This window comes from Natronomonas pharaonis DSM 2160 (assembly GCF_000026045.1).
Taxonomy (GTDB): domain Archaea; phylum Halobacteriota; class Halobacteria; order Halobacteriales; family Haloarculaceae; genus Natronomonas; species Natronomonas pharaonis.
In genome coordinates, this window is record NC_007426.1 from 774,003 (window position 1) to 885,223 (window position 111,221).

Genomic DNA, 111,221 nt, shown 5'->3' on the forward strand with positions numbered 1-111,221 from the left:
GTCGCCCCCGGGACGGTTGCCGCTTGGGAGATGGAGACGCCGGTTCCCGGCCCGATCAAGATCGTCGACCACGCCCTCTCGCGTGTCGTCCGCAAGGGCATGATGGGCGTCATCGAAGTCGAGGGCGAGCTCGAACCGGACATCTACAACCCGGACCCGTAACGCGGGTCCTCCTTCCCTCTCCCCTCTCGGGGTGACAACCCATGCACACTACTCCGACACGGCGGACGGTCGTTCGCACCGCGGCGGCAGCCGCAGGCCTCGCAGTTGCCGGCTGTCTCGATAGCGAGCCGGACGAAGCGCCGGAGGAGGCTCCGGAAAAGGCACCGGATGACCGTCCGACAAACGCCGGCGAACTCGGCACACCGACCGACGAGATGACGGTGCTGATACACTCCCAGCCGTGGCCGGAGTTCGAACCCCAAATCATCCACGTCACGCCGGGGACAACCGTTGAGTGGCTCGTTGAGACGGGCCGCCACGACGTAACCGCCTATCACGGGGACAACCACCCGCCGCACCGTGTCCCGGAGGAGACGGAGCCGTGGGCGAGTGACCACCTTCCTGGTCCGGGAGCGACATACGAGCGGACCTTCGACACCGAAGGTGTCTACGACTACGTCGACACACAGGAGGTCTGTATCTCCCACGAGATAGCCGGCAACGTCGGTCGTGTCGTGGTCGGGTGGCCCGACCCCGACGCGGAGCCGGCGCTGGAACCGCTGTCGGAGGCGGCGAGGGCTGACCTCCCGTCGCAGGTGGTCAACGCGCTGGAGATGTTCAACGAGGAAACCCGGCCCGTCCTTGCAGCCGGTCCCGATGGGGCATAATTGATGCCCGTGAAACACCGAGATTCCAATGCCACCACACACACCGCGGCACGACCGACAAACGCTTCTGGCTACCGTCGGGTCTGTCGCCGCGGTCGCTGCGGCCGGCTGTCTGGCGACCGGCGATGAATCGGACACCGGCGGAGAATCGGGCGGTAGTCCCGCGGGTGAACTCGGTTCGCCGGCCGCCGAGACGGGCCGCCACGACGTGACCGCCTCCCACGAGGACATTCGGTCGTTCATATACCAGCCGCCCGACCCCGACGACCAGTCCCCGGGAGGGCCTTCCCCGGCGGGTCCAAAACGCGCTCGAACTGTTCAACGAACGACCCCGGCCCGTTCTCGAAGCGGGACCGACACGAACGCACGACACCAATGTCACTTCCACATAACGGGTACGACAGACGAACCGTTCTGAAAGCTGTCGGTGCCGCCGCTGTCGGTACCGCGACGGCGGGCTGTCTCAGCAGCGCCGACGAGGCGGGGACGGTACTGCCGCCGCCGGAAAACTACGACCGGCGACAGGACCTCGACCTTCCGTTTCCGGACTACGGCGAGGAGATTCCAGAGATAACGGTTCCGGCACCGCTTCAGGACCGGGACGTGACCACGACGGAGTTTATCGGCGAACGACACACGATGTACACGTTCGTCTACACGACGTGTACGACGGTCTGTGGCGCGCTCGCGGCAACACTGCAGCGCGTACAGATCGACTCCATCGAGTCGGGCTATGCCGACGAGATGGCGTTTCTGCCGATGACGTTTGACCCCGAGGTCGACACCGCCGATGTTATCCGGGAGTACGAGGAGGGTCTCGGCGTCGCCGAAGACGCCGGGAACTGGTATTTCCTCCGCCCAGAGGACTCGACGGAGGCAGAGCAGGTCGTCGACGAGCGGTTCGGTGTCGCCTTCGAGGGCGACGGCGGCCATTACCAGCACACCTCGCTTGTCCTGCTCGTAAACAAGGACGGCATCGTCGAGCGGGCCTACAACGGCGACCCGCCGCGGTCCGACATCGCCATCAGCGACGCAACGACTGTCGTCGAGGAGTGGTAACGATGCGTCGCCGCGACGTGCTAATCGGTGCGGGGAGTCTTGCGGTCCTCGGCGGCGGCGCGGCCGTCGCGTTCGACGCCGTGGGGTCCGACAGCGGCACGTACGTCGACCCGGTTGACCTGGAGACCCTAGATGCCCCCGGCAGCGAGGCTGGAACGACAACGGTCCCCGACCCCGGACGTGTCACGTTCGTTGAACTGTTCGCGAAGTGGTGTGGCATCTGCGAGGATATGATGCCGGCGCTTGCAGAGGCATCAGCCGCTGTCGAAGGAGTTCAGTTCGTCTCGGTGACCAACGAGGCTCTCGGCACCACGACCACCCGCGAGGATGTCATCGAGTGGTGGCGCGACCACGACGGCGCGTGGCCAGTCGCGGTCGATGCCGACCTGGCGCTGACCCAGCGGCTCGACGCCACCGGCGTCCCGTATGCGTTCGTCATCGACGCCGAAAACCGGGTTTCGTGGCAACACCGCGGTGCCTCCGACGCCGAGGAGATAATCGCACAGATTCGGGCTGTGCAGGGGTAACCCGATGGCCGTCGAACTGTACGGCACCATCGCGTTCGCGTTTGGGGCCGGCATCGTGACCTTCTTTGCCCCCTGTTCGTATGCGCTGTTGCCCGGCTACGTGGGGTACTACGTCGCTGCAACGGAAGACCAATCGCCCCCGATGGCCGGTGTTTTTGCCCGTGGTATCGCGGCCGCCGGTGGCGTTCTCGCGACGTTTGCTATCCTTTCGGTTGCCGCGGTCGTCGCCAGCGACCACATCGAACAGGCCCTGCCGGCCGCCGAGTGGTTCGTCGGCTTCCTCCTTGTCGGGTTCGGCCTCGCCATCGTCACCGGTCGGACCGGCTCGCTGCACGTCTCGTTGCCGCAACGGCGGGCGACCGTTTTCGGCTTCGGGCTGTTCGGAGCGGTGTACGCGCTGGCCGCGCTGGCCTGCGTCCTGCCGATGTTTCTGGCCGTTACGGTCCAGTCGCTTACCTTCTCAGCTGTCGGCACGGCGGTCGTGCTCGCGGCGTATGCCGGGGGCTTTGGCGTCCTGATGGTCGTTGCGACGGTCGCCATCGCAGTCGGCCACGATGCGGTTACCACCCGGCTGGCGGACCGGACCAACGCACTGACGCGGCTGGCCGGTGCCATACTCGTCGTCGCCGGCGTCGGTCAACTCTATATCGCGGCGACCTGATAGCCGACGTATGCCGACCCGCTATGTGACCGGCTGGATTTCCCGTCCGATAGTGGGTCCGAACCGCGTCCTCACGCTCAGAGACCACCTCTACGGCTGGCTTGGCGCCCCGGACCCCTACCGGCGAGCCGACGAGCCACACGTCAGCCTCTTTGGGATTCGACTCCCGGAGCAACAGCGAGACGCCTTCGAAAAGCGGCTCGACTCGTTTGGGGCCGCGGTCGGTTCGTGGACCGGCACCGTCGACGGCTACCGGTTTTATCCATCGCTCAAGAACCCGATGGTCGTCTCCCTTGACGTCCCGGTTCCGCAGGCGCGGGTCGCCTCACCGGTTGCCGACCTCGTCGGCGCGTTCGACGGCGTCGTTGACTCGCGGCCGACACCGCCGCATGTCACGCTTCTAATGGGTGGCGTCCGGGGCGAAGAACTCCAGTGGGCGCAGGTCGACGAGACGGTCAGACGGCGGCTACGGGCCGTCACCGGTGAAGCGGTGTCTGACCGGACCCGACATACCGGGAGTTCGCCCCCGGAGCCGCTAGTTGACCCGGCGTTTCCGGTGACGGTCGGCCCGCCGGAGGTAGAATGGACCTAAGCGGTCGCCGGGTCCGCCTTCGCCTTCACGACGGTCACGTCGTCGGCGTCGACGGACACAGTTTCGAGCCGCATCGGAATGAATTCACGGCGCTCGAAGGCCTCTCGTTCGTCTTCGGTGCCGACGGTACACCACAGCTGGACTTCCTCGGGGCCGTGCCACTCGCCTTGCCGCGAGATGCTGAAGCAGACGTACTCCGTGCCGTCGTGTTCGATGACGGCCCCTTTCCGGATTCCCGGGTCCCCGTGGATGATAAGCTGCTTCATAACGGCCCTTCGGCCGAACCGTGGTTAAGCGCTTCGAAGGGGCCACCCACCGGTCGGCGACGGAAAAACCAAACCCGTTTTAACCCAGGGTGCGTTAGGGGTCGATAACTATGGAAATGCCACGCCGGTTCAACACGTATTGCCCCCACTGCCACTCTCATTTCGAACACGAGGTCGAAAAGGTCCGCTCGGGCCGGTCCTCGGGGACGAAGTGGGACGCTCGCCGGACACGCCGCGGCAAGGCCGTCATCGGTAACGCCGGCCGCTTCTCCAAGGTGCCCGGTGGGGACAAGCCGACCAAGAAGACCGACCTGAAGTACCGTTGCAGCGAGTGCGGCAAGGCCCATCTCCGCGAGGGATGGCGTGCCGGGCGGCTCACCTTCCAGGAGTAACTATGGCAGGAGATTTCATTCGCGTCCACTGTGACGACTGCGAAAACGAGCAGGTTCTGTTCGGCAAGGCCGCAAACACTGTCAACTGCGCCGTCTGTGGCTCGACGCTGGCGACCCCGACCGGCGGCGAGGCCGACCTCCACGGCGATGTCGTCGACGTCGTCGAATCGCGATAGCCGCTGACCGGCGGGCGACAACGGTGCTTTTATTCTCATCACACGGGTAGCAGTGGGTATGAAATACAGCGGCTGGCCCACGCCCGGTGAACTCGTCGTCGGGCGTGTCGACGAAATCGAAGACTTCGGGGTCTTTGTCGACCTTGAAGAGTACGAAGAAAAGCGCGGGCTGGTCCACGTCAGCGAGGTCGCCTCCGGCTGGATTAAGAACGTCCGCGACCACGTCAACGAAGACCAGATGGTCGTCTGCAAGGTGCTAGAGGTCGACGAGAGCGCCCAGCAGGTCGACCTCTCCATCAAAGACGTCAACGACCACCAGCGCTCCGAGAAGGTACAGGAGTGGAAGAACGAACAGAAGGCCGACAAGTGGATGGAACTGGCTTTCGGCGAGGATGTCGACGACGGGACGTTCCGCCGCATCGCCAACGAACTCATCGACGCCCACGGCTCGCTGTATGCCGGCTTCGAGCAGGCGGCGATTCACGGCCCCGAGGCACTCGACGCCACCGACCTCGACGACGACGAACTCGACGCTATCGTCGAGACGGCTCGCGAGAACGTCTCCGTCCCGTACGTCACCGTCACCGGCTACGTCGACCTCGAAGCGCCGGGCGGCGACGGCGTCGAGGACGTCCGCGAGGCGCTGCAGGCCGCCGAAGGCAACGGGGAGGTGCCCGAGGAGGTCGACCTCGATGTGACCTACGTCGGCGCGCCGGAGTATCGCATTCGGGTACAGGCCCCGAACTACAAGACCGCCGAGTCGGAGCTAGAAGCAAGCGCCGAGCGAGCCAGCGACGCCATCGAGGCGGTCGGCGGCACCGCCGAGTTCCACCGCGAACGCCGCACCGACGAGGAGTAGATGGTCAAATCCGACATCCGGGTCTGTTCGGCGTGGGAGACCGAACACGAGCGGCCGGTCTATACGCTCGGTGATGCGTGCCCCGAGTGTGGCGCGCCGAGCAAAAACAGCGCTCCGGCCCCGTTCAGCCCCGACGACCCGTACGGCGAGTACCGTCGACGGGCCCGCAAGCGCCGCGATTAGTCGGCGCTTGCCTGCTGTGTCGTCGGTTCGGGTAGCGTTACGGTCAACTGACTGCCGCCGCCCTCGGCTCGGTCATACTCGACGTCGCCGCCGTAGTCATCAACGACCGACCTGACGACCCACAGTCCGAACCCGGTCCCGTGCTCCGTCTGTGTCGGCTCTTTGTCGGTCGTGATGCCGACCAGCTCTTCTTCCGGGATACCGGGGCCATCGTCGATGACCGAGATGGCCGCGCCGTCAGCAGCTTCTGTAACCGTGACTTCGACGGTCGGTTGCTCGTGAGGAACGTGCTCGACGGCGTTTTCGACGAGTTCCTCGATGACGACCGCCAATCGAGAGTCCGCGACGGCTGTGGTGTGTTCCTCGACGGCGAGCTCGATGGCTGCGTCGGGGAACTGTGATTGGAGGTCAGCCACCGCCTCCTCGGTCGCGGCCGCAACATCAACGGGCCGCTTGGTGTAGTCGCCGTCGACGGTGACTGACGCCAACTGCCGACCCGTCTCGGTCAGTTCTAACAGTTCCTCGGCAGCTTCGGTTATCATCTCGATAGACGCCTCGTGTTCGGTTCCGTCGAGGTTCTTGGCCAACAGCCCTGCCGCTCCGTCGATGACGGTCATCTTGTTCCGGATGTTGTGTCGCAAGAATCGGTGGAGAACGTCCAAGTGCCGCTCCCGGCGCTTGAGGTCGGTGACCGTCCGTCCTTCCGGAATCAGCATCGTCACCGCCCCGGTTTCGTCGGTCACTGGCCGCACCGAGAAGTCGATAATCTCCGTCCCCATCGCCCCCTGGACGCGTACCTCCGTTCGGTAGAGCTCTCCGTTCTGTGCTGTTTCGACGGCTTCTCGGGCGATTTCCGGGCCGCCGTCGGTGTTTTCGAACCAGTAGGCGTTCCAGAGCTTCGTCCCGACGACGTCCTCCCGTTTTAGGCCGCCGAACTCCAATGCTGTCTCGTTGGCCTCGATGAGGGTTCCGTCCGGTTCCATCAGCCCGGTAAACTGGAAGGTGTTGTTGAACACCGCCTCGAACCGCCGTTGCCGGCGCTTTCGGTCGGTGATATTGCGGCCGACACCCACGAGCCCGATTGTCTCGCCGGACTCGTCGGTCATCCGTGCGCCGGTGAACTCATAGGGGATACGCTCGCCGTCAGCGGCTACGAGCGGCGCTTCGATAGTTATCGTCTCGTCGTTCTCGAAGACCTTCGCAATCGATTCTGCTATCCGCTCTCGGTCTTCGGGGACGAAAAACTCCTCTGGAGACATCTCGGCGATTTCGTCGTCACTGTAGCCAGTCTCCTCTGAAAGTTCTTCGCTCCAGCGGAGGTACGTCCCGTTTTCATCGAACGCATAGAAGACATCGGGCAGCGACTCGAAAATCTGTTCTGTGAGCGCCTGCTCGTTTTTGAGTTCCAGCTCCCGTCGCTTGCGTGCCGTTACATCGCGAGCGTTGACGACAATCCCCTCAACGAGCGGGTCATCGAGCTCGTTTGTCGCCCGAGCTTCCATCCAACGCCAGTGGCCGTCTGCGTCGCGAACCCGGTATTCTATTGTCCGAGTCTCGTCGGGGACCTCACGCAGGTCTTCGAGCAGTTCCTGCACGCGGTCCTTGTCGTCCGGATGCACATATTCGACTGTCTCTGCGGCCGTCAACTCCTCGGCTGTGTAGCCGAGGACCCGCTCGACCGCCGGGCTCACAAACGTCCGCTCACCGGCTGCATCGAAGACGGTGATGATGTCCGTCGAATGCTCCAACAGCGTCCGGAGATACTGGTCGTATTTGTGTTCGAGAAGCCGTTCTCGCTCCAACTGGCTGCTCACCCAGCCGCTGAGTAGCTCGACAAACGTGATTTCCCACTCCGAAAACGGCTGCTCCCGGGGCTCAGTATCGTAAAAGCAGAACGTCCCCTGCGGTTCGTCTCCGACAAGCACCGGTGCGCCGAGGTACGATTCGACACCGTCGTCGCCGTTTCCCTCGCGGTCTGCGAGGTTTGGGGCTTCGGCCGTGATGTCGTTCAGAACGAGCGTCTGCTCGGTGGCAACGACTCGCTCGCAGTTTGTCGTCGACAGCGACACCGCATCGCCCGCCTCAATGGGAGAGTCGTCCGGCCCCTCGAACGCCCGGAATCTGAGTTCGTCCCCCTCGACCCGTGTGAGGCTCGCGAACTCGGTCCCGAGTGTCTCCCGAACGAGTGTCAGCAGCTTTCGGATTTTCTGTTCGAGCGTTAATTCCGTGTCGCCGATGATGTCGTAGGCTCGCCGCAACGCCCGTTCGCGACGCTGTAGCGGATTCGTCTCCGTAGTGGCCTGTTGAAAACGGCCGACAGCGACGACATCTCCATGTATTGCTTCAGACGCCTCCGAGAGATGGACCTCAAGTGTCCGTTCTTTTGCCTCCCGTGTCTCAACCACAAGCCGCCGTGTTTTTCCCGCTGCAGCGGCTTTAGCTGCCGATTCGAGCCGAGTGGCGCTGTCGTCGGTAAATACCGCCGCCGCGGGAACGTCCGCTTCGAGACCCGGCGAAATAGTTTCGAGACGCTCACCGAACGTCGAATTCCAGCCGATAATCTTCCCGGCTGTATCGAGCGTAAACACCGGATCCGGTAGCTGCCCCCAACTGTCGGGGAATCCCCCACTACTCCCCGCGTCACCGTCCATGGACGGTTTCCGGCCGTGTTTCTGAAAATTGTTTCGGGGAATATTATGTGGGCCGCGGCCGCGTCGCCGTGCGCTTAAGGCGACGGCCGCCCACTGGCCGCTATGGACGAATTCGACATCGAGCGACCCGCCGACCCGGAACTGGACAATCCAGTGCTCATTGAGGGGCTGCCGGGCGTCGGTCACGTCGGCAAGCTCGCGGCCGAGCATCTCCTCGAAGAGTTCGACGCCGAACTCGTGCGCCGCATCTACTCGGAGCACTTCCCGCCGCAGGTCACCGTCGAGGACGGGCGGACCCAACTGGCCTGTGCCGAGGTGTATGCTATCAGCGCCGCAGAGCGCGACTGTCTCGTGTTGACCGGCGACCACCAGGCTGCCGACGGTCCCGGCCACTATCGACTCACGGAAGCCTTCCTTGATGTCGCCGCGGCCTTTGATGTCAGCCGCATCTTCGCGCTCGGCGGCGTTCCGACCGGCGAACTCGTCGAGACGCCGGATGTCATCGGCGCGGCAACAACCGACGACCTCATCGAGGAACTCGAAGCCGTCGACGTCGAGTTCCGCGAAAACGAACCGGCCGGCGGCATCGTCGGTGTCTCGGGGCTGCTGCTCGGCCTCGGCGAGCGCCGCGGCTACGAGGCGGCTTGTCTGATGGGTGAAACCAGCGGGTACCTCGTCGACCCCAAGAGCGCCCGCGTGGTTCTCGAAGCCCTCGAAGAGACGGTGCCGTTGGATATCGGCTACGATTCCCTCGAAGAGCGCGCCGACGAGATGGAGGAAGTCGTAAAACAGATTCAGCAGATGGAACAGAACGCGACGGCCGCCCCAAGCGAGGAAGACCTCCGATACATCGGATAAGACAATGGCACGCGTTCCGATTACCGAGCCGGTCGTCGAACAGCTTCGAGATATTATCAGCGACGGCGTGCTCGACGACGAGCACAACTACATGGGCGCACAGTTCGCGGCACAGGACCGCGGTCACGAAGAGCTGGCGGCGTTTGTCAGCACGGCCGACGCGGCGACCTACTACGAGGCGCTCCAGCAGGCAAAAGCGGCCGAGTAGCCGGCACAGCTAGATGTCGTCGACTTCGTAGGCGATACCCGCATCGCGGAGCGCGTCGGTTACCCGCCCGGCGAGGTCGGTCGTCGCGACGACGACAACATCGAGCCCGCGACCGGCGGCGTCGGCGGCCACCTCTCCGGCGGCGAACGTCACGTCCGGGTCGGCGTCCACATCGCGGAGTGCGGCGACACCCTCGACGCCGGCGGCAGCGACCACGTCGGCGTCGGCGGCGGTGTCGGCCAACTCGGGCGACCCGCTCGGGTCGCCGGAGCGAATCGGCGGCACCTGAAACACCGTCACCGACCCGGGGTCGAGGTCGATGATGCCCGCAAAGCCGGTGACGCCGACGACATCGCCGGTCTCGGCGTCGGTCGTCGCTACGCCGGTCGCCGGCCCGGAGTCGCCGGGCGTCGCGTACAACAGCCCGTCAGATATCGACAGCGAAACCGTCTCGCCGGCCGCAATGTCGTCAGCAGCGAAGGCGGCGTCTTCCTGCATGCTCCCGAGCACGTCCTCGGTGACGTGTTCGGCGAATCGGCTGACATCGGCGGCCTGCTGAAAGAGCCAGTCGACCCCCTCCTTTGTGACCCGGTACCGCGAACGGGCTTCCTTCTCGACGAACCCCTCGTCGACGAGTTCGCGGATGTACTCGGAGACGGCCTGACTGGTCACGCCGACGGCGTCGGCTATCTCGCCCTGATTGACCGCCGGCTGCCGGTCCGCGATTTCGACGAGCACCCGGAACTTCGTCGCGGACCGCTTGTTGTCGAGGACGTCGACCATACCCGTTTCTCGACTCGGCCGGTGATAAATACCCGCGACTCGTGGCGGTCGGGGGCGGGCTATCGCTGCTCCAGAACCGCCTCGGCGGCCTGCCGGCCGCTCTCGAGCGCTCCCTGAATGGACGACCAGCGGGTGTAGTCGCCGGCCAGCACGACCGGCCCGTCCGGGGCATCCGGCGACGGCAGGTCGGCACGGAATCCGGGCGGCTGTGCGAACTGGGCGAACGGAACGCGGTCGACGGCGACGACATCGAGTTCCGCAAAGCGGTTCTCGGGGTACCACGCCGCGAGCGCCTCCCGGACCGTCTCCCCGAGCGCCGCATCGTCACGGTCGGCCGTGCCGAGGAACGTCGCACTCAGAAGCTGGCTTCCCTCGGGCGCATACGCCGGTGCGGCAGCGCTCATCGGTGCAATCGTGTTCGGCTCGTCGTCGTCGGCGTTCAGCAGGATGCGCGAGCCGGTGTCCAGTGCCTGCCGTTCCGGGAGCGAGCAGTGGACAGTGACACAGCCCAGTCCCGCATCCGGCGTTTCGATGTCGGTTAGCTCAGCTGCGGCGTTCGGGTCCGTCGCGACGACGGCGGCGTCAGCCGTTTGCGTGCCGTCGTCAGTTCGGACTGTCACCTCGCCGTCGTCGGTCGTGATGTCTGTCACCGCTGTCCCTGTCCGAACGGTCGCCCCCGCAGTCTCGGCTGCCGTCCGGAGCTGTGCCGGTATCGCACCCATCCCCTCGGCCGGCACGACCGTCCGGCCCTCCGAGAGCATCTTGAACGTGTACTCGAAGACGTGGCTCGACGTTTCCAGCTCCCGGTCGAGTGTGATACCGCCGTAGAACGGCTCGGCGAAGCGCTCGACGAACGCGGTTGAAAACCCTTCGGCAGCGAGATACTCCCGAATCGTCCGGTCGTCGCCTTCGAAGATGGCGTCGACAGCCCGCCGCTTGAGCCGCCGCTGAAGCCGGAACAGCCGGAGCTTATCGGAGAGTCTGACATCTCGGTTCAAAAGCGTCGGCACGGCGGCCCCGGGGTCCCCGAGCGGGTCGGCAAGCGTCGAGCGATGGTTCGGGGCGGCGATGGTCGCCCCCGGCGCGAACGCCCGAAGGTCGAGCGCATCGAAGTCTAGCTCCCGCTGTGCGGCCGGATAGCCGGTAAACAGCACCTGAAACCCCCTGTCGATGGTGAACCCATCGACCGTCCGGGACCGTACCCGGCCGCCGACGCGCTCGTTTCGCTCGAATAGCTCGACTTCGGCGCCGGCTTCGGCGAGGTGTCGGGCGGCGACAAGCCCCGCGAGGCCACCGCCAGCGACGACAACGTGCATACTGCCACGTACGGTCGCCCCGGTCAAACCGTTTCCTGTCCCCGACGCCCCCGGTCCCGACCCGGCTGCCGATGCGTGTGCTGGGAAGGACAGGGCTTTGCCGTCCCCGGCCCAACTACCTGTATGGCGACTTTCGAGTGTACGGACTGCGGGACGGTCGACGACGACGTGCCGACGCGCTGTCCGGACTGTGCTGGCGTGTTGAATGCCGTCTACGACTATGACACTATTGACCTGACGCAGGCGGCGCTTGCCGACCGGGACGGAACCTGGAAGCACCACGAACTGCTGCCGTTCGTCCCTGATGGCATCGGAGAGGGGACGACACCGCTGGTCGCGGCTCCGCGGCTCGCCGACGAGTTGGGCGTCGGACAGGTGTTCATCAAAAACGAAGCACACAACCCGACCGGCACCATCACCGACCGCGCCGCGGCGCTGGTAGCCGCAGCCGCAGAACGCGCCGACGCTGATACGCTTGCGCTGCCGACAACAGGCAACGGCGGCCAGTCGGCTGCCGCCTATGCCGCCCGCGCCGGACTCCTCTCGCGGTCGTTCGTCCCGAGCCGTGCGAACTTCATCAACAAGGCGATGATAAACGTCCACGGCGGCGACATGCGCGTCGTCGAGGGACGCTACGATGACGCCCGCGAGGCCTATCAGACAGCTCGCGAGGAGCTGCCGGCCGCCGACGAAGAGGCGTGGTTCCCGGCCGGCCCGTTCGACTCGCCGTTCCGCCACGAGGGGCTCAAGCCCCTGTACTACGAACTCGTCGAGCAGCTCGACTGGACGGTCCCTGATGCCGTCGTCGCGCCGACCGGCCACGGCGAGGCCGTCGCCGGACTCTGGAAGGGGGCCCGCGAGTTCGAATCCGTCGGCCTCACCGAGTCGACACCGCGGCTCTATGCGGCCCAGCCGGACGGCTGTGCGCCCATCGTTGACGCGCTCGACACCGATAGCGACCCCGAGCCGTGGTCGGTTCCCGATACAGTTGTCGGCTCGCTCGAAATCCCCGACCCTGCCGGCGGGCTGCCGGCCGTTGAGGCGGTCCGCGCCAGCGGCGGCGAGGGCGTCGCCGTCGACGACCAAGACCTACTCGACAGCGCCGCCACGGTCGCCCAACACGAGGGGCTCGAAGTTAGCATCGCTTGCGGAGCCGCCGCTGCGGGCGCGTGGGACCTCGCTGAGGAAGGTGCCTTTGACGCAGACGACACCGTCGTTTTGGTCAACACTGGCACCGGAAACAAGGACGCCGACATCGTCCGCAGCCGGCTGATGAGCCAAGGGATTTAAATAGCCTGCTACAGCGGCCCCGCAGAGCTTTTCCCCGCCACCTGACTACCGCAGACAGTGTCGCTGCTGACGACGCTTTTGGCCGGCGTGCTGTTCGGGCTGGCGCTTGCCGCGCCGCCGGGGCCGATGAACGCCATCATCGCCGAGGAGTCAGTCCAGCGCGGCTGGACAGCCGGCTTCAGGGCTGGACTCGGTGCGATGGCCGCCGACGTGCTGTTTTTCGGACTGGCCGTCGTCGGACTCGTGGCTGTTGTCGACCGGTCGCCGACGCTCCAGCGCGGGCTGTTTCTGGTCGGCGGCCTCCTCATGTTGTATTTCGCCGTCGGCGCGGCTCGCAGCGCCGATGGACAGTTCGACGGAACGACGCCCGACCGGAGCCGCGGCTTCTCGAAGACGTTTCTGCTGTCGCTGACCAATCCGTATCAGATTCTCTTTTGGCTCACCGCCGGCGTCGGGCTGTTGACACCGGGTGTCGTTGACGTGCTTGCCGCTGCAACCGAGCGGCTATCGGGGCTTGTCGTTGTCGAGACCGGCCACCCCGCGCTCGTCGCTGGTCTCTTCGGCGGTGTCGCGGCTTGGATACTCGTCTTTCCGGCGGCGCTTGTGGCCGCGCGGTCGAGAATCGATGTGCTTGCGCCGGCTATCGCCTATGGGAGCGCGGCCGTGTTGGGTGGGTTCGGACTCTACTTCCTCATTGCGGCATTTTGAGCTACCCACCCGTAAACGGGTGGGATTCAGCGTGGACTCCCGTTCTGGCCGACACGTCGGCAGGTGATTCATACTCACCATTCACGTTCAGCGTCCCGCTGTTCAAGCGCACGCCAAGGGTGCACGTGGTATTGCGCCTGCTCCACCTACAATTCGGCCGCGGCTCCGTCCTCGGGGTCCATCCCGGCGACCTCGCCTTCGAGCCATTCTTTGAACCAGCGGACGCGCTTGATGCGCTGATGGGCGATGCTCTGGGCCGTGTCGCTCCGGACCCGAGCGATGGCGTCTTCGCCGCGTTCGAGGACGCGGCCGACCATCTCGTTTGCGTCCATGTGGGTGCGGGCCTCATAGCCCATCCGGAGCAACATGAGCATCGTTCCGTTTGCGCCGACCTTGTCGAGGAGGTCCGCCTCCATGAGACATTGCGTCTCCAGCGGCATGGTATCGAGGTCTCCCTCGTAGGAGTGGTCGGCGACCGCCGCACAGACCTGGTCGATGAACGACTCCGGGTAGTCGGTCCGCGAACGGAGGTACTCGCGGGCAACGCGAGCGCCGGCCTCGGCGTGGACGTCCTGTTCGGCTTCCAGTTTGGCGATGTCATGAAACAGGGCGGCGACCCGCGTCACATCGACGTTGGCTCCCTCCTCGGCGGCGATTTTCGACGCCAGCTCGGTCACGTTGAGGATGTGGTTGAACCGGTATTCGGCCGAGTGCCACGGGTACCACCGCATTCGGCCCCCTTCGTCTTCGCTTTCGACACTGGCGGCGAGGTAATCGCGGACGAACCGCTTCATCTCCTCGAACTCCTCGTCGGAGACGGGCGATTCCCTTATTTCGACACCCATGAACCACCCTCCGGGCCGAAAGAAGCGTACGTATCGGTCATCTTATCCACAAAAAGGTTAGTTCGACTCTTTAGATTTACGACAGCGCCATCTCCTGCTTTTTTGAACCGCACTCGGCACGTATTCTCGCCGTCTGCGTGTGTTTCGTGTCGTCTCTGTGGCGTCGCTGGTCGTTCGATGTGGGCAGGTGCGGCTGGTCGTCCACGGGACGGGACACGCAGACGGACCGCTGGATAAACATCGTCGGAATCGGCGTCCGGTTTTATGGTGCCGGCAATCGAAGCCTCTAGCATGGAGATACGTGAAGCCACAGCAGACGACGGCCCGGCGGTACGGTCAGTCACGCTCCGGTCGATGGAAGCCTCCTACTCGCTCAGTCCGAGCACGATAGAAAGCGCCATCCAGCAGTGGTACGGGGTCGACAACTTCGCCGAGAAGCTCAACGACGACGAGGTGCTCCTGCTCGTCGCCGAAAAAGACGGGGAACCAGTCGCTTTCTCGGAGAGCGCTCTCGTCGATGACCGGGGAGACATCCACTGGATTCACGTCGCCGCGATGCACCGCGGGGAAGGAATCGGGCAGGCAATGTACGAGGAAACCCGGAGCCAGCTCGAAGACGCCGGCGCCGAAACGATTCGTGGCCTCGTGCTCTCGATGAACACAGAAGGGAACCGGTTCTGGGAGAACCGTGGCCTCCAGAAGGCGGGGGAGGGGACTGTCGAAATTGACGGGACCGCATTCGTCGAGAATATTTATGTCGACGAAGACGCCGTCGAACTCCAGCCTGTCGTCGTCGACGGCCAAGAGCTCTACATCGACCGCAACGATTCCAGCCGCGGCTCGTCGGGGCCGTTCTACACGGTCTACACGGACGAAGAGGGAGAAAACCACCACAGCTACTACTGTGGGTCCTGTGAGTCACTCGTCACGTCGATGGACACGATGGGGCGGCTCTCCTGTGAGGAATGTGGCAACCAGTTGAAGCCGACTCGCTGGGACGCCGCCTACATGTAACCCCCTTGGTGGCCGCACGAGCGAACGAACACGGTAGAAATGGCGCAATCTTTTTGCTTTTATCCACCCAAAAGGTGCAACATCCGGTATCATTAACGTCCCACCCCCGAACTGTTTTGTATGGATTCCGCCGAGTCGCCGACGCCACGCGACGGCGACGGCAACAGGTGGCAACACCTGATAGAACACATTCAGGATGCGGTCGTCGAGTTCGAACTCGTTGACGACGAACCGATTGTCCGTGATGTCAACCGCGCGTTCGTCGACGTATTCGGCTACGAGCGCTCGACAGTGCTCGATGCACCGCTGAACAACTACATCGTCCCGGAATGGCTCGATGAAGAGGCGTCCTCGCTCGACGAGGAGACGGCGTCCGGCAATGTCAACTATCGCCGCGTTCGCCGGCAGACCGCCGACGGACTCCGGGAGTTTCTCTACCGCGGTATCCCGCTTGTCAATGCAACGGACCGCATTGACGGCTTCGCCGTCTACACTGACCTCACCGACATCGTCCAACAGGAGCGGCGGCTGCAAGTGCTCAACCGCATTCTCCGTCACAACCTCCGGAACCGGACGACGGCCATCGCGGGGAACACCGCACGGCTGCTGGAACAGCTCGACGAACAGTCTGAAACCTCAACCCGGACCGCCGCGACCATCGAACGCGAGGTCGAGGCGCTCCGACATCTCGCCGACGAGGCGGGGCGCATCGAGCAGCTAACCGGCTCCGAGGACGGCGAACAGTCCGAGGTCGACGTGGTACCGTTCCTCCGCGGCTGCGTCGCAGAATACACCGAACGATATCCAGCGTCCGACTTCGAGACCGACCTGCCGCCGACGGCGATGGTGAAAGCTTCCCACGGCCTTCGCGCAGCGGTCGAGAGTCTACTAGAAAATGCGGTCGAGCACAACCCCGACCCCAAACCGCGGGTCAACGTCGCCGTCAACAACGGGGCCGTCGACGGCTGGACCGACATCCGCATCGAGGACGACGGCCCGCGGATTCCGGAACGCGAGCGCCGCCTCGTCGCCGGCGATGCCGACATCACGCCCCTCCACCACGGACAGGGAATCGGACTGTGGCTCGCCAAGTGGACGACGGAACGGTTCGGCGGCGAACTCGCATTCGAGACAAGCGAGTGGGGCGGCAACAGCGTCCGGCTCCGGTTCCGTAGCGCGGACTGAAACTGCCGGCTTGCCGATTATTTGACTGCGAGGTACGGCGGCGATTCGAGCGGTTCGACGGGAACTGGCTGGTCGTCGTTGTGTTGGAACCGCCAATCGCCCTTTCGCCGGGAGAGTTGGAGAGTCTGGTCGGCCGCCCCAACGTAGAACGCGCCGAACTGGTCGTCGACGGTTGCGGTGTCGATGACGTTGAGCACCGTGTCGGTTTCTTCGAGAACGCTTCCGTCGTTCTCATACCGGGCCTTGCGGGCCGCGGCCTCGCCGAGTACCTCGATTTCGCCGGCGATGTTGCCAACGACGAACAGCGGTTCGGACCGGCGCTCGTCGGTCGTCCGGTTGACCTCACCGAGCGACTCGGCACCGAGGTCGAAGACGTTCCGCGAGTCACCCCAGCCGCCGAAGGCATCGAGGACGAACAGCCGGTCCTCTCGCAACTCGGTTTCGAGCGTGCGGCCGACCGACGAGAGCGCAGTCGACAGCGTTTCCCGGTCAAGGGTTGCCGTCGGCGTCAGCGAAACCGCTCGTCCCGATTCGAGGGCAGCGGCGCACAACTGTGCGATGAGGCCATCAGCCGCGCCATCATCGTGCTCGAGCACGAGCCGGCCGCCGTCGACGAGCCCGCCGTCACAGGCCGCATCGAGGTCGTTGACGCCGGTCGACAGCTGTCGGCCGGTCCCGGCCGTCCCTGTCGCCGCAGCCGCCGAGAGTGCGTCGCCGATTTCTGCCAGCATATCCGTCTGGTCGGTCCGAGCGTCGCGAATCGAGTGGACATCGCCTTCGATGGCGTCGGCCCGCTCGGCGAGTGTCTCGGCACGGTGGGCGACCGACTCGCTGGTCTGTGCTTGGTCGTCCGTTACCGCCGAAACGGATTCGATACCGTCTGCGGCGGCCTCGACGGTTTCGGTCACGGCGTCGAGGCTCTGCATCGTCGTCTCGACCTGCTCGGCACCGTTGTCGATTTCCACAATGGCTTCGTCCAGCTGTTCGACGGTGCGGTCTGTCGCCTCCCGAACTTCTTCGAGAACGGTCTCGATTTCGCCGGCCTGCGATTGGGCCTCCTCGGCGAGGTTCTTTACCTCCTCGGCGACGACGGCGAAGCCGTCGCCCTCCTCGCCGGCTCGGGCGGCCTCGATGGACGCATTTAGCGCCAGCAGGTTCGTCTGCTCGGCGATACGGTCGATGCCGGAGAGCGCTTCCTCGATGCGGTCGATTTTCTCGACGAGCCGTTCGACCTCCTCGCCGGCCTCCGTTCCGGCTGCGCGTACGTCTTCCATGACGCCGATGGCTTCCTGTGCGGCCTCTCGGCCGTCGGCGGTCCGGTCTGCAGCCTCCTCGGCTTGGTCGCTGACCTCGTCAGCTGTTGAGGCGACCTCTTCGATTGATGCGGAGAGGTCACCGATTTCGTCGACGACACTTTCAGCCTCGGCGGCCTGCTTTTCGGTTCTGTCAACGATATCGCCAAGTTCTGCATCGACAGTCTCTGAGGCCGTCCGGACGACATCCAGCGCCCCCTCAGCGTTTGCTATCATCTGGTCGTCGACGACGACGCCGTCGTCCTCCGCATCGACACCCGGTTCGAGGCTGCTCATCGGCCGCCCCCGTCTGAATTTTTAATCATTTTTGCATTGATTTGCGCGAACTGGTTGGGTTCAGTGTCCAAAAATCGAGTGTAAGAACACATCTGTTTTCGTTAAGCCACTCTTGTGGCAAGTGTATAAGACTGGACTAACGGACAATATATGTCGATATCCTGCTCGGGTTGATCCGTTTCGACATTCGGGAAAACTTGGGTATAGTTGTTTATTTCCAAGTTCATAGCCGGATGAGTACCCTACTGCTCAGTTTCACGAACTGAGACGACCCCGTTAGTTTAGGTAGCTACTTCTAAATCGTCACGTATGAGCAGCGCTACCGGAGTAAGACGTTGGGCCGGCGATATCGCGGCCGCGTACAAGCGGCTCCTGTGGGGGATGATGCGTGTCCTGAATATTGACGACTCGATGTGGCGGAAGATTATGGTCGCTGTCGGCCTCCAGTTCGGCGCGGGTGTCGCCCTCGTTGCGACGATGCTGCTACTTGACGGGACGGTCGCGACCGCCGTTGGTCTCACCGTCTTCGTGCTTGCCGCCATCGCCTTCTTCAACACAGCCCTTATCGCCCGTGACGACCTCCTCCAACCGCTCGATGAGATACGATTGAGCGCCGAGGAGATATCGGCCGGGTCGTTGACGACTGACCCGCCGCACATCGAACAAGACGACGAGGTCGGCTCGCTCGCTACTTCCTTTGAGCGGATGCACGATACCCTCCAAACGACTGCCAAACAGGCTGATGCTCTCGCAAACGAGGAGTTCGATGACCCGGTCCTCGACGAGGAGGTCCCCGGCGCGTTCGGGGATTCGCTCGACCGGATGGCGGAAAATCTCTCGGTGGCTATCGCCGACCTCGAAGCCCGGTCGGCCCGCCTGACTGAACTCGTCGACGAGTTTGAGGCGGCCTGCGACCGTGCCAGCGACGGCGACCTCACGGTGCGGCTCTCCGATGAGGAGGTCGACGACCGCTTTGCCGATGTCGTCGACTCGTACAACCAACAACTCGACGCGTTCGATGAAGCCATCGCCCGTGCCAAGCCGTTCGCCGGTGATGTCGCAGACGCCAGCGAGAGCGCACGTACGGAGGTTTCCGAAGTCAGCCAGATGAGCGCCGAAAACGCCGCCCGCGTTGAGGACATCGCCGACGACGCCGGCCGACAGTCGGAAATGCTCGCGTCGCTTTCCAACGAGGCCGAGAAGCTTTCGGCCACCATCGAAGAAATCGCGGCTTCCTCAAACGAGCTTTCGACTATCGCTTCCGAGACCGCGACCAGCGCCGCCGACGGCGCGGCGGCGGCCGAAGACGCCACTGAGGAACTCCACGCTGCCGCCGACATCGCCCACGAGGCCGACGACGCTGTAACCCGACTCGTCGAGCAGACCGACGAAATCAAGGAGATAGTCGCCTTCATCGACGAGGTCGCCACGCAAACGGACCTCCTCGCGGTCAACGCGTCCATTGAGGCTGCCAGAGCCGAGACCGATACCGCCGGCTTCGAGGTCGTCGCTCAGGAGGTCAAATCACTGGCGGAGGAGACACACGAATCGGCCGGCGAAATCGAGGGGCTCATCGAGAACATCGAGGCCGAAACCCACGAGGTTGCCGATGGCGTCCATCGTCTCACCGAACACATCGAGGATGCCGTCGACACCGTCGAAGAGTCGACCGAGGAGTTCAACCAGATTGCGAACGACACCGCCCAGGTCGACAGCAGCGCAACCGAAATCAGCACGGCAACTGACCAGCAGGCGGAGGTCGCAAATCAGGTGCTGGCGACGGTCGAGGACCTCGCCGAGATAGGCGACTCGACGGCCGAACGCGCCGAGAACGTCGCAGACCGTGCGACGGACGGCAGCGAGCGGCTCGAAGACGCAACCGATGCGGTCGCGGAACTGGCATTGCAGGCCGACTCACTCGCCGGCGAGCTGGAGACGTTCGAGGTCGCAGCCGCAGTTGACGATGCTGACGACTCGGAAACAGACGCCGACGACGAGACGGACGTGGCAGACGGCGAGTCGCAGCCGACGGCCGATGCTGCTACTGAGGACGGCCAGCAACCATCGACTGAAGACGGCCAGCAGCCGTCGGCCGAAGACGGCCAGCAGCCGACCCCGCAGCCAACCGACTGATACGGCCGTCTCGCCGAAGCCGGAACCCTTGTTAGCGGCCGCCCCTCTGTATCGACAATGACTCCCCCCGTCAAGCGGCTCGCCGACTGGGACGGCGACCGGCTCGAACGGCTCGCCGAGGCGCACGGCACGCCGCTGTACGTGATGGACCACGACCGAATCCGGGCGAATTACGCCCGCTTTTCGGAAGCGTTCGATTTTGCGCACGTGATGTACGCCGCAAAGGCCAACACCGGCCGGGCGGTCGTCCGGACGCTCTACGACGCTGGCGCGGACATCGAGTGTGCCGCCGCCGGCGAGCTTTATCGAGCGATTGAGGCGGGCGTCGCCCCCGAGGACCTCCAGTACACTGCGGTCAACCCGCCGGCTGGCGACCTCGATTACGCCGTCGACCTCTGGGAAGATACCCCCGAACTGACGATTACCGCCGGCGCGGAGATGACGCTCGACCGTCTCGAAGCCCGCGGCTTCGACGGCCGGCTCGCGCTCCGCGTCAACCCCGGCATCGGCACCGGCCACCACGAGAAGGTCGCGACCGGGAAGGACGCGAAGTTCGGCCTGCCCTATGAGGAAGTCGAGGCCGTCGCCGAAGCGGCCCGCGAGCGGTTCGACCTCGTCGGGCTACACGCTCACGTCGGCAGCGGCGTCCTTTCCGGCGACCTCGACGACCACGAGCGGGCGCTCCAGCGGGTCGCAGACCTCGCCGAGCGCGTCGGCGACCTCGAATTCGTCGACTTGGGCGGCGGGTTCGGCGTTCCCTATCGCCCCGATGAGGAGCCGCTCGATATCGAGGCGGCCGCCGAGATGGTTCGACGGGTGACCGCTGACCTCGATGCGACGGTCGCGCTCGAACCCGGCCGCTATCTCGTCGCCGATGCCGGCGCGCTTGTGACACGGGTTAATACCATCAAGGAGACACCAGAAACCCGCGTCGTTGGCGTCGACGCCGGCCTTACGTCAATGATTCGTCCGGCGATGTTCGATTCCTACCATCATATCCGTAACGTCACCGGCGGCGACCGGGAGCCGGTCGAATCCAGCGTCGGCGGCCCGCTCTGTACCAGCGCGGACGTGTTCTGTACCGACCGGCCGATTCCGCGGCCCGAGGCCGACGATCTGCTCGCTATCGGCAACGTGGGCGCATACGGTATCAATCTCGCCAGCCAGTTCCACTCTCAGCCCCGCCCCGGCGAGGTCGCTATCGAGGGCGACAACGAACGGGTCACCCGTCGTCGAGAGACCTTCGAGGACCTGACGCGACTGGAAGACGAGGCCTCAGGTGCCGAGTAAGGCGGGAGCGTAGCCCCTCCAACGCTGTCGTTGCTGCCTGCTGTCGCCGGGGCTAATACCAAGCACCCGAGCTGTCGCCGACGTAACAAACCGTGTCGACTCCGTCGCTGACCTGAACCTCGTGCAGCAACTCGCGGTTCTCGACATCGACAACCGGGATAGTCCCATCCGCGCCTGAAGGGGTGATATAGTAGTCGCCGCCGAGCTCCCCCGACCGGTGGAGATGGTGGCCGTCTTGGTCGATTTCGCCGACTTCAATGTGGCTTTCGACAGCATATTCGTCGACGTTGATGACCGTAGCCTCGTCAGCGGTCGTGTTCGTGACAATCGCATACAGTGTGTCGTCCTCTTCGAAGTAATCGAGGTCGTCGGGGCCACGACCCTCAAGAGTGACTGACCCGAGTATCTCGCTGTCGCGGTCGGTCGCGTCGACGAAGTAGACGGTGTCGTCGTCCCAGACGCCTAACATCTCGGTGTCGGGTGAGAGAGAGAGGCCGCCATTGATATCGAGCCGGCCGACCTCTTCGTACGTATCGGCGTCGAAATACGGCATATCGTCGCCTCCCGACCGCTCGAAGTAGATGACCTCGCTTTCCGGGGCGTACATCAAATAATGGGTGCCGCCCGTTTCCCCGGTGCTAATCGAGTCGATTCGCTCGCGTGATTCGAGGTCGATAACGTGCCCGTACGAGTCGTCGGTGTTTGTTGCGAAGCCGATAGGCTGGAGGGCCTCATGGGTCAGAAGCTTCCCATGCCCGCCCTCTTCGAGTCCCGATTGGATGACGTCCGTGACTTCAAGTGTCTCAGTATCGACGACGTAAAGTCGCCCCTCGCCATCAGCATGCGCCCATATCTCTCCTTCCACGGGGTTGTAGGCATGCGTAGGGCCGGCACCGATGTCGACCCACCCGAGGAACTCCCGATGCTTGAGGTCGATTGCACCGAGCTGGTTTCTGTCGGCCTCAACGATGAACAGCCGGCTGCGGTCATGGGTCAGGCGAGCATCGCCCCAGTCGGCACCAGCCAGATCCGGGTCAATCGAGTCGGTGAGGTCTTCGACGACCTCACCCGCTTCGGGAGCGATTGCGACCGCCCGGTCAGGAGCGAACGCATACAGGAGCCCCTCGCTTCCGGGTTCGTCTCCGTTCTCGGCCCCCTCGTCGGTGTCACCATCACCATCGGCTCGTGCGGCTTTGTTTCCGCCGTCATCAGTACCGTCGCCGCTATCGCCCGTCTCCGGCGTTTCGGTTCCGTCATCATCCGAGCAGCCGGCAACGAGGACCGATCCGCTGCTTGCCAGTACAGTCAGTACCGTCCGTCTGCGAACAGTTCTTTCCACGCAAGGTGATAGAAAACAACATCAAAAGGCAGTTCTGGCGCGTTCGACGAACGCATTAGAGACGAGTTCATCCATCGTACGTCGCGTCGGGCCAGCGTTCAAGCACTGCCTCAGACCACCACACCCCGTCGGCGTTGATATCGCCCAGCCATCGCCCAAAGCCGCCTTTGCCGCTCCGGGTCGTCTCGAAGGCATGCGGGAACCGTTCGTTGTACGCCGCCGTATCCTCCTCGCTGCGGAAAACGAGCCGGTCGGCGTCCGACAGCAACTCCTCGACGAACTGTTTTTGCGCTCTCCCCCGTGCATACTCGTCGCTGTCTTCGGACACACCGAATATTTCGGCCGTATCGATGTCTGTCGGCCGAACCCGTATCTTCCGCTTCGTGTTGAGCCCAACGTCGACGATGAAATCCGCCGTGTCGCCGTCGATAATCTCGACGAGTGTCGCATCGTACAGGTTTTTGTCGTCCAGTACAACCTCTCCGTCGGCTTGAATAGTCGCCCCCGAGACACCGCTGGCCGTCCGCTGTGCCAAAACACCCGCTGTGACGCCGCCGACGGCCGTCGCTCCGACGGCGGCCAACAGTGTCCGGCGCGTATATCCGTCTGTCATGGTTGAGTCCCGCCGCTGCGGTTGGATTACATCTCGGGTGCTGGCGTGATGTAGCTTCGTGTGCTGGTATGCGAAGGCGTCCTCTCCACCGGCCGTCAGTCGCCGGCTACGTCCGTCGAAAGCGGCGGCGACACCCACACCACGTCGCCTTCGTGCCGGAGCTGGAAGACCAGTTCTCCCTCTCCGCTTTCCCCGCCGCTGACCGTTATCTCGTCGCCCGCAACCGACACCGAAAGCAACTCCTCCGGTGTCGCTTCGGTCCGGCCGACCGACACCGCGTATGGTTCGCCCTCCCCGATGTCGATGGTCCCGCCGCCGTCGGCGTTGAACTGCGCCTGGAGCGTCCGGCTGTCACCGGCCGGAATCTCCAGCGGGCCGAAATGCCAGTGGCTGAACTCGGGGCCGTGCCAGTGGACGGTTGCGACGCGTTCGTCCGTTCCGGGCTCGTACAGTTCCAGCGGGAAGGCCGAACTCAACGCCCGGTCGCCGACAGCAAGCCCGGGGTCGATGTCAGTGTCTTCTTCATCCTCCGAGTCGCCCTCCTCGCCGTCGGTACACCCGGCTGCTACTCCCGCTCCCGCGGCCGCAAGCCCGCTTACAAGCTGGCGTCTGGACAGCTTTCGAGTCATCGGTCCGGCACCTCCACGGGCATCGACGGCATGTCGAGGAACGCGGTCTCGTAGCCGGCGTGTCGGGCGACCTGCGGCGGGGTTTCGACGACGAGGTCGAAGGCGTCGCCGGCCGTGAGGTCGGCAGACGCCCCGTAGTGGAGGCCGACCTCGCTGTCGAGCGTCTGTTCGAGGTCGGTGGTGACGGTTCCGCGTACTGACAGTGCCATGTCGGCGAGCGGGACCCGATTGTAGGGCGTCCGCGGCGAGACAAGGAGATAGCCGCCGCCGCTGTCGGCCAACCGGTGGTTCTCAGCGTACCGGACAACGAATCGGGCATCGCCGCTTTCGTGAACGCCGAGGTCCAGCCCCGGATACTCCTCGGCGCGTGGGAGGGCTGAAAACGGCATCTCGTGGTGGTCGTGTTCGCCGTGGTCGCCGTTGTGGTCGCTGTGGTCGCCGTTGTGGTCGCTGTGGTCGCCGTTGTGGTCGCTGTGGTCGCCGTTGTGGTCGCTGTGGTCGCCGTTGTGGTCGCTGTGGTCGCCGTTGTGGTCGCTGTGGTCGCCGTTGTGGTCGCTGTGGTCGCCGTTGTGGTCGCTGTGGTCGCCGTTGTGGTCACCACCATCGCCGTGGTCGTGTTCGCCGTGGTCGCTGCGGTCCGGCTCCCCCATCGGCTCCAACGCGCCGCGTTCGCCCCAGCGGTCCGCATCGACGAACGTGGTGCCCTCGACGAGTTCTTCTCTAACCGCGTCATCGTAATCGAACTCGAAGGTTGCCGTCGCTGATTCCATAAACCGGCCGTCGAAGTCGCCGGTTGTCCTGACGCCCGCCGGGTTGACATCGACCTCGACGGTGTAGGTACCGGGCTCCTGTATCGGGATGTTGTCGCCGAAGTGAAAGCCCATCGTCTGGGAAATCATCGGCCACGGCGCGCGCTGGTCGATGCGGTTTTCGTCCCGGTAGATTCGCATCTCTCCGCCGGTATCGACCGGCAGTACTTGACCGGTCTCGGCATCCCACGGGGTAACCATTACGTGAAGACCGGGGTCGCTTGCGTCGACCCGCTCGGTTTCGCTGCCGGTGACGAGCCAGAACTCGTGGGCGAACGCCACCATCGGCGAGAGCCGGTACGGCCCGGCCTCGGCGACCGGGAGGTGGACCATCGCCTCCCGATGAGTCGGCATGTACACTGCATCTGGCTTTGCGTCGGGCTGGGGGCGTCCTGACGCTCCCTGGCCGTCGACTGCGGCCGGTGGCTCGGCGTCGTCCGGCCCGAGGCAGCCGGCCGCTGCGACGAGCGCGCCGGCAGCGAGAAACTGTCGCCGGTTCATTGGCACACGTTTCGTGCTCGCCCCGCATAGGTCGCGTGGTGTGCCCGTCGAAGCGGCTGCTCTGTCCCACAGGCTGTTCCGACGTGGGGTGAACTACCCCACCCTGTTCGCGCTGATGCGCTCGCTGAGGGTGGGGTCGTCCGAGAGACGGAGTCTCTCGTGATCACGAAAGACGTAGTCTTTCGAACGACTTCCTGGTTCCGCGACACGCTTTTTCACGGATGCTCGGCTGACGCCGACCATCCGCGCAGGGAGCGCAGTCTCCACAGGCGTGAATTCGGAGTGACCCACTCCTACTCGGTGGTGATGGCGAGATTCATCTCGACCGTCCTTTTTGCCGGACTCTAAGCCGAGACGATGAGTAGCTACCATCACACTTCCAGTCTTCGACTGGCAGTGTTGTAAATACCCGGCACAGAGTGAAAGTAAAACGAAGACGGCGTGGACGAATCGCAGAGCGATTCGTTCGCACACCAGAAATCTCCGATTTCTGGGGACGTCCTCAGAAACGTAGTTTCTGATGGGCTGCACGAGAGCTTGCTCTCGTGAACGCTGTATCCCCTCCCTACTGCGTCCTCAGAACGCAAAGCGTTCTGATGTGCAAACGAGAGCTCCGCTCTCGTTAACGCTCCTTGTCCGCTTGCGCGGACTGCGGTGCTCGTTGAGGAAGGGGGCTTAGCGCCTGCAATCAGCTAAAACGTGGATATCGCTTAGTTGTCGAGCTCGTCGACCAGTTCCGCCCCGATACCGGTGTAGCCGGCCGGCGAGAGCGCTCGTAGCTCCGCTTTGACCGACTCGTCGACATCGAGGTCGTCGAACAGCTCTCGGAAGTCCGCCAGTGTCGCCCGCTGGCCGCGTGTCAGCGCCTTGATGCGCTCGTAGGCCTCGGTGTCGCCCTCGCGGCGCAGGATGGTCTGTACGGCTTCCCCGATGACCTCGGGGTTGTCATCGAGCGATTCCTGCATGACCGCCTCGTTCGGCGTTACCTTCGAGAGACCGCGTTGGGTCTTCTCGTAGGCGATGAGACAGTAGGCGAACGCCGAGCCGATGTTCCGCTTGACAGTCGAATCCGAGAGGTCCCGCTGGAGGCGCGAGGTCGTCACGTAGTCGGCGAGGAACGTCAAATCCGAGTTGGCCTTCGTCAGGTTCCCTTCGCTGTTTTCGAAGTCGATGGGGTTGACCTTATGCGGCATCGTCGAGGAGCCGGTTTCGCCAGCGACGGATTTCTGGCCGAGATAGCGGTCGGAAACGTAGAGCCACATATCCAAATCGAGGTCCCGAAGCACGTTGTTAACGCCGCGAAGGGCGTCGAAGACCGCCGCTAGGTCATCGCAGGGGTTGACCTGCGTCGAGAGCGCTCGCCATTCCAGTCCAAGCGACTCGACGAACGACCGCGAGACGGCCTGCCAATCGACATCCGGGTAGGCAGCCTCGTGGGCGGCGTAGGTGCCAGACGCGCCGGCAAGCTTTCCGGTAATCCCGTCGGCGGCGGCCTCCAGCCGGCCGAGCGCCTGCCCGAGCCGGGCGGCGTAGACGGCCAGCTCCTTGCCGTAGGTCGTCGGCGTCGCCGGCTGGCCGTGGGTTCGGGCCAACATTGGCACGTCACGGTGCTCGCGAGCGCTGTCGGCGAGAGCGTCCCGTATCGACCGGATTTCGGGCACCAACACGTCCTCGACGGCCGGCTTGACGAGCAGCCGGTGGGCGAGGTTGTTCACGTCCTCGCTTGTGAGCCCGAAGTGGACCCACGGCCCCTGTTCGTCCTCGTCGGGCAGGTACATTCGGATGAAGTACTCGATGGCCTTGACATCGTGGTTCGTGGCTTCGTAGTCGCCGTAGCCCGACGTTTCGAGCTGTTTGATTACATCGGCATCCTCGGCGTCGAACTCCCGGTAGCAGTCCCGCAGGTTCTCGCGGGTCGTCTCCGTGAGCGACAGCGGTGTCGCATCGAGGTCGGCGAGCGCGATGAGGTACTCGACCTCGACCTCGACGCGGGCACACATCAGTGCGGCCTCGCTGGCGTAGTCGGTGAGCGGTTCGGTGTATCGGGCGTAGCGGCCGTCAAGCGGCGAGACGGCGTACAGCGGACCCCGTTCGGTCATACTCGTGCCTGCGACGACGCGCTGAAAAAGGGTGTCGGTCCCCCGGTCAGACGCGTCGGTGAAGGCACAAAGGGCCACACCTAACCCGACGGGCCGCCTGCCGCCGACCGTATGGACGCAGCCACCGTCGAAACGTATCTGGACAGCTACGCCGAAACGCAGGGCGTACTCCCCGAGCGGCTCGAATCGTTCGGTGAGCGATACCGCGAGCAAGGCTATCTCACCCGCGACCAACTCTACGACATCGCCTACGAGTCGTCGACGCGGAGCGCCTACCACGTCGAGTCGAACCCGGAAGACCGGTGTCGGGAGGTCACCCGCAATGTACGCGCCGTCGACGGCGACTTCTCGAAGATACAGCTTCTCTCGGGGCTTTCAGGCTTCAAAGCCCCGACCGCCTCGTGTGTGCTGACCGCCCTCGACTCGACGACCCATGCCGTCGTTGACACTCGGGTGTGGGCCTCTCTGGAGCGATTCGATTATCTGGAGGGTCGAAAGGAGAGCTTCGACGCGGCCGACTACGTGCGAATGATCGAGCCGATTCGGACCATCGCTGCCAAGACGGGCTACAGCACGGCTGACGTCGGCTACGCGCTGTTTGCCTACGACGCCGAGCATCGCGAGGGAACGCTTCACTGACGAACTCCAACAGGACACTCGGTCGACAACTGATAGCCACGAATATGCATACTATCTTGATAGCATCCCGATTGACTGCCCAATATATCCGTCTTCGTGCATAGATTGCCGTCGCTAACCGCAACTACTTTTGCCACGGAGCGGCCCCTTCGGCGTATGAAACTCGCCGGTATGGCTTCGAATCGCGGTCGCAACCTGCTGCATCTGGCCGACGCCGCGCCAGGCGGCGCGACGTTTTCGGTCATCCTGACGAACGACGCCGACGCGCCGGTGCTCGAAGGGGCTGCCGAACGCGGTATCCCAACCGAGGTCGTCGAGCGCGGCGACGACGAGCCCCGAACTGACCACGAGCAGCGGGTGCTCGACCGTCTCGCCGACTACGACATCGACCTCGTCTGTCTGGACGGCTACATGCGAATCCTGACGGATGACTTCCTCGACGGCGCGCCGACGACGCTGAACGTCCATCCGTCGCTTCTGCCTGCCTTCCCTGGGATGGACGCCCACGAGCAGGTTCTCGACGCCGGTGTCTCTGTCACCGGCTGCACTGTTCATGTCGTCGACGAAACAGTCGACGGCGGTCCTATCGTCACCCAAGAGCCGGTTCCCGTCTACGACGGCGACGACACCGATGCGCTCAAAGAGCGCGTTCTCTACGAGGCCGAGTTCGCCGCCTATCCGCGTGCAGTCGAGTGGTTTGCCGAGGACCGCGTCACCGTATCCGACGGCGAGGTCACGGTCGACGGCGACGACGGTGGGCAGCTCCCTGCCCGGCGTCTCAGCCGCGCCGACCGCGGCCGCGAGCTCCGGTACGGCGAGAACCCTCACCAAGACGCCGCCGTCTACCGTGACCGCACCTGCGAGGAGGCCAACGTCGTTGATGCGGTCCAGCACAACGAGGGTGCGAAGTCCCTCTCCTACAACAACTACAACGACGCCGACGGCGCATTGCGCCTCGTCAAGGAGTTCGACGAGCCGGCTGCCGCGGTCATCAAGCATACCAACCCCGCCGGCTGTGCGACCGCTGACGACCTTGCTGACGCCTACGAGGCCGCACTCTCGACGGACCCAATGAGCGCCTTCGGCGGTATCGTCGCCCTCAACCGTGAGTGCGACGCTGCTACCGCCGAGCGGATTGTCGACTCGTTTAAAGAAGTCGTCGTCGCGCCGACCTACACCGACGCCGCGCTCGATGTGCTCTGTGCCGAAGAAAACCTCCGCGTCCTCGAAGTCGGTGGTTTCGATGCCGACCCCGAGCCGCTTGTCGAGTCCGACCTCGTGGGCGGCCATCTCGTCCAAGAGCGGGACCGTCAGTCGATCTCGCCGGCCGACCTCGAAGTCGTCACCGAGCGCGAACCGACCGACGCCCAGCTGGAGACGATGTGTTTTGCGTGGCAGACCATCAAACACGTCAAGTCCAACGCCATCCTCTTTGCGAAAGACACCGAGACAGTCGGCGTCGGGATGGGACAGGTCTCACGGGTTGACGCCGTCCGACTGGCGGCGATGAAAGCCGACGAACACGCCGAGGGCAAGGACGCCGACGGGGCCGTGATGGCCTCCGACGCCTTCTTCCCGTTCCCCGACGGCATCGAAGAGGCTGCCGAGGCGGGCATCGAGGCCGTCGTCCAGCCCGGTGGCTCGGTCAACGATGAGGACGTCATCGCGGCCGCCGACGAACACGACATCGCGATGGCCTTCACCGGCCAGCGGGCGTTCCAGCACTGACCGCGGACGGCTGGACTTTTGAGTCGCCGGCACGACTTCGGTTCTATGACCGACACTGACGACGCCATCGAAACGTTCCTTGCCGAATCCGAGACGGTTCTCGAAGAGTACGACCAGGGATACGCCGACGCCGACGCGACGCTTCGACAGCTCCGACAACATATCGAGACGCTCCGCGAGGCACACGACGACGCCTGAGCGACGACCGCTTCCAGCAGAATTAACGTGGCGCGGACCGGCAGTTCTTTTATGACCGACTTCTCCGACCGCGTCGAGCGGGTCTCGATAAGCGGTATCCGTGAGGTATTCGAAGCGGCCGGCGACGACGCCATCAATCTCGGCCTCGGCCAGCCGGACTTTCCGACTCCGGACCACGTCCGTGAGGCAGCCATCGAAGCCATCGAGGCCGGCGATGTCGACGCTTACACCTCGAACAAGGGCACTCGCGAACTCCGCGAGGCAATCGCCGCGAAGTACGACCGCGACAACGACTTCGCCGTCGACCCGGAGAACATCGTCGCCACCTCGGGCGGCAGCGAGGCGCTCCATCTGGCAATCGAAGCCCACGTCGACGCCGGCGAGGAGGTCATCTTCCCCGATCCCGGCTTCGTCTCCTACGACGCGCTGACGCATATCGCGGGCGGTGAACCGAACCCGGTTTCGCTGCGTGATGACCTGACGCTCTCGCCGGCCGATGTCGAGGCGGCTATCACCGACGACACCGCGATGTTCGTCGTCAACAGCCCGGCGAACCCGACGGGTGCGGTCCAAAGCGAGGCCGATATGCGGGAGTTCGCACGCATCGCCGCCGACCACGATGTCGTCTGCCTTTCCGATGAAGTCTACGAACCGTTCGTTTTCGACGGCGTCCATCGGTCGCCGGCGGCCTTCGACGAGACGGGTAACGTCGTCGTCGTCAACGCCGCCTCGAAAGCCTACTCGATGACTGGCTGGCGGCTCGGGTGGGTCACCGGTACGAGCGAGCGCATCGACCGGATGCTCCGGGTCCACCAGTACGCACAGGCTTGTGCCTCTGCCCCGGCCCAGTACGCAGCCGAAGCGGCGCTTTCGGGACCGCAGGAGCCGGTCGAAGAGATGCGGTCGGCCTTCGAGACCCGCCGTGACGTACTCGTTGACGGGCTCGAAGATATGGGCCTTTCAGTTCCGACGCCGAAAGGAGCCTTCTATGCGATGCCGGAGGTGCCGGACGGCTGGACGGATGAAGTCATCGACCGCGGTGTCGTCGTCGTTCCCGGCGAGGCGTTCGGCGACGCCGGTGCCGGCCACGCGCGCATCTCGTATGCGGTCGATGTCGAGACGCTGAAAGATGCCCTCGAAGTAATGGGCGAAGCGACGGCCGCGCTCCGGTAGCCCGTTCAGCTCGCCGTCGAGACGATTTTGATAACGTCGCCCTCGGCGAGTTCGTGGCCTTCGCCGATACGGCGTTCCTCGCGGGCGTCGACAGCGTGGAGGTATCCCTCGCCGATATCCGAGTGGACGGCGAACGCGAGGTCTTTTGGCGTCGCTCCCGACGGCAGCAGGAACGCATCGGGAAGCACGTCGCCTTGTCCGTCCGTCCAGCGTGTCTCGTTTTGCACCGGATACACTGTAATCTGGTCGAGGAGTCCGTAGACCGCCTCGTCGAGTGCCTCTTGAACGCCGGTGCCGCCCCACTGGTCGATGACCGACCGGACCGATTCGAGGCCCTGCCGCTGTGCCTCCGAAACCTCCGCGGCAATCTCGAAGGCCTCGTCGCCGGGGTCGTAGTCGACGACGCCGGCCTCGACGCCGCGGCGTAACGCCAACTCGCCTTCGGCGGTACAGGGAATGACACGCTCTGCTGCCTCCCGGAGTCGCTCGATGTTCTCTTCGGGGGCGATGTCGGCCTTGTTCGCGACAACGACGATGGGCTTTGTCCGCTCACGGAGCAGCCGCGCCAGCTCCTCGCGGTCGGCGTCGCTCCAAGCACCCGGGTCTGTCTCGTACTCCAGTTCTCGGAGGACAGCCATCACGTCGTACTCGCTTGCGCCGACGCCGGTGAGCAGCTCCGTCAGCGCCGCCTCGAAGTCGAACTCCGGCGACCGGGCCTGCCGCTCGATGGTCTCCCAGTTCCGCTCGACGATATCCGCGAGCCACAGGTCCATCTCCGTCTCGATGAACTCGACGTCCTCGAGTGGGTCGTAGCTGCCGGCCTCGACCGGCTCCCCCTCGGCGTCGGTTCCGCCGGAGGCGTCGACGACGTGGAGGATGACATCGGCGTTTGTCAGTTCGTCGAGGAACTGGTTACCGAGTCCCTTTCCTTCGTGTGCGCCGGGAACGAGCCCGGCCACGTCGAGCAGTTCGACGGGGACGTACCGCTTGCCGCCGTGGCAGGTGTCGTTGCCACAGCGAGATTCCAAATCGAGGCAGGGACACCGAGTACGAACGTGTGTGACGCCGCGGTTCGGGTCGATGGTGGTAAAGGGGTAGTTGCCGGTGTCGGCGTCGGCCATCGTCGCGGCGGTGTAAAATGTCGACTTGCCAGCGTTCGGCTTGCCGGCCAGCGCAACCGAGAGCATACCCGGGCTACCGGCGGCTCTCGTATATCGTTCCCGGTCGCTACGACTCCTCCGTGTCGGTGACGACGGCCGAGACATCGTCGTCGCCGACGCCGTTCGTTGTGGGGTCGCTGTGGTCGTCAGCCTCCGTATCAGCGGCGCCGTCGCCCGTCGTGTCGCCTTGTCCGTCCGTCCAGTCGTGGCGCGCCTCCTCCAGCGACCGCACCGCTGGCTTCGGCTCTGTGGTGTCCAGCGGCACGAACGCAGCGGACCGTTCGTGTGACTCGTCATCAGCCTCCGGCTGTTCCGAGCCGTCGGCAGCAGCGTCGGGTGTCGACTCCTCCGGGCTTTCGGAGCCTGTCCCCGGGTCGTCGTCGGCTGCCGCTCCGCCGCGGTCAGCGTCGGTTGCTTGCTCGTCCGTTGCGGGCTTTGCCGCTGGCTCGTCCGGACTGTCTTCCGGCTCCGCCTCTGTTTCTGTGGTCTCGTGACCACTCGCGACGGCTCCGCGCCCGCGTTCACCGCTCGGCGACCGCTCACGCTCGAACTCGATGCCGTCGCGGGCGCGAATCGTTCCCTCGACATCGGCGGCTTCCGAGAGCGTACAGGCCTCACAGGAGATGTCGCCCCGTATTCGAACGCCGGGGGCGACAGCCACGTCGCCGTCTTTCGTCGTCACGTCACCGTGGACGACGGTGTCGTCGCCGATTCGGATGTCACCTTTCGCCCGCAGGCTGCCGAAGACTTCCGTGGCCGTTCCGACTTCGATGTCTGTCGCGCGGATGTTGCCGTGGAGCCGGCAGTCGTCGCCGATGGTCGCGGGTGTCGAAACCCGCCAGGCGTCGTCGGAGACGCGGCCGCCCCGCGGAATGACGACCGGGTCGGCCGCCTGGTCGTCGGTCAGAAACTCCTCGGCGACCTCCTCGGCGGCCTCCTCGTCGCCCATCCGGAGCAGATGCGACAGGTAGACAAAGAGGAAGACGATAGTCGGCATCGGATTCCGGATGACAATCCAGCCGTTGGCCTCGAAGCCCTCCTCGATGTCGACGTCGTCGCCGATGTCGAGGTCGCCGGAGACGATGAGTTGGCCGGTGATGTGGACCCGCTCGCCGAGATAGGCGTCCTCGCCGACGAGCACGTTGCCGTCGACTTCACACCACATGTCGAGCCGACAGTCGCCGTCGGCCTCGATGTCGCCGCCGAACTGGACTCGCTCGCCGGCGACGATGTTGCTCCCGCGGACGCCGAGCTCGACGACGCTTTGGCCGCCGACGAGTACGTCACCGTCCGTGACGAGGTCGTGCTCCCGGACGTGGGTTCCGTCCGGAATCGCCAACTCGTCCAGTGGGTCGGGGCCGAACACGGTCGAACGTTCGCGTCACGCCTATTAAATCCTCCTCGGCGTCTGACGGGCGGCTGACTACCATCGCCGCTGCCACTGGCGAGGCAGCCCCGACCGCCGGCGAAACGAACGCCAACAGTGGCCCTTATGCGTTCGTCGCGCCAAGCGTGGCTATGACCGTTCTTTCGTTCGACGAGGAGGGGGTTGATGTCATCTACGAGGGTACCGAGTTCCGCCTCGAAAAGGACCTCATCGAGGAAGCGACCGAAAAGCCGTATCCCGAGGTGACCGACCACGAGGTGCTGCAAATCATCGAAGAAAACCCGTCGCTGAGCGACGAACCGCGACGCATCGCGGATATTTTGGGCTGATTCGGCTGCCGGGCAGGTTCCGCCCGGAACGGTACATCTAAGAGCCAGCCACCGAAGGTAGGCGTATGGATACAGCCCAGTTCAAGCATCCGGCGCTGCAGAGCATCGGCGGGACCGTCGTTGCGTACGCGCTCATTATCTTCGTGATGACCGCCCTGCTTTTCGGCGTTCCCTACCTCCTCTTTTTGCTCCTGTAGGAGCGCCGCGCCGAAAACGGTGGTCACATTCCCATGTCGGCCGCCGGCTCCGGTATCGGTAGCTCCGACGGCGCAACGTCGAGCAGCTCCGCCGCGTGGTCGATAGCCATATCAAAGCCGTAGTAGCGTTCTAGCTCGTCGCCGTCGGCGCTGGGTCGGACTTTCAACATCGCGTACCCGTCGATGTTCTGTGCCACGGCGGCGGTCTTTCCGCCGGCTTCGAACTCCAGCACCCGTTCCTCGTCGGTCTCCCGGTACTGCGCCGTGATATCGCCTTCCTCGACGGTCGACATACACCACAGTAAGGGGTCGCCGTACGCCAAACTACCGGTCCCGGCGGGAGCCGCCCGACGACTCCGAAAGAGCCGTGGCCGCCCGCGTCGATGAGCACCCATGGAGTGGCTCACGAGCGGGCTCCGGCGCGATATCTGTGTGCTGTTGTATGCGGAGTCGCGCCGCGCCCAGCAACTCAAGTCAGCACTCGAAGCCCGGTATGACCGCCGCATTCCGCCGGAGCGGTTCTACGGTGCCGTCGAGGCGCTTGAATCGAAAGGATTCGTCGAGACGCACGTCGAGGGACTCGAAGATGTCTACTCGCTGACCGATGCCGGGCGCGATGGCGTTGCGACGCAGTTCCGCTGGATGGCCGACCACGTCGACTGATGCGGCCAGTACGAGATATCTGCTACTGGGGCAGAATACGATATCCTCTCTATATATGAGCTGTAAAATTACCCTTCAAACGCAGCTTGCGGCCAAATTAAGGTGAATTACGCGAACATTAATGTGTGGTGGGTGTTAACAGGCAAATATGGCTACTAGAAGAAGGTTCATGTGTATGGGGTCTACCACAGTCGGACTGGTCGCGCTTTCCGGCTGCCTCGGCGCTGAAGGCGCAGAGGAGGTGGACACGGCGATGGAATTGCTCGACGAAAACTTCGAGCAGTTCGAAGCATTCGACGAGAGAGATGACCTCCCCGATGAGGCTGCACTTGAAGCAATCGAAACACGCCTTGATGAGGCCGAATCGCATCTCGAAGACGCTGCGGCTGTCGCTGACGACGACGAGGTCCTAGCGGCGATTGAACTCGGCGGTGCCTTCGTTGCATTCCAACGAGCACTGGTTCGGGTCGTCGGCGGTTTCGTTGAACTCGAACACGGTATGGACTCGTTCGATGCGTACATTGACGCCGAGCGGTTCGACGACGCGATAGCAGAAGCCGAATTACTGCAAACAACGGTAGACGAGCTTGAAGCTGCTGTTGACGATGCGCTGGCGGCTATCGATGCTGTAGACGACTCACAACTTGAAGCAGAAGACCGCATCTCGGTGACACTCACTAAGTCGGACCTGGAACGAATCGCCTCCGAAGCCAGCGCGCTTGAAGAGGTCATTGGTGGACTCGGCGACCTCGCTGATGGACTGCAAGCGATAACGGATGGATTTGAGGCGCTCGAAGCGGAGGATTTCGACACAGCACGGGATGCATTCAGCGCTGCCGAAGAGGAACTCGCCCCGGTTGTTGACCGATATACGCGGCTGGAGGATGACGCGGACCTCCCGGCCCATATGGAAGCTGATGTCATCGGACTCTCCTGTGTTGCTGAGGCGATGCGTGATGCGGCCACACTGGCTGAAGAAGGTGCTACCGCGGGGATGAACGAGGAGTGGGACACCTTCGATGACCGCCTCGAGCAAGCCGAAGAGGCAATGGACCGCTGCTGAACGCCCCTGGCCGATTTTTCCGTCGCGTTTGCGTGGGAGCGCTCAAACTGGTTCGTCTGATTGAGCGCCGACGACGGTCACCCGCGCCGCCGCAACAGACCCACAGCGAGCACCACAGCGGCCAGCGCGGCGGCGACCGAGACCGCCGGCCCCTGGTCTTCGGCGGGTCCGGTCGCCGTCACGGTGAGTGTCTCGGTGCTTGTCGCGCCGTGTTCGTCTTCGACGGTCGCTGTCACTTCCGATTCCCCCGTCTCAAACCGGTACGTCGCCGTCTCACCGGTCGCTGTCGTTCCATCGGGGAACGTCCACGTGACTGTTGTGTCTCCCGCCTCGTTTTCGACCGTCGCGTTCAGTCGCGTTTGCTCGCCAGCAATGACGGTTGCAGGGGCCTGTATGGTCACCCGCGGCCGGTCAGTGACGAAGACCGAGCGGGAGACGGTTGTCGTTTTGCCGTCGGCGTCGGTGACCCGGAGTTGCGCCTCGCTTTCTCCTAGTTCGTGTGTCACCTCAACCCGTTCCCCGACAGCGTCGTAGCTTCCATCACCGGTCGTGTCCCACTCGTAGGTAGCTATCTGACTGTCGGCTTCGCTGATGTTGGCGACCAACGAGAAGGGTTCGTCGGCAACCGGAACATCGGCATCGACGCCGATGTTCGCCGTCGGCGGTGCTGTAGTGGGTATCCCAAAGCCGGCAGCGGGGTCATACCCGCCACGAGCATGAGTTCCAGCCGTAACATCGTAGGTTGGGGCGCGCTCCCGGAGCCGTTCCCGGAGTTCCGAAATCGATTCCGGGGGTGTCGGCGACCCCAGTAGCTTCGCTGCCAGTCCCGCGACGTGTGGCGCAGCCATCGATGTGCCCGATAGCTCGCGGTAGTCGCCGTCCGGTACCGGCGAGAGAACGCCGACTCCCGGGGCGGCGACTTCTAGCCGTTCGTTTGCGTCCGGGTCGAACGGCGCGTCAACGCCTCGGGCCGAGAAGTCCGGGACACGGTAGTTGTCCGTCGCGACCTGCTGGCCGCGGCGCGGGCCGACCGCTCCGACGGAAACGGTGCTATTCAGGGCGGATGGATACAGAATACTACCGAGCTCCGGGCCGTTGTTCCCCGAGGCGGCGATAATAGCTGCTCCGTTCGCTGTCGCATACGCCACCGCAGCGGAGATGCGCGGCTCTTCGCGGCCGCCGAGGCTCAACACGATAATGTCTGCCCCCTCATCGGTGGCTGCCCGTACTGACTCCGCGAGCGGGTCGGCTCCACAGCGGCCATCGTCAGTGCAGGCTTTGAACGCGTACACCTCCGCTTCCGGGGCAACACCGTAGATGCCGTTTCCATCGTCGCCGCCGTCCGCTGCGACGGTGCCAGCGACGTGTGTCCCGTGGCCGTTCCGGTCCTCACAGGTGTCTGTTACCGATTCGCCGGTGAAGTCGCGGCACAGCGAGACCCGGCTTTCGAGGTCCGGATGGTCGGTGTCGACGCCGGTGTCGATGACAGCGACGGTGACGTTTTCACCGCCGCTCGGCCGGTCTACGTCGTCGCTCCGGTAGAGCGTCCGCACGCCGAATGGAACCTGCTCGCTTGGGACTGTTCTGCCGTCTTCGACCTCGGTGTCGTCGGGCTCTTCGTCTACCGGTGTTGTTGGCGGGGGTGACTCGGCCGCGGCGACGCCGCCGGCAGCGACGGCCGCCGCAGCAAAAAGGGCTAGCGCGGCCGCCACGATGACGGCCCGGACGGGAGTGTCGATGCGCATGTCTCTTCATCTGCGGCCGTGAAAAAATACCTTCGGCGTCGGCTGTCTGCCAACCGACCCACAGGGCCAGTATCGGCCGAAACCGATGCGAATATATACCTGAATGGGGCAAAAGCCCGGGGCTACAAAGCATTTATATGTTGAGTAACCAAACCATATAAGCATAATGCCAGGGCCCACCCGACAGCGAGAACGCGCTACCGAAGGCGAGGCGGAGGCGGAGACAGAGGCGGAGCAGGAAACTGGTTGTCCCGAATGCGATTCCGATTCTCTGGTGCGGAGCGGGGACGGGGGCGGTGAACTCGTCTGTGAGGACTGCGGGCTGGTTATTGAGGAAGAAAACATCGACCGTGGTCCGGAGTGGCGTGCGTTCAACCACTCCGAGCGGCAGTCGAAATCGCGTGTTGGGGCGCCGACGACCCAGACGATGCACGACAAGGGGCTGACGACCCAGATCGACTGGAAGGACAAAGACGCCTACGGGCGGTCGATTTCGTCGGAGAAGCGCTCCCAGATGCACCGACTGCGGAAGTGGCAAGAGCGGATTCGGACCAAGGACGCGGGCGAGCGGAACCTGCAGTTCGCGCTGTCGGAAATCGACCGAATGTCGTCGGCACTCGGCGTGCCGCGGTCGGTACGGGAGGTTGCGTCGGTCATCTATCGACGCGCGCTCGACGACGACCTGATTCGTGGGCGGTCTATCGAGGGCGTCGCTACCGCTGCCCTCTATGCTGCCTGCCGTCAGGAGGGGATTCCACGGTCGCTTGATGAGGTCGCTGATGTCGCCCGCGTCGAGCAGAAGGAAATTGGCCGGACCTACCGATATATCGCACAGGAACTCTCGCTCGGACTCGAGCCCGTCGACCCCGTTCAGTACGTCCCGCGCTTTTGCTCCGAGCTCGGTCTCAGCGAGGAGGTCGAACAGAAGACACGCGAGATAATCGAAGTAACCGCCGAGAAGGGAATGCTTTCGGGCAAGTCGCCGACGGGCTACGCCGCCGCGGCTATCTATGCGGCGTCGCTGCTGTGCAATGAAAAGAAGACGCAGCGCGAGGTCGCCGAAGTCGCACAGGTGACTGAGGTCACCATCCGCAACCGCTACCAAGAACAGATCGAAGCGCTCGGTATCCACTGACCGGCGGACGCCGACAACCGCGGCCGCTTCGGCTGCTGTTGTCCCCGTTCCGATTTTCATTTTCTGTCGGTTTCGGCCAGTTCCCGCACGACTAAGGACGACTGCATCGTGTGTATGGGTATGTCATCTACCGGTGCTGGCAACGTCTCCGAGGTCGCCGTGTCGCTTGAGGCCCTCGAACCGCTGGTCACTGCCCCCGAGACCGACGCGACGTTTCCCGTTGAGGCACCGTTCACCGGCGACGAAATCGGCCGGCTGCCGGCCTGTGTGTCGGCCGATGTCGAAGCCGCTTTCGACCGGGCAGCCGAGGCCCAAACCGACTGGCGCGACCGCGATGTCTCCGACCGAGCGGCCGTCTTCATCCGCTATCACGACCGTATTATCGACAACCGCGAGGAACTGCTTGATCTCATCCAATACGAGACCGGAAAGGCCCGCAGACACGCCTACGAGGAACTGCTTGACGTGGCCATTACCGCCCGGTATTACGCCTATCGCGCCGAATCGTTCCTCGAAACGGAACCCAGAGCGGGAGCACTGCCGGGGATGACCGAGACGACAGTCAATTACCGGCCGGTCGGGACGGTCGGCATCATCTCACCGTGGAACTACCCGCTGTCGCTTTCGGTCTCCGATGCGATTCCCGCCCTGCTTGCGGGCAACGCCGTTGTCCTCAAGCCCGACGAGCAGACCTCGTATACGGCGCTGAAGGCGTTCGAACTGCTCTTGGAGGCCGGCTTGCCAGACGACCTCGTTCAGATTGTCACCGGCGATGGGCCGACAATCGGTGAGCCGCTCGTCGCGAACGCCGACTACGTTTGTTTTACCGGGTCGACCGAGACTGGCCGGGCTGTCGCCAGCCAGGCCGGCCGGCACCTGACTGACTGCTCGCTCGAACTCGGCGGCAAAAACCCCGCCATCGTCCGCGCCGACGCGGACATCGACCGCGCGGCCGAGGGGCTCGTCCGCGGCTGCTTTACGAACGCCGGCCAGCTGTGCCTCTCTATCGAGCGGCTCTACGTTCACGAAGCCATCTACGACCGGTTTCTCGATGCATTCGTCGCGGCCGTCGAGTCGATGCCACTCGGCACCGACTACAGTTACGACATCGAGATGGGGAGTCTCATCTCCGGGTCACATCTCGAAGCGGTCGAGCAGTACGTCGAAGACGCCGTCGCCGGAGGTGCAACTGTTCTTACTGGCGGCTCTCCCCGCCCGGATATTGGCCCGTACTTTTACGAGCCGACGGTGCTCGAAGACGTTGATGAGTCGATGGCGCTCTGTGCCGAGGAGACGTTCGGTCCGGTCGTCGCCGTCTCCGCTTACAGCGACGACGCGGACGCTATCGAGCGCGCGAACGACACCGACTACGGGCTCAACGCCGCCGTCTGGACCGACGACCTCGACGCTGGCCGGCAGCTCGCCGAGCGCATCGACGCTGGAACGGTCAACGTCAACGAGAGCTACGCTGCCGCGTGGGCCTCTCTCGACGCGCCGATGGGCGGGATGAAGGACTCGGGCGTCGGTCGCCGCCACGGCGAGGTCGGGCTCTCACGGTATACGGAAGCCCAGACCGTCGCCGTCCAGAAGCACCTGGGGATGACGGCTCCGCCCGGCGTCCCCTACTGGCTGTACGCGGGCGTCATGAGCCGACTGTTGAAGCTCCAACGTCGGGTTCCCGGGCTCCGGTAGGCCGGGACGGGAGGCCGCCGGCAGTCACTCGCTATCGAGATACTGGAGCACGCCTCTGACGTTCATCGCCACCTCGGCCCGCCCTTTCGTTTCGCCCCACACTTCGTCGATGGTCGACTGCTCGACGAAGTGTTCGATGACGGCCTCGTCATCTTCCAGCCGCTCGCGTGCCGCTTCGACGGACTCGACCCAGTCAGTGATGACCGCGATGTAGGTCTCGATGCGGTCGGCGGCAGGTGCGGGGCCGAAGTGCCCATAGCAGATTGTCTCCGGGTCGAGGTCGGCTATCAGCTCGGCGTCTTCGACTACGCCTTCGAGGTCGAAATCTGCAGGCGGTGATGTCTCCCGGACGGTGTCTAGTTCCGGAACATAGATGCCGGCCGCATCGGCCGCAAAGACGACGGCGTCGTCCGGTTCGTGGAGGATGCCCTGATGGAACGCGTGGCCGGGGGCGTCATGGAGCACGAGTTCCCTGTCGCCGAGGTCGAGCGTTGCGCCGTCGGCCAGCGGCTCCAGCCGGCTCTCTGGGACTGGCCGGGGTTCGGTGTAGAACTGTATCTGCTCGCCGACGGCCCGCTTTGTTCCCTCCCAGAGCCCACTCGGGTCTATGAGGAACTGTGCGGCAGCCTCGGGCGTGTAGACATCCGCCGCCGTTTCCTCGACGAGAAAGCCGGCCCCGCCAGCGTGGTCGAGATGAGCGTGTGTCGGGATGATGTACTCCAGTTCCGACCGGCCGATGCCGACCGCGTCGAGCGCATCGAGAATGCGGTCGTAGTGGGTGCCGATGCCGGTATCGACGAGCGCCGGCCGCTCTGTGTCGTAGATGTAGACGGCTCCGTAGCCGTCCGTCCCGTACATCCCCGTGTCGACGTAGTAGCAGTCCACCACCGACTCGACCGAACGAACGTCACCGATTCCCATACACCGCGCTTTGTCGGCGGCGGTCAAAGGTCCGACGGTCGCTGGTAGCAGCTTTCGAGCGGTCAGAACGCCGCCCGAAGCGCCGTCCAGAGGTCCCGCTGTCGCTTCTGGAGAACCGATATCGGGTCAGCAACGGTGTAGGTCTCCTCCTCGTCGTCGGTTCGTTCGGCAATCCCCTCCCGCTCGAAGTCCGCAAGCGTCGATTCGACGACGGATTCGGGGAAGACAGTCTTGGAGGCGATTTCCTCGGCCGTCGCACCGCCGAGTGCCTGTGCGGTGAGGTACACGGAGACGCGCTGCGGTGACTCCAGCAGCTCGACCAGTAGCTCCCCGACAATAGTCCCGCCGGCGTTCGTTGTCGGCTCGGCTCTGACCATCTCCTCTTTTGTCAGCGGTTCCGTCACCTCCAGCCGGGCCTCGATGCAGTTGATGGCCGTCGTCCGTGCCTTCCCCTCCTGTTCGCGTTCCAGCAGCCGCTCCAACGTTACCGGCTCGGTAATCGCCCCGACGAGCGTCTCCAGCTCGTCGACCGTGTAATCGCCCGGGTCGACATCCAGTAGGTCCTCCTCCCTGATTTCGTCGTCGGTCACGAAACCGACCACGCCGTACCCCTCTATCTGCAGCCCCAGTTCGATTTCGTGGACACCGAGGTGGAGCCGCTGGCGGTCGAGAATGACCTGTACCGTCTCTGCCAACCCCAAGTACATCGGGTTTTCCGCCGATATTTCGTCGGCCTGGTAGCGCTCCGACTCGGAAAGCTCCAGTGTAATCCGCTCCGGTGGCACCGGCTCGCCGTCGACTTTCGCGCTTGTGACACCCTGAAATTCCGCCTCGATGAGCCGGTTTTTCAGCTCGAATTCCACACCCCGCTCGGTGTTCTTGAGGCTCTCCCACGTGAAGAGCCGTTCGAGATACTGTTCTATCATGCCCGCGACAAGCGCCCCTCGCTACTTCGCTCTGTCGCCAACGGTACGTGGTACCACTCGGCGTTCACGCGGCCAACTGCTACTTGCTTTGCTCTTGCTACGGGTGCCGCGATTACCGACACGACTTTGCCGGCCGACGGCGAACCGCCGGCAAATGCTATCGAGGCAGTTCGTCCGTGAAAACCCCGAGGAGGTCCGTCGCGCACTCGACACCAAGGGCGTCGACGTCGACCTCGACCGTATCCTCGACATCGACGAGGAGTGGCGCGAACTCAAGGCGGAAGGCGACGACCTCAGGCGGCAGCGCAACGAGGTCTCCAGCGAAATCGGCAAGCTCAAGCGCGACGGCGAGGAGGAAGCCGCAGCAGAAGCAATCGAACGGTCCCAAGAGCTCAAAGAAGAAATCGAGGCCGTCGAAGACCGTGCCGACGAACTAGAGTCGGAGCTAGAAGCGGCGCTCCTGCGGCTTCCGAACGTGCCCCACCCCGATGCCCCGGTCGGCGACGACGAGTCCGACAACGTCGAAATCGACCGCTGGGGCTTCGATGACCGGCGCTCGCTGCCCGACGAGGTCGTTCCCCACTACGACCTCGGGGAGGAGCTGGATATCCTCGATTTCGAACGCGGGGCCAAGGTTTCCGGCGGCGGCTTCTACTTCGCGAAGGGCGAGGGCGCGCGGCTCGAACACGCGCTCGTCCAGTTCATGCTCGATGTCCACCGCGACGAGCACGGCTACACCGATGTTTTCCCGCCACTTCCGGTCAACTCGGCGTCGATGCGCGGAACCGGTCAGTTCCCGAAGTTCGTCGAGGACGCGTACCGAATCGGCGGTGACAACGACGACCCATACGACGACGACGACCTGTGGCTGCTGCCGACCGCGGAGGTGCCGGTCACCAACATGTATCGTGACGAAATCCTCCTTGATGACGACCTGCCGCTCAAGCAGCAGGCCTATTCGCCGAACTTCCGCCGGGAAGCCGGCGAGCACGGCACCGAAACCCGTGGTATCGTCCGTGTCCACCAGTTCAACAAGGTCGAGATGGTCAATTTCGTCCGGCCCGAAAACAGCTACGACCGGCTCGAAGGACTGCTCGGCGAAGCGACCGACGTGCTCGAACGACTCGGCCTCCCCTACCGAGTGCTTGAGATGTGTACCGGCGACATGGGCTTTACACAGGCGAAAAAGTACGACGTTGAGGTGTGGGCTCCCGGCGACGACATGGAAGACGGCCCGGATGTCGGCGGCCGCTGGCTCGAGGTTTCGTCGGTGTCGAACTTCGAGGACTTTCAGGCACGCCGGGCACACATCCAGTATCGGCCGGAACAGCACGAATCGGCGGAGTATATCCACACGCTCAACGCCTCGGGACTGGCAGTGCCGCGCGTCGTCGTTGCGATTCTCGAATACTATCAGAACGACGACGGCACCGTCGACGTTCCTGAACCCCTCCAGCCATACATGGGCGGCACGGATGTCATCGACGGCCAGGACCCGGTCGGCGAGTCAGCTCTCGGCGAATAGTCCACGCCCAATCTATGGCCGCCGTCGCGGCAGCCTGCGGGCACAACGGCGGCAGAACGTGTAGTCGCCGTCGATAGTCGCCCCGCAGTGTGGACAGCAGCCATCGACAAGCGCCGTCGCCTGCTCGTCGTCGGCGTCCGGAGACGCCGTCAAAAACGGAGCGTACAACCCGCCGGTCGTCCGTGAACGGTCGAGACTGGACTCCGAGCGGAACAGCGGCGCGACTACGTACGCGACCGCGGCGACGGCAAGGGCGATTGCGACGACGTTGACCAGAAGCGACACGCTATGTAGAACTAGATACTCGAACTAATTAAGTCGATAGCCGTCACACCTCGGCGATTTATACGAAATACAGGAGAAAACTCACGGCTTTAGCCGTGGGATGAATCCGTCACTACTGAATCAAACCACGTTCTAGTAGCAGGCCGACTCCCAATATTTAAGAATCACCCGTTCTACATATAAGATATGGAGGTGCGGCGTACTGTCCCCGTTTCACTCGACGTGGACAGCGACGACGCCGCACTCCTCGAAGACACCGTAGACACGTTCCTCTGGTCGGCACAGTACGTCGTTGACCACGCTTTCGAAGGCGAGTACGTCACCACCAGCAAGACCACGCTAGATGACGAAACCTACGACGACGTGCGCGAGAAGACAGACGAGTTCAACGGTGGACTGGTGCAAGCCGCTCGGAACAAGGCCGCTGAAGCCTGCAAAAGCGTCGTCGCACGCTGGAAGAACGATAAGAAAGCGTCGAAACCGACGTTCACCAGCCCACACGTCGTCTACGACCACCGCACCGCCACATTCCACGACGACTACGTGAGCCTCGCCACCACGGACGGACGCATCGAAGCCGACTACGTACTGCCCGACGAGGATAGTGACACGCCGCACTCGGAGTACCTGTTTTCGGACGAGTACGAAACCACGGGTGCGGAACTACACTCCCACGACGGCGACTGGGTGCTTCACGTCCACTGCAAGAAGGAGGTGGAGTCCGACACGTCGGAACAGCCAACCACCGAGAACGGAACGGTTCTCGGGGTTGACCTCGGCGTGAACAACCTCGCCGTCGCCTCGACGGGCACGTTCTGGACGGGCGACGAGTTCGACCACTGGCGGCGTGAGTACGAAAAGCGTCGTGGCTCGCTCCAACAGTGCGGAACGCGCTGGGCGCACGAGAACATCCAGTCAGTCGGACGGAAAGAAGAAGGGCGGTTCAAACAGATGCTCCATCGCATCAGCAACGAACTCGTCTCTGAAGCTCGTGAGAACGAGTGTTCAGTGATTGCGTTCGAGGATTTAACCGACATTCGTGAGCGGACTGGTGCGTCGTGGGGCCACAAGTGGGCGTTCAACCGACTCTACGACTACGTTGAGTACAAGGCTGAAGAATACGGCATCTCTGTGGAGCAAGTTGACCCTGAGAACACGAGTCGGCGTTGCTCACACTGTGGGTTCACCCATCCCGACAACCGTGACGACGAGGACTTCGAGTGCCTAAAGTGCGGGTACGAGAATCACGCCGACTACAACGCTGCGAAGAACATCGGGTTACGGTATCTCCGTCGGAACCAAACTGGGGGCGACGGAGGCGCACCCTTGGGCGTGCGCTTGAACAGCGGGACGCTGAACGTGAACGGAGGCTATTCTCCTGCCGAGGAATCGGCCAGAACGGGAGTCCACGCTGAATCCCACCGCTTTAGCGGTGGGTAGCTCAATCTGGGTGTGCGTCGGTGTAGGTCCTGATTTCGCTGATACCGGACGCAACGAACCCGAACGTGTCGACGAAGCCGAACCACGCAGTGCCGTCGCTCCGGTAGAGCGTTCCTTCAGCCGCGATACGGCCGCTGTCCCCGTAGACGGCCGATAGCTCGTGGCTCGTGTCGCGTTCCGGGCGGCCACCGCGCATGAACGCGACGAACTCTTCCCGGCCCTCGATAACCGTATCCGGCCGTCGGTGGACGAACCCGCCAGCGAGCAGGTCCGAAAGCGCCTCGTAGTCGTCCTCGTCGATAGCCCGGTAATACGCTCGAACCGCCTCAGGACGCTCCATGCCGGTACTGTCGGCCTCCCGGTACATATACCGTCTCCCCGAGCCACTTTTGTGCGCTCGCTGGCAATCCTGCCTGTGGAGCTACACGTCCGGTACGAGGGTGACGACGACCCCGACAAGTGTTCAGCCCGGAAACTAGCTCGGTTCGACCTTGCCGACCTCCATCGCTCGCCGCGGGCGACACCGGCGGGTATCGTCCTTGACCCGCACGCCGACCGGGCGCTTTCGCCTACCGACGCCGACGGCGGGGCGGCAACGGACCGGCTCATCGCTCTCGATTGCTCGTGGGAGACCGCCGAGGCTGAGGCGTTCCGCCTCGACGGCCCGCACCGCTCGCTGCCGTTTCTCGTTGCCGCGAACCCTGTTAATTACGGAACGCCGTTTCAGCTGACAACCGTTGAGGCCTTCGCCGGTGCGCTTTGCATCCTCGGCCACCGCGACCATGCCGAGACTGTTCTCAGCAAGTTTCGCTGGGGCCATACGTTCCTCGAACTGAACGACGAGCCGCTCCGGCGGTACGCGGACTGTACCGACTCTACCGATGTCCTTGACGTACAGGACGACTACCTCGAAGCCTGACCGGATAGAGTTTAAATACCAGCGGGCGGCCAACCGCCACCGTGACGTAGCTGACTGCCCGCGGCGAACACGGCGGTAGCCCGGCGGCCTGCCGCGGGAGCGACGACGCCGGCTGTTAGCCCTCCGATGGTTCGATAGCGATAGTCAACTCGTCGCCGACCGCAACGTCGTGGCCGGACCCGAAGACCAGCTTAACGCTCACCGACCCACGCGAGGCAAAGAGCGACAGCCCCGTCGCAGCCCGTCCACTCGCCCGGATTTCGACATCGCACCACGTGATGCCGCGGCCGTCCTCGTGGCCGACTTCGGTGCCGAGGAGCGACACTGTTTTCGGGAATGCTCCGAAGGCCCCGCCTCTGTCGTAGTGGGGCAGCCCCCCATCGAGCGGCGTTCCGTCATCGGCGGTGAGTGCGACGAAGCCCTCTTCGTTGCCCCCCGGCGCGTCCAACACGACGTACGTTTGCCCGGCTTCGATGACGGTGCCGTACCCGCTCCAGCCGACACCCTCGACCGGTACGTCGACCGTCAACGGCAGCGACCCGCTCGCCCGCTCGATGTTCTGCCCGTGGTCGCGGAAGCCGACGTGGAGATGGTGGTCAACCCAACGCGCAAAAAAGCCCGACCGAATCAGCGTTCCGATGCGGTCGCCGACCTCAATATGCTCGCCGACCTCGACGGCAGGGTCGACGTGTAGCAGCCGCGCTATGTGGTCACCACAGTCGACACAGACGAGATGGTCGACGGACGTCCCGTAGGGCTTTTCCGGACATTGCACCGTCCGGATTGAGCGCACCTCGCCGGAAACCGGTGCGTACGCCGTCTTTCGTGCCGGATACAGGTCGACAGCGCAGCCGTCGTCGTGGGCGGGATACGGCGAGTTGTAACGGGAGAACCGCTCGTAGGGGTCCAGCGCGGCTGCCGGCAGCGTGACCATACCGTCCGGTCGTGCCGTGTCGTTTTATTCTCATCGTCCGTAGACGAGGTATGCACGTCGTTCGAGGGGCTCTCGACTCGGCCGATGCCGACAGGCAGGTCGTTCAGCGGCTCGCCGAGTCGGTGGCGTCAACCGGCGTGCCAGCGCTTCGCGTCTGGCAGCCCCCGAAGCACGTCGCCTTCGGACGCCGCGACAGCGCCGCTGACGGTTACGAACACGCTCGGTTGGCCGCCCGCGAACGCGGTTACACACCGATTCAGCGCCGTGCTGGCGGCACCGCGGTCGCTTACGCCCCCGGAACGGTCGCGTTCGCCTACGCAGTCTCGACAGCTACCGGCCGTGGCGGTATCGAAGACCGGTACCGGACCGCGACAGAGCGGCTGCTTGCGGCGCTTGCATCTGTCGGTGCTGCCGTCCGTCGCGGCGAACCGTCGGCGACGTTCTGCCCGGGGACGCACTCGTTGCGCGCCGACGGTAAGGTCGCCGGCCTCGCACAGCGGGTCAAAGAAGAAACCGCCCTCGTCGGCGGCTACGTCGTCGGCACCGACCGTGCAAGCGCGGCGGTCGCCGACGTTCTCGAACCGGTGTACCGCGCGCTCGGGACGCCGTTCGACCCCACAACGGTCGGTAGCGTCGAAGCAGCCGGCGGCCCAGCGAGCGCCGGGCAGGTCGCCGATGCCATCGAAGCATCGTTTGTCGATGAGCGCCCGGCCAAATACCGCAGCGCCCAAGAGTTACTCGACCGGTCTCCGTGAGGCTTACGGCCCCGCCCCGAGGAACTGGAGTAATGCTGTTCAGCAACGCGACGCTCGCCGACGGGCGGGTCCGGGACGTTCGAGTCGACGGCGAGACGATTGCCGAGGTCGGGACCGGCCTCGAAGCCGACGGCGAAGTGGTCGACGCCGAAGGCAAGCGTCTCCTGCCGGGGATGATAGATGCCCACGTTCACTTCCGACAGCCCGGCTACTCCCACAAGGAAACGTGGGAGACTGGCTCAAAAAGCGCCGCTGCCGGCGGTGTAACGGCGGTCTTCGACCAGCCGAACACCGACCCGCCGACGATTGACGCCGACGGATACGCGGAGAAGGCCTCGCTTGCGACTGCCTCGCTTGTCGACTACGGCATCAACGGCGGCGTCACTGAGAACTGGTCGCCGACGGAGCTGCTGGAGGAGCCGATCGCCGCGCTCGGTGAGGTGTTCCTCGCCGACTCCACCGGTGATATGGGCATCGGCCGCGAGCGCTTTGCCGAGGCACTCGACCACGCGACCGATGCCGGCGTCCTCGTGACCGTCCATGCCGAGGACGCGACCCGCTTCGATGAGTCGGCTACCGAGCGTGACAACGCCGACGCGTGGAGCGCCTACCGGACGGCCGCGGCCGAAATCGACGCCATCGAGCGGGCGTGTGAGACCGCCGATGAACACGGCGCCGACATTCACATCGCCCACACGTCAACGCCCGAGGGTGCCGACATCGCCCGCGAGGCCGGCATGACCTGCGAGGTGACTCCGCACCATCTCTTTTTGTCCCGCGACGACCTCGAGGAGTTGGGGACGTTCGGTCGGATGAACCCGCCGCTGCGGAGCGAAACGCGGCGCGAAGCGATGTTCGAGCGGCTCGTCGACGGCGACATCGACATCGTTGCGACCGACCACGCACCTCACACGCGCGCCGAGAAGGACGCCAGCATCTGGGACGCTCCGAGTGGTGTCCCCGGCGTCGAGACCGTGCTCCCGCTTCTGCTGGACGAAGCCCGCAAGGGGCGGATTAGCTACGAACGTCTCCGTGACGTCACCGCGGCGAACGTCGCCGACATCTTCGACCTCCCCGACAAGGGCCGAATCGAGGCTGGCAACGACGCCGACCTCGTGGTAGTCGACCCGGACGACGCCGAGCCGATTCGCGGCGACAACCTCAACTCGAAGTGCGAGTGGACGCCCTTCGAAGGCCGGGACGGCGTCTTCCCGGAGCTAACGATGGTTCGTGGGACGGTTGTGTACCGTGACGGCGAGTTTGCTGACGCCGTCGGCCACGGGCAGAACGTCCGCGCCTAGTCGTCCTGCGTTTCCATCTCGTGGCCGCAGTTCGGACACTGCAGTTCGTCGTGGCGCAGCGCGGCTGACGACTCCCTGACTTCCCGCATCACGCTCGAAATCCGGTCTTCGGCGGCGAGTTCTTCGTCGACAGTGAGTTCGACCCCCTCGACCTCTAGCAGGAACTTGGCGATCTCTGTCACCTCATACATCAGTTCGTCGAGTTCCTCTGCGGTGTAGAAATCACACATCGCTCCGTACAGGAACGTCGCGCCGGCCTTTCGGACCTTCTCGTCGAACGACGAACGGGCCTGATTGACGGCCTGTGGACTGTACGTGTCGGTCATGAAGGGAACCAGCTCCGGGAGGTTCTCACCAATTTTTGTCATTTCGACACCCGTTTCAGTCCGGAAATCCGCACAGAGGCGGGCTATCGCCCACTCCCTGGCGGTAATATACGTTCGGTCTCTGAGGAACTCGTTTGCGCGGTCGTAGGTCGCTCCGTCAATTTTCGAAAAGCGGGTGTACTCCTGTACGTCCTTAGGGACATCCTCAGCGGGGTCGGCCTCGGTGCCGGCGCTGTCAGACTGCTCTCCGTCGGGCCCGTCCTCAGTCGGCGCTTCGGCGTCGGCTCCGAGGGCATCGTCGTCGGGTGCCGTCCGGGCGTCGTCGTCCATACTATCTGATAGCGGGGGCCGCCGGAAAAAGCGTGTCGGGGGCGCGACCGCAGGCGGGAGGCTTTTGCTCTCGCGGCGTAAGGGTCCGGTATGAAAGTGCTGCTCGGCATCGGTGGAAGCGACGACTCCCTTCTGGCCCTCGAAAAGGCCGTCGACCGGGCGCGGGAGGCGGGCGACGAACTGACAATCGCAATCGTCGAAAACCCCGACTCCGACCGGTCGCCTGAATCGATTCGGGACCGAGTGAAGTCGGTGCTCGACGAGTCCGGCTTCGACGCGGAGGTGCGGATGGTCTCCGGTCACCCGGGAAGCCAACTCCTCGAGTTGGCAGAGCGGGAGGACTTTGACCGCATCGCGTTGGGCGGCGGCGAGACGAGCCCGCTCGGGAAGGTACAGCTCGGCTCCATTGCCGAGTTCGTTCTGCTAAACGCACGAACTACGGTGACACTCATACGATGACACGAGAGTATCCGACCGAAATCGCCGGGCCATACGAGGCCCCGCCGCGCGAGACCGAGGACCGCGACGAGCGCCGCATCGAGGTTCGGCGATACGACGACGAATTCGAACGCCTCATCGATATGTATCGGGCGTTCGACCCGGAGGACCGCGCACAGGGTATCCCGCCAGCCAACGAAAGCGCCATCCGAAACTGGCTCGAACAGCTGCTCGGTGACGATGACAACCCCGGCATCAACGTTATCGCATGGCACGACGACGAACCCATCGGCCACGCGATGCTCATTCCCGACCGGCACGGAGCCTACGAACTGGCGATTTTCGTCCTCCACGAGTATCAGGGGTCCGGCATCGGAACCGAACTCATCCAAGCGCTGCTCGGTGCCGGCCGTGAGGAAGGCGTTGAGCGGGTCTGGCTGACAGTCGAGCGCTGGAACACGCCTGCGACCGCACTCTACCGGAAGGTCGGCTTCGAGTCGACCGGCGACGGCGGCTTCGAAATCGAGATGGCCGCCCGACTCGTCGACGAGTGAACTACCCCACCCTGCTCGCGCTGACGCGCTCGCTGAGGGTGGGGCTTCCTGCTTCCACGACGCGCTTTGCAGACACCGAATGGGTGTCCGTAGGGAGCGCAGTCTCCACAGGCGTGCCTTCGGAGTGACCCACTCCTAGATCGGTGAGGCCGCGAAAAAGAATGTTCCACGCTGCGTTTGCGTCTCTGTCCGCCTCGAAGCCACAGGCAGGACAAGAGTGTTCACGGACCCACAGCGGTTTCTCGGTTTCGACGCCACACTGAGCACACTCTTTGGTGGTTCCTTCGGGTTCAACTTCCACGAAGTGCGTGCCTTCGCGCTCACACTTCGCTTCAAGCATATCGGTGAAGGTGTTCCACGCTGCCGACGCCGTGTTACGGCTGTTACGCGGCGACTCCAGCATGTCTTTCACGTCGAGGTCTTCGACGGCCACCAGTTCATACTCCCGAGCGTAGTAGTTCGAGAGTTTGTGCAGGAAATCACGCTGCTTGCGCTTGATTTGCAGGTGACACTCAGCCACTCTCCGTCGCTGGTTCTCCCAGTTGTTCGACCCATGCTCTTTACGCGAGAGCTTCCGCTGCTCTCGTTCAAGCCTGTCGCGTTCTTCCGAGAGGTCGAGTGATTCGACCGCTGTGCCGTCTGTATCGTGAGCATACTTCAGAATGCCCACGTCAATCCCGACCATCTCATCAATGTTAATATCCTCTAGCGGCGGCTTGGCTGGCGGTTCTGCGTCCATCTCCATGCCGAAAATGGCGAACCACTCGCCAGCCTTCTCTTTTTTGAGCGTGACTTGCTTGACAGTGGCGTCGTCAGGCAGTGGTCGGTGAAGTTCGATGGGGATATCTGCGAGTTTCGACAGCGACAACACGGTCTGACCACCCTTCTTGTCGAGTTCGAAGCCAGACTGGTTGTAGGTGAAACTGCGAAACTCGCGTGGGGACTTCCATCGAAGCTCTCCAACCTTGTAGCCCTGCTCTTTGAGTTGTCCGAGTGCTTTGATATTCTTGGCAATCCGCATGACGGTAGGCTGAAGCACTTTTGAGTAAATGTCGGTGAGTGCGTCCCACCAGTCTTTGAGGTCGGGAAGCTCGTCACGAATCGTGCGGACACGCTGTTTGACGGTGCCTTCGGATTCAGGAATCTGGCTGAAGCGGTACAGTGCGTGGTTGTAGAGTTGCCTACAGGTATCGCGGTGGTAGTCCAGCGTCTCACACTGACTTTCTGTCGGCTTGAGACGATACCTGTAGTTGTAGTTCATAGGTTATGAGTCGCGTTGTTCGATAAGTTCATCCAGTTGTTCTTGGACGAACGAGGAGAGATTCAAATGGTTCTCCTGAATCCATTCTTCTTGGTCTTCTCGGATGGTGATTGTCTTCCGTTTCACCGTATGCATACTATACGTTTAGTGATTAATATATGCTTGGGTTACGTGGGCCTGTGGGCCTGCAACAATCACAGTGTATGAAAAACGATGACGGCGGTGTATCCCCTTCCTACTGCGTCCTCAGAACGCGAAGCGCTCTGATGTGCGAACGAGACGCGGAGCGTCTCGTTAACGCTACTCGGCCTTCGGCCTGCGTTGCTCCTTGAGGAAGGGGGCTTACCGCCTGCATTCAGCTAAACGGACAGCACCGGCTGGGAAGCGTAGGCGATGACGTACTCGGCGGCCTTTTCGATGACCGCCTCCTCGTCGCCGGTGACCGGCTGTCGCGGCACAACGACGAAATCGACAGCCAACATCTCCGCCACATCGAGAATCACGCTCCCCGGGTGCTGTGAGAGCCGACAGGTCGAGAAGCCACAGGCTGAGGAGTGGTCGACCGGCACTGTTCCGGCGATGGCACGGACGCTCGCCATGATTTGCTCGCCGCGGGTCGCGATGTCGGTGGCGTCGACTGCGCCGGCCTCCATCTCCGCCGCGGCGTTTTCGCCGACGAGATATAAAGCGTGAACCCCCGCTCCGTATCGGTCGGCTATCTCGACGGCGTACTCGACGGCATCCATGGCCGTCTCGCTGCCGTCGACCGGCACCAGAACCGTATCGACATCCATGCAGGAACACTCACGAGCGGGCGACAAAAAGCTGTCTTCGACCCCGGCCGAAGGTCCCAACGATTTAAAAATTTCCTCGCTTCGGCTGCCCGATACGCTACCGGAGTATTTTGGCCGTCTCTGAGTAGTGTTCGGTAGGCCAATCCTGTGGGACGCTCGACGCTCTCCCGTCAGGTGGCACGAAACTAACCATGACTGGCTTACGTGACCTCTTCTTCTCGACTCTCGGAACCACTGGTGGAACGGAGACGACGGACGACGGCACCGATACACCGACCGACGATATCGACGTCCCTATCGACGAACAGAACGGCGACGAGACGACCCTCGGCGGTCGGCAGTCCGCCGACGAAGACCTCGATATCGCGGCGACAGCGCTTTTGGACACGCTGCCGCAGCCGGCGTTCATCGTCGACACGAACCATCGGGTTGCGGGCTGGAACCGCGAGATGGAGGTGCTAACCGGCATCGAGCGTGAGGCGGTGCTCGGTACCGACGACACCAGCGAGCTGTTTCGCGACGACCGGACCGAAACGCTCGCTGACGCGGTCATCAACGACCCGGACAACGCCGACGAGACGTTCGGCGCCGAGCGGAGCGGCCGCGACCAGCGGGCCTACGAGGTCGAACAGGAACTGGAAAACGCCGACGGCGAGACTCTGCACGTCCACTCCGTGGCGACTCCTATCTTCCAATCGGGGTCGCTACAGGGGGTCGTTCAGCTCCTGCAGGACAACACCGAGGTCATCCGTCGCCGCGAAGCGATGGCCGACTTGGTGGCTCGCTCGAAAGGAACCGCTGAGTCGCTCGAAGACGGCGACCTCTCGGCGAGAGTTGAGTACACAGACGACCACGAGATTCTCGACGACGAGGTGCTTGAACTAGCCGGCGCAGTCAATGCCATCGCCGAGACAACACAGACGATGGTCAGCGGGCTTGTCGACGAAATCGAGTCGCTCTCGGTGGCGGCCAACCGCATCGCCGACAGCGCCGTCGAAGCGAACGAGGAAATCATCGAACAAAACGACTCGCTACGCTCGATAAACGACGAGATGCAGAACCTCAGTGCGACGATGGAGGAGGTCGCCGCCAGTTCCGACCAGGTCGCGACCGCCGCCAACCGTGCCGAGGAGGCAGCCGTCGAGGGTGCCGACGCCGGCGAGAGCGCACGCGCAGAGATGGACGCTGTCGTCGACACCATCGACGACCTCGTCGAGACCGTCGAGCGGCTCGAATCGCGGATGGACGCCGTCGACGAGGTCATCGAGGTCATCGCCGACATCGCCGACGAGACGAACATTCTCGCGCTGAATGCCTCTATCGAGGCCGCACGCGCAGACGAGGGCGGCGACGGCTTCGAGGTCGTCGCCGAGGAGGTCAAGGCGCTTGCCGAGGAGACAAAGGACAACGCCGAGGAGATATCGGACCGCATCGTCGAGATTCAAGAACAGACCAGCGAAACGGTTGACCGAACCGAGGAGACAAACGAGCGCGTCAGAGGTGCAAGCGAGGAAATCGAGGCGATGCTCGACTCGCTCGATGACATCGTCTCCGCCGCACAGGAGGCCGCTGACGGTATCACAGAAGTCGCCGAAGTCAACGACGACCAGGCCGCATCCGTCGAAGAAATCACCTCGACAACAGAGGAGCTCAACAACCGAGCCGACGAAATCGAGACACAGATCGAATCGATTACCAGCCTCACAGAAGAGCAGCGCGACGACATCGACGATATGGTTGCCCACCTCAACGAACTGGCAGCCGGACAGGCAGCCGACGCCGTCGACGAGGCCTAGCTGTCGGTCGACAGCAACGTCACAGGGTGTGGCGGCCGTTCGCCTTCCAGTGCTGAGAGCTGCTCACAGCAGGAAGTCCCGCTGGCGACGAGGTGGTCGCCCTCGGGGCGGCTCTCTCGGAGCCGCTCGCCGACATCCATGCTGAGCTCGTAGTACTCCTGTTTGTAGCCGAAGCTGCCGGCCATCCCGCAGCACTCGACATCAGTCGTTGAGACGTCGTATCCGACCGCCTCCAGCAACGCTTCGGTCTGTGCCGCCAGCCCGAGCGTCCGCTGTTGGCAGTGGCTATGGTAGACAACCGAGCCGTCGGTCGCGGCTTCGAGCGCCCCGAGTTCGGCTCCGCCGTCCGTGAGTTCATAGAGATATTCGAACAGCTCGTAACTGCTGCCGGCGAGCCGCTCGGCCGCACGGTCCGGGAGCAACCGCCCATACTCGTTGTGGAACATTGCGATATCGCTCGGCTCGATGACGACGATGTCGCGTCCCGCATCGATGTGTTCTGCCAGCGCCGCGTAGACATCGCTGGCGGCGCTGTCGGCCGTCGAAACCATCCCCTGTGACAGCGGCGCGCGGCCGCTCTCCGGGACGGATGGAACGGAGACGGCCACGCCGAGTGCTTCGAGCAGACGGACTGCCTGTTGTCCGCGCTCCGGCTCGAAGTAGTTTGTGTACATGTCGGGATAGACGACCGCTTTGCGGTCGGCGTCATCGTCGGTCGGCCGGTCTGCCGCCCACTCGACGAGCGTCTCGTCGGCCAGCGTCGGGAGGTCCCGCCGCTGGTCGATGCCGGCGACCCGTTCGAGGAGCCGCCGAACCGGCTGTGTATCCGCCAGCGTGTTCGCCAGCCCCGGCGCGAGCGACCCAACCGCAGCCAAGCGCTCGACGTTGCCGAACAGCCGCTTTTGGATGTCAAGCCCGGCCGGCTCCGAATCGGGCGTCAGCCCGGCCACCAGCGGGTCGAACGTCTCCGGTTCGGCCCCTCGGTTTAGCCGGTCGCGGACGACCGTGTTTATCCACGGGATGTCGATTTTCACCGGGCATTTCTCGACACACCGCGAACAGCCGGTACAGAGGTCGTTCATCTCCGCCGCCGAATCGAGGCCGTAGACCCCTGCTTCCCAGCCGGTACCGATGCCACCGGTGTAGGTCTCACCCCCGAAGGCGTGGCCGCCGACCGACTGGAAGTTCGCACAGCTGTTCGAGCAGGCCCCACATCGGATGCAGTAGAGCGTCTCCCGGAGCTGTTCGTCGTTCCGCATCTCCAGCCGACCGTTGTCGAGCAAGACCAGATGGAACGTCCGGTCGTCGGCGGGAACGTACTCGTCAGTCTCGAAGTCGACTGCTGGCGTCTCAACCGGCGGCGTCACAAGCGAGAGATACGAGGTGATGTCTTGGCCAGTTCCCGTTCTGGCGATGAGCTCGACGAACGGTTGGAGGTCTGATACCGACGGCACCAGCTTCTCGACGCCGGCGACGGCCACGTGCGTCGGCGGCGTGACGGCCGTTTTCCGGGCGTTGCCCTCGTTCGTAACCAAACAAAGTGTCCCCGTCTCCGAGACGACGAAGTTCGCGCCCGTGATGCCGGCATCGGCGGCGCGAATGTGCTCGCCGACGACATCCCGCGCGAACGCCGTCAGCTCGTGGGGGTCACCCGCAAGCGGCTCTGCGGGGTCAAGCCGGTCGTTGAACAGCGCCGCGATGTCGTCGGCCGACCGGTGCATTGCGGGGCCGATGAGATGGGACGGTGACTCGTCGGCCACTTGGATGACGAACTCCCCGAGGTCGGTTTCAGTCACTTCGAAGCCGCCGGCCGCAAGTCGCTCGTTGAGCGATAGCTCCTCAGTCGTCATCGATTTGCTCTTGACGATACGGTCGGCGTCACGCATTTCGAGAACGGTCTCGATGTAGTCGTTGGCGTCTGCGGCGTCGTCGGCGACGTAGACCTCGCCGCCGTTTGCCTCGACGGCCGCCCTCACCTCCTCGATGCGCTCCGGCAGTGTCTCGATGGCCTCTGCTTTGATTTGTCGGGCCTGCTCGCGGAGCTGTTCGTAGTCGTCAAATTGGTCGATGGCGTAGCCGGATAGCTGATTGACCGTCCGGGTGTTCTCGCCGATAGCGTCGCCGTCTTCGGCCATCACTTGGCGAATGCGCTCGGCGCGGTCACGCCGGCTCATCGCTCGACCACCACGACGTGGACCTCGGTTGGTCCGTGGACACCCTCGACGAGCGTTCCCATATCGGCCGTCGCGCTCGGCCCCGTTGCCAGCACGCAGCTGTCCGGCCCGTCGCCGCCTATCGTCTGCTCGAACCGCTCGAACGCCGCCGCCATGTCCGGCACGATGTCCGACTCGTCGACTACGACGACGTGCCTCGGCGGGTAGAGACTCACCAGCTCGTCGCCGGCCGCCCGTCCATCGATAGTGACGGTCCCGTAGTCGGCGATGCCGAGGCCAGCCGGTGTCACGCCGGTCTCGGCGGCCGTCAGCGCCGCTGGGCTCGGGTCCATCTCGATAGCCACCTCACCGAAGGAAACACCCTCGAACGAGAGTGGTGTCCCGACTGCCGGCGTCTCAACTACCTCCGAAAGCGTCTCCTCGAACGTTTCGGTGTCCGTCCGGTGGCAACCGTCGGCTGTTCGGCCGACCGCCCGCTCGAACGTTTCTATGGTGCTCGCTGGCATACAACGTACGTCGGACGCCCGCACCTTTGTGCTTGCGCCCACCGTCGCCGCTGTTGCCCGTGTTTGTACCCCCACAGTACTGTGGGGGTGAAGATACCGCTGTCCCGCCCTTCGGTTTTATATGGTCAATGGCTCCGATGGCCAGGACGTATTGCCCGACCTCGAAGCAGTCCGCCCGCGGGCCTATGCCGACGACGACCCCGCCGCTGTGCTTCGGTTTTCGAACGGCGCACGGCTCCGCTACCGGGCTGGAGAGACGGCTATCTTCGAGGAGTGGGTTCCCCCCGCATCCGGGTCACCAGCCCGGTCCCACGAGGTGTCGACGCCGACCCCACACGAGGGAACCGCCGAGCCGACGACTGATGGTCGGCCCTCTTCGCGGGCGCTCTCCGATAAGGCAATCGCCGCGGTCGGCTCGTATCTCTCCTTCGACAGCCGGACTGACGCGGCGTTCACATGGGGCGAAGCAAACGTCGACGTGTTGTTCGGCGACACGTAGCCGGTGGGACCGACGGGTATTTGCCCCGCAGGGCGCATCTCCCGACTATGAGCCTTCGGACCGCCGTCGCCGCCCCGTTCCGCGAGGAGGGGGCCCGGAAGATGGGCGAAAGCGCCTTCGTTGTCGCCCTGTCGCTGGACCGCGATTGGTTTTCGCCGGACCAAGCGAAGCGACTCGTCGACGTGGCCGCCAGCGAGGGGCTGCTCGAACGCGCCGACGGCGACCTCGTCGCGTCGTTTGACCCCGCGTCGACGACTGTTCCTGAGGATTTCGCGCCCGACGAATCGCTGTTGCAGGAGCGGTCGACCTTCGAGCGGGTGCTCGATGAACTCGTCGAGAGCGGTACCGAAAAACAGGACGCTGTCGCCGGCATCAACCAACTCCAATCGGAACTGGGCGTCACAATCGAGGCAGCGGCAGTGCTGTACGCACACGAGCACGGGCTAGATGTCGATGACTACGCCGCGACCGCGCGGGCGGAGCTATAATGGTCCACAACGAAATCGGCCGCGGCGAGCGGATTGCGGAGCTACTTTCCTCGGAGGTCCACGGCCACGACCGCGGCGCACTCGGTGCGCTCTCGGTCACCGATGCCGCCGAGGAGGTCGAGCCGACGGCGGACGGCGCACTCGCCTTCCGTATCGCCGCCGCCGACGAGGTATTGGCGGACGTGTACGTCCAGCCGGACCGCGCCCGCGTTGAATTCGTTGCCGCAACTGAGGCAGCCGCTGCGACAGCCGACAAAGAAGCCCTCCGAGTCCGTCCCAAAGCGGTCGAGCCACCCCGAACGCTCGTTTTTGTAGAGAACGGGGCTGAGGTGAAGGGGGCGCTCCGGGTCGTCAGGCGGGCGGCTGCCGACGTCTTGTAGGCCTGCCCGGCTACTCGCCCTTGAGGATGTCTGCTCCGGGGGCGTTCTCCTTGACGCTCTCGATGCCCTGCTCGCATTTCTGCCGGCTGGCGTAGCCCTCGCCGCTGTCTGCGATGATGTTGCCGTTGTCGTGAACCAGTCGCCAGCGCCACTGTCCCGCGTTGTCTTCGTACACCTCGAACGTTGCTTTCGACATAGCATGCCATTCAAACGCACACCACTTTGCTCTATCGGCGGCTCGGCCCGAAACGGGGGCGTTTTTGTCCGGCGGCCGACAGACGAAAGTCATGAGCTTCTTCGAGACGCTTGCGGACCGCATCGACGACCGGGACAGCGTCGTCTCGGTCGGCCTCGACCCCGACCCCGACCGGCTCCCGGAGTTTCTGGACGCCGACCTTCCCCGCTGGGCGTTCAATCGGCGGGTCATCGACGCGACCCACGAACACGCCGCCTGCTACAAGCCCAACGCTGCCTTCTACGAGGACTCCGACGGGTGGCGCGCGCTCGAAGAGACCATCGCCTACGCTCACGGCAAGGGCGTCCCCGTTCTCCTTGACGCCAAGCGCGGCGACATCGGCAACACGGCCCGCCAATACGCCACGCTGCTCGACGATGACGGGCTCGGAGCCGACGCTATCACCGCCAACCCCTACATGGGGCGAGATACGCTGGAGCCGTACCTCTCTCGGGCTGACAAGGGCGTCTTCATCCTCTGTCGGACCTCCAACAGCGGCGGCGCGGACTTCCAGAACCTCACCGTCGGCAACGACAAGCGCCTGTATGAGTACGTCGCACAGCGCTGTCAGGAGTGGAACGAGCACGAAAACGTCGGGCTCGTCGTCGGCGCGACGGCCCCCGAAGAGCTGGAGTCGGTCCGTGACCTCGTTGACCTTCCCTTCCTCGTCCCCGGCGTCGGTGCGCAGGGCGGCGACGCGGCGGCGGCGGTCGACCACGGCCTCGCAGACGGGGTCGGACTAGTCAACTCCTCCCGGGGCATCATCTTCGCTGGCGAGGGTGCGGCCGACGAAGACGAGTACTTCCGCGCCGTCGGTGCGGCGGCAAAGCGACTCAAGCAGCGGCTCAACAAGCACCGCTAGAAGCGGTATTCGTCGACGCCGTCGGGGTAGTCCTCGGAGCCGCGGCGTGTCGGCGGCCGGTCGCCGTACTCGGCGCGGCAGTCCGTACACAGCCCGCTGTCGCGGTCGTAGTGGTCCGCACAGACCAGCCGAGCACAGCGGTCACACCGGTCTTCGACCGTGGCCGACTCGCAGATTTCACAGAGGCCAGCGACGCTCACAGCCGGCGCTTGGTACCGTGGCCCGATAAACCTTCGATAGGGGGCTAGGTCGCTACGGTTCGCCGTCGAGCCGACAGAACACGCCCGTCACGTCGCGCTCAACGGCGGGACTTTGCCACTCCGCCCCCAGCGACTCGACGACGACGGCCGCGTTGCCGCCGTGCTCGGCCCACCGCTTGCTTTGGGCTCGAACGACGGCGCGGGGAACCGATATCGGCAGCCCTACCGAGAACGGGGGCTTGATACCTGCGCCGACCCTCACGTACGGGTATGGTTGCGCCGCTTGCCGTCGATATCGACGGGACGCTGACCCGCCCCGACAAATCAATCGACCCCCGAGTGTTCGACGCTATCCGCGCGTGGGACGACCACGTCGTCATCGCAACCGGCAAGTCGTTTCCCTATCCCGTCGGACTCTGTGAGTTTCTCGGCATGCCGCTGAACGTTATCGCGGAAAACGGCGGCGCTGTCTACGTCGAGCCGGCGGGTGAGGTCGTCTACAACGGCGACCCTGAGGGCGCAGCAGCAGTCGCCGAGGAGTACGTTGCCGCCGGCTACGACCTCGGCTGGGGCGCTGTCGACATGGTCAATCGGTGGCGGGAAACCGAACTGGCCGTCGACCGCGACCAGCCGCTCGAACCGCTTGTGGCCATCGCCGACGACCACGGGATGGATGTCGTCGACACCGGCTACGCCTACCACGTCAAGGACGCCGGTGTCGACAAGGCAACCGGGCTGGAGACTGTCGCCGAACTGCTCGGCGTTGTGCCGTCGTCGTTCATCGCCATCGGTGACTCCGAAAACGACGCCGAACTGCTCGAACTCGCCGGCACCGGATTCGCCGTTGCCAACGCCGACGCGCACGCTCGCGGGGCGGCCGACGCCGTGACTGACGCCTCCTTCGCCGACGGCTTCCTCGAAGCGCTCGACCGCGCCCGCGACAACCGCTGAGCGGCCACAGCCTCAACAGACGGCCCGTTCTGCCGGTTTCGCGGGGAAGGCTTTTACTGGTGTGGTTGTTACCCCCACCCGTATGAGCGCCGACCGGGCCGCCCTTCGCAGCGCTCTCGAACAGGGCGAACGGGAGGGCGGTAGCGTCGAGTTCAAAGAGCGGCTCACTCGTGGCGTCCATCTCGCTGATGGGCGGCGCGAATCGCTCGTGGCACAGCTCCGACACCGCGTGCTCTCCGGCGACGGCGAGGCGACCTACGTCGTCGGCGTCACGGACGACGGTGGCGTTGCCGGCATTTCGCCGGAGGCCTTCTCCGAGTCGATGGATGTCCTTTCCCTTCTGGCCGATGAGGCCGGTGCCCACATTGATGACGTCGAGACGTGGGGCGTCGACGGCGGCCGGCTGGTTGGCGTCGCGACGCTTTCCGAGGGGTCCGTCCTGAACGTTGATGATGACCACATCGTCGTCGGCACTGCCGGACACGTCGACCACGGTAAATCGACGCTTGTTGGCTCGCTCGTGACCGGCAACGCAGACGACGGCGAAGGCGGCACCCGCGGCTTCCTCGATGTCCGTCCCCACGAAGTCGAGCGGGGGCTGTCGGCGGATCTGTCGTATGCCGTTTACGGCTTCGACGATGACGGCCCCGTCAGGATGGACAACCCCCATCGGAAGTCCGACCGCGCCCGCGTCGTCGAGGAGGCCGACCGGCTCGTTTCCTTTGTCGACACCGTCGGCCACGAACCGTGGCTCCGGACGACGATTCGCGGTCTCGTCGGGCAGAAACTCGATTACGGCCTGCTCGCGGTCGCCGCCGACGACGGGCCGACGAAGACGACCCGCGAGCACCTCGGCATCCTGCTGGCGACTGAGCTGCCGACCGTCGTCGCTATCACCAAATCCGACCTCGTTGATGACGAGCGGCTCCGCGAGGTCGAACGCGAAATCGGGCGGATGCTCCGGGATGCCGACCGGACGCCGCTTTCGGTCGACCGCCACGGCGTCGAGGCGGCGCTGGACGAAATCGACGAGCAGGTCGTTCCCGTCGTAACAACGAGTGCGGTGGCGACTGATGGGCTTTCGGTGCTCGATGAGCTTTTCGAGCGCCTTCCCAAGACCGGCGCGGAGGACGGGTCGTTTTCGATGTACGTCGACCGAACCTACAATGTCACCGGCGTCGGCGCGGTCGCGTCGGGGACGATACGCTCCGGTTCCGTCGAAGCCGGCGACGAACTGCTTGTTGGGCCGCTGGCGGACGGGTCATTCCGTGAGGTCGAGGCCCGCTCCATCGAGATGCATTATCATCGCGTTGAATCGGCCTCCGCGGGCCGCATCGTCGGCATCGCACTCAAAGGTATCAACGAAGCCGACCTCGAACGGGGGATGGTGTTGCTGCCGCGGGACGCCGACCCCGAGCCGGTCCGGGCGTTCGAAGCCGAGGTGATGGTGCTCAACCATCCGACACGCATCGACGACGGCTACGAGCCGGTCGTCCATCTAGAGACGGTAAGCGAGACGGCTTCGATTCATCCCGACGGCGGCCAGTTGCTCCCCGGTGACACCGGCACCACGACCGTCCGGTTCAAGTTCCGGCCCTACGCTGTCGAGGAGGGCCAGCGGTTTGTCTTCCGCGAAGGGAGCTCGAAAGGTGTCGGGACGGTTACTGACATCGTCGAAACCGAGTGATTCACTCGTCGCCGCGACGCTTTCGGAGGTTCTGCCGGGTGAACTGTGGCTTGCCGCGGAGCCCGCGCCGCCCTCTGAACGACCGCCACAGGAGAAACGCGACCGGCACCGCGCCGCCGAGTGCAATCAGCGCCGCCGTGAGGTCGGCGAAGGCGTACAGCACGGCTGCTGCGATGACAAGTGCCGACAGCAGCCCGCCGAAGACGAGCCGCTTTGCCAGCCGGTCGAACGCTGACTCGTCGTCTTCGAAGCTGACCTGCAAGCTGACGTTACCGCGGTCGAGGTCATCAAGCGCCGACTCCAGTTTCGGTGGGACACGGACCATCGACTCTCCGAAGTCCTGTATCTCGCCGACCCGGTCTTCGACGTATCCGCGGGCGCTCTCTTCGATGTAACCCTCATCACGGAGGTAGTCAGTTGCCACGTCGATGAAATCGAAGTCGGGGTCGAGCGTCACACAGACACCTTCAACGACCGTCGCCACTCGCAGCACCAACGCGAGGTTCGGCGGCAATCGTAGCGGGAACTCGTATATCGTGTCCTCGACCTGCTGGATTATCTGCTGGATACGGTACTGCTCGATATCCTCTCCGCGGGCGTCGGCGATGGCCAGTTCCATCACGTTCGCCATTACCTCGCGGTCGGCGTCGGGGCTGAGCGTCCCCATCTCGATGAGCGTATCGAGAATCGCATCGGTGTCCTGTCTGGCGACCGCCATATAGAAGTCGATGATTTTCTCCTGAATGAACGGGTCCACCCGTCCCGACATCCCGAAGTCATAGAAGACGAGCGTGCCGTCGTCTTTGACCGCGAGGTTTCCGGGGTGTGGGTCGGCATGAAACGCCCCGTCGTCGACTATCATCTGCAGGTAGACCTGCTGTAGCGTCCGTGCGAGTTCGGTCCGGTCGACGCCGGCCGAATCGAGGTCATCCAGCTTCGAAATCTTCGTTCCACCGACGTACTCCATGGTTAACACCCGCTGGCTCGAATACTCCGGCAGGGCGTCCGGAACCCGGACGTTCTCGTTTGCTTCGAGGTTTTCGCCGATCTCTTCGAGCATTCGGCGCTCGCGGTTGTAGTCCATCTCCTCGCGGATGGTCGTCTCGAACTCGTCGGCGAGTGTCTCCAGCGAGAACGACCGCGCTTGGTCGACAAACCGCATCAGGATGGGCAGCGACCACCGGATGACGCGGAGGTCGGCTTCGACGAGCGACTCGATGTCGGGACGACGGACCTTCACCGCGACATCGCGGCCGTCAACGCGGGCCGTGTAGACCTGTCCGAGGCTCGCGCCGCTTATCGGCTCCGTGTCGAACTCCTCGAACGTCTCCTCGATGGGGCCGATATCGGACTCGAGTACCGCTTTGGCCCGCTCCCAGTCGGCCGGGGGTACGTCGTCTTGGAGTCGCTCGAACTCCTCGATATACTCCGGTGGAAGCACGTCGGGCCGCGTGGACAGCAACTGACCGAGCTTGATGAATGTCGGTCCCAGCCGGACCAGCGAATCCAACAGCGACTGTGCCCGTCGGCGTCTGGTCTCGGCGGACGGCTGACGGCTCCCGCCGAACAGCAGGAACCGCTTTTTGTCCCTGGCGTAGGCGAAAAGTAACGGGAGAAACTGCGAGGCGACGACGACAAACCGCCAGTAGGCGCGGAGCATCAGCGGACCCCCCCGTGCCGTCGGCTGGACGGTGCCGTTCGATACTGTCGGCTGAGCGGCGATGCAGTGTTCATCGAACGTGGAGGTTACTCGACCGGAATCGTCGTTTCGTCGGCGCCGTCGGCCTTCGGCAGCGTCAGCTCGAGCACGCCGCGTTCGATTTCGCCGGCCGCGTCAGTGCCCGTGGCATCCGGGGGGAGCGGCACCTCGATGTCGAGAAACAGCGACCGCTCCTCGGTGAGGTACTCGAAGGACCGCGGGACCGACTTCTCCCGGCGGGCCGAAATCGAGAGACACCCGTCCTCGAGCTGGACATCGACGGTGTCGGCCGTCGCCCCCGGCAGGTCGATGACGAGCAGATACGCGTCCTCCCGCTCCAGCAGGTCGGCGAACACGGTCTCGGGCAGCTCGTCGAGCGCCTCGCGGAGTTGCATTTGTACGACTCCGTACGTTCGGCCGCGGATTAAAGCCCCCGGTGGCGGCCATCCGCTACCGGTCTCGAACGCTCGTCTCCGTGCCGTTTGTCCGCCTGCTGACGACATCCCCTTCGTAGACGACGGCGCGGTCGCCGTCGACGGTGATATCGGCACCCTCCTCAACCGCCGCCGGAACTGTCGCTCCCGACACCATCGGTACGTCGAGTTCACGGGCGATGATAGCCGGATATCCCGTGAGCCCCTCGTCAACAGCGACGATGCCGCCGATGTTGGTCACATCGCCGTCGAACTCGCCGTCAAAGCCAGCCGGAAGCGCAACGATAGCCCCTGATTGCACCCCGCTGAGGTCCCCATCGTCCGTCCGGACGAGCGGTCCAGCCGACCGACCGCTGACGACGCCTCGCCCGGTCGCCAGCCGCTCGGCGACGGTGTGGACCTTCAGCGTGTTCGTCGCATCTGTTCCCGCCACCCCCGCTATCATCCCCGAAAGGACTACGATAGTGTCGCCGCTTTCGGCGACGCCAGCCGCAGTTGCCTTTGCGACGGCGGTTTCGAGGATGGCATCGATATCGGTGCTGTAGCTCGCATAGCGGGCGTCGATGCCCCACGCGACAGCGAGTTGCCGCCGCACTCGGTCGTCGGGCGTGACCGCCACGACCGGCACCGGCGGCCGGAACTTCGCGGTTCGGCGAGCCGTATATCCCGATTCGGAGACGACGACGATGGCGGTCGCGTCGATGTCACGGGCCAGATACCGCGCCGACCGGGCCAGCGCTTCCGTCCGCGCGCCCGCTTTGGCCGCCGGCACTCGCTCGTCGCGGGTCGCCGCGTATTCACCGCTTGCCTCGATGCGCCGGACGATACGTGCCATCGTCTCGACGGCCTCGACGGGATAGTCGCCGGCCGCCGTCTCCGCCGACAGCATTACTGCATCGGTCCCGTCGAAAACAGCGTTTGCTACGTCGGAGGCCTCCGCCCGCGTCGGTCGCCGGGCAGAAACCATCGAATCGAGCATCTCCGTCGCCGTGATGACCGGTATGCCAGCGTCGACACAGCGGCGGATGATTCGCTTCTGAATGAGCGGGACGTCTTCAAGTGGACACTCAACCCCGAGGTCGCCGCGGGCGACCATCACGCCGTCGGCGGCGTCGATAATACCGTCGAGGTTCTCGATTGCCCGCCCGCGCTCGATCTTCGCGACGACAGCCGTCTCCGTTCCGCCGAACGATTCGAGCGTGTCAACGACCTCGTAGACATCCGCGGCATCGCCGACAAACGACGCCGCGACGAAATCTGCGCCGTGCTCGGCAGCCAAGCGGAGGTCCTCGCGGTCCTCGTCGTCGATAAGGTCCAGTCCCAGATCGACACCACGAGGGGTCACACCTTCCCGGCTCCCGACCGCCCCGCCCGAGTCGACGCGGGCGATGACCGTCTCGCCGTCGACCCGTTCGACGGTCGTCTCGATACGGCCATCGTCGAGCAGCACCGTATCGCCCGGTTCGACGGCGGCTATCGAGTGACTCAGCCCGACGGTCTCCGAGGTCGCCGTCTCGCCTTTGATGAACCGGACCGTCGAGCCGGTGGGAAGCCGTATCGGCTCGGCTATTGTGGCAGTCCGGACCTCCGGCCCCCGAAGGTCTATCATCGCTGCCAGCGGGTCGGCAGTCGCTTCGTCGGCTGCCTGCACCCGCGACAGGAGCTCGGCCCGCTCGTCGGTCGTTCCGTGGCTCGCGTTCAGCCGCGCGACCGACATCCCGGCGTCGGCGAGCCGGCGGATAGTTCCCCGGTCGTCGGAAGCGGGACCGAGCGTGCAGACGATTTTCGCGCGTTGCATACGCCTCCCGTTCGGGCGGGCCCTCACAAAAGCTCCGCTCGGTTCCGACCGTTGATTCGAGAGTGTTATCCCCGCCTAATACAAACGGGATAGCAATGCGACGACGCACGTACCTCACCGCTGCAGGCGGCCTCTTTGCCGCCGGGCTCGCTGGCTGTACCGACGAGGAGCCGACCGGTAACGGAAACGGCGACACCGGCGAGGAACCGATGACCGTCGGCGAGTGGGCCGACGGCCACATCGAGTTCGCGCTGCCGCCGTTTCAGGACGCCGAGGAACTGACCGCAGAGTACGAGCCCGTCTTCGAGTGGCTCGAAGACGGCTTTGACGGTGTCGACACAGTCACTGCGACCCCGACGACGAGCTACAGCGCCGTCGTCGAAAGCGTCGTCAACGGGCACACTGAAATGGCGAACCTCTCGCCGATAATCTATGCGCTCGCCGCCGAGGACGGCGTCAACCCGCTTGCAGTCAACTGGTCGCACGGTAGCGAGGCCTATCACACCTACATCGCCACCCGCGCCGAGACGGACATCGAGACGTTGGCCGACATCCAGGGGCACACGATTGCGATGGTCGACCCGCTGTCGACGAGCGGCGGGCTGTTCCCCCGCTACATGCTCGACGAGGCTGGCCTCGATGCCGGCGACGTGGATACGGAGCCGGGGGATTTCGACATCGACTGGGCGTTCGGCCACGGGGCTGCGCTCGATGCGTTGCAGGCCGGCCACGTTGATGCGGCCGCCTACGGCGACTTCGAGCACCCGGACGACGATGACATCGTTCGCGTCGCCGAGAGCGACCCCATCCCGTTCGACCCGGTGGTCGCCAAGCCGGAGACGCCCGACGCCGTTCAGGAAGCGCTCATCGACCGACTACTGGAGACGCCCGAAGACGTACTCGAAGCCCACCGCATCGACCGCTTCGGCGAGGTCGAGCCCGGGACCTACGACCCGGTCCGCAATGTCGCCGAGGCGATGGGCGTCGACATTGCCGACCTCGAGGAAGACGACGACTGAATGCTTTCCGTCTCGGGACTGACGAAGCGCTACGGTGACGAACGCGCCCTCGACGATGTCTCTGTCGACCTCCAGCGCGGCGAGTTGACGGTACTCGTCGGTCGCTCGGGGGCCGGCAAGACGACGTTGCTTCGCTGTCTCGACGGTCTGGAACAGCCCGACGACGGGACCATCGAACTCGACGGTCGTGCGCCGGCTACAACGGATGTCGCCCTCGTTTTCCAGGCGGGCGCGCTTGTCGACAGCAAGTCGGCGCTCTCGAACGTCCTTGATGGGGCGCTCGGGCGACTCCCGTCGTGGCGGGAACTGCTCGGCGTCTATCCGGCCGACGAAAAGCGGGCGGCGATAGCCCGGCTTCACGACGTTGGATTGGGTGGCTACGCCGACCGCCGCGTCGGAACGCTGTCGGGCGGCCAGCGCCAGCGAGTCGGCATCGCCCGCGCGCTCCAACAGGAGCCGGCGGTACTCTTGGCCGACGAGCCGGTCGCGAGTCTCGACCCCGAAACCGGCCGGGACGTTCTCGAACGGGTAGCGGCGGTCGTTCGCGACGACGACCTCATCGGGGTTGTCAGTCTCCACCAGCCGCGGCTCGCCGAACCTATCGCCGACCGCTATCTCGGCCTCGCGGACGGTCGGCTAGTGTTGGACCGCCCCGCAGCGGCGCTCGACCGCGAGGATATTACGGCCGTCTACGATGACTGACCCTGATTCGGTCGATGAGGAGCTCGCCCGCATTCAGCGGCAGTGGCAACGCCGGATGGTCGTCAGAGCCGTCGCCGTTGCCGCCGTCGTTGCTGCTGTCGTCGCTGCCGGCCGGTGGCTCGGCTTCGACCTCGGGTATCTCTATGCCCACCGGCAGAACCTTCAGGACATCCTCCTCGAAGAGATGCTCGCTCCACGCGCGCTGTGGGCGCAGCTACAGGGTGACGCGCCGACGCTGTTGCCGGCCGCTGTCGAGACGCTTGCCATCGCCGGTGTCGGTACCGCCATCGGCCTGCCGCTGGCGTTCGCGCTCGGCGTCCTCGCGGCGGGCAACGTCACGCCGCGCTACGTCAGCACCCCCGCCAGACTGTTTCTCGGAACGCTCCGTGCAGTCCCGAGTATGGTGTATGCGCTGCTTTTTGTCATTCTCGCCGGATTGGGGGCAGTCGCCGGCACGCTCGCCATCGCTGTCGGGACGGTCGGTGACCTCGGGCGGCTCTTTGCTGACGAACTCGAAGAGGTCGACGAGACGCCGGCGGAGGCGGTCAGCTCGGCGGGTGCGGGCGTTGCTGCGACGACTGCGGCCGCTCGACTCCCGCAGGTGACGACGGCCTATATTGCGTGGACGCTGTTCTATCTTGAGCTCAACGCCAGAAAGAGTTCGGTGCTCGGCATCGTCGGTGCCGGCGGTATCGGCTATCCGCTCATCATGGCGTTCCGCGCCCGCAACTACACCCGCGTCATGGCGGCTATCGTCGTCATCCTCTGTCTCGTTGTCGGCGTCGAGACGCTCGCCAACCGGCTTCGCGGTTGGCTTGATGCCGAGCGGAACGCCTCGCGCTGAAACCCGTATCAGCCTGTTTGGGCTTCGGGGGAGGCGACCGCAGACTGTCCGGCCCGGTTAGCCGTCGAACCGTGTCACCGGCTCCAGCTCTTCGCTTTTGACATCCGAGAACGCCTCGCGGGAAATGACGCGCTTGTGGACCTCGTCGGCTCCATCGACGAGCCGGAACTGCCGAACGCTCTCGTAGAAGTCGGCGATGGGGAGGTCTTTGGCGATGCCGTTGCCGCCACAGAACTGCAGCGAGGTGTCGACGGCTTCCTGTGTGACGTTGGCGGTGAAGACTTTCGCCATCGAGACTTCGAGCCGGGCTTCGTTGCCGGCCGAAATCGAATCGGCCGCTTGGCGGATGAGCGCCCGCGCGGCAGCGAGCCGCGTGCGGTGTTCGGCGACTTCGTGCCGTGGAACCTGCTTTTCAGCCAGCTTCGAGCCGAACGCCTCGCGTTCGGACATATACGCTGTCGCGATGTCGAGCGCCCGTTCGGCCATCCCCGAGTACCGCATACAGTGGGTCAGGCGGGCCGGTCCGAGCCGCTCTTGGACGTGTGCAAAGCCCATCCCTTCCTGTCCGAGGAGGTGTTCTTCGGGGACGCGGACGTTGTTGTACTTGATTTCGGCGTGGCCGATGCCGTGGGTCTCGCTGCCGAGATGCGGGATGTTCCGCTCGATTTCGACGCCGTCGGCGTCGGCAGGAACGATAAACACCGAACAGCCCTCGTAGGGATGGGCTTCCTGGTCGGTTCGAGCGAACACCAGCAGAATGTCGGCCTGGATACCCTTCGTCGTCCACCACTTGTGGCCGTTGATGACCCACTCGTCGCCGTCCTTTTCGGCAGTCGTTTTCAGCATTTTGGGGTCGGAGCCGCCGCCCTGCATCGGTTCGGTCATCGAGAAGCCGGAAACGATGTCGCCGGCCACGAGCGGCTCGAGATACTCTTCCTTTTGGAGTTCGGAGCCGTGCAACTCCAGCAGATGCATGTTGCCTTCGTCGGGGGCGTCGACGCGCATCGCGGCCGCGCCGAGCAGGCTCCGACCGGCTTCCTCGAACGTCGGCAGCACATCACGGAAGTCATACCCCATGCCGCCGTATTCCTCGTCTATCTGCGGCGCGTAGACACCGTAGTCTCGGGCTGCCTCACGCAGTTCCTCGAGTGTGCCGTCCGAAACAGCCATCCCACCGGCCATCTCCCGTTCCTTCGGCAGCACGACCTCCTCCATCAGGTCATTGGCTCGCTCGGCAAGCTCTGTCGCTTTCTCCGAATCGTTGTACGATAGCATACCGACCGATACCGTCCACATGGTAATAAACATGTGGTACCGAACTCACATTGTTAGTTAGAGGCTGAGAACAAACACACGATGTTAGGGACAGTCACCTAAAGGACCGACCCCATGCTTTTGGCCGCGCTGCTTTGCCGCTGCTGGGCATTTCCCTCCCGCTTGACTGTGTGAAAAATACGTGGTTATAAAATTACCGCCGGATACCGGCGCCGAACTTCCCCGGAGCCTTTTATTGCTCCTTGTGAACAGTTTCCAATCATGCGCTTGGGGAGAAACTCACAACAGGTTTCCAGCGGGTTACCCGCTGGACTCGGTCGAATCGGCCAGCAATACAGCCTGAAGATAACTGGCTTTCTGGCCGCCATCTTCGTGCTGACGCTCCTGTTTGCGGCTGCTGCCGCCCGCCATGTCGCCACGGGCGCGGCCGGAACAGCGGTTGACCGCGCGGTCGCTGGCTTCGCCGGGCTGATGCTCGTGCTGTTTGTCAACCTCGGTCTGGTGGCCATCGTCATGGGCGGCAACGTCTCGCTTTCGTTGCAGCGGCTGAGCCGCAAGGCCGAACGCATCGGCGACGGCGAGTTCGATGTCGATATCCGGACGCCGCGAAATGACGAAATAAGCGACCTCTATGGGTCGATTCGGACGATGCGTGACTCGCTTGAGACGACCCTGTCGGACCTCGAAGCGACCCGCGAGGAGATGGCGGCCGAGCGGGAACGGGCAACGGAAGCGAAACGGCGTGCTGAGGCGCAAAACGAGGAACTACTGGAGACTGCAGCGCAGTTCTCGGCGGCGATGTCTGCGTGTGCCGCCGGCGACCTCTCCCAGCGACTTGACGCCGATACTGACGATGAGGCAATACGAAACATCGTCGACTCGTTTAACGACATGCTCGACGAACTGGAGGCGGCCGTCGCCGGCGCTCAGGAATCGGCCCGGCGTATCGACCGACTGTCGGCCGACCTCGACGGCTCCGGTGACGACCTCCAAACCGGCAGTGCGGATGTCGTAGCCGCGGTCGACACTATTGCGGATGGGGCCGCGCGACAGACCGACGAACTGCAGGAAGCCGCCGCCGAAATCAGCCAACTCTCGGCGACGACTGAGGAGGTCGCCTCGACCACCGACACCATCGCCGAGCGGTCGGCAGCCGTCGCCGAGCGGGCCGCGGAGGGCAGCAACGCCGCCGCCGGGACGGCCGAACGGATGGAAGACACCGTAGCGAAGACCGAAACTGTCGTCGAGACCGTCGACGACCTCGTGGCCGAGGCGGACGAAATTGAGGCTATCATCGAGACCATCGAAGATATCGTCGACCAGATTACCGTGCTGGCGCTGAACGCCAACATCGAGGCTGCCCGCTCCGACGCTGGCGGTGAGGGCTTTGCGGTCGTCGCCGACGAGGTCAAAGCCCTTTCTGAGGAGACGATGGCTGCCGTCGACGACATTGAGGCGACCTTGGAGTCGATACAGCGGATGGCCGACCGCACCGCGGACGATATCGCAGGCGTCGACCAGAGCGTCCGGACAGCGGCGACAGACGCCGCCGAGGTCCGCAACCACCTTGAGACGATTAGCGCCGATATCGAGGATGTCGACGCGAGCATCCAGCAGATAGCCGACACCGCCGACACGCAGGCCCAGACGGCACAGGAACTCTCCGAAATCGTTGATTCGGTCGCCGACATCTCCGCCGAAACAACCGACGAAGCCAACTCGGCGGCCGCTACCGCCGACGAGATGGCGGCTGCAACCGAGACTGTTGCTGAGACGGCCGCTGACCTCGATGCTGAGGCTGCCGAACTCAGCAACGCCATGGCGGCCTTCGATGCCGAGACGAAGCCGACTCCCCAGACAACTGCCGAGCCTGAGCCGGGGGTGAGTGACTAATGCTGCCGACCTCGACAATATATCTCGGCATGGTGGTGGCACTCAGTCTCGGCGCCGTCGTATTCGCCGCCGTCGCGTCACGGTTGTCGGGTACCGCCCGCCGGCTCGGGCTTATTGCTGCCGTCCCGGCGGCGGCGATGGCCGTTGCATACCTCGGGATGGGTTTGGAGTGGCTCACTATTGAGACCGAAGGGCGAGAGCAGTCCATCATGCGGTTTCTCGGCTACACGGTCGCGCTGACGGCGTACACGTACCTGCTGGCGCGTCCGGTCGGGCTTTCCCGGCGGAAGGCCGTCGGACTACTCGCGGTGTTACTTGTCACCCTCTGGAGCGCACTTGCGACGTGGCTGACGACCGGTGCCGCCGAGAGTGCTATCACGCTGCTTTCAATTTCCGCGTATCTCTTTGGCGTCTACCTGCTGTTCAAGCCGTTTTCGCGGGTGGCTGCGGCGGCCCCCGGCGAGGCGCGGCTCCTGTACGGAAAGCTACGGAACCTCTTTGTGCTCTGCTGGGGTGGACTACTCGTCGCTTCCGCCATCTCCGAACAGGCGATAGGGCTCACTGACGCGTTCATCGGGCAGTTCGCCGCCAGCTACATCGACCTCGTGTTGATGCTCGGCATCGGGGGACTGGTGCTGTTTTCCCGCTTCGTCAGAGACCCCACCGCCACGGAGCGTGCGGACGCGACTGCCGCTGACTGACCTGTCGGCTGCTGTCGGCTCTGTCCTTTTTGCTCGGTTCTCCCCGCAGTGACCCCACAGTTTTAACGCGGTCGGACGATAGGGTTCACCCATGTCCGACGACTACGACATCGACCCCGAGTTCCTGTACCCGTCTGATGCTGATGTTCTCGATATCTCAGCGGGCGACGACGGCAAAGTCCACGTTCGCTTCGTTGTCCCGTCGCCCGACACCGGTGACGCGCTCGAACTCGATGCTGTCGTCGAGAGTATCGAGGAAAGCGACACCGAACTCCCGCTGGACGACGAACTCTACGACTAAGCCAACTCGTCGACTCGCGAGAGCCGGTGGTCGCCGACAACACAGAGCCCTCGCTGTTCTGGACTGTGCCGTTCGACGTGTGCGCCGTCGAGCCCGGCGTTCCATGCCGCACCGATGTCGTGGGGGCCGTCGCCGACTAACACCCCATTGCCGTCCGCATCGAGCGCCGACAGCGCAAGTTCGACTGGCTTCGGGTCCGGCTTCCAACCGGTCGACTCTGTACAGCAGACGACGGTGTCGAACCAGTCTTCGATATCGAGCTCCGAGAGCACCGCCTCCGTGAGGTACGACTGACAGTGCGTAACAAGCGCTGTCGGCGCATCGATATCTCCGACGACGGCCGCATCCGCGTAGAGAAAGGTCGCATCGGCTCTCGCCGCCGGGTCTTCGACCTCGTGGAACGCCGTCCAGAACTGCTCTGGGGCAACGCCCCACGAACGCAGCGCTTCGTTCCGTGCGCCGCCGAGCCCGTGCCAGATACCATCGGCCTGCCGCTCGCTGAACGCGTATCCGAGCCGGTCGCCGACGCGGTCGAAAACGCTGCGGACGTACTCCGGCTCGACATCGACCAACGTCCCGTCGAGGTCGAACACCCATCTGTCGTACGTCGAATCGGTCATCGACTACGCTAGGTGATGCGGACGAAAATGGCTTCCGCCGGGTCACTCGTCCCGGACGTGGATGCGCGACCCGAGGTATTTTTTCTGTACCTCCGCGGTGTCGTCGGCGTTAAACAACTCAAGGTTCGCCCCGATTTCTGCTTTGAGCGCCTCGTAGTAGTCGCGGTCGGTCCGAAGCTCTCGAAAGTCGATATTCTCGATGTCGACTCCGAGGGCCGATTCCAGCGACGCTCGGAGATATGCGGGGTCGTTAATCTCACCGCGCCAGAGGGTATCGCGGAAAAAGAGCCACCCGTCTTCACCGGGCGACACAGCGGCTCTGTACACTGTCGTCTCGATTCGTTCCGGCTCGACGCGGAGGTCGGGGTCCGACGGGGACAGCCGAACCTGTGCTCGAAAGATGTATTCGGCGTCGCCGGCGTCCGCGTCGGTAGCAGTCATTCTGCCAGTTCGTCGAACCGCTCGGCGAGGTCGATATCCTTCTGTGTGATGCCACCGGCGTCGTGGGTCGTCAGCCGCACCTCGACCTCCCGCCAGCCAATGGTCATCTCGGGGTGGTGGAACGCCTCCTCAGCGAGGCCGCCGGCCGCCGACGCGAAGCCGACGCCTTCGAGATAGCTCTCGAACTCAAAGGTGCGGACGATTTCGTCGCCGTCGCGGTCCCACGCCGCCGGGAGCTGTGCCTGTATCTCGTCGTCTGTGAGCCGGTCGCTCATATCTGCCTATACGGCCCGGGCGTGAATAAAGGTACGTCGGCCAAGTGCTTACGTCGGCCAAGTGCTGGGTCCCCCGCGCCCGCCAGCCTCAGTCGTACTTCTTGAAACCCATGTCCCGTGCCATCTCGCGGAACGACTGTCGGCACAGCCAGATGTCGTACTTTCCCACGAGCCCCTGCTTGCGGCCGGTGTCCCGGCAGACGTGTCTATCCTCGTCGGTCGGGTCTTGTGCGCCCATGGCGCTTCGTTGGCCCCGGCGCTACAAAGAAGTTGTTAATATGGAGGTATAGTTAATAACCCGTCAGTCTCCGGCCGGGGCAGCGGCCCCCTCCAGCGCTTGCGACCGGTCGTGAACCTGCTTGACCACGCCCAGCGTCAGCACGAACGCGACAAACGAGATACCGAGAATCGCGAGCTGTCCCTCGTCGCCGAAGGCCCAGCGGGCGACGATGAGCTGTGCGATGATAAGTACCGATGCCCCCCCGGCCGCCGCCGGGACCGCTCTGAGGCCGAGTTCACGCCCCCACAGCGCCGCTACGAGCAGCGCCGAGAACATCGCAAACCCGAGCCCGTAGTAGACGAACTGGACAACCTCACCGAACGTAAAGAGCAGCCGCGGTGTCAGGACGACCATCACCGGGAAGCCGAGCAGCGCGCCGACGCCGGCCTGTTTGACCTTCGACATCGTGACCGTCGTCACGTCGCCGTACGCCCAGACGGTCGCCGCCACGAGTAGCCCGAGGATAACCGACGCGAGGCCGAAATGCAGCGTCAACACCAGAATCGAGTACCCGAAGACGAACTCTTGAACCAGCACGGTAAACGCGCCGAAGACGATTTGTAGCGGCGTCAGTAGGAGTGCCACGAGCGTCGCCAGCTTGACCCGCCGCTGTGCGCCGCCGCGCCACGCTGCGTACGCCGAGCCGATGATGAGGAAGCCGGTAATCATCGCGATAAGCCGGTGGAACCACTCGATAAAGGACATGAAGTTCGCGGGGAAGAGCCCGAAGACCGCCCCGTCACAGAGCGGCCACCGGGCCTCACAAGTCAGTCCCGCTCCGGCCGTCGCGGTCAGTACGCCAATGAGCGCCGTCAGCGCCGTCGTAACCGTGGTCGCGAGCAGGAGCCGCCGGAAGTCCATATTTCGAACTCTCTCACCGACCGCTATATACCCCCCGAATCCGGATACCAACGCCGCTGTCTACTCGGAACGGCGATATACCCCGTTGGACGCTGCGGTCGGCTACCAGTACGGGCAATATCTGCATGATTTTTTATGTTGGGTAGCTTTTTGGGGTCGCTGTACGGGGTACCCCTATGGGACTGGACGAGGATTCACTCGAGTATCACCGGCAGGAGCCACCGGGCAAGCTCGAGATTTCGACGACGAAGCCGACAAACACGCAACGGGACCTCTCGCTGGCATACTCACCGGGGGTCGCCGCGCCGTGTACGGAAATTGCCGACGACCCCGAGGACGCCTACACCTACACCACCAAGGGGAACATGGTCGGTGTCGTCTCGAACGGCACGGCCGTGCTCGGACTGGGGGACATCGGCGCACAGGCCTCGAAGCCGGTCATGGAAGGCAAGGGCGTTCTCTTCAAGCGCTTTGCCGACATCGACGTCTTCGATATCGAACTCGACCAAGACGACCCCGACGACATCGTCACCTCGGTCAAGGCGATGGAGCCGACGTTCGGCGGCATCAACCTCGAAGACATCAAGGCCCCCGAGTGTTTCGAGGTCGAAGAGCGTCTTCGGGAGGAAATGGACATCCCGGTGTTCCACGACGACCAGCACGGCACCGCCATCATCTCCGGAGCCGCCCTGCTCAACGCCTGCGAAATCGCGGATAAATCCCTCGAAAACCTCGAAATCGTTTTCTCCGGAGCCGGGGCTTCCGCTATCGCGACGGCGCGGTTCTACGTCTCTCTCGGTGTCGACCCCGACAACATCACGATGTGTGACTCCTCGGGCATCATCACTGAATCGCGCGCCGACGCCGGCGAACTCAACAAGCACAAACAGGAGTTCGCCAGCGAGGGCGACGGCGGCGACCTCGCGGATGCGATGGCGGGCGCCGATGTCTTTGTCGGCCTCTCTGTTGGCGGCCTCGTCGACCAAGAGATGGTCCAGTCGATGGCTGAAGACCCGATTATCTTCGCGATGGCCAACCCGGACCCCGAAATCGGCTACGAGGCAGCCAAGCAGGCCCGTGATGACACGGTCATCATGGCAACGGGGCGCTCGGATTATCCCAATCAGGTCAACAACGTCCTCGGCTTCCCCTTCATCTTCCGCGGCGCGCTCGATGCCCGTGCAACCGAAATCAACGAGAAAATGAAGGTGGCGGCCGCTGAGGCCCTTGCTGACCTCGCAAAGCAGGACGTACCCGACGCCGTCGTCAAGGCCTACGGCGACCAGCCGCTGCAGTTCGGCCCCGAGTATATCATCCCGAAGCCGCTTGACCCACGCGTTCTCTTCGAGGTTGCACCCGCGGTCGCGGAGGCGGCGATGGAATGTGGCGCGGCCCGCGACGACCTCGACCTCGACGCCTACGCCGAGCGGCTCGAAGCACGACTGGGCAAGTCCAGAGAAATGATGCGAGTCGTCCTCAACAAGGCCAAAAGCGACCCCAAGCGGCTCGTCCTTGCCGAGGGCGACGACGAGAAGATGGTCCGAGCAGCCTATCAACTGGTCGACCAGGGCATCGCCCATCCCATTCTCATCGGTGACAAGGACGTTATCTGGGAGCACGCCCAGCGGCTCGGGCTTGATTTTGAGCCGGAAATCGTCGACCCCGAGGAGGGGAACCTCGACCCCTACGCCGAGCGGCTCCACGAGCTCCGCCAGCGGAAGGGTGTTACCCGACGTGAGGCCGACGAGCTCATCAAGGATGGCAACCATCTCGGCAGCGTGATGGTCGAGATGGGTGACGCCGATGCGATGCTGACGGGCCTGATGCACCATTATCCGTCCGCGCTGCGGCCGCCGCTGCAGATCATCGGCACCGACGACGAGTCGGAGTACGCGGCGGGCGTCTACATGCTCACGTTCAAAAACCGGGTGGTCTTCATCGCCGACGCCACCGTCAACCAGTCGCCCGATGAGGACGTTCTCGCCGAGGTGACGCGACGGACGGCGGACCTTGCCCGTCGATTCAACGTCGAACCGCGGGCCGCGCTGCTTTCCTACTCCGACTTCGGCAGCGTCGACAACGAGGGGACGCGAAAACCCCGCCGGGCCGCGGAGATGCTCCGGGACGACGACGCCGTCGATTTCCCCGTCGACGGCGAAATGCAGGCCGACACCGCCGTCGTCGAGGACGCATTGCAGGGGACATACGACTTCTCCGACCTCGATGAGCCGGCGAACGTGCTCGTGTTCCCGAACCTGGAGGCGGGCAACATCGCCTACAAGCTACTCCAGCGACTCGGCGGTGCCGAGGCCATCGGCCCCATGCTCGTCGGCATGGACAAACCCGTCCACGTCCTCCAGCGCGGCGACGAAGTCAAAGACATCGTCAACCTCGCCGGCGTCGCCGTCGTCGACGCGCAGTCGAACGGATAAGGTCTATTTCGGACCGCTAACGTTTCGATAGTCGTCGCCTCGGTGTCGAAACGTTCAAATCCGTCTCGTGTAAGCCACAGGTATGGAATCCGACCCGACACTCGATAGACGAAGCTACCTCTCCGCGGTCGGGGCCGCTGGACTCGCAGCTGGCGCTGCCGGCTGTGTCGGCCTCGACGATGGCAACGGCGACGGCAACGGCGACGGCAACGACGACGACTCTGACGACGACTCTGACGACGACACCCGGACCATCGTGGCCGGAACAGCCCCCGGGTTCCCGCCCTTCGAATTCCGCCAAGACGGTGAGCTTCTCGGCTTCGATATCGACCTCACCGAGGCTGTCATCGAACGCTCCGACTACGAGTTCGGCGGCTGGGAGACCTTCGAGTTCGACTCGCTGATTCCAGCCCTCCAGAACGGGAACATCGATGTCATCGCAGCCGCGATGACGATAGAAGACGAGCGACGCGAGCAGATTGCCTTTTCGGACGCTTATTATGAGGCCGACCAGTCGGTCCTCGTCCGTAGCGACGACGACGACCTTCCGCAATCCCGTGAAGACCTTTCGGGCAGCATCGTCGGCGCACAGGGAGGCACCACCGGGGAAAACGAGGTCGACCGCCTCATCGACGACGGCATCATCCCCGAGTCGGACAAAAACGTCTACGACAACTACACGCTTGCGGCCACCGACCTCGAAAACGGCAACATCGACGCCGTCGTCGTCGACGTGCCGGTTGCCCGGACGTTCTCCGAGGACCTTGCGGTGGAGGTCGCTTTCGAGATAGAGACCGGCGAGGAGTACGGCTTCGGCATCCGCCAAGATGACGAGGAACTCGTCGCCGCGGTCAACGACGGCCTCGAAGCCGTCACCGACGACGGAACCTACAACGACCTCGTCGCCGAATGGTTCGAGTGAGATAGATGGAGCCGCTGGCACTGCAGGCGACCGACTGGCAGTTCGCCTGGGTAACTCTCCAGACGACTGACTGGCAGTTCGTCTGGGAGAACCGGGCAATTCTCCTGCAGGGCTTTCTGGTCACCGTCCTCTTGACGCTTGTGAGCGTCCTGCTTGGCTTTCTGGCCGGGTTCCCAGCCGGCGCAATCGAGGTGTACGGTCGCGGGCCGCTCCGGTCGGCCGTCCGAACAGTTGGGGTGCTCCTCCGCGGAACGCCCATCGTCGTGCTGATGGTGCTTTTCTTCTTCGGGCTGCCGCTGCCCGACCCTGGTGACATCACCTTCAGCAGCATCACGCTCGGCAACACGACCATCCCGGAGTTCAGCGTCGGTTTTGAGGCGTTCTTTGCGGCGATGCTCGCGTTGGGGCTCCGAAGTGCTGCCTACCAGTCACAAGTGTTCCGCGGCGCCATACAGAGCATCGACGAGGGGCAGGTCGCCGCCGCCCGGTCTGTTGGGCTCTCGAAGTACGAGGCTATCAGACACGTCGTCGTACCGCAGGCCCTCCGTCGCTCGGTCCCCGGCTTCCAAAACGAGTTCACAATCGTCCTAAAAGACACGAGCATCGCCTTCGCCATCGGGCTGGCGGAGCTTTTGACCCGCGGCTACGACCTCTTTACCCAGCCCGGCCAGAGCACGGCGGTCCTCGAAGTGATTCTCGCCGTCAGCCTGATTTACTTCGTGCTGACGTTCACGACGAACCGCGCGCTGGATGCTCTCTCCGACTACTACGCGATTCCGGGTGGAGACTCATGACCGAACTACTCAGCTTCGACGACGTTTCGAAATCGTACGGCGACGAACAGGTGCTCGACGGTGTCAGCTTCGCGATGGAGCAATCCGACGTGGAGGTGATAATCGGCCCGAGCGGCAGCGGCAAATCGACGATGCTCCGGTGTGTCAACCGCCTGACCGATATCGACGACGGCGCTATCTATCTCGACGGCCACTCGATTCACGACATCGGGGTCAACGACCTCCGCCGGCGAGTCGGCATGGTGTTTCAGGACTTCAACCTCTTTGCCCACCGGACGGCGCGGGGCAACATCACTCTCGGTCTCCGGAAAGTACGGGGATTCTCGAAGGAGGACGCCGTCGCCGCCGCCGACGAACATCTCGAACGGGTCGGTCTCGCCGACCAGGCGGCGTCCTACCCCGCCGAACTTTCAGGGGGACAGAAACAGCGCGTCGGCATCGCCCGCGCGCTGGCGATGGACCCCGAACTGCTGCTGTTCGACGAGCCGACGAGCGCTCTCGACCCGGAGCTTATCGGCGACGTGCTCTCGGTGATGGGCGACCTCGCCGACGAGGGGATGACGATGCTCTGTGTGACCCACGAGATGAGCTTTGCCCGGTCGGTCGCCGATACGATTACGTTCCTCGACGATGGCCGGATTGCGGAGCGCGGTCCGCCCGAACAGCTCTTTGAGGCCCCGGAAACCGACCGGGCACGGGATTTCCTCGGTGAGATAGACGGATGACCAGTCGAGACGACGCCCTCGGTACCTCGTCGCTTTCCTCGACGGGCCGGACCGCCCTGCTCGTGGTCGGGATTGCCTTCTGGGGCTGGCTGCTGACGCGGTGGGCCTACGACTGGGTTATCAATCCCGGCGTCGGTGTGAGTAGCCGCGAGCCCTTCGTCCCCGCCGGGCCGTTCGAAGCCGCTGGCGGCTGGTTCGAAGGGCTCGCCGCCGATGCGGGCGTCCTCTCGACACCGCTCGGCTGGCTTGCGTGGCTGTTTGACTTCATCGCATTCGGGGTGACCGTCATGCCGGCGCTGGCTGCCGGCGCGTGGCTGACCATCGTCCTGACCGTGCTGGGCATGTTCTTTGGCATCTTTATCGCGGTGCCGCTTTCGGTCGCCCGCGTGTATGGGTCCCGGCCGCTCCGCTGGCTGTCGCTTGCCTACACCGAACTCATTCGCGGGACGCCGCTTCTCGCCCAGCTTTTCGTGCTGTACTACGGGCTGCCGCTTTCTGGAATCATTAGAGAGCTCCCGGGTGTCGGTGTCGGCCCGGTTCCACGGGCGGCCGTCTGGGTTGCAGTCATCGGTTTCACCATCAACAGCTCCGCCTATCAGGCCGAATACATCCGGTCTGCGCTCCAGTCGGTCGACGCCGGCCAGTTGACCGCTGCCCGGTCGGTCGGGCTCTCGAAGACCGAGAGCATCCGACATGTCATCCTTCCGCAGGGGCTCCGGTATGCGATTCCGGGCTGGACAAACGAGTTCATCTATCTCATCAAATACTCATCGCTGGCGGCCTTCATCGCCGTCCCGGAGCTGTTCCGGCGCGCCAGAAACATCGGCTCCGATACGTTCCGCTATTTGGAGATGTATCTCATCGTTGCGCTGTTTTATCTCGCATTGGTGCTGACGCTGTCTGTGCTGATGGATTCCTTCGAAAAGCGGGTCGCGATTCCGGGGCTCGGAACGGCAGCCGACGACCGCGAGTAGCTACATGAAGTCGGACAGGCCGGCCTGTCCGTCGTCGCTTTCTTCGGCGTCGGCTGTCCCGTCCGACTGCTCCCGATTTACCGATTCCTCCTTCGGCTCGTCGGCTCCAAATGCCGCTAGCGTGTCCCCGTCGTCGTCATCGTCGCTTTCGGTATCCGATTGTGCGTCGTCGACGGCGGGCGCGAAGATACCGCCGCCGTGGTCGACGGCCGCCGTTTCGCGGCGCGTTTCGGCGTCTTCGACGATACCCTGTACTTTGTTGGTGGTCTTTCCCGAACCGGTGATGAAGGCGACGTGTTCGGCGTCGAGTTCGTAGCGGGCAGTCATTCGGACGGTTAGCTCCCGGTTGTTACAGTGGTGTGTCATCGCCGACAGGTAGGGGAGTATCTCCCGACGGGCCGTTGCGGTCGAAACGCCGGCGCTTTCGGCGATGCGGGTGGCGATATAATCCCGCGTCGAGTCCCGCGAGGAGCGATACGGTGCGCCGCCGTAGCGGGTCCAGCCCCCGCGGTCTTCTTGTCGGACGGCGGCAACACCGGCAGCGACGTTGTCGGTCGCGTACCGCCAGTAGCTGTAGTTCTGCGTGGCTCTGACGCGGCCGAGCCAGACATCGGCGTCGGCCAGATGCTCGTAGGCGTCGGCCAACTCGTCGCCCTCGTAGACTTTCGGCACCTTGTCCTCAATCCATTGGAGCAGGTTATCGGGCGTCTCATCGACAGCGTAGGCCGTCTGGAGCGCCTCCTCGGCAGACTCCTCCTTGAGGACCGCATCGAGAAACGCGAAGATGTCTTCGGTGCGGTCCCGGCTGCCTTCGCTTCCCTCCGGTTTGATTTCGCCGTCGCGCTCGCGGGCCTGCAGGTCCTTGACGGCCCCGCGGAGGTCCCCGCGATTGGCCTCGGCGATTTCTTGCAGCACGTCCTCGTCGAACTCGACGTTTTCCTGCCGACAGATATCGCGGAGTACGGGGACGATAGACCGAGCAGAGACATCCCGAAATTCGACGTCCCGGCAGGCGCTCCGCAGCCCCGAGGACATCTCGTAGTAGTCGTTGGCGATGAGCACGACCGGCTGGGTGGCGTCCTTGACGAGCCGCGTCATCGCCGCCGCGCCGCCGCGGTCCTTGTGCTGGTGGAGGTTATCGGCCTCGTCGAGAATGATGAGTTGGCGGCCGCCGCCCAGTGTCGCGTTCGAGGCCGCGCGGCCGGCGAACCGCTCGATTTCGTCTTTCGTCCGCGCATCGGAGGCGTTCATCTCCAGGACCGGCCACCCCATGTCGTTGGCGAGGGCGTGTGCGGCCGACGTTTTGCCGACGCCCGGCGAGCCATGGAGGATGACGGCCTCGCGGTGGTCCTCCCAGGCCTTGGCCCACTCCTCGAAGGCATCGCGGGCCTTGTTGTTGCCGCGGACCTCCGACAGCGTCGTCGGACGGTACGCTTCGGTCCAGTCGCTCATTGCCTGTCGGTTGGGGTGAGCCGCGTTTATGGGTTGTGGAGCACTGGCTGTTGGCCGTCCGCTATCGGCCGACAGCCCGTTTCCCGCTGTTGGTGCAACTATTGCCGCATTTGTGATTATCATTCATTACATTTAAGACCATGAGGGTTGTTGTCCGAAGTAGATGCCCCGAGACGAAATCGAGCCGATGGTTCCGATACTCCCGACCGACGAGCAGACTGAAACGACCGCCCGCACCGACGGCGGCCACCAGCAGCGCTACCACAACGGCGACGTAGACGCACCGCTCGTCCCGAACCTCGGGTAAGGTTTCGTCCGGGCCTACCCGCCGTTTTCTTGCTGACGATGCCTTCGTAGCGCCTCGGCTATCGTCAGGTCCCCGTTTGCGACCCGTCTCGCCAGCGCCTCGGTGATGGCCCGGTCGTCGTCGCTTTCCGCCCGTGAGCGGTCCTTGATGCGCTGGAGCTCCCCCGCGGTCGGTTCGATGTCGCGGCTGCTGACCCGCTCGCCCTCGATTCGGGCAATGTTGACCGCCGCGAGCACGTCGCCCATCCCGCGTGCCCCTGTTCCGAGATACGGCGTCGTGCCAGTCTCGTCGACCAGTTCGACGGGGATGTCTTCGAGTTCGTCGATAATCTTGGCTCCCTTGATGCGTGCTCCGTCACCGACCCGAACGAGCGGGTCGGCGGCGTCTTCGGTCTCGCGGGCGACGACCGCCGGCGCGTCCGCGGCGGGCACCTGAAACGCCGCGACGACCGTTCCGCCGACCAGCACCGCAATCCCGGGGCGCTCACCCGGGTCAACGCCGACGACGGTTCGACCGCCGTCGCCGCGCAGTAGTGCGACCGCCTCCTCGACGGCCCGACGCGGGTCGCCGGGGTTTGCTCGAACCGTCTCGATAGCGGGGTGTTCGTCTTCCGGGCCGACGATGGCGACTTCAGCGCCGTCGGGAAGCTCCTCGTCGGGTTCGACCGTCGTAAACGGCACGTCGCGGTCGCCGAGCTCGTCGACGACGCCGTGGTAGACCTCGAAGTCCGCTGTCGCGACGACTATCACTGCCGAGCGTTCGCCCGCGGTCGTCTTAATCTCTCTCCTCGTGTTGCGACTACGGAGGTTTTTATTCGGCGGCGGCAAAGCCCCGTTCGTGAGCGAGCCGATTCCAACGGGCTGTGACACGGTTGATACCCTCCTCGGCGGCGGCTTCGAACGTGGGACCGTCACGCAGTTGTACGGGCCGCCGGCCTCGGGCAAGACCAATCTCGCACTGTCGGCGGCCGTCCAGGTCGCCGCCGACGGCGGGACGGCGCTGTATATCGACACCGAGGGCGTCTCGCTCGACCGGTTCGAGCAGCTTGCCCGCGGCGCGACCGACGACCTCGAAGGCACCACGTCCCGTGTTATCATCTCCGATGCGCTCGATTTCGACGACCAACGGGAGGCGGTCCAAGACGCCGGCGACCTCGCTGCGACTGCCGATTTGGTCGTCCTCGACAGTGCAACCGGGTTCTACCGGCTCGAACGTGACACCGACGACGACGGCGAGACCCTCCGTGAAGTCGCAACGCAGGTGACACACTTGCTCGGGCTGGCCCGCCGCCACGACCTCGCGGTTGTCATTACTAATCAGGTCTACACCGACCCCGAGGCCGACAGCTCGCGGGTCCGACCGCTCGGCGGCCACACGCTCTCTCATTGGTCCGGAACGGTGCTTCGAATCGAGCGGTTCCGGGGGGGCAACCGACGGGCGACGCTGGAGAAACATCAGGCGAAAGCGGCCGGCGAGACGGCGCGATTCAAAATTACTGATTCGGGACTCGAAGGCGTCGACGAAGGCGTGTGAACTACCCCACCCTGCTCGCGCTGACGCGCTCGCTGAGGGTGGGGTTTCCTGCTTCCACGACGTTGTCAGACTGCGTCTGACAGCCAATCAGATTCCGCGGAATCTGATAAACGCGCTTTGCAGGACCCGGAGAGGTTCCCACAGGGAGCGCAGTCTCCACAGGCGTTCCTTCGGAGTGCCCCACTCCTAGTGTCTCGACGGGAGAGTTCCGTGGGACAGCGCACGCTTCTTGTCGCGTTCTAACGCTGTCCGTGGCTGGGAACTTCGCAAGGAGCGAGCCGTTCAACGTGGAACGGCGAGCGAGTCGAAGCCCACAGGTCGGAACGCCCATCTTATCTCTGGTTGGGCGTTCTCCGATAAAAATGCCTGCGTGGGCCTGTGGGACTGTTACCGGAACGTGCAGGGTGAGGTGAAGACGGCGTTGACGAATCGCGGAGCGATTCGTTCGCACACCAGAAATCTCCGATTTCTGGGGACGTCCTCAGAAACTACGTTTCTGATGTGCGAACGAGAGCTCCGCTCTCGTTAACGCTCCTTGTCCGCTTGCACGGACTGCGGTGCTTGTTGAGGACGGGGGCTTAGCGCCTGCATTCAGCTAATCGGAGGCTGACCCACCGGCCGCGCCGTCGGTCCGCTCGCGGTCGGCCCGCGACGGCGGCGGGTACCGGTCGTCGTCCGGACTCTGCCAGCGGTCGTCCCGCGGGAGCACACACCGGTCGACATCCCTGTTGACGTGTGCGTACTGGTCGGGTGTATTCGCCAGCGGATGGGCGGGGTTTTCGCCGCTGTCGATGCGAGCGGCTCGTAGCTCCCCAAAGCCAGCGACGCGGGCGCGAATCCCCCGCCAGTGGTGGGCCGTCCGTCCGGGCACCTCGAACGGATGCGGCGGGCGGCTGTCCGGGCCGCGTCCGGCGAGGGCCGCCCGGTTGACGTTCTCGGCGAGGTCGTCGTGGTCGACGAGGACGCCGACTGTCGCTGTCCGCGGCGCACGCGCCGCGAGCACGTCAAGCCCCAGATGGAGCGCCCGGTACTCGGCGACGTTGTTGTCGGGAACGGTGTCGGGAACTGAAAGCCGGGCGACGCGTTCGCCGCCGCGGGTCTCGATGACGACGCCCAACCCACCGCTGCCGTCGCTCCGATAGGAGCCGTCCGTCGCCACGTAGAACTCCCGCTGATGGGTGCGTGGCGGATGCGCGATATGTGGGGTGGGCGAGTCGTCGAAGAGGTTCCGCAGGACCGGCCGTCGGTGTGCGGCCATACTCGGATTTCTCGGCCGAGATATATAAACCCACGGCCGGGATGTCGGCGGCAGCGTGGGAAGACTACGTAGTCGCTAGTCGTCTGAAAGCGCCTGTCCGGTCGTTTCGGTGTCGGTTTCGGGGGTCGCTGGTGCCGGCAGCTCCGTCCGCACGTCGGCGTCTTCCTGTTCGTCGATGATGTCCGCGTAGGCGTCGGGCATCACCTTGACGAACTTTTCGAGCTCCTCGTCCCAGTTGTCGAGGATGTACTCGCCGCGGTCCGAATCGGTGTATGCGACGTGGTTTTCCAGCAGTCGGCGCAGCATCCGCCGGTCGTTTTCGTCCAGTTCATCGGTCGTCGAGACCATCCCGTAGTTGACCTTCTCTTCGAAGTCACCCTCTCGGTCGAGAACGTAGGCAACGCCGCCGGACATGCCCGCGGCGAAGTTCTTCCCCGTTTCGCCGAGGCAGGCGACGACGCCGCCGGTCATGTACTCACAGCCGTGGTCGCCGACCGACTCGACGACAGCCTTGACGCCGGAGTTGCGGACCGCAAAGCGCTCTCCAGCCATCCCGTTGATGTAGGCTTGGCCCTGCGTCGCACCGTAGAGTGCGACGTTGCCGATGAGGATGTTCTTTTCCGGCTCGTAGGGGGCGTCGTTCGGCGTGTTGACGACGAGCTTGCCGCCGGAGAGTCCCTTGCCGACGTAGTCGTTCCCCGTCCCGGTCAGCTGGAAGGTGACGCCGTCCTGCAGGAAGGCCCCGAAGCTTTGGCCCGCGGTGCCGCCGAAGTCGACGGTAACCGTGTCTTCCGGAAGCCCCTCGACGCCGTGTGCTTCGGAGATACGGTTCGAGAGTGTCGCCCCGACCGCTCTGTCGACGTTCGAGATATCGCGGTCGAGATGCGTCGGCCGACCGCTTTCGATTGCCTCGGCGGCCTCGTCGATGAGGTCCCAGTCGAGCGACTCGTCGACTTCGTGGGGCTGGGGTTCGGTCTTTCGTCGGTCGTTGCCGGCCGGCTCCGCCAGCACCGCCGAGAGGTCGAGCTTCTGTGCCTTCTCCTGTTCGACGTCATCGCGCTGCTTCAGCGCGTCGACACGGCCGACCATCTCGTCGACCGTCTCGAAGCCGAGCTCGGCCATAATCTCCCGCAGCTCTTGGGCGATGAACGTCATGTAGTTGATGACGTGCTGTGGCTCGCCCGGGAACCGCTGTCTGAGACCCTCGTCCTGCGTGGCAACGCCGACCGGACAGGTGTTCTCGTGGCACTGTCGGGCCATCACGCAGCCGGAGGTAACGAGCGGCGCTGTCCCGAAGACGTACTCCTCGGCCCCGAGTAGCGCGCCGACGGCGACGTCGTAGCCGGTCTTCATACCGCCGTCGACGGTGACACGGATTCGGGACCGGAGGTCGGTCGCCCGGAGCATCTGGTTGGCCTCGGCGAGTCCGAGCTCCCAGGGCAGCCCCGCGTTCTTGATGGACGTCTTCGGCGACGCGCCGGTGCCGCCCGAGTGGCCCGAGATGTGAACGACATCGGCGTTGGCCTTGGCAACCCCGGCGGCGATAGTGCCGATACCGGCCTCAGAGACCAGTTTGACGTTGATGTCTGCATCGGGGTTTGCAGCCTTGAGGTCGTGGATGAGCTGCTTGAGGTCCTCGATGGAGTAGATGTCGTGTAGCGGCGGCGGCGAGATGAGACCGACGCCCGGCGTCGAGTACCGGACGTGGGCTATCATCTCGTTTACCTTCTCGCCGGGGAGGTGGCCCCCCTCGCCGGGCTTGGAGCCCTGTGCCATCTTGATCTGTATCTCCTCGGCGTTTGTCAGGTACGTCGACGTGACGCCGAACCGCCCGGAGGCAACCTGTTTTACGTTACACTCCTTTTCGGTGTCGAACCGTTCCGGCGGCTCGCCACCCTCACCGGTGTTGGACTTCGCACCGAGGCGGTTCATCGCGATGGAGTTGTTCTCGTGGGCCTCCGGCGAGAGGCTCCCGAGGCTCATTGCCGCCGTCGAGAACCGTTCGACGATTTCCTCGACGGGCTCGACATCCTCGATGTCGACCGGGTCGCGGTCGGAGTCGAACTCCAGGAGCCCCCGGAGCGTCTGGAGGTTCTCCTGCTGGTCGTTCATCATCTCGGCGAACGCCTGATACTGCTCGTAGTCGCCCTGCCGAACGGCTTTCTGGAGCGTGCCGACCGACTCGGGATTCCACTCGTGGAACATCCCCGACGAACGGTGCTCGTATTCGCCCTGATGTTCGAGCTCCGGGTCGTCACCGAAGGCAATCTCGTATCGGTCCCGGAGGTCGGACTCGATGTCGTCGATGTCGACGCCTTCCGTCCGGGCGGTCGTTCCTTCGAAGTACTCGGCGACGAAATCCGAGTCCAGCCCGACGGCCTCGAATATCTGGGCGCCCTGATAGGATTCGACCGTCGAGATGCCCATCTTTGCCATCGTTTTCAGAAGGCCATCCTCGACGGCTTTGATGTAGGCTTCGATGGCCTTGCTTTCGTCGGCTCCGTCGGGGCCGGCGACGATATCGGCGATGGATTCGTAGGCGAGATATGGGTTGACCGCGCCGGCGCCGTAGCCGATACAGGTTGCGACGTGGTGGACGGCGCGCGGGTCGCCGGATTCGAGCACGAGGCCGACGTGGTTTCGGAGCCCGTTTCGGACGAGGTGGTGATGGATGCCGCCGGTCGCCAAAAGCGCCGGAATGGGCACTGCGTCCGGGCCGGCCTCCCGGTCCGAGAGGACGATGATGTCGTGGTCGTGTGCGGCTCTCGTCGCCTCCTCACGAACCGCCTCGACGGCGGCTTCGAGGTCGGAACCGGGGTCGAAGGTGATATCGAGGACGTATGTCGAGATATCGTCGTCAAGGTCCTTGATGGCGGCCGTCTCGTCGTCGGTCAGCACGGGTGAGTCGACGACGAGTTGGCGGGCGTGGTCGGGCGTTTCGTCGAGGAGGTTCCGCTGGAAGCCCAGCCGGGATTCAAGCGAGGTAACGAGTTCCTCACGAATGTAGTCCAGCGGCGGATTGGTGACCTGTGCAAAAAGCTGCTTGAAATAGCTGAACAGCGGCCGGTTGAACTGCGACAGTACCGAAAGCGGCGTGTCGTCGCCCATCGACCCGACCGGGTCCTTACCATCCGTCGCCATCGGCTCGATGAGATGGTCCATCTCGTCGCGGGTGTACCCGTACAGGGCCTGCTGCGAGCGGAGCGGGGCGTCGACATCGGTGCCGTGTGCTTCGGGTGCGTCGTCTTCGATGATGTCGCCGAGTTCGACCTGCTCGTCGTCGACCCACTCGCCGTATTTCTCGTCGACGAGCTCGTCGAAGATCTCGTCGTCGGGGATGACCCGCCCCTCGTTCGGGTCGGCGAGGAACAGTTGCCCGGGCTGGAGCCGGTCGCGCCGCTCGATGTCACCGAAATCGTGTTCGAGCGCGCCGGCTTCGCTGGCCATCACGAGCGTGTTGTCGCTCGTCACGTCGTAGCGGCACGGCCGGAGCCCGTTGCGGTCGAGTACGGCACCGACACGCTCGCCGTCAGTCGCGGCCACGAGTGCTGGACCGTCCCACGGCTCGACGAGCGAGGCGTGGTAGTCGTACCACTCCTGTCGCTCCTCTGGGACGTGGTTTTCGTCGCTTCGCCACGCCTCGGGAATCAGCATCCGGAGGGCATGCGGCATCTCGCGGCCGCCCTGCATGAGCAGCTCCAGCGCGTTATCGACTGAGGCGGTATCCGACTGGTCGGGGTCGTTGATGATGGGCCGTAGCGTCTCGATGTCGCCGCCGAAGTCCTCGTGTTCGAGGTCGTTTTCCCGGGCCCGCATCCAGTTGATGTTGCCTTGGATGGTGTTGAACTCGCCGTTGTGGATGATGTTCCGGTAGGGATGAGAGAGATGCCACGCGCCGAGGGTGTTCGTCGAGAAGCGCGCATGGACCATCGCAAACGTCGACTGGATCCGCTCGTCGCTCAACTCGGGATAGTAGTCGGCCAGCTGTTCGGCGGTGAGCAGGCCTTTGTAGACGACCGTATCGCGGTCAAGCGAGCAGACATAGAAGCGGGCCGCACCGTCAGGGTCGCGCTCCTCGATAGTCGTCTCAAGGTCGCGCCGGGCAACATACAGTGCTCGGTCGAAGGCCTCGTCGTCGAGGTCGGCGGTGACAAAACACTGGACGACAGCCGGCTCCGACTCTGTGGCTGTCCGGCCGAGCGAGTCGTTCTCCGTCGGCACTCGCCGCCAGGCAAACACGTCCAGCCCGTGCTCGGCAAAGACTTGCTCGGTGAGCTGCTGGAGTCCTGCAGCGGCCTCCTCGTCTTGCGGCATAAAGAGCGAGCCGACGGCGTAGTCGCCTTCGTCGGGCAGCCCGGCGACCTCGTCGGCGAAGAACTCGTGGGGCGTCTGCAGCAGGATTCCGGCCCCGTCGCCGGTTTTTTCGTCGGCTCCCGTCGTACCCCGGTGTTCGAGGTTCTCGAGCAGTTCGATTCCGTCTGCTACCGTCTCGTGTGACTGGTCTCCATCGAGGTCCATGACGACGCCGACGCCACAGTTGGCGCGGTGGTCGTCGGGGTCCGCGAGCCCGGCCGTGCCCGCGGTCGGTGTTTGCTCAGACATACTCGTCCATGACGAGTACCCGAATAAGAGACTTCCCCTCAAAGTATAACGGTGGATTTACCCCATGGAAGGGAATATAATGTCATATTTATATTTTTCATCAATTATCAATCGGCTTCCGGAGGACCGAACCACATCGCAAAAAAGAAACGGGAACCTCCCGGCGTTGCTAGTACGATTTCGCGAAGTACGCGGTCTCTGTTGCCTCGTCACCGCAGACGCCGCAGGTGTCGTAGACGGGCGGTTCGTCCTCATCGAGCGGTAACATCACGATTTCAGCGGCGATTTCGTCTTTGATTTCGGCTTCGCAGGCCTCGTCGCCACACCAGCCGGTCTTGACGTAGCCGCCGTGCTGGCCGAGCGTGCCGAGAATCTCCCCGCGACCGTGGGCTTTGCGGATGTTCTCTTCTAGTGTCGCTTCGGCGCTGGCGTAGAGCTTGGCGTAGACCGTCTCAAGTGCTTCATCGACGGCGTCTGTGATGCTCTCCCGTTCGGCGACGTCGCTTTCGCCGTCCGGCCGGTGGACGAGCGTCGCCGCTTCGTCTTCGACCTCGTTAGGACCGATTTCGATGCGGAGCGGGACCCCCTGCAACTCGTGTTCGTTGAATTTGAAGCCGGGGTTGCGCTCGTCGCGGTCGTCAAGCTCCACGCGGAACTGTTCGTCCAGCTCTGCCGCGAGGTCGGCGGCGTACTCTTTGACCGCTTCTTCGGTATCCGCTTGCCAGATGGGGACGACAACGACCTGCGTCGGAGCCAGCGCAGGCGGTATAACCAGCCCTTGGTCGTCCGAGTGGGTCATGATGAGCGCCCCAAGCGCGCGCCAGGACAGCCCCCACGAGGTCGTGTGTGCCGTCTGCTTTGTCTCGTCTTCGTCCGTATACTCGATGTCGAACGCTTCGGCGAAGGACGTCCCGAGGTAGTGTGAGGTCCCCGCTTGGACGGACTTCCCATCGGGCATCAGCGCCTCGATGGTCGTCGTCGTGTCCGCTCCCGGGAACTTGTCGTGTTCGGGCTTGCGTCCTGTCATGCCCGGTATCGCCATTACTTCCTCGTAGAGCCGCTCGTACTGTTCGAGCCGCGTCATCGTCTCGTCCCAAGCGCTTTCCTCGGTCGCGTGGGCCGTGTGGCCCTCCTGCCAGAGGAACTCCTTGGTTCGGAAGAACGGCTTCGTCTCGGTGGCTTCCCAGCGGACGACCGAACACCACTGGTTGACCCGCAACGGCAGGTCCCGGTAGCTGCGGACCCACTCGGCGATGAACGGCGTAATGATGGACTCGGAGGTCGGCCGTACCGCGAGTCGCTCTTCGAGTTCGTCGTGGCCGCCGTGGGTCACCCACGCGACCTCGGGGTCGAACCCGTCGACGATGTCCTTTTCGCGTTCCAGATACGACTCCGGAATGAACATCGGGAAGTACGTGTTCTGGACGCCCGTCTCTTTGAACCAGCCGTCGAGGTGGTCCTGCAGCCGTTCCCACAGCGCGTAGCCGCGGGGTCGGGTGACGATGAACCCGCCCATCGGCGCATAATCAGCCAGTCCGGCCTTCTGGACGACCTCGGCGTACCACTCCCCGGGGTTGTGCTCTTTGCTTTCGGTGATGCCGAGTTCTTGGTCGGTCATAGTCGCTCGTTGCCGTCCGTTCGTCGCCGCAACTTTATATACTATCGAAACGACCCCACCGACGTGTGCTGTGGTATGTGGTTGCACGGATGCACTGAACAAATGATTTAATTGGGCCGTGATACAACGGGACGTACAATGAATTCACAACTAGAAAATATCGGTAAACTCGTTGCATCGATGCTCGTCGTCGGCGTCGGAATCGGTATCGGCGCCTTCTTCGGGCTCGAATGGACCTTCGATACGATTGTCCCGCAGGTCGACCCGACAGCACAGCAAATCATCTCCGACCTCGGGCCGCTCATCATGCTCTTTGTGCTGTTCGCGTCGACGCCCGTCATCGGTGGTATCATCGGCCTCATCGAGGGGCGGAACATCACCTACGACCGACAGCGCCTGTTGACGACGATGTTTAGCTGCCTGCTCGGCGGTATCCTCGTTGTCCTCATCTCGATGGCGATTATCGGAACCGCCGGCGAGGGCGGCGGTGGCCCCGAATTCGCTGTCGTTGACCTGCTGTCGATTGCGGGCCTTGTCGGCATCTCCAGTGCCTTCACGAGCGGACTGGCAATGGCGATTACCGGCGAACTGTAAGCAAAACGCGGCGCTATTTTCGGGTCTCGTCCCGACTACTTCCCGAACCGCCAGCGACGGTTCAACAGCCCGAGTGAGGCAAGCGTGCCGCCGCCGCCGAGCACGATGACCGAAATCAGAATACCGGCGTCGATAATGAGGGTACTGCCGAGCTCGTCGTTCTCGGGTTGCTCCTGCGGTTCGGTCCCCTCGTTGTTTTGTTGTTGTTGTGAGGTAGCATCGTCGTCGGCGTCGAGTTCGACCTCGAGGTCGAGTTCGAACCAGTTTGTGCCTTCGTCGGTCGCCGGCAGGTCGAGCGTCCCGTCAATCAGTGGGTCCCCTGTCTCGTCCGGCACGGTGAACTCGTTATCAACGAGTGTCGCCGTTCCGCCCTCCTCGTCCAGTGACGCCTCGCCCGACAGCGATTCACTCTCGCCGACTGTCGTCGCAATCTCAAAACTAAACTGCGTGTCATCGTCGCCTTCTATCGCCACTGACAACTCGCCGTTTGCGCTCATCTCGCCGCTGTCGGCGTCTATCTCACCCGACAGCCCATCCGGCGCGCTGACTTCCGCTGCAATCCCTGAGTCGGTCACCAAATCCGGGAACCGAATCGAACTCGACTCCCAACTGCCGTCGTCGTCGACTGCGCCGACAATCTCAATCGGCTCCTCGCCGGCATCCGCCGATGGGAACTCTAACCCTTCCTCGATGGCCGTCTCTTTGTCTCCGTCCTCAGCAAAGGAGATGAAGCCGCCCTGACTGGTCGCAACGAACGTGTCGCCGTCGGCGTCGACATCCGGCCCGAGGGCTTCGGCGACCGTCACGTCGGCCGTCGATTCGAAGCTTTCGCCCTCGATTTCGGCCGTGTGCTCGCCGAGGTCCTCTTCGGCGACGTCCCATTCGAGCGTGACCGTCTCGGTGTCGCCGGGGTCGACCTCGACGGTTTGGGTTTTGGTTTCGTCGCCGACGGTGGCGGTGACCTCTTCGGAGCCGGGAGCGCCGCCGGTGTTTTCGACGGTGGCGGTGAGTGCGACGGTGTCGCCGGGTTCGGCGTCGGTGACGTCGACGTCGACGGTCATCTCGGGGTCGTCGGCGTCGAGTTCGACATCGACGGTGGTGGTATCGTCTTCGTCGACGGTGACGTCGGTGGTGGTGTCGGCGTGGCCGTCGGCGGTGATTTCGAGTGTGTAGTCGCCGGTTTCGACGTCGGTGAGTTCGAAGTCGCCGTCGTCGTCGGTGGTGGTGTCGTCGAGTTCGTCTTGGATGTCGACGGTGGCATCTTCGATGGGGTCGCCGGTTGATGATTCGACGGTGCCCTCGATGTCGCCGGTATCGGCTGCGGTCTCTTCGATATCGATGTCGAAAGAGAGTGTGAGCCAGTTTTCGCCGGGTGTGGTGGCGGGCAGGTCGAGGGCGTTGTCCATGATGTCGTAGCCGCTTTCCTCTTGGATGAGGTATTCGTTGTCGACGGCGGTGACGGTGCCGCCGTCGTCGTCGAGGTCGGCGTCGCCGTCGAGGTCATTGCTGCCGTCGGTGGTGGCGTCGATGTCGAATTCGAAGTCACCGTCGGCGGCGGTGACGGCGAGTGTGCCCTCGACGGTCATGGTGTTGTCGTCGGTGTCGATGGTGCCTTCGAGGCCGTTGGGGGTGTCGATTTCGGCTTCGACGCCGTCGATGCCGGCTTCGCCGAGGTCGAGGTTGGGGAAGTCGACGGCGGTTGATTCCCAGGAGTTGTCGTCGGGGTTGTAATCGGCTTCGAGTTCGATGGGTGTGTCGCCGTCGTCTTCGTCGGGGAGCGAGAGGCCTTCGTCGCTGGCGGTGGTTTCGCTGGAGGTGTCTTCGGTGAAGGCGATGAAGCCGCCCTGGCTGGTTGCGGTGAGGACATCGTCGCCGGAGTCGGTTTCGTTGTCGTCGGCTTCGGAGACGGTGACCTCGGCTTCGGCGGTCGCATCGCCGGTATCCAGTTCCGCCGTGTACTCGCCGTCATCATCCGCATCCGTCTCCCAAGACAGCAGTATCGTCTCGTCGTCGCCGACGGCCAGCGCAAGCGTCTCAGTGTTTTCCTCGTCGGCGACCGAGAGCGTAACATCCTGCTCGCCGGCACCATCGCCCGTGTTTTCGACGGTGCCGACAAGGTCGACCTCCTCGCCGGCTTCGACCGCATCTCCTTCGAGGCTCGCCTCGAAGTTCGGGTCACCGGCCTCGAGGGTGAACGTCTCGTCGACGGTCTCGTCTTCGCCGACGGCGATGCTGGTTGTCTCCTCGAAGTATCCGTCCGCGTCGACGGTCACGTCGTAGTCGCCGGCTTCAACTTCGAGCTCAACGCTTCCGTCCTCTCCGGCTTCGGCCTGTCTGTCACCGACCTCGACGACTGCGCCATCGATGGGTTCTCCCGATTCGTCTTCGACCGTACCGGCGAACGTTCCGGTCGTCGACAGCACCGACACGTCGAGTTCGAGTTCGAACCAGTTGTCACCCTCGTTGGGCGAGGGGAGGCCCAGACTACCGTCTACCAGCCCGCTGCCGGTCTGGTCGTCGACGGGGAACTCGTTGTCGACGAGGGTGACTGCCCCGCCGTCCTCCGAGAGGTCCGCATCCCCGGACAGTTCGCCGCTGTCTTCGGTTGTCGCACCGATATCGAAGCTGAACTCGTCGCCGGAGACGATAACCGTCAGCTCACCTTCGGCTGTCATGGTCCCCGATTCGAGGTCGAGTTCGCCTTCGAGGCCGTCACGCGCTTCGACATCTGCCGGGAGAGCGGCATCCTGCAGCGTCGGGAACGAGGTATCTGTCGATTGCCACGTGCCGTCATCGAAGACTTGGCCCTCGATTTCGATGGGAATATCCCCATCAGGGTCGTCTCCCGGCGGGAAGCCGACACCCTCCTCGCGGGCCGTGTCGCCGTCGCCCTCGTTGAATTCGACGAAGCCGCCTTCGCTGGTGGCGACGATCTGACCGACTTGGGGTTCGTCGGGACCTTGCTCGTCTTCGCCGATGACGTCGATGTCTCCGCCCTCCCAGTCGGCCTCGACTTCGTCGCCGGTGTAGCCGATGGAGGAATCCTCGCTGAAGCTGATGTCACCGACATCACCGGGGTCGCCGAGCACGACGAATTCGAGCCGGGCCGCGGTAAGTGGCGTCGACGGTGGTGAGGTCAGGTCGCCGAACTCGTAGTCGGACTCGATTTCGATGGTCCCTCCCCGTTCAGTTATTTCTGTGCTACCCACATCGACCGGCTGGCTGTTTACCGCACTGTACTGTAGCACGTCCCGGTCGTACTCGAGCTCGATATCGAGCTCGTTGATATCTATCGAGCTTCCCTCGTTGCTCTCAATGTCGACCTCAAGTACGACCTGCTCGCCCGGAACGCCCTCGCCGCTTTCGATGTCGACAGTCGCGTCGTACACTCGTACGTCGGGGTCGAGTTCGAAGTCGACCGTCTCGGTTTCCCCGGCAGCAACGGTAAGCTGTGCTTCGTCCGACTCGTAGCCATCAGCGTTCGCTATGACCTCGATCTCCGCTGCGGGAACATCGAGCTCGTAGCTCCCGTCGTCGTCGACCGAGGCTTCGTCGCCGGTTTCAGGCGCTTCAACGGCCGCCGACGAGAGCGGCTCCCCGCCGCTGTCGGTTACGTTGCCGGTTATGGTTCCAGTCTCGTCAGTTGCGTCGACGACAGGGACCGCACCCGTTACGGCGGCAACCGCGACCGCAACGAATAGCACGGCTGCTACCGTCCCCGCCCCCCAAATGTGTCTGTCGCTCATACGGCTCTGATTCATCCGTATTCCCTCGTTCGTATTATATCCACAGGGTGAACGCAGCTTTCGTGTCAGGTACCCACCGCTAAAGCGGTGGGCTTGTCAGTGGACTCCCGCTCTGACCACTAGAACCAGTGGTAGGCGAAAACTCACTGTTCGCGTTCACCATCCCTGACTTCAGGGCGACCTGACAGTCCGCCCGTCCAGCACCAGACTTGAGCCAATGCTGGACAAGACGCCACCCAATATTCCGAGCAGCGTTGTAATCCGCGTGAAGCTCCTTTCCACAGCTCAGGCACTCGAACTCGTCACCGTCACGATTATCCTCGTGCGTGAACCCACACTCCGAGTGACTACACCGCTGGGACGTGTACTGTGGCTTCACGTCATCAACGAGGATGCCGTACTCTTCAGCCTTGTACTCAACAAGAGATTGGAGTTTGTTGAATGCCCACTGTTGGAACTTAGAAGCGTTCGAGATACGCCCTCGAATGTGTTTCAAGTTCTCGAACGCTATCGCGTCACAATCGTGTCGACGGGCTTCGAGAACCACTGCGAGTGCGACGCGATGCAAGTAATCCTCGCTCCAATTCGAGAATCTGTCACCAATAGATTTTAGCGTCAAGTGGGCACTGCGAGTGCCTGTCTGTTGCAGCTTTCCACGACGCCGTTCGTACTCCGCACGCTTGTGGTTGAGGTAGTCTGCGTTGCCGAGGAACGCGCCAGTCGAGGTGACGGCAAGGTAGCCGTCGACGTTCAAGTCTACGCCGAGTACCGCTCCGTACTCGGATGTAGACGCCTCGTCTTCCTCGCGTTCCTTTTTCATCGACACGTGCAAGTAGTACGTGCCATCACGCTTGTGAAGAGTGGACTCACCACGTTCCCACTCATCATTCTCCCAGTATTCTTCGAACGGCGTTCCGCGAGTGTCCTCGGGGACGATGTATTCCGCGGTGACACGGTCTTCTGTAGTTGATAGCGTGCAGTGGTCGTCGTTGTACGTTATCGTGCGACCGTCGTAGAAGACCACGGTGCCGCGGAATTCTGGTTTACTGGCTTTCTTGCCGTCTTCGAGGATACGGTCTTTGCAGTTTTCGAGTGCGTTTGCTGCGAGGCTGCGTGCGGCTTGGACGTGGTTTGCAGTGAGGTCTGTCTTTTCACGTACGTCGGAGTACGTGGCGTCGTGGAGTTTGCTCTTGCTGTCGATTATCTGAGTAGGGTCGTCAGACCAGCCGTAGTCCGCGGCGTGTTGGGCGGCTTGACGGAATTGCTCGAACGTCTCATCGAGAACGCTGTGGGCGTCCTCGTCAACGTCGAGCTTGATTTCGAGGTTTCTGACGACCGCCACGATTCAAATATTGGGAGTGTATTATTTAAAGACTGTGTTTTTGCGTTGGGGAGTCAGCCGTGGCTGGATGCGTGGTTTGATTCAGGAGTGACGCGCTTCCTCCGCACGGCTAAAGCCGTGGGGTTCCGCGCTGCCTCTGTATGATGCCGCTCTTATAAAGAATGCCGCTCCTATGAGACAGCGGCCGCGCGGGGGAGTCCCTATCGCTCGCTGCCCGCGACAGTCCACAACGCCACGTCAGGAAACATGTCTGGCGGGCTAGCAGACACCGCTGACGGTATCGACCCCGAGGTAGCCGAGACAACAGTACAGCTACTGGTCGACGATGACGAGCGCCGCCGCCGGCTCGACGACGTGCTCGGCAAGCGGTATCGAATACTTGCCGACGAGGCGACGCCAGCAACCGAGGCCGACCTCCACGTGGTTGATAGTGCGGCGCTTGAGACTCTCCAAGACCAGCTTGCCCGGCTGACTCGTCGCGACCAGCCGGTGTTTCGGCCGGTGTTGTTGCTCTGTCAGTCGGGCTGTCGGTGCGATGTCGCAGAGGAGGCACTTCACGAAGACGAAACCGAGACTGACGAGCCCCCTGTCGTCGACGACGTTATCCGTCCATCGCTGGACGATGTGCTGCTCCGCCGACGCATTCGAACGCTTGTCGTCCGCCGTCGCCAATCCCGACGGCTTGAATCGAAGGTCTCGACGCTCCGACAGCGGGAGCGCCGGCTGCGGAGCTTCAAGCGCGCTGTCGAACGCTCCGGGCACTCGATTATGATAACGGACACCGAGGGTGTCATCCGGTATGTGAACCCGGCGTTCGAAGGGATAACCGGCTACAGCGAGGCGGAAGCAGTCGGTGAAAAACCATCGCTGCTGCAGTCCGGCGAGCACGACGAGACGTTCTATCGGTCGCTGTGGACGACCATCTCAGACGGCGATGTCTGGGAGAGCCAAGTGATAAACGAGCGCAAGGACGGCGAACAGTACGTGGTCGACCAGACTATCGCCCCCATCACAGACGGCGACCGGATAGAGGGCTACGTCTCGGTCAACTCCGATATCACAGACCGCGTCACCCGCGAGCGTGAGCTCCGGAGCCGCGAGCGTGAACTCGACCGGCTCAGGCAGATCCTCACCCGCGTGCTCCGGCACAATATCCGTAACGACGCGACGGTTTTCACCGGCTACGGCGAACTGATAGCCGAAAACGCCGACGAGCCGTACGCCTCGATGGCAGAAGGCATCGTCGAGACTGCCGAGTCACTTTCAAAAACGACTGAGAAGGCAAGGGAGCTGAGCCGGCTGGTCGAACGGGACCCGACGCCGACCGCTCACGACCTCTCGTCGTTGCTGCGGTCGACCGCAGAGGAAGTACAGACGGAGTTTCCGGAGGTCGATATCACCGTAGATGTCGACGACGACCTCAGTGTCCTCGGAACCGAGGAGCTTCCGCGGGTGTTCCACGCCCTGCTTGAGAACGCCGCAGCGCACAACGACGCCTCCGACCCGGAGGTCAGATTGCGGACTGTCGCCGGCGACCCCGTTCTCGTTGTGATTGAAGACAACGGACCGGGGATTCCAGAAACGGAGGTCAAATCGCTTGATAGTCGCGAAGAGACCCCACTACAGCACAGCGACGGGACGGGGCTGTGGCTGGCGGGGTGGATACTCGACCGCTCCGATGGCACGCTTCGGTTCGACGACCACGATGACGGGACCCGAATCGAAATCGAACTGCTGCGTCCCTGAGCTGTCAGCAAAAAGCTGGATTCACGGCCACAGTCCCCGCGCCTCGTGGGCGGCGGCGACCCGCTTTAGTGCGACGATATACGCTGCATCGCGCCAGCTTACGTCGTAGGTTTCGTGTGCGTCGGTAACCGCGTCCCATGCGTCGAGCATCTCGGTTTCGAGTTCCTCGTTGACGCGTTCCAGCGACCACGCCCGGCGGTTGATGTCCTGCAGCCACTCGAAGTAGGAGACGGTCACCCCGCCGGCGTTGGCGAGGATGTCGGGAATGACCCGTATACCACGCTCTTCGAGAATCGCGTCGCCGGTCGTCGTCGTCGGGCCGTTTGCTCCCTCGACGACGATGTCGGCGCTGATGTCGGTGGCGTTGTCAGCAGTGATGACGTTGCCGAGGGCGGCAGGAACGAGCACGTCGACATCGAGTTCGAGGAGCTCATCGTTCGAGATGACGGTGTCAGCGTACTCGGTGACGGCTTCCGGTTCCTCGTCGTGGGACGGAACAGACGCCGTATCGATACCGTCTGGCGCGTACATCGCGCCGTTGACGTCGCTGACGGCGACAATCGTCGCCCCCCACTCATCGAGCAGGCGGGCGGCGTTGGCCCCGACGCTGCCGTAGCCCTGTATCGCGATGGTTGTCTCCGAGAGTGGCCGGTCGTAGTACTCACAGACTGCGCGCGTGATGATGGCGACGCTCCGGCCGGGGGCCTCCTCGCGGCCCTTGCTGCCGCCGATGACTGGCGGCTTGCCGGTCACGACCCCCGGCGTCGTTTCGCCTTCCTGCATCGAGTAGGCGTCCATCAGCCACGCCATCGTCTGTGGGTCAGTTCCCATGTCGGGGGCTGGGATATCCTGCATCGGGCCGATTACCCCCCGGATTTCCTGTGCGAACCGCCGTGTGAGCCGCTCCTTTTCATCGTCGCTCAGCGACTTGGGGTCGACGGCGACGCCGCCTTTTGCGCCGCCGAACGGGAGGTCCATCACGGCACATTTCCAGGTCATCCACATCGCGAGTCCCACACACTCGTCGTGGGTTACCTCGGGGTGGTATCTGAGCCCGCCCTTGTATGGTCCTCGGACGCTGTCGTGCTGTGCTCGGTAGCCGGTGAAGGCCTCGACGGAGCCGTCGTCGCGCTCGATAGGAACCGTTACCTCCTGTACCCGGCGTGGATGATGAAGGCGTTCGACGACGTTCGGGTCGATATCGAGGTGGGCGGCCGCCCGGTCCAGCTGCAGCCGTGCCGTCTCAAGTGCCGTTTCCGTTTCGACTGCCTCGTCGTCTCCAGCAGCTCCCGGCATCGTTTATTCGATGGGGAGGAGTCGGTTCCGCATCTCGCCGCCGCAGCGTGGGCACCGGTCCGGTGTCTCAGCGGCGTTCACGACCGTGCCGCACTCGAAGCATTCGTACGGGCGTTCTTCGTCGAGATCGTATTCGGGGTCTCTCATGGTTGGTGGGCGCTCCGACGCTTGGAGCATACTCGGTAATATGGTTATAGGAATATAAGGGGATTGTGGTTGACCGCTCTGCGGTGGTCGACCGTACAGATTGGCTCCGATTGCGGGTCCAGCAATTGCGCTTTGCCCGGTCGCAGAGTCCCCGTCCCCTGTCGTGCGGGCGAGGGGTTATTGGAGTAGAGCCCCTAGTGCTGATATGACCGATGCGCCGGTGCTCATCTTTGACGGCGAGTGTCCCTACTGTTCGATGGCTGCGGTCGCGTTGCGCCGCATCGAGGGTATTCGGGCGGTGTCGTGGTACGATGAACCTGCCGGCCAGTTCCTCGATGCGCAGTTCGGCGAACGTCCCTTTGCGATGATACTTGCCGACCCCGCAGAAGATACTGTGTACGCCGGCCGCAGCGCCGCAGAGGAACTCGCCTCGCGGGCAGGAACGCCAGGCATCGTCGCCTCGCTGGTGCGGGACAACTACGACAGCATCGCGGGTGTCGTCGGAACGCTCTCCGGTCGTGAGGCCGACCCCGACGACTACCACGACACCTACGCCCTCGATGCTGAAGCGGCCGGCCATCTCCCGGCGCTCCGAGCGGCTGGAGACGACGCCGTCCCCGACGACCAGCCGGCCTGAGTCTGCGATAACCACCACTGCCGGCAGGACAGTTGCTCCCCTCGAACCGACCGCACCCCGGTGGTTTTATGCGCCGGACATGAGACAGGCAGACAACCGGAGGTTCCACCGATGGATGCACAGCCAAACGCGGGGAGAAATGTACCGATAGCCAGCGATCCCGGATGCAACAGGGGTGACAACCGATGACGAGCATCATCTGGATCGTCGCGATTGTGCTTGCTTCCTTCACGGTCGCGTACATCGGCTACGGACGGTATCTTTCACAGTTCGTCGACCTCGACGACGACCGGGAGACGCCGGCACATAAATACGAGGACGGACAGGAGTACGTTCCGGCAAAAAAGCCTGTCCTCCTTGGCCATCACTACTCGAGCATCGCCGGCGGCGCACCGATTGTCGGCCCCATCACCGCAGCCTTCATCTGGGGCTGGGTGCCTGCGGTGCTGTGGGTCGCCATCGGAAACCCGCTTATTGGCGCTGTTCACGACTTTACGTCGCTGACCAGCAGTATTCGCCACGAAGGAAAGTCAATCGGATACATCATCGGCGAATACGTCGGCGAGCGCGGCAAAAATATGCTGCTGTGGTTTGCATTTCTACTGATCATCCTCGTTGCTGGCGTGTTCGCGCTGGTCATCGGAGTCGTTTTTGATGCGTATCCGGCGGTCGCAACAGCCGGGGTACTCTACATCGGCTTGGCGCTGCTTTTCGGCGTGTGGCTCTATCAGCTCAATCTCTCGTTTATCGGCGGCACCGTCATCTTTGTCGCCGGTGTCTTCGCGACGGTCTGGGTCGGCATCCAGTACCCGATCGCCTTCTTCGGCGAGCATCCGGACGGCGTCTTCGTCCTCTCGGAGACGGCACCCGTCTTTATCCCTGAACTGCTCGGTAGCGCAAACATCGCCGCGTGGGTTATCACGCTGTTGCTGTACGGCGGCGCGGCGAGCATCCTGCCGGTGTGGGTGCTCCTGCAGCCGCGGGATTACCTCTCGTCGTATCTCCTGTACACTGGCGTCGGGGGCGGCCTCCTCGCCATCATCGTCGGCGTCTTCCTGACTGGGCCGAGCGCGGCCGCTGTTGATGCAGGCGCATCCTTCGACATCCAACTCGAAGCGTGGTACGGCTTCTTCGGTGGCGAGAGCCCGTTCGCTGGTGCCTTGCCGCTCATGCCGCTTTTCCCGCTGCTCTTTTTGACGATTGCGTGTGGGACCATCAGCGGGTTCCACTCGCTCGTCTCGTCGGGCACGACGGCGAAACAGCTGAACCGTGAAACCGACGCCCGGCTCATCGGATACGGCGGCATGCTCGGCGAGGGGCTGTTGGCATCTGTCGCGCTGGTCACGGTTGCGGTCGTCGCCGTTCCGGAGACACCTGATGGCGGTATCGCGCTTGCGCTGCCGAACTTCGCTCAAGGCGGCGGGGCTATCCTCACCGCGTTGGGCATCCCGTTCGCACTCGGTGAGGTGTTCATGGCGCTCGTGCTCTCGGCGTTCCTGCTGACGAGCATGGACACTGCGGTTCGACTGGGGCGATACATGGCCGAGGAGGCCATCGGCACGCCTGAAACGTCCGTCCAAGAGTACGGCGCAAACCAGTATGTCAACACCGGCGTCATCGTCGTCGCAGCGTTCCTCCTCGTCGCCAGTGGACGCTGGGCGGACCTCTGGACGCTGTTCGGCGGCGCGAACCAGCTCCTTGCCGCGATGGCGCTGCTCACCGTCACCATCTGGCTGGCAAACTGGGACGAGACGAAGCAGCTGGTCTCGACCGGCGTGCCGCTGCTCATTATGGCCGTCATCACAATTGCCGGGCTGCTTTGGGTCTCGATGTATCAGGTCCTTGGCGGCCGGCTCCTCGGCATCACCGCCGAGGCTGAAACGTCAGCCCTCGGCATCGGCTCCGCCATTGCCCAGATACTCATCGCCTTGACGCTTGTGGTGCTTGCGCTGTCGCTCCTGCGGATGGGGTACGGTAACCTGCGCGAGATGGGCCGTATCGGCGACGCACCAGCGGCCACGGACGGCGGCGACGGAAGCCGAGACGACGACTGAGACAGCTCTCACTCGCTTTTCCCGTCTTTGCTGAGATTGGCCCCGCGTTTTCGTGTTGCTTCTGTGGACGGTAGGCCCCTCAGCGTTGGTGCCCGAACCCCGGCCAGCAGCCCGCGAAAAGCTAAACCCGCCAGCCGTCGCACGTGGTGTATGCAGGAAGCCGCACGGAACGCCTTCGGAGTGCTTCCGACTTGGGCGCAGGTTCTGACGCTTCTGGTCACGGCACTCGTAGGAGCGAAGCTCATTGAGGTGGTCGGCTACTACGCGCTCCATCAGGCAGATAGATTGGCGAAGGGCGAGTACGACAGCCTGATTATCGAAGAAACCCACGCTGCGCTGTACATCTCAATCTTCCTTGGTGGCATCTATCTGAGCGCACAGTTCGTTCCTCAAGTAAACTACCCCGCCCTACGTCGCTCACCCCGAAGGGATTCGCTCGTTGAGGAGGGGGCTTTATCCAGTTTGGTCAAGCCCGTGTCCCCGTGCAAGGCGAGGCGCGACCTTCATTGCAGGCAAGTCAGCATGAGCGAACAGCGTAGACACTTGGTTGAGTGTCCCGCTTTGGACTGATTCGCTCACTCATTGCCACTCCCGCTTTAATTATCGGTGACACAAGCGCAGTGTCCCGATATCTGGGGCCAGTTTACTCGTGGCCCACCTCTCCGAGACGTGTGCTCTGAGAGGCCTGCAATCATACGTTGGTACTGTTGGATTATGTACTTGTTGTCGGCTTCCTCCCCACCCTACTCGTTTGTGCTTCCGATTGGGCATCGGAAGCCCTGCACTCCTTGAGGGTGGGGAGGAAGCCGACAGTACTCTGTACAACCCAACCCAACCCACATAGCCAGCTCTGACACCCCAAGCGTAGCCTTTACGATATAGTAAGCCGACATGTTGTATATGGTGGAATCGAACCGGACTGTGGTGATTCCCCTCTGGGTTCCAGAAGAATCACGCTCCGACTTCCACCAGACAATTCTTCCGTATGCCTACTGCCAGCAGGAAGCAGTTAACCACTGCTGGCCAGATACACCGAAACAGCCAGACGACCTACAAACCAGCAAGCGGGATGTTGAAGACGCACTCTACGACCGACTTCGGGAGGACACCAACGAACAACTCCACTCGAATCTCGTCCAGAAAGCCATCAAAGACGCAACCAGTGCGATTTCCTCGTGCAAGACCAGTTGGGAGAACGGCGACCGTATCAGCAAACCTGATTTTTACGACCGTGACCGCGCTGGCTATACGATGACATACGACAAACGAGCCGCCACCTACGGTCGGTACGAGGCGACGCTCTCGACGCTCAACGGCACTGTGACTTGCCGATACGAACTGCCAGCGGAACTCGAGGGAACGCCGTACGGCGAGTATGTACTGGACAAGCGGTGGTCGTTTTCCACCAGCAAACTCGTCTTTGATGGTGACCGGTTTTGGCTCCATGCGGTGATGCAACGCCAGTTCAGAGATGACCCAGTGTATACACCCCAGACGGACGAATCAGGTTCAGACACGCACGAGGACACGCATCGTGTTCTTGGCGTGGACTTGAACGTCGATGGGGCAACTGCGGTGACTTCAACCGGCCAATTCTACGGGAACGCGGACGCACTCAACGCCTACCGTTCTGAGCAAGAGCAATTACGCGGCGAACTTCAGCAGACAGGGACACGAAGTGCTCACCTCCGATTTCAACAGCGGCGTGGCGTCGAGTGGCGATACTACGACCAGTACGCCCACCACGTCGCCAATTCCATCAAACAGGAGGCACTCCGCGTTCGTGCCACCCACGTCGCCTTCGAGAACTTGACGCGGATTCGCAAACGCATCTCGAATCTGCCCAAGTTCCAGCAATGGCTGTTCAAGAAAGTTCGCAAGTACACCGAGTACAAGCTGGAACGGTCTGGTGTGACTGTGGATACGACCAAACCAGCCCACACGAGTCAGGCGTGTAGCCGCACAGATTGTGACTGTGTGGACGAAGACAATCGTGACGGCAAACACTTCGAATGTCTGGAGTGTGGCTACACGGTTAATTCGGATTATAATGCGGCCAAGAACATCGGATTCCGGTATCTCTGTGAGGAACTATCCAGCCCGGCGAGCCGCACGTGTTCGTCCGGGCAGGCCACGAGTCAACTGGCCTTGGTGTCGGGGACACTCTCACCAACCGGCGATTTTGCCGAGCATGAGTGGGTGTCCACCGACAAGCCCCACCCTCAACAAGCGAGCGAGTCGTCAGACTCCGAGCGCAGTAGGGTGGGGTAGTTGACGCGGGACAACACGGAGGTTACCGTACCGAACGCACAGATGAACTCGACACAAGTCATCAACGAGTCCGCGCCGGTCCGTCGGCGTCGCATCCGCCTGAACATCGGTGTCGCCTACGATTCGGACCTTGCGACCGCCGAGGAAGCCATCGTTGATGCAGCATACGAAGAAGATGTCGTGCTCGATACGCCGGTCCCGAAGGTTCGGTTTCTGGAGTTCGACGACTCCGCAATCGTCGCACAGCTTCAGTGCCACATCGCACGCCCTAGCCAACGCGATGAAGCACGGCACGGACTCGTTCAACGTATCGACAAGCGCTTTGACGACGAGGATGTCAAGATTCCCTTCCCGCAACGCGAGGTCACGTTCTTCGAGTCGGGCAACGAAATCTCGATTGCAGAAGACGACAGCGACGGCCGGACGCAGGCGTTCGACCAACCGGCCCGTGACAGCCGCGAGTTCTCGAACTGACGCCCTACTCTACTGGCCGCGTATCGAGTTCGGCCGCGACCGCGGTGAGGGTGTCGCCGGTTATCTCCTCGGCTCTGGACTGTATCTCGGCGACGACCGGCGGCTCAAGCTCCGAACGAATCGTTTCGAGCCGCTCGCGCTCCCGGCTAACGCGGTTCCGCAGGAACGCCGCACCGGTTCCAGTCTCGTCGGGGTCGGGGTCCGGCGTGAGTTTGTTCACGACCAGCCCGTCGACGGTGAGGTCGGCCTCCTGAAGCGACTCCAGCGCCCGACGTGTCTCGTGTATCGATAGCTCGTCGGGGTTGAGAACGAAGGTGAAGGCCGCCTCGTTTCTGAGCACCTCGCCTGCGAACTCGAAGTTCCGTTTTCGTTCCTGTAGCCGGTCGATGATGGGGTCTCCCTCCAGCATCCGTCGGGCCTGTTGGTCGCCGATGGCCGCCCGCTCGAAGTTCTTGATGCTCTTTTCCCGCTTGTGTCGCAGGCGCTCGACCCATTGTTCGAGGTACTCCGGAAGCGCAAGCAGCCGGAGCGTGCCGCCGGTCGGCGACGTGTCGAAGACGACACGGTCGTAGTCGTCGGCGTTCTGCATCACGTCGACAAAGCAGTCGAAAAGCGCCGCCTCGTAGGCCCCCGGCGTTTGATGTGCCATCTCAAGCTGCATCGACACTTCATTGACCATCGCGGGGCTGAGCTGCTGGCCGAGCTGCTGTCGAAGCTCCTGCAGGTGGTCGTCGACCTCCGCTTGGGGGTCGATTTCCATCGCGTGGAGTCGGTCGTGTGCCGACACCGGCTGCGGCACGTCGCCGAACTGCTGGTCGAACACGTCGGAGGTGCTGTGGGCCGGGTCGGTTGAGACGACGAGCGTCTCCAGTCCGTCCCGCGCACAGGCGACCCCGTGTGCGGCGGCGACGGTCGTCTTCCCGACGCCGCCTTTGCCGCCGAAGAACCGAAACGAGACCATCAGAAGTGGTACTGCTGTCCTTTTCGTTCGATGAGTGAGTCCCGGTCCCACATCCGGCGCTGCCAGGCCTCGAAATCGTCGGTCAGGTACGGCAAGAGCTCGGCGGTGTAGTACGACACCGGGCTCGGAATCCCGAACGCGTCGGGAAAGCAGGCGAGCATGAACTCGTCTTCGAGGTCCTCGGCCGCTTTTTCAATGTTCTCATAGGCAGGGTGACGTATCATTCCGTGATACAGCCCCCGTGCCCAGAGTTTCAGCTCGGCGAGGAGGCTATCGATTCGCGCTGGCAGGTCCATGCCGGGACGTACGCGGTTTGTCACTAAAGCATGTCGCCGCGGCGACCCGGGCGTACTTACCGATAGCCACCGACCGATATGGTATGGGCAGTGGAATACCCGTTACAGTACTGAGCGGGGGACTGGGCGCGGGAAAGACCACGACGCTGAACCGGCTGCTGCACGAAAGCGGCGACCGGTCTATCGCCGTGTTGGTAAACGATATGGGCGATATCAACGTCGACGCCGAACTCCTCGCGTCGGGAACCGACCTCGCGGCCGACGGCAGGGTCGCAGAGCTATCGAACGGCTGTATCTGTTGTGAGCTACAGACTGATTTGGAGACGGAGGTCGCCCGGCTGGCAAGCGAACAGACGTTCGACTATCTGGTTGTCGAATCCTCCGGCATCAGCGAACCCGAGCCGGTTGCCCGGCTCTTCACGACGGCCTCGCGGGCGGCTGCGGCCTACGACCTCGATACGATGGTGACGGTTGTCGACGCGAGCCAGTTCGTCGAGGCCTTCGGTGACAGTCCCCGATTGGAGCGGACAGCCGCCCCCGGCGACGAGGAACGGCCACTCTCCGATTTACTCGTCGAACAGCTCGAATTCGCCGATGTCGTCCTCCTCAACAAGCGGGACTTGGTCGACGAGTCGGCACTCGACCGCGCCGAGACGCTCATCACAGCGCTCGCCCCTCGTGTCGAAATCATCCGGACCGAACACGGATGCGTCGACCCGGACGACATCCTCGGTACGGGGCGGTTCGACCCCGTCGAAACCGGCTCCGGGGCCGGCTGGCGGCAGGCCATCGACCACGGAGACGAGAGCCACGCACATGGCGGCCACACGCACGACCACGACCACGACCACGACCACATCCACCCGGAATCGGAGTACGGCATCACGTCCTTCACGTATCGCCGCCGCCGCCCGTTCGACCCGGACGAACTCCTCGAACAGCTTCGGACGCTTCCGTCATCGGTCGTCCGGGCGAAGGGGCCGTTCTGGGCGGCCGGACGCGACGAGACGGCATTTCTCCTGAGTCTAGCGGGGCCGACCGTTCAAATCGAGGTGCTCGGTCCGTGGCTTGCCGGGCTCCCCGATATCGAACGTGAGATGTACCGGAACAGCCGCCCCGACGTTTCGTGGCACGACGAACACGGGGACCGCCGGACAGAACTCGTCTTTATCGGCCGGGATATCGACGCTGATGCCCTCACCTCGCAGCTTGATGCGTGCCTCGTCGCCGATACAGCACAGGATGGAACCGACAGACAGAGAGTGCTGCCGGCAGATGACGACACACTCGTCGTCGACGACACGCACACGAGTGGTAGAGCCGGCCGATAGCAGTAGCTGGCAATACCGTCTCTTTATTCAGTTTAGCACAGAAAACGCCGGCAAAAAGGATTTGTGTTTGTGCATGTGTATACAAACTACTTGATGGAGTATCTGTGGAGAGCTATTAATAGCTGAGAAATTTTGCGTAAATAAATCGTGCACCCAACCACCGATAAACGATATCCAGCGACGGGCGACAGCGGGCGCTTTATTACTCAGTTCGACTAGCTTCGAAGCATGTCACAGGGCGAGTCGAACGACGCCGAGAAAGACTCCGGGTCTCTCAAAGAGGGGCTCTCCGAATCCGCCGGGGACCCGCGGGTCCACTTGGTGATGAACCTGCTACTGTCGGCGATGTTCGTCTACACCCTGCTGTGGGGGCTGGACTTCCTTGGGACGCTCGAGTTCACTCGCCTCAGATTCGCCTTCGGGACCGTCGTTATGATGGGGCTGACGCGGACGCTCATTTGAGCCGCGGGCGTCCTCACCACCGGCCTTCGGCTCAATCGTCGGGCCGTATCGTCAGCACGGGAACCGGGCTCTTCCGGACCACCTTCTCAGCAACGCTGCCCATCACCAGCCGCTCGGCGCCCGACCGCCCGTGGGTCCCCATCACGACCGCGTCCATACCCTCCGTGTCAACGTAGTCGAGTATCTCCTCGCTCGGCTTCCCGTACTCGATGGTGTCGACGACATCGACACCGTGGTCGGCACAGAGCTCCGTAACGCGTTCGAGCGCCTGCTTTGCTTCGCTTTTCTGTTCGTCGAGTATCTCACCGTGCTCGGCAGATGCCGGCTCGGGGCCGGCGGTAAACTTCCCGAGCGGCATGGGCTCGACGGCGTACAGAGCATGTACCGTTGCGCCGTGTTCTGCCGCCAACTCGGCACCCGTCTCGACGGCCCCCTCCGCGGGCTTGCTCCCGTCTGTCGGCATTAGCACCGTTTCGAACATACAGGTGCCTGTTCGAAGGTATCAGGTATATAGTTCATCGACAGCGGTGGACGGTAACACCAGCCGCTACGAGTGGCTGGCCGCTCGGCGGCGCTGGTCCACCGTAGAAGCACCCACCAACTGGCATCAAGAGCCGCAGCGCACCCGCCGGCTATCGGGAGTACGTCAGCCGCAGCACGACGCGGTTGAGGCGAGCTGTGACCTTCCTGATGAAGACCTCGTGTCGGAGCACCGAGCGTGCTTCCGACTCCGCAATCTCGATTCGTTCGCCTTCAAAAGGGTTTGTGGCGCTCCGTTCGCCCTCCTCCTCGACGGTGTCGACGACGGACGACACGCCACAGCGGCCACACGCCTCGGTTTCCTTGGTCCCCATTACCAATGAGTTGGCCCTGCCGGCTGTTAAGCGTTCTGTCGCCCCTGCTCGGAAGGATTTACCCCGCCCCCGGCGAAACACCCACAACAGTCATGAGCCAGACCGAGACGGAAGCGGGGGCGGAGGCTCCAGCGGGGGACGATATCCCTGTCTGGGACGACGAGTACATAGAGGCGGTCAGCAAGCGTCTCTGTCACCACTACGACCTCGAAAAGAACCGCCGAGTCGAGGGAACAACGTTCTCGCTCT

At 63.6% G+C, this 111,221-nt stretch carries 116 protein-coding genes and 2 pseudogenes (2 of these 118 cut by a window edge); 65 read left to right on the plus strand and 53 right to left on the minus strand.

Annotation, left to right across the window (positions count from 1 at the left end):
* The 6 genes from nirK to NP_RS04020 form a co-directional block, all read left to right on the plus strand.
* A protein-coding gene (gene nirK / locus NP_RS03990) for a copper-containing nitrite reductase (RefSeq protein ID WP_011322524.1) crosses the window boundary here: on the plus strand, nt 1-162 show its end. 927 nt of this gene lie to the left of the window's left edge; 162 of the gene's 1,089 nt are visible here — the last part of the coding sequence; its start codon lies beyond the left edge, outside the window; it ends in the stop codon at nt 160-162.
* A 41-nt stretch (nt 163-203) separates the two neighbouring features.
* Complete coding sequence (locus tag NP_RS03995) at nt 204-830, plus strand: plastocyanin/azurin family copper-binding protein (protein ID WP_011322525.1); 627 nt, start codon at nt 204-206, stop codon at nt 828-830.
* Nucleotides 831-1,205: 375 nt separating this feature from the next.
* Nucleotides 1,206-1,889 carry an SCO family protein gene (locus NP_RS04005; protein WP_011322527.1) on the plus strand — a complete coding sequence of 228 codons (684 nt, stop codon included), beginning with the start codon at nt 1,206-1,208 and terminating at the stop codon, nt 1,887-1,889.
* A gap of 2 nt (nt 1,890-1,891) precedes the next feature.
* Nucleotides 1,892-2,416: a TlpA family protein disulfide reductase gene (locus NP_RS04010; protein ID WP_011322528.1), complete on the plus strand. Its 525-nt coding sequence runs from the start codon at nt 1,892-1,894 to the stop codon at nt 2,414-2,416.
* A 4-nt stretch (nt 2,417-2,420) separates the two neighbouring features.
* On the plus strand, nt 2,421-3,077 hold the full coding sequence (locus tag NP_RS04015) for a cytochrome c biogenesis CcdA family protein (RefSeq protein ID WP_011322529.1): 657 nt from the start codon (nt 2,421-2,423) through the stop codon (nt 3,075-3,077).
* A gap of 10 nt (nt 3,078-3,087) precedes the next feature.
* On the plus strand, nt 3,088-3,669 hold the full coding sequence (locus NP_RS04020) for a 2'-5' RNA ligase family protein (RefSeq protein WP_011322530.1): 582 nt from the start codon (nt 3,088-3,090) through the stop codon (nt 3,667-3,669).
* On the opposite strand, the gene NP_RS04025 is transcribed toward NP_RS04020, so the two are convergent.
* Nucleotides 3,666-3,935, minus strand: a complete 270-nt coding sequence (locus NP_RS04025; protein ID WP_011322531.1) for an HAH_0734 family protein — start codon at nt 3,933-3,935, stop codon at nt 3,666-3,668. The two genes, NP_RS04020 and NP_RS04025, sit on opposite strands and share 4 nt — an antisense overlap.
* Nucleotides 3,936-4,045: 110 nt before the next feature.
* Between NP_RS04025 and NP_RS04030 the strand changes: the two genes are divergently transcribed.
* From NP_RS04030 to NP_RS04045, 4 genes are read left to right on the plus strand one after another with little or no spacing between them, the layout of a single operon-like run.
* Nucleotides 4,046-4,327 carry a 50S ribosomal protein L44e gene (locus tag NP_RS04030; RefSeq protein WP_011322532.1) on the plus strand — a complete coding sequence of 94 codons (282 nt, stop codon included), beginning with the start codon at nt 4,046-4,048 and terminating at the stop codon, nt 4,325-4,327.
* 2 nt (nt 4,328-4,329) lie between these two features.
* The gene (locus NP_RS04035; protein WP_011322533.1) at nt 4,330-4,503 is read left to right on the plus strand and encodes a 30S ribosomal protein S27e; all 174 of its coding nucleotides are present in this window, start codon (nt 4,330-4,332) and stop codon (nt 4,501-4,503) included.
* A 58-nt stretch (nt 4,504-4,561) separates the two neighbouring features.
* A complete protein-coding gene (locus NP_RS04040; RefSeq protein ID WP_011322534.1) occupies nt 4,562-5,362 on the plus strand; it encodes a translation initiation factor IF-2 subunit alpha in 801 nt (266 codons plus the stop codon).
* A complete protein-coding gene (locus NP_RS04045) occupies nt 5,363-5,545 on the plus strand; it encodes an RNA-protein complex protein Nop10 (protein ID WP_011322535.1) in 183 nt (60 codons plus the stop codon).
* Here the strand turns inward: NP_RS04045 and NP_RS04050 are convergent.
* Nucleotides 5,542-8,196, minus strand: a complete 2,655-nt coding sequence (locus tag NP_RS04050) for a PAS domain S-box protein (protein ID WP_011322536.1) — start codon at nt 8,194-8,196, stop codon at nt 5,542-5,544. The two genes, NP_RS04045 and NP_RS04050, sit on opposite strands and share 4 nt — an antisense overlap.
* 102 nt (nt 8,197-8,298) lie before the next feature.
* Here NP_RS04050 and NP_RS14320 point away from each other — a divergent pair, with 102 nt between their 5' ends.
* Entirely contained in the window at nt 8,299-9,054 is a 756-nt protein-coding gene (locus tag NP_RS14320) for a proteasome assembly chaperone family protein (protein ID WP_011322537.1), read from the plus strand.
* 4 nt (nt 9,055-9,058) lie between these two features.
* Complete coding sequence (locus NP_RS14325) at nt 9,059-9,262, plus strand: hypothetical protein (protein ID WP_011322538.1); 204 nt, start codon at nt 9,059-9,061, stop codon at nt 9,260-9,262.
* A 9-nt stretch (nt 9,263-9,271) separates the two neighbouring features.
* On the opposite strand, the gene NP_RS04065 is transcribed toward NP_RS14325, so the two are convergent.
* Together NP_RS04065 and NP_RS04070 are read right to left on the minus strand one after the other, a co-directional pair.
* Nucleotides 9,272-10,045 (minus strand): DUF7839 domain-containing protein, encoded by a 774-nt coding sequence (locus NP_RS04065; RefSeq protein WP_011322539.1) that lies wholly within the window; start codon nt 10,043-10,045, stop codon nt 9,272-9,274.
* A 59-nt stretch (nt 10,046-10,104) separates the two neighbouring features.
* Entirely contained in the window at nt 10,105-11,361 is a 1,257-nt protein-coding gene (locus NP_RS04070; RefSeq protein WP_011322540.1) for an NAD(P)/FAD-dependent oxidoreductase, read from the minus strand.
* 123 nt (nt 11,362-11,484) lie between these two features.
* On the opposite strand from NP_RS04070, the gene NP_RS04075 reads away from it, so the two are divergent.
* Nucleotides 11,485-12,651: a threonine synthase gene (locus tag NP_RS04075; RefSeq protein WP_011322541.1), complete on the plus strand. Its 1,167-nt coding sequence runs from the start codon at nt 11,485-11,487 to the stop codon at nt 12,649-12,651.
* A gap of 57 nt (nt 12,652-12,708) precedes the next feature.
* Complete coding sequence (locus tag NP_RS04080) at nt 12,709-13,359, plus strand: LysE family translocator (RefSeq protein ID WP_011322542.1); 651 nt, start codon at nt 12,709-12,711, stop codon at nt 13,357-13,359.
* A gap of 1 nt (nt 13,360) precedes the next feature.
* On the opposite strand, the pseudogene NP_RS15150 reads toward NP_RS04080, so the two are convergent.
* Nucleotides 13,361-13,507, minus strand: a pseudogene (locus NP_RS15150) (RNA-guided endonuclease TnpB family protein); the annotation flags it as partial.
* Complete coding sequence (locus tag NP_RS04085; RefSeq protein ID WP_011322543.1) at nt 13,506-14,204, minus strand: HD domain-containing protein; 699 nt, start codon at nt 14,202-14,204, stop codon at nt 13,506-13,508. The pseudogene NP_RS15150 and the gene NP_RS04085, both read right to left, overlap by 2 nt.
* Before the next feature lie 291 nt (nt 14,205-14,495).
* Here NP_RS04085 and NP_RS04090 point away from each other — a divergent pair, with 291 nt between their 5' ends.
* Both NP_RS04090 and NP_RS04095 read left to right on the plus strand, forming a co-directional pair.
* A complete protein-coding gene (locus tag NP_RS04090; RefSeq protein WP_011322544.1) occupies nt 14,496-15,218 on the plus strand; it encodes a GNAT family N-acetyltransferase in 723 nt (240 codons plus the stop codon).
* 120 nt (nt 15,219-15,338) lie between these two features.
* Complete coding sequence (locus NP_RS04095) at nt 15,339-16,403, plus strand: sensor histidine kinase (RefSeq protein WP_011322545.1); 1,065 nt, start codon at nt 15,339-15,341, stop codon at nt 16,401-16,403.
* Between the two features lie 17 nt (nt 16,404-16,420).
* Here the strand turns inward: NP_RS04095 and NP_RS04100 are convergent, their stop codons facing one another.
* The gene (locus tag NP_RS04100) at nt 16,421-17,992 is read right to left on the minus strand and encodes a methyl-accepting chemotaxis protein (protein WP_011322546.1); all 1,572 of its coding nucleotides are present in this window, start codon (nt 17,990-17,992) and stop codon (nt 16,421-16,423) included.
* 309 nt (nt 17,993-18,301) lie between these two features.
* On the opposite strand from NP_RS04100, the gene NP_RS04105 reads away from it, so the two are divergent.
* Together NP_RS04105 and lysA are read left to right on the plus strand one after the other, a co-directional pair.
* Nucleotides 18,302-20,125 carry a methyl-accepting chemotaxis protein gene (locus NP_RS04105; protein WP_011322547.1) on the plus strand — a complete coding sequence of 608 codons (1,824 nt, stop codon included), beginning with the start codon at nt 18,302-18,304 and terminating at the stop codon, nt 20,123-20,125.
* Nucleotides 20,126-20,182: 57 nt separating this feature from the next.
* Nucleotides 20,183-21,415 carry a diaminopimelate decarboxylase gene (gene lysA, locus NP_RS04110; protein ID WP_011322548.1) on the plus strand — a complete coding sequence of 411 codons (1,233 nt, stop codon included), beginning with the start codon at nt 20,183-20,185 and terminating at the stop codon, nt 21,413-21,415.
* A 52-nt stretch (nt 21,416-21,467) separates the two neighbouring features.
* Here the strand turns inward: lysA and NP_RS04115 are convergent, their stop codons facing one another.
* The 5 genes from NP_RS04115 to purB form a co-directional block, all read right to left on the minus strand.
* Nucleotides 21,468-22,754 carry a YncE family protein gene (locus tag NP_RS04115; RefSeq protein ID WP_011322549.1) on the minus strand — a complete coding sequence of 429 codons (1,287 nt, stop codon included), beginning with the start codon at nt 22,752-22,754 and terminating at the stop codon, nt 21,468-21,470.
* 67 nt (nt 22,755-22,821) lie between these two features.
* Nucleotides 22,822-23,367, minus strand: coding sequence for a hypothetical protein (locus NP_RS04120; protein ID WP_011322550.1), 546 nt, complete (start codon nt 23,365-23,367; stop codon nt 22,822-22,824).
* A 95-nt stretch (nt 23,368-23,462) separates the two neighbouring features.
* A complete protein-coding gene (locus NP_RS04125) occupies nt 23,463-23,996 on the minus strand; it encodes a hypothetical protein (protein WP_011322551.1) in 534 nt (177 codons plus the stop codon).
* Entirely contained in the window at nt 23,993-25,306 is a 1,314-nt protein-coding gene (locus NP_RS04130) for a DUF7350 domain-containing protein (RefSeq protein WP_011322552.1), read from the minus strand. Before NP_RS04130 ends, NP_RS04125 begins: the two co-directional genes overlap by 4 nt.
* A 710-nt stretch (nt 25,307-26,016) precedes the next feature.
* Nucleotides 26,017-27,405 (minus strand): adenylosuccinate lyase, encoded by a 1,389-nt coding sequence (purB, locus tag NP_RS04135; protein WP_011322553.1) that lies wholly within the window; start codon nt 27,403-27,405, stop codon nt 26,017-26,019.
* A 111-nt stretch (nt 27,406-27,516) separates the two neighbouring features.
* On the opposite strand from purB, the gene NP_RS04140 reads away from it, so the two are divergent.
* From NP_RS04140 to NP_RS04150, 4 genes are all read left to right on the plus strand, one after another.
* Nucleotides 27,517-28,044, plus strand: a complete 528-nt coding sequence (locus tag NP_RS04140) for a hypothetical protein (RefSeq protein WP_011322554.1) — start codon at nt 27,517-27,519, stop codon at nt 28,042-28,044.
* 156 nt (nt 28,045-28,200) lie between these two features.
* A complete protein-coding gene (gene purH / locus NP_RS04145; protein WP_011322555.1) occupies nt 28,201-29,772 on the plus strand; it encodes a bifunctional phosphoribosylaminoimidazolecarboxamide formyltransferase/IMP cyclohydrolase in 1,572 nt (523 codons plus the stop codon).
* A 45-nt stretch (nt 29,773-29,817) separates the two neighbouring features.
* Nucleotides 29,818-29,970, plus strand: coding sequence for a hypothetical protein (locus NP_RS14725; RefSeq protein WP_011322556.1), 153 nt, complete (start codon nt 29,818-29,820; stop codon nt 29,968-29,970).
* A 51-nt stretch (nt 29,971-30,021) separates the two neighbouring features.
* A complete protein-coding gene (locus NP_RS04150; RefSeq protein WP_011322557.1) occupies nt 30,022-31,143 on the plus strand; it encodes a pyridoxal phosphate-dependent aminotransferase in 1,122 nt (373 codons plus the stop codon).
* A gap of 5 nt (nt 31,144-31,148) precedes the next feature.
* On the opposite strand, the gene NP_RS04155 is transcribed toward NP_RS04150, so the two are convergent.
* Complete coding sequence (locus NP_RS04155) at nt 31,149-32,330, minus strand: redox-regulated ATPase YchF (RefSeq protein ID WP_011322558.1); 1,182 nt, start codon at nt 32,328-32,330, stop codon at nt 31,149-31,151.
* A 40-nt stretch (nt 32,331-32,370) separates the two neighbouring features.
* Nucleotides 32,371-33,669 (minus strand): polymer-forming cytoskeletal protein, encoded by a 1,299-nt coding sequence (locus NP_RS04160; RefSeq protein ID WP_011322559.1) that lies wholly within the window; start codon nt 33,667-33,669, stop codon nt 32,371-32,373.
* A gap of 152 nt (nt 33,670-33,821) precedes the next feature.
* Between NP_RS04160 and NP_RS04165 the strand changes: the two genes are divergently transcribed.
* Both NP_RS04165 and NP_RS15070 read left to right on the plus strand, forming a co-directional pair.
* A complete protein-coding gene (locus NP_RS04165; RefSeq protein WP_011322560.1) occupies nt 33,822-34,019 on the plus strand; it encodes a DUF5800 family protein in 198 nt (65 codons plus the stop codon).
* Nucleotides 34,020-34,084: 65 nt separating this feature from the next.
* A complete protein-coding gene (locus NP_RS15070) occupies nt 34,085-34,216 on the plus strand; it encodes a hypothetical protein (protein WP_011322561.1) in 132 nt (43 codons plus the stop codon).
* A 23-nt stretch (nt 34,217-34,239) separates the two neighbouring features.
* On the opposite strand, the gene NP_RS04170 is transcribed toward NP_RS15070, so the two are convergent.
* Nucleotides 34,240-34,509 (minus strand): DUF7111 family protein, encoded by a 270-nt coding sequence (locus NP_RS04170; protein WP_011322562.1) that lies wholly within the window; start codon nt 34,507-34,509, stop codon nt 34,240-34,242.
* Between the two features lie 100 nt (nt 34,510-34,609).
* Here NP_RS04170 and NP_RS04175 point away from each other — a divergent pair, with 100 nt between their 5' ends.
* Together NP_RS04175 and NP_RS04180 are read left to right on the plus strand one after the other, a co-directional pair.
* Nucleotides 34,610-34,879 carry a PadR family transcriptional regulator gene (locus NP_RS04175; protein WP_011322563.1) on the plus strand — a complete coding sequence of 90 codons (270 nt, stop codon included), beginning with the start codon at nt 34,610-34,612 and terminating at the stop codon, nt 34,877-34,879.
* Nucleotides 34,880-35,054: 175 nt separating this feature from the next.
* A complete protein-coding gene (locus tag NP_RS04180; RefSeq protein WP_148215429.1) occupies nt 35,055-35,942 on the plus strand; it encodes a hypothetical protein in 888 nt (295 codons plus the stop codon).
* Nucleotides 35,943-36,019: 77 nt separating this feature from the next.
* On the opposite strand, the gene NP_RS04185 is transcribed toward NP_RS04180, so the two are convergent.
* Complete coding sequence (locus NP_RS04185; protein ID WP_011322565.1) at nt 36,020-37,687, minus strand: S8 family serine peptidase; 1,668 nt, start codon at nt 37,685-37,687, stop codon at nt 36,020-36,022.
* Between the two features lie 166 nt (nt 37,688-37,853).
* On the opposite strand from NP_RS04185, the gene NP_RS04190 reads away from it, so the two are divergent.
* Nucleotides 37,854-38,822 (plus strand): transcription initiation factor IIB, encoded by a 969-nt coding sequence (locus NP_RS04190; protein ID WP_011322566.1) that lies wholly within the window; start codon nt 37,854-37,856, stop codon nt 38,820-38,822.
* A 114-nt stretch (nt 38,823-38,936) separates the two neighbouring features.
* Nucleotides 38,937-40,514 (plus strand): succinic semialdehyde dehydrogenase, encoded by a 1,578-nt coding sequence (locus NP_RS04195; protein WP_011322567.1) that lies wholly within the window; start codon nt 38,937-38,939, stop codon nt 40,512-40,514.
* A 24-nt stretch (nt 40,515-40,538) separates the two neighbouring features.
* Here the strand turns inward: NP_RS04195 and NP_RS04200 are convergent, their stop codons facing one another.
* Complete coding sequence (locus tag NP_RS04200) at nt 40,539-41,435, minus strand: MBL fold metallo-hydrolase (RefSeq protein ID WP_011322568.1); 897 nt, start codon at nt 41,433-41,435, stop codon at nt 40,539-40,541.
* A 62-nt stretch (nt 41,436-41,497) separates the two neighbouring features.
* Nucleotides 41,498-42,361, minus strand: a complete 864-nt coding sequence (locus tag NP_RS04205; protein ID WP_011322569.1) for a hypothetical protein — start codon at nt 42,359-42,361, stop codon at nt 41,498-41,500.
* A 154-nt stretch (nt 42,362-42,515) separates the two neighbouring features.
* Between NP_RS04205 and serS the strand changes: the two genes are divergently transcribed.
* A complete protein-coding gene (serS, locus tag NP_RS04210) occupies nt 42,516-43,886 on the plus strand; it encodes a serine--tRNA ligase (protein WP_011322570.1) in 1,371 nt (456 codons plus the stop codon).
* Between the two features lie 12 nt (nt 43,887-43,898).
* Here the strand turns inward: serS and NP_RS04215 are convergent, their stop codons facing one another.
* Complete coding sequence (locus tag NP_RS04215) at nt 43,899-44,171, minus strand: DUF7577 domain-containing protein (RefSeq protein WP_011322571.1); 273 nt, start codon at nt 44,169-44,171, stop codon at nt 43,899-43,901.
* 186 nt (nt 44,172-44,357) lie between these two features.
* Between NP_RS04215 and NP_RS04220 the strand changes: the two genes are divergently transcribed.
* Complete coding sequence (locus tag NP_RS04220) at nt 44,358-45,611, plus strand: RNA-guided endonuclease InsQ/TnpB family protein (protein WP_011322572.1); 1,254 nt, start codon at nt 44,358-44,360, stop codon at nt 45,609-45,611.
* A 1-nt stretch (nt 45,612) separates the two neighbouring features.
* Here the strand turns inward: NP_RS04220 and NP_RS04225 are convergent, their stop codons facing one another.
* Nucleotides 45,613-45,951 carry a nuclear transport factor 2 family protein gene (locus NP_RS04225; protein WP_011322573.1) on the minus strand — a complete coding sequence of 113 codons (339 nt, stop codon included), beginning with the start codon at nt 45,949-45,951 and terminating at the stop codon, nt 45,613-45,615.
* 75 nt (nt 45,952-46,026) lie between these two features.
* Here NP_RS04225 and NP_RS04230 point away from each other — a divergent pair, with 75 nt between their 5' ends.
* On the plus strand, nt 46,027-46,530 hold the full coding sequence (locus tag NP_RS04230; protein ID WP_011322574.1) for a DUF367 family protein: 504 nt from the start codon (nt 46,027-46,029) through the stop codon (nt 46,528-46,530).
* A 115-nt stretch (nt 46,531-46,645) separates the two neighbouring features.
* Here the strand turns inward: NP_RS04230 and NP_RS04235 are convergent, their stop codons facing one another.
* A complete protein-coding gene (locus NP_RS04235; RefSeq protein ID WP_011322575.1) occupies nt 46,646-47,464 on the minus strand; it encodes a peptidoglycan DD-metalloendopeptidase family protein in 819 nt (272 codons plus the stop codon).
* A gap of 50 nt (nt 47,465-47,514) precedes the next feature.
* Between NP_RS04235 and NP_RS04240 the strand changes: the two genes are divergently transcribed.
* Both NP_RS04240 and NP_RS04245 read left to right on the plus strand, forming a co-directional pair.
* Nucleotides 47,515-48,219, plus strand: coding sequence for a lipoate--protein ligase family protein (locus NP_RS04240; protein ID WP_011322576.1), 705 nt, complete (start codon nt 47,515-47,517; stop codon nt 48,217-48,219).
* A 32-nt stretch (nt 48,220-48,251) separates the two neighbouring features.
* Nucleotides 48,252-49,520: a dihydroorotase gene (locus NP_RS04245; RefSeq protein ID WP_011322577.1), complete on the plus strand. Its 1,269-nt coding sequence runs from the start codon at nt 48,252-48,254 to the stop codon at nt 49,518-49,520.
* Here NP_RS04245 and NP_RS04250 read toward each other — a convergent pair.
* On the minus strand, nt 49,517-50,176 hold the full coding sequence (locus tag NP_RS04250) for a DUF5806 family protein (RefSeq protein WP_011322578.1): 660 nt from the start codon (nt 50,174-50,176) through the stop codon (nt 49,517-49,519). The two genes, NP_RS04245 and NP_RS04250, sit on opposite strands and share 4 nt — an antisense overlap.
* A gap of 90 nt (nt 50,177-50,266) precedes the next feature.
* Here NP_RS04250 and NP_RS04255 point away from each other — a divergent pair, with 90 nt between their 5' ends.
* Nucleotides 50,267-50,635: a universal stress protein gene (locus NP_RS04255; RefSeq protein ID WP_011322579.1), complete on the plus strand. Its 369-nt coding sequence runs from the start codon at nt 50,267-50,269 to the stop codon at nt 50,633-50,635.
* Complete coding sequence (locus tag NP_RS04260) at nt 50,632-51,168, plus strand: GNAT family N-acetyltransferase (RefSeq protein WP_011322580.1); 537 nt, start codon at nt 50,632-50,634, stop codon at nt 51,166-51,168. Before NP_RS04255 ends, NP_RS04260 begins: the two co-directional genes overlap by 4 nt.
* 1 nt (nt 51,169) lies before the next feature.
* On the opposite strand, the gene NP_RS04265 is transcribed toward NP_RS04260, so the two are convergent.
* From NP_RS04265 to NP_RS04270, 3 genes are all read right to left on the minus strand, one after another.
* Nucleotides 51,170-52,429, minus strand: a complete 1,260-nt coding sequence (locus tag NP_RS04265) for an RNA-guided endonuclease InsQ/TnpB family protein (protein WP_011322581.1) — start codon at nt 52,427-52,429, stop codon at nt 51,170-51,172.
* A gap of 3 nt (nt 52,430-52,432) precedes the next feature.
* Nucleotides 52,433-52,555, minus strand: a complete 123-nt coding sequence (locus NP_RS15075; protein WP_269764018.1) for a hypothetical protein — start codon at nt 52,553-52,555, stop codon at nt 52,433-52,435.
* A 233-nt stretch (nt 52,556-52,788) separates the two neighbouring features.
* Entirely contained in the window at nt 52,789-53,223 is a 435-nt protein-coding gene (locus NP_RS04270) for a universal stress protein (RefSeq protein ID WP_011322583.1), read from the minus strand.
* Nucleotides 53,224-53,414: 191 nt separating this feature from the next.
* On the opposite strand from NP_RS04270, the gene NP_RS04275 reads away from it, so the two are divergent.
* A complete protein-coding gene (locus NP_RS04275; RefSeq protein ID WP_011322584.1) occupies nt 53,415-55,019 on the plus strand; it encodes a methyl-accepting chemotaxis protein in 1,605 nt (534 codons plus the stop codon).
* On the opposite strand, the gene NP_RS04280 is transcribed toward NP_RS04275, so the two are convergent.
* Both NP_RS04280 and NP_RS04285 read right to left on the minus strand, forming a co-directional pair.
* Nucleotides 55,016-57,193 (minus strand): LUD domain-containing protein, encoded by a 2,178-nt coding sequence (locus tag NP_RS04280; RefSeq protein WP_011322585.1) that lies wholly within the window; start codon nt 57,191-57,193, stop codon nt 55,016-55,018. The two genes, NP_RS04275 and NP_RS04280, sit on opposite strands and share 4 nt — an antisense overlap.
* On the minus strand, nt 57,190-57,699 hold the full coding sequence (locus NP_RS04285) for an LUD domain-containing protein (protein WP_011322586.1): 510 nt from the start codon (nt 57,697-57,699) through the stop codon (nt 57,190-57,192). The genes NP_RS04280 and NP_RS04285 overlap by 4 nt, the downstream gene beginning before the upstream one ends.
* 121 nt (nt 57,700-57,820) lie before the next feature.
* Between NP_RS04285 and NP_RS04290 the strand changes: the two genes are divergently transcribed.
* From NP_RS04290 to NP_RS04300, 3 genes are read left to right on the plus strand one after another with little or no spacing between them, the layout of a single operon-like run.
* Complete coding sequence (locus tag NP_RS04290) at nt 57,821-58,198, plus strand: hypothetical protein (RefSeq protein ID WP_011322587.1); 378 nt, start codon at nt 57,821-57,823, stop codon at nt 58,196-58,198.
* Between the two features lie 47 nt (nt 58,199-58,245).
* The gene (locus NP_RS04295; protein WP_011322588.1) at nt 58,246-58,686 is read left to right on the plus strand and encodes a DUF2240 family protein; all 441 of its coding nucleotides are present in this window, start codon (nt 58,246-58,248) and stop codon (nt 58,684-58,686) included.
* Nucleotides 58,686-59,066 (plus strand): hypothetical protein, encoded by a 381-nt coding sequence (locus NP_RS04300; protein WP_011322589.1) that lies wholly within the window; start codon nt 58,686-58,688, stop codon nt 59,064-59,066. Before NP_RS04295 ends, NP_RS04300 begins: the two co-directional genes overlap by 1 nt.
* Nucleotides 59,067-59,076: 10 nt before the next feature.
* Here the strand turns inward: NP_RS04300 and NP_RS04305 are convergent, their stop codons facing one another.
* Nucleotides 59,077-59,262 (minus strand): HVO_2922 family protein, encoded by a 186-nt coding sequence (locus NP_RS04305; RefSeq protein ID WP_011322590.1) that lies wholly within the window; start codon nt 59,260-59,262, stop codon nt 59,077-59,079.
* A gap of 91 nt (nt 59,263-59,353) precedes the next feature.
* Here NP_RS04305 and pyrF point away from each other — a divergent pair, with 91 nt between their 5' ends.
* Entirely contained in the window at nt 59,354-60,163 is an 810-nt protein-coding gene (pyrF, locus tag NP_RS04310) for an orotidine-5'-phosphate decarboxylase (protein WP_011322591.1), read from the plus strand.
* Here the strand turns inward: pyrF and NP_RS04315 are convergent.
* Both NP_RS04315 and NP_RS04320 read right to left on the minus strand, forming a co-directional pair.
* Nucleotides 60,160-60,363 (minus strand): hypothetical protein, encoded by a 204-nt coding sequence (locus NP_RS04315; protein WP_011322592.1) that lies wholly within the window; start codon nt 60,361-60,363, stop codon nt 60,160-60,162. The genes pyrF and NP_RS04315 overlap by 4 nt on opposite strands.
* Nucleotides 60,364-60,415: 52 nt before the next feature.
* Nucleotides 60,416-60,625: a hypothetical protein gene (locus NP_RS04320; RefSeq protein WP_049939475.1), complete on the minus strand. Its 210-nt coding sequence runs from the start codon at nt 60,623-60,625 to the stop codon at nt 60,416-60,418.
* Nucleotides 60,626-60,633: 8 nt separating this feature from the next.
* Between NP_RS04320 and NP_RS04325 the strand changes: the two genes are divergently transcribed.
* Both NP_RS04325 and NP_RS04330 read left to right on the plus strand, forming a co-directional pair.
* Nucleotides 60,634-61,314 carry a phosphoglycolate phosphatase gene (locus NP_RS04325; RefSeq protein ID WP_011322593.1) on the plus strand — a complete coding sequence of 227 codons (681 nt, stop codon included), beginning with the start codon at nt 60,634-60,636 and terminating at the stop codon, nt 61,312-61,314.
* A gap of 82 nt (nt 61,315-61,396) precedes the next feature.
* The gene (locus NP_RS04330; protein ID WP_011322594.1) at nt 61,397-63,001 is read left to right on the plus strand and encodes a GTPBP1 family GTP-binding protein; all 1,605 of its coding nucleotides are present in this window, start codon (nt 61,397-61,399) and stop codon (nt 62,999-63,001) included.
* A 1-nt stretch (nt 63,002) separates the two neighbouring features.
* On the opposite strand, the gene NP_RS04335 is transcribed toward NP_RS04330, so the two are convergent.
* The 3 genes from NP_RS04335 to pyk all read right to left on the minus strand — a co-directional run bounded on the left by NP_RS04335 (nt 63,003) and on the right by pyk (nt 66,932).
* Nucleotides 63,003-64,664, minus strand: a complete 1,662-nt coding sequence (locus NP_RS04335) for an ABC1 kinase family protein (RefSeq protein ID WP_049939476.1) — start codon at nt 64,662-64,664, stop codon at nt 63,003-63,005.
* A gap of 83 nt (nt 64,665-64,747) precedes the next feature.
* Nucleotides 64,748-65,095, minus strand: a complete 348-nt coding sequence (locus NP_RS04340) for an Hsp20/alpha crystallin family protein (RefSeq protein WP_011322596.1) — start codon at nt 65,093-65,095, stop codon at nt 64,748-64,750.
* Between the two features lie 55 nt (nt 65,096-65,150).
* Nucleotides 65,151-66,932 carry a pyruvate kinase gene (gene pyk / locus NP_RS04345; RefSeq protein ID WP_011322597.1) on the minus strand — a complete coding sequence of 594 codons (1,782 nt, stop codon included), beginning with the start codon at nt 66,930-66,932 and terminating at the stop codon, nt 65,151-65,153.
* A 95-nt stretch (nt 66,933-67,027) separates the two neighbouring features.
* On the opposite strand from pyk, the gene NP_RS04350 reads away from it, so the two are divergent.
* The 3 genes from NP_RS04350 to phnE are packed head-to-tail and all read left to right on the plus strand — an operon-like array spanning nt 67,028 to nt 69,497.
* Nucleotides 67,028-67,951: a phosphate/phosphite/phosphonate ABC transporter substrate-binding protein gene (locus tag NP_RS04350; RefSeq protein WP_011322598.1), complete on the plus strand. Its 924-nt coding sequence runs from the start codon at nt 67,028-67,030 to the stop codon at nt 67,949-67,951.
* Nucleotides 67,952-68,653: a phosphonate ABC transporter ATP-binding protein gene (locus NP_RS04355; protein ID WP_011322599.1), complete on the plus strand. Its 702-nt coding sequence runs from the start codon at nt 67,952-67,954 to the stop codon at nt 68,651-68,653.
* A complete protein-coding gene (phnE, locus tag NP_RS04360) occupies nt 68,646-69,497 on the plus strand; it encodes a phosphonate ABC transporter, permease protein PhnE (RefSeq protein WP_011322600.1) in 852 nt (283 codons plus the stop codon). Before NP_RS04355 ends, phnE begins: the two co-directional genes overlap by 8 nt.
* A 57-nt stretch (nt 69,498-69,554) precedes the next feature.
* Here phnE and NP_RS04365 read toward each other — a convergent pair whose 3' ends face one another.
* Nucleotides 69,555-70,772: an acyl-CoA dehydrogenase family protein gene (locus NP_RS04365; RefSeq protein ID WP_011322601.1), complete on the minus strand. Its 1,218-nt coding sequence runs from the start codon at nt 70,770-70,772 to the stop codon at nt 69,555-69,557.
* A gap of 261 nt (nt 70,773-71,033) precedes the next feature.
* On the opposite strand from NP_RS04365, the gene NP_RS04370 reads away from it, so the two are divergent.
* From NP_RS04370 to NP_RS04380, 3 genes are all read left to right on the plus strand, one after another.
* Complete coding sequence (locus NP_RS04370) at nt 71,034-72,665, plus strand: methyl-accepting chemotaxis protein (RefSeq protein WP_011322602.1); 1,632 nt, start codon at nt 71,034-71,036, stop codon at nt 72,663-72,665.
* Nucleotides 72,665-73,366: a bacteriorhodopsin gene (locus NP_RS04375; protein WP_011322603.1), complete on the plus strand. Its 702-nt coding sequence runs from the start codon at nt 72,665-72,667 to the stop codon at nt 73,364-73,366. The genes NP_RS04370 and NP_RS04375 overlap by 1 nt, the downstream gene beginning before the upstream one ends.
* 91 nt (nt 73,367-73,457) lie before the next feature.
* Complete coding sequence (locus tag NP_RS04380; RefSeq protein ID WP_011322604.1) at nt 73,458-73,667, plus strand: hypothetical protein; 210 nt, start codon at nt 73,458-73,460, stop codon at nt 73,665-73,667.
* Here the strand turns inward: NP_RS04380 and NP_RS04385 are convergent.
* The 5 genes from NP_RS04385 to NP_RS04405 all read right to left on the minus strand — a co-directional run bounded on the left by NP_RS04385 (nt 73,664) and on the right by NP_RS04405 (nt 76,144).
* The gene (locus tag NP_RS04385; protein WP_011322605.1) at nt 73,664-74,287 is read right to left on the minus strand and encodes an HAD family hydrolase; all 624 of its coding nucleotides are present in this window, start codon (nt 74,285-74,287) and stop codon (nt 73,664-73,666) included. The genes NP_RS04380 and NP_RS04385 overlap by 4 nt on opposite strands.
* Nucleotides 74,288-74,329: 42 nt before the next feature.
* Nucleotides 74,330-74,728 (minus strand): LWR-salt protein, encoded by a 399-nt coding sequence (gene lwrS / locus NP_RS04390; protein WP_011322606.1) that lies wholly within the window; start codon nt 74,726-74,728, stop codon nt 74,330-74,332.
* The gene (locus NP_RS04395) at nt 74,725-75,003 is read right to left on the minus strand and encodes a 4a-hydroxytetrahydrobiopterin dehydratase (RefSeq protein WP_011322607.1); all 279 of its coding nucleotides are present in this window, start codon (nt 75,001-75,003) and stop codon (nt 74,725-74,727) included. Before NP_RS04395 ends, lwrS begins: the two co-directional genes overlap by 4 nt.
* A gap of 88 nt (nt 75,004-75,091) precedes the next feature.
* The gene (locus NP_RS04400) at nt 75,092-75,241 is read right to left on the minus strand and encodes a 30S ribosomal protein S14 (RefSeq protein ID WP_011322608.1); all 150 of its coding nucleotides are present in this window, start codon (nt 75,239-75,241) and stop codon (nt 75,092-75,094) included.
* Nucleotides 75,242-75,304: 63 nt separating this feature from the next.
* Nucleotides 75,305-76,144, minus strand: a complete 840-nt coding sequence (locus tag NP_RS04405) for a COX15/CtaA family protein (RefSeq protein ID WP_011322609.1) — start codon at nt 76,142-76,144, stop codon at nt 75,305-75,307.
* 176 nt (nt 76,145-76,320) lie between these two features.
* Between NP_RS04405 and NP_RS04410 the strand changes: the two genes are divergently transcribed.
* The 5 genes from NP_RS04410 (at nt 76,321) to NP_RS04430 (ending at nt 81,991) form a co-directional block, all read left to right on the plus strand.
* A complete protein-coding gene (locus NP_RS04410; protein ID WP_011322610.1) occupies nt 76,321-78,576 on the plus strand; it encodes an NADP-dependent malic enzyme in 2,256 nt (751 codons plus the stop codon).
* Between the two features lie 82 nt (nt 78,577-78,658).
* Nucleotides 78,659-79,498 carry a transporter substrate-binding domain-containing protein gene (locus NP_RS04415; protein ID WP_011322611.1) on the plus strand — a complete coding sequence of 280 codons (840 nt, stop codon included), beginning with the start codon at nt 78,659-78,661 and terminating at the stop codon, nt 79,496-79,498.
* A 5-nt stretch (nt 79,499-79,503) separates the two neighbouring features.
* Nucleotides 79,504-80,292, plus strand: a complete 789-nt coding sequence (locus NP_RS04420; RefSeq protein WP_011322612.1) for an amino acid ABC transporter permease — start codon at nt 79,504-79,506, stop codon at nt 80,290-80,292.
* A complete protein-coding gene (locus tag NP_RS04425; RefSeq protein ID WP_011322613.1) occupies nt 80,289-81,017 on the plus strand; it encodes an amino acid ABC transporter ATP-binding protein in 729 nt (242 codons plus the stop codon). The genes NP_RS04420 and NP_RS04425 overlap by 4 nt, the downstream gene beginning before the upstream one ends.
* Nucleotides 81,014-81,991 (plus strand): amino acid ABC transporter permease, encoded by a 978-nt coding sequence (locus NP_RS04430; protein ID WP_011322614.1) that lies wholly within the window; start codon nt 81,014-81,016, stop codon nt 81,989-81,991. The genes NP_RS04425 and NP_RS04430 overlap by 4 nt, the downstream gene beginning before the upstream one ends.
* Here the strand turns inward: NP_RS04430 and NP_RS04435 are convergent, their stop codons facing one another.
* Nucleotides 81,992-83,443, minus strand: coding sequence for a replication factor C large subunit (locus NP_RS04435; RefSeq protein WP_011322615.1), 1,452 nt, complete (start codon nt 83,441-83,443; stop codon nt 81,992-81,994).
* Nucleotides 83,444-83,606: 163 nt separating this feature from the next.
* On the opposite strand from NP_RS04435, the gene NP_RS14730 reads away from it, so the two are divergent.
* Nucleotides 83,607-83,750, plus strand: coding sequence for a hypothetical protein (locus tag NP_RS14730; protein ID WP_011322616.1), 144 nt, complete (start codon nt 83,607-83,609; stop codon nt 83,748-83,750).
* A 14-nt stretch (nt 83,751-83,764) separates the two neighbouring features.
* On the opposite strand, the gene NP_RS04440 is transcribed toward NP_RS14730, so the two are convergent.
* Nucleotides 83,765-84,499 carry a hypothetical protein gene (locus NP_RS04440; RefSeq protein ID WP_011322617.1) on the minus strand — a complete coding sequence of 245 codons (735 nt, stop codon included), beginning with the start codon at nt 84,497-84,499 and terminating at the stop codon, nt 83,765-83,767.
* A gap of 88 nt (nt 84,500-84,587) precedes the next feature.
* Between NP_RS04440 and radB the strand changes: the two genes are divergently transcribed.
* Nucleotides 84,588-85,283 (plus strand): DNA repair and recombination protein RadB, encoded by a 696-nt coding sequence (gene radB, locus NP_RS04445; RefSeq protein ID WP_011322618.1) that lies wholly within the window; start codon nt 84,588-84,590, stop codon nt 85,281-85,283.
* A gap of 1 nt (nt 85,284) precedes the next feature.
* On the opposite strand, the pseudogene NP_RS15135 reads toward radB, so the two are convergent.
* The 4 genes and pseudogenes from NP_RS15135 to proS all read right to left on the minus strand — a co-directional run.
* Nucleotides 85,285-85,482, minus strand: a pseudogene (locus NP_RS15135) (hypothetical protein); the annotation flags it as partial.
* 396 nt (nt 85,483-85,878) lie between these two features.
* A complete protein-coding gene (locus NP_RS04450; protein ID WP_011322619.1) occupies nt 85,879-86,541 on the minus strand; it encodes a ribonuclease H family protein in 663 nt (220 codons plus the stop codon).
* A gap of 75 nt (nt 86,542-86,616) precedes the next feature.
* The gene (gene gltB / locus NP_RS04455) at nt 86,617-91,143 is read right to left on the minus strand and encodes a glutamate synthase large subunit (protein ID WP_011322620.1); all 4,527 of its coding nucleotides are present in this window, start codon (nt 91,141-91,143) and stop codon (nt 86,617-86,619) included.
* A gap of 169 nt (nt 91,144-91,312) precedes the next feature.
* On the minus strand, nt 91,313-92,761 hold the full coding sequence (gene proS / locus NP_RS04460) for a proline--tRNA ligase (RefSeq protein ID WP_011322621.1): 1,449 nt from the start codon (nt 92,759-92,761) through the stop codon (nt 91,313-91,315).
* A 138-nt stretch (nt 92,762-92,899) separates the two neighbouring features.
* Between proS and NP_RS04465 the strand changes: the two genes are divergently transcribed.
* Entirely contained in the window at nt 92,900-93,355 is a 456-nt protein-coding gene (locus NP_RS04465) for a hypothetical protein (RefSeq protein WP_011322622.1), read from the plus strand.
* 35 nt (nt 93,356-93,390) lie between these two features.
* Here the strand turns inward: NP_RS04465 and NP_RS04470 are convergent, their stop codons facing one another.
* Together NP_RS04470 and NP_RS04475 are read right to left on the minus strand one after the other, a co-directional pair.
* Complete coding sequence (locus NP_RS04470) at nt 93,391-97,101, minus strand: carboxypeptidase-like regulatory domain-containing protein (RefSeq protein WP_049939478.1); 3,711 nt, start codon at nt 97,099-97,101, stop codon at nt 93,391-93,393.
* A 79-nt stretch (nt 97,102-97,180) separates the two neighbouring features.
* The gene (locus tag NP_RS04475) at nt 97,181-98,443 is read right to left on the minus strand and encodes an RNA-guided endonuclease InsQ/TnpB family protein (RefSeq protein ID WP_011322624.1); all 1,263 of its coding nucleotides are present in this window, start codon (nt 98,441-98,443) and stop codon (nt 97,181-97,183) included.
* Nucleotides 98,444-98,689: 246 nt separating this feature from the next.
* Here NP_RS04475 and NP_RS04480 point away from each other — a divergent pair, with 246 nt between their 5' ends.
* Nucleotides 98,690-100,189, plus strand: a complete 1,500-nt coding sequence (locus NP_RS04480) for a PAS domain S-box protein (RefSeq protein ID WP_011322625.1) — start codon at nt 98,690-98,692, stop codon at nt 100,187-100,189.
* 21 nt (nt 100,190-100,210) lie between these two features.
* Here NP_RS04480 and gdhB read toward each other — a convergent pair whose 3' ends face one another.
* Together gdhB and NP_RS14340 are read right to left on the minus strand one after the other, a co-directional pair.
* Nucleotides 100,211-101,485: a glutamate dehydrogenase GdhB gene (gdhB, locus tag NP_RS04485; protein ID WP_011322626.1), complete on the minus strand. Its 1,275-nt coding sequence runs from the start codon at nt 101,483-101,485 to the stop codon at nt 100,211-100,213.
* 3 nt (nt 101,486-101,488) lie between these two features.
* Nucleotides 101,489-101,632, minus strand: a complete 144-nt coding sequence (locus NP_RS14340) for a rubrerythrin-like domain-containing protein (protein ID WP_148215431.1) — start codon at nt 101,630-101,632, stop codon at nt 101,489-101,491.
* A gap of 205 nt (nt 101,633-101,837) precedes the next feature.
* Between NP_RS14340 and NP_RS04490 the strand changes: the two genes are divergently transcribed.
* From NP_RS04490 to NP_RS04510, 5 genes are all read left to right on the plus strand, one after another.
* Nucleotides 101,838-102,269: a thiol-disulfide oxidoreductase DCC family protein gene (locus NP_RS04490; RefSeq protein ID WP_011322627.1), complete on the plus strand. Its 432-nt coding sequence runs from the start codon at nt 101,838-101,840 to the stop codon at nt 102,267-102,269.
* 185 nt (nt 102,270-102,454) lie between these two features.
* On the plus strand, nt 102,455-104,323 hold the full coding sequence (locus NP_RS04495) for a carbon starvation CstA family protein (RefSeq protein WP_011322628.1): 1,869 nt from the start codon (nt 102,455-102,457) through the stop codon (nt 104,321-104,323).
* A gap of 150 nt (nt 104,324-104,473) precedes the next feature.
* Nucleotides 104,474-104,893, plus strand: coding sequence for a hypothetical protein (locus NP_RS04500; RefSeq protein ID WP_011322629.1), 420 nt, complete (start codon nt 104,474-104,476; stop codon nt 104,891-104,893).
* Between the two features lie 330 nt (nt 104,894-105,223).
* Nucleotides 105,224-106,594, plus strand: coding sequence for an RNA-guided endonuclease InsQ/TnpB family protein (locus tag NP_RS04505; RefSeq protein ID WP_049939480.1), 1,371 nt, complete (start codon nt 105,224-105,226; stop codon nt 106,592-106,594).
* A gap of 42 nt (nt 106,595-106,636) precedes the next feature.
* On the plus strand, nt 106,637-107,068 hold the full coding sequence (locus tag NP_RS04510; protein WP_148215432.1) for a mechanosensitive ion channel family protein: 432 nt from the start codon (nt 106,637-106,639) through the stop codon (nt 107,066-107,068).
* Between the two features lie 4 nt (nt 107,069-107,072).
* Here NP_RS04510 and NP_RS04515 read toward each other — a convergent pair whose 3' ends face one another.
* Both NP_RS04515 and NP_RS04520 read right to left on the minus strand, forming a co-directional pair.
* Nucleotides 107,073-108,029 carry an ArsA family ATPase gene (locus NP_RS04515; protein ID WP_011322632.1) on the minus strand — a complete coding sequence of 319 codons (957 nt, stop codon included), beginning with the start codon at nt 108,027-108,029 and terminating at the stop codon, nt 107,073-107,075.
* Nucleotides 108,029-108,325: a hypothetical protein gene (locus NP_RS04520; protein ID WP_011322633.1), complete on the minus strand. Its 297-nt coding sequence runs from the start codon at nt 108,323-108,325 to the stop codon at nt 108,029-108,031. The genes NP_RS04515 and NP_RS04520 overlap by 1 nt, the downstream gene beginning before the upstream one ends.
* 83 nt (nt 108,326-108,408) lie before the next feature.
* Between NP_RS04520 and NP_RS04525 the strand changes: the two genes are divergently transcribed.
* Together NP_RS04525 and NP_RS04530 are read left to right on the plus strand one after the other, a co-directional pair.
* Nucleotides 108,409-109,656, plus strand: coding sequence for a CobW family GTP-binding protein (locus tag NP_RS04525; protein ID WP_011322634.1), 1,248 nt, complete (start codon nt 108,409-108,411; stop codon nt 109,654-109,656).
* Between the two features lie 228 nt (nt 109,657-109,884).
* The gene (locus tag NP_RS04530; protein WP_011322635.1) at nt 109,885-110,118 is read left to right on the plus strand and encodes a hypothetical protein; all 234 of its coding nucleotides are present in this window, start codon (nt 109,885-109,887) and stop codon (nt 110,116-110,118) included.
* A 31-nt stretch (nt 110,119-110,149) separates the two neighbouring features.
* Here NP_RS04530 and NP_RS04535 read toward each other — a convergent pair whose 3' ends face one another.
* Both NP_RS04535 and NP_RS04540 read right to left on the minus strand, forming a co-directional pair.
* Nucleotides 110,150-110,599, minus strand: coding sequence for a universal stress protein (locus NP_RS04535; RefSeq protein WP_011322636.1), 450 nt, complete (start codon nt 110,597-110,599; stop codon nt 110,150-110,152).
* A gap of 151 nt (nt 110,600-110,750) precedes the next feature.
* Nucleotides 110,751-110,972: a hypothetical protein gene (locus tag NP_RS04540; protein ID WP_011322637.1), complete on the minus strand. Its 222-nt coding sequence runs from the start codon at nt 110,970-110,972 to the stop codon at nt 110,751-110,753.
* A gap of 92 nt (nt 110,973-111,064) precedes the next feature.
* On the opposite strand from NP_RS04540, the gene NP_RS04545 reads away from it, so the two are divergent.
* A protein-coding gene (locus NP_RS04545) for a hypothetical protein (RefSeq protein WP_049939483.1) crosses the window boundary here: on the plus strand, nt 111,065-111,221 show its start. Its footprint extends 452 nt past the window's final position; only the first 157 of its 609 coding nucleotides appear in the window; the start codon lies at nt 111,065-111,067; its stop codon lies beyond the right edge, outside the window.

Bases quoted from the DNA above. Each gene is read 5' to 3' on its own strand.
- NP_RS03995 (WP_011322525.1), top strand. From the start codon at position 204: ATGCACACTACTCCGACACGGCGGACGGTCGTTCGCACCGCGGCGGCA.
- NP_RS04005 (WP_011322527.1), top strand. From the start codon at position 1,206: ATGTCACTTCCACATAACGGGTACGACAGACGAACCGTTCTGAAAGCT.
- NP_RS04010 (WP_011322528.1), top strand. From the start codon at position 1,892: ATGCGTCGCCGCGACGTGCTAATCGGTGCGGGGAGTCTTGCGGTCCTC.
- NP_RS04015 (WP_011322529.1), top strand. From the start codon at position 2,421: ATGGCCGTCGAACTGTACGGCACCATCGCGTTCGCGTTTGGGGCCGGC.
- NP_RS04020 (WP_011322530.1), top strand. From the start codon at position 3,088: ATGCCGACCCGCTATGTGACCGGCTGGATTTCCCGTCCGATAGTGGGT.
- NP_RS04025 (WP_011322531.1), bottom strand. From the start codon at position 3,935: ATGAAGCAGCTTATCATCCACGGGGACCCGGGAATCCGGAAAGGGGCC.
- NP_RS04030 (WP_011322532.1), top strand. From the start codon at position 4,046: ATGGAAATGCCACGCCGGTTCAACACGTATTGCCCCCACTGCCACTCT.
- NP_RS04035 (WP_011322533.1), top strand. From the start codon at position 4,330: ATGGCAGGAGATTTCATTCGCGTCCACTGTGACGACTGCGAAAACGAG.
- NP_RS04040 (WP_011322534.1), top strand. From the start codon at position 4,562: ATGAAATACAGCGGCTGGCCCACGCCCGGTGAACTCGTCGTCGGGCGT.
- NP_RS04045 (WP_011322535.1), top strand. From the start codon at position 5,363: ATGGTCAAATCCGACATCCGGGTCTGTTCGGCGTGGGAGACCGAACAC.
- NP_RS04050 (WP_011322536.1), bottom strand. From the start codon at position 8,196: ATGGACGGTGACGCGGGGAGTAGTGGGGGATTCCCCGACAGTTGGGGG.
- NP_RS14320 (WP_011322537.1), top strand. From the start codon at position 8,299: ATGGACGAATTCGACATCGAGCGACCCGCCGACCCGGAACTGGACAAT.
- NP_RS14325 (WP_011322538.1), top strand. From the start codon at position 9,059: ATGGCACGCGTTCCGATTACCGAGCCGGTCGTCGAACAGCTTCGAGAT.
- NP_RS04065 (WP_011322539.1), bottom strand. From the start codon at position 10,045: ATGGTCGACGTCCTCGACAACAAGCGGTCCGCGACGAAGTTCCGGGTG.
- NP_RS04070 (WP_011322540.1), bottom strand. From the start codon at position 11,361: ATGCACGTTGTCGTCGCTGGCGGTGGCCTCGCGGGGCTTGTCGCCGCC.
- NP_RS04075 (WP_011322541.1), top strand. From the start codon at position 11,485: ATGGCGACTTTCGAGTGTACGGACTGCGGGACGGTCGACGACGACGTG.
- NP_RS04085 (WP_011322543.1), bottom strand. From the start codon at position 14,204: ATGGGTGTCGAAATAAGGGAATCGCCCGTCTCCGACGAGGAGTTCGAG.
- NP_RS04090 (WP_011322544.1), top strand. From the start codon at position 14,496: ATGGAGATACGTGAAGCCACAGCAGACGACGGCCCGGCGGTACGGTCA.
- NP_RS04095 (WP_011322545.1), top strand. From the start codon at position 15,339: ATGGATTCCGCCGAGTCGCCGACGCCACGCGACGGCGACGGCAACAGG.
- NP_RS04100 (WP_011322546.1), bottom strand. From the start codon at position 17,992: ATGAGCAGCCTCGAACCGGGTGTCGATGCGGAGGACGACGGCGTCGTC.
- NP_RS04105 (WP_011322547.1), top strand. From the start codon at position 18,302: ATGAGCAGCGCTACCGGAGTAAGACGTTGGGCCGGCGATATCGCGGCC.
- lysA (WP_011322548.1), top strand. From the start codon at position 20,183: ATGACTCCCCCCGTCAAGCGGCTCGCCGACTGGGACGGCGACCGGCTC.
- NP_RS04120 (WP_011322550.1), bottom strand. From the start codon at position 23,367: ATGACAGACGGATATACGCGCCGGACACTGTTGGCCGCCGTCGGAGCG.
- NP_RS04125 (WP_011322551.1), bottom strand. From the start codon at position 23,996: ATGACTCGAAAGCTGTCCAGACGCCAGCTTGTAAGCGGGCTTGCGGCC.
- NP_RS04130 (WP_011322552.1), bottom strand. From the start codon at position 25,306: ATGAACCGGCGACAGTTTCTCGCTGCCGGCGCGCTCGTCGCAGCGGCC.
- purB (WP_011322553.1), bottom strand. From the start codon at position 27,405: ATGACCGAACGGGGTCCGCTGTACGCCGTCTCGCCGCTTGACGGCCGC.
- NP_RS04140 (WP_011322554.1), top strand. From the start codon at position 27,517: ATGGACGCAGCCACCGTCGAAACGTATCTGGACAGCTACGCCGAAACG.
- purH (WP_011322555.1), top strand. From the start codon at position 28,201: ATGAAACTCGCCGGTATGGCTTCGAATCGCGGTCGCAACCTGCTGCAT.
- NP_RS14725 (WP_011322556.1), top strand. From the start codon at position 29,818: ATGACCGACACTGACGACGCCATCGAAACGTTCCTTGCCGAATCCGAG.
- NP_RS04150 (WP_011322557.1), top strand. From the start codon at position 30,022: ATGACCGACTTCTCCGACCGCGTCGAGCGGGTCTCGATAAGCGGTATC.
- NP_RS04155 (WP_011322558.1), bottom strand. From the start codon at position 32,330: ATGCTCTCGGTTGCGCTGGCCGGCAAGCCGAACGCTGGCAAGTCGACA.
- NP_RS04165 (WP_011322560.1), top strand. From the start codon at position 33,822: ATGACCGTTCTTTCGTTCGACGAGGAGGGGGTTGATGTCATCTACGAG.
- NP_RS15070 (WP_011322561.1), top strand. From the start codon at position 34,085: ATGGATACAGCCCAGTTCAAGCATCCGGCGCTGCAGAGCATCGGCGGG.
- NP_RS04170 (WP_011322562.1), bottom strand. From the start codon at position 34,509: ATGTCGACCGTCGAGGAAGGCGATATCACGGCGCAGTACCGGGAGACC.
- NP_RS04175 (WP_011322563.1), top strand. From the start codon at position 34,610: ATGGAGTGGCTCACGAGCGGGCTCCGGCGCGATATCTGTGTGCTGTTG.
- NP_RS04180 (WP_148215429.1), top strand. From the start codon at position 35,055: ATGGGGTCTACCACAGTCGGACTGGTCGCGCTTTCCGGCTGCCTCGGC.
- NP_RS04185 (WP_011322565.1), bottom strand. From the start codon at position 37,687: ATGCGCATCGACACTCCCGTCCGGGCCGTCATCGTGGCGGCCGCGCTA.
- NP_RS04190 (WP_011322566.1), top strand. From the start codon at position 37,854: ATGCCAGGGCCCACCCGACAGCGAGAACGCGCTACCGAAGGCGAGGCG.
- NP_RS04195 (WP_011322567.1), top strand. From the start codon at position 38,937: ATGGGTATGTCATCTACCGGTGCTGGCAACGTCTCCGAGGTCGCCGTG.
- NP_RS04200 (WP_011322568.1), bottom strand. From the start codon at position 41,435: ATGGGAATCGGTGACGTTCGTTCGGTCGAGTCGGTGGTGGACTGCTAC.
- NP_RS04205 (WP_011322569.1), bottom strand. From the start codon at position 42,361: ATGATAGAACAGTATCTCGAACGGCTCTTCACGTGGGAGAGCCTCAAG.
- serS (WP_011322570.1), top strand. From the start codon at position 42,516: ATGCTATCGAGGCAGTTCGTCCGTGAAAACCCCGAGGAGGTCCGTCGC.
- NP_RS04220 (WP_011322572.1), top strand. From the start codon at position 44,358: ATGGAGGTGCGGCGTACTGTCCCCGTTTCACTCGACGTGGACAGCGAC.
- NP_RS04225 (WP_011322573.1), bottom strand. From the start codon at position 45,951: ATGGAGCGTCCTGAGGCGGTTCGAGCGTATTACCGGGCTATCGACGAG.
- NP_RS04235 (WP_011322575.1), bottom strand. From the start codon at position 47,464: ATGGTCACGCTGCCGGCAGCCGCGCTGGACCCCTACGAGCGGTTCTCC.
- NP_RS04240 (WP_011322576.1), top strand. From the start codon at position 47,515: ATGCACGTCGTTCGAGGGGCTCTCGACTCGGCCGATGCCGACAGGCAG.
- NP_RS04245 (WP_011322577.1), top strand. From the start codon at position 48,252: ATGCTGTTCAGCAACGCGACGCTCGCCGACGGGCGGGTCCGGGACGTT.
- NP_RS04250 (WP_011322578.1), bottom strand. From the start codon at position 50,176: ATGGACGACGACGCCCGGACGGCACCCGACGACGATGCCCTCGGAGCC.
- NP_RS04255 (WP_011322579.1), top strand. From the start codon at position 50,267: ATGAAAGTGCTGCTCGGCATCGGTGGAAGCGACGACTCCCTTCTGGCC.
- NP_RS04260 (WP_011322580.1), top strand. From the start codon at position 50,632: ATGACACGAGAGTATCCGACCGAAATCGCCGGGCCATACGAGGCCCCG.
- NP_RS04265 (WP_011322581.1), bottom strand. From the start codon at position 52,429: ATGAACTACAACTACAGGTATCGTCTCAAGCCGACAGAAAGTCAGTGT.
- NP_RS04270 (WP_011322583.1), bottom strand. From the start codon at position 53,223: ATGGATGTCGATACGGTTCTGGTGCCGGTCGACGGCAGCGAGACGGCC.
- NP_RS04275 (WP_011322584.1), top strand. From the start codon at position 53,415: ATGACTGGCTTACGTGACCTCTTCTTCTCGACTCTCGGAACCACTGGT.
- NP_RS04280 (WP_011322585.1), bottom strand. From the start codon at position 57,193: ATGAGCCGGCGTGACCGCGCCGAGCGCATTCGCCAAGTGATGGCCGAA.
- NP_RS04285 (WP_011322586.1), bottom strand. From the start codon at position 57,699: ATGCCAGCGAGCACCATAGAAACGTTCGAGCGGGCGGTCGGCCGAACA.
- NP_RS04290 (WP_011322587.1), top strand. From the start codon at position 57,821: ATGGTCAATGGCTCCGATGGCCAGGACGTATTGCCCGACCTCGAAGCA.
- NP_RS04295 (WP_011322588.1), top strand. From the start codon at position 58,246: ATGAGCCTTCGGACCGCCGTCGCCGCCCCGTTCCGCGAGGAGGGGGCC.
- NP_RS04300 (WP_011322589.1), top strand. From the start codon at position 58,686: ATGGTCCACAACGAAATCGGCCGCGGCGAGCGGATTGCGGAGCTACTT.
- NP_RS04305 (WP_011322590.1), bottom strand. From the start codon at position 59,262: ATGTCGAAAGCAACGTTCGAGGTGTACGAAGACAACGCGGGACAGTGG.
- pyrF (WP_011322591.1), top strand. From the start codon at position 59,354: ATGAGCTTCTTCGAGACGCTTGCGGACCGCATCGACGACCGGGACAGC.
- NP_RS04325 (WP_011322593.1), top strand. From the start codon at position 60,634: ATGGTTGCGCCGCTTGCCGTCGATATCGACGGGACGCTGACCCGCCCC.
- NP_RS04330 (WP_011322594.1), top strand. From the start codon at position 61,397: ATGAGCGCCGACCGGGCCGCCCTTCGCAGCGCTCTCGAACAGGGCGAA.
- NP_RS04340 (WP_011322596.1), bottom strand. From the start codon at position 65,095: ATGCAACTCCGCGAGGCGCTCGACGAGCTGCCCGAGACCGTGTTCGCC.
- pyk (WP_011322597.1), bottom strand. From the start codon at position 66,932: ATGCAACGCGCGAAAATCGTCTGCACGCTCGGTCCCGCTTCCGACGAC.
- NP_RS04350 (WP_011322598.1), top strand. From the start codon at position 67,028: ATGCGACGACGCACGTACCTCACCGCTGCAGGCGGCCTCTTTGCCGCC.
- NP_RS04355 (WP_011322599.1), top strand. From the start codon at position 67,952: ATGCTTTCCGTCTCGGGACTGACGAAGCGCTACGGTGACGAACGCGCC.
- phnE (WP_011322600.1), top strand. From the start codon at position 68,646: ATGACTGACCCTGATTCGGTCGATGAGGAGCTCGCCCGCATTCAGCGG.
- NP_RS04365 (WP_011322601.1), bottom strand. From the start codon at position 70,772: ATGCTATCGTACAACGATTCGGAGAAAGCGACAGAGCTTGCCGAGCGA.
- NP_RS04370 (WP_011322602.1), top strand. From the start codon at position 71,034: ATGCGCTTGGGGAGAAACTCACAACAGGTTTCCAGCGGGTTACCCGCT.
- NP_RS04375 (WP_011322603.1), top strand. From the start codon at position 72,665: ATGCTGCCGACCTCGACAATATATCTCGGCATGGTGGTGGCACTCAGT.
- NP_RS04380 (WP_011322604.1), top strand. From the start codon at position 73,458: ATGTCCGACGACTACGACATCGACCCCGAGTTCCTGTACCCGTCTGAT.
- NP_RS04385 (WP_011322605.1), bottom strand. From the start codon at position 74,287: ATGACCGATTCGACGTACGACAGATGGGTGTTCGACCTCGACGGGACG.
- lwrS (WP_011322606.1), bottom strand. From the start codon at position 74,728: ATGACTGCTACCGACGCGGACGCCGGCGACGCCGAATACATCTTTCGA.
- NP_RS04395 (WP_011322607.1), bottom strand. From the start codon at position 75,003: ATGAGCGACCGGCTCACAGACGACGAGATACAGGCACAGCTCCCGGCG.
- NP_RS04400 (WP_011322608.1), bottom strand. From the start codon at position 75,241: ATGGGCGCACAAGACCCGACCGACGAGGATAGACACGTCTGCCGGGAC.
- NP_RS04405 (WP_011322609.1), bottom strand. From the start codon at position 76,144: ATGGACTTCCGGCGGCTCCTGCTCGCGACCACGGTTACGACGGCGCTG.
- NP_RS04410 (WP_011322610.1), top strand. From the start codon at position 76,321: ATGGGACTGGACGAGGATTCACTCGAGTATCACCGGCAGGAGCCACCG.
- NP_RS04415 (WP_011322611.1), top strand. From the start codon at position 78,659: ATGGAATCCGACCCGACACTCGATAGACGAAGCTACCTCTCCGCGGTC.
- NP_RS04420 (WP_011322612.1), top strand. From the start codon at position 79,504: ATGGAGCCGCTGGCACTGCAGGCGACCGACTGGCAGTTCGCCTGGGTA.
- NP_RS04425 (WP_011322613.1), top strand. From the start codon at position 80,289: ATGACCGAACTACTCAGCTTCGACGACGTTTCGAAATCGTACGGCGAC.
- NP_RS04430 (WP_011322614.1), top strand. From the start codon at position 81,014: ATGACCAGTCGAGACGACGCCCTCGGTACCTCGTCGCTTTCCTCGACG.
- NP_RS04435 (WP_011322615.1), bottom strand. From the start codon at position 83,443: ATGAGCGACTGGACCGAAGCGTACCGTCCGACGACGCTGTCGGAGGTC.
- NP_RS14730 (WP_011322616.1), top strand. From the start codon at position 83,607: ATGCCCCGAGACGAAATCGAGCCGATGGTTCCGATACTCCCGACCGAC.
- NP_RS04450 (WP_011322619.1), bottom strand. From the start codon at position 86,541: ATGGCCGCACACCGACGGCCGGTCCTGCGGAACCTCTTCGACGACTCG.
- gltB (WP_011322620.1), bottom strand. From the start codon at position 91,143: ATGTCTGAGCAAACACCGACCGCGGGCACGGCCGGGCTCGCGGACCCC.
- proS (WP_011322621.1), bottom strand. From the start codon at position 92,761: ATGACCGACCAAGAACTCGGCATCACCGAAAGCAAAGAGCACAACCCC.
- NP_RS04465 (WP_011322622.1), top strand. From the start codon at position 92,900: ATGAATTCACAACTAGAAAATATCGGTAAACTCGTTGCATCGATGCTC.
- NP_RS04470 (WP_049939478.1), bottom strand. From the start codon at position 97,101: ATGAGCGACAGACACATTTGGGGGGCGGGGACGGTAGCAGCCGTGCTA.
- NP_RS04480 (WP_011322625.1), top strand. From the start codon at position 98,690: ATGTCTGGCGGGCTAGCAGACACCGCTGACGGTATCGACCCCGAGGTA.
- gdhB (WP_011322626.1), bottom strand. From the start codon at position 101,485: ATGCCGGGAGCTGCTGGAGACGACGAGGCAGTCGAAACGGAAACGGCA.
- NP_RS14340 (WP_148215431.1), bottom strand. From the start codon at position 101,632: ATGAGAGACCCCGAATACGATCTCGACGAAGAACGCCCGTACGAATGC.
- NP_RS04490 (WP_011322627.1), top strand. From the start codon at position 101,838: ATGACCGATGCGCCGGTGCTCATCTTTGACGGCGAGTGTCCCTACTGT.
- NP_RS04495 (WP_011322628.1), top strand. From the start codon at position 102,455: ATGACGAGCATCATCTGGATCGTCGCGATTGTGCTTGCTTCCTTCACG.
- NP_RS04500 (WP_011322629.1), top strand. From the start codon at position 104,474: ATGCAGGAAGCCGCACGGAACGCCTTCGGAGTGCTTCCGACTTGGGCG.
- NP_RS04505 (WP_049939480.1), top strand. From the start codon at position 105,224: ATGGTGGAATCGAACCGGACTGTGGTGATTCCCCTCTGGGTTCCAGAA.
- NP_RS04510 (WP_148215432.1), top strand. From the start codon at position 106,637: ATGAACTCGACACAAGTCATCAACGAGTCCGCGCCGGTCCGTCGGCGT.
- NP_RS04515 (WP_011322632.1), bottom strand. From the start codon at position 108,029: ATGGTCTCGTTTCGGTTCTTCGGCGGCAAAGGCGGCGTCGGGAAGACG.
- NP_RS04520 (WP_011322633.1), bottom strand. From the start codon at position 108,325: ATGGACCTGCCAGCGCGAATCGATAGCCTCCTCGCCGAGCTGAAACTC.
- NP_RS04525 (WP_011322634.1), top strand. From the start codon at position 108,409: ATGGGCAGTGGAATACCCGTTACAGTACTGAGCGGGGGACTGGGCGCG.
- NP_RS04530 (WP_011322635.1), top strand. From the start codon at position 109,885: ATGTCACAGGGCGAGTCGAACGACGCCGAGAAAGACTCCGGGTCTCTC.
- NP_RS04535 (WP_011322636.1), bottom strand. From the start codon at position 110,599: ATGTTCGAAACGGTGCTAATGCCGACAGACGGGAGCAAGCCCGCGGAG.
- NP_RS04540 (WP_011322637.1), bottom strand. From the start codon at position 110,972: ATGGGGACCAAGGAAACCGAGGCGTGTGGCCGCTGTGGCGTGTCGTCC.